Genomic DNA, 115343 nt, shown 5'->3' on the forward strand with positions numbered 1-115343 from the left:
GGCGCAGAACGCGTCGGCCACCTCCGGCGGCGCGTGCCGCACCAGCAGCGAGCCCTGGAGCACCAGCGCCAGCCGCTCCACCAGCCGCCGCGCCCGGCGGACCGGAGGACCGGGCCGCCCCGCCGCCCCCGCGCCGGGTCAGACCGGCCGGGCGCGTTCCACCACCGGTCCGAGGGCCAGGCCGGCCGGCAGGGTGCCGAAGGACGCGCCGTGGTCGCCGCCCAGCCGGGAGGCGCAGAACGCGTCGGCCACCTCCGGCGGCGCGTGCCGCACCAGCAGCGAGCCCTGGAGCACCAGCGCCAGCCGCTCCACCAGCCGCCGCGCCCGCCCCTCCACGCCCTCCAGGTCGGCGAGTTCGGTGAACAGGTCCTTCACCGCCCTGTCCAGCCGGTGGTCGGCGCCGTGGGCCCGGCCGATCTCGGTGAGACAGGCGTCCAGCGCGCCCGGGTCCCCCCGCAGCACCCGGAGCACGTCCAGCGCCTGCACGTTCCCGGCGCCTCCCCAGAAGGAGTTCACCGGTGACTCGCGCACCAGCCGGGGCAGGCCGGACTCCTCGACGTACCCGTCGCCGCCCAGGCACTCGGCGGCCTCCACCGCCACCGGCGCGCACCGCTTGGTGATCCAGTACTTCGCGGCCGGCACCGCGAGCCGCAGGAGGGCGCGCTCCTGCTCGCCGCCGTCGTCGTGGGCGGCGGCGAGCCGCAGCGCGAGCGCGGTCGCGGCCTCCGACTCCAGCGCAAGATCGGCGAGGACGTTGCGCATCAGCGGCCGGTCGGCCAGCTTCCCGCCGGAGGCCTCCCGGTGGGCGCAGTGGTGCACGGCCTGCGCCACCGCCTGCCGCATCAGGCCCGCCGAGCCGACCGCGCAGTCCAGCCGGGTCGCGGCGACCATGCCGGTGACGATCCGCGCCCCGTCGCCCTCGTCACCGACCCGGCGCGCCCACGTGGCGTCGAACTCGATCTCGGCGGAGGCGTTGGAGCGGTTGCCCAGCTTGTCCTTCAGCCGCTGGATCAGGAAGACGTTGCGGCTGCCGTCGGACAGGACCCGCGGCACCAGGAAGCAGGTCAGTCCGCCCGGGGCCCGGGCGAGCACCAGGAAGGCGTCCGACATGGGCGCCGAGCAGAACCACTTGTGTCCCGTCAGCAGGTACGTCCCCGGCTCCGCGAGCGGCCGCGCCGCGGTGGTGGCGTGGACGTCGCTCCCGCCCCGCTTCTCCGTCACGCCCATGCCGAAGAGCGCGCCGGGCTTCTCCCCGGGGGGCCGCAGGGCGCGGTCGTAGACCGTGGAGGTCAGCCGCGGCTCCCACTCGGCGGCCAGGCCGGGGTCGGCGCGGAGCGCGGGCACGGCCGCGTGGGTCGTCGACAGCGGGGAGCAGATGCCCGCCTCGACCTGCGTCCACACCAGGAGCCCGGCCGCCCGGCGCAGGTGCCCGGCCGGCCGCGTCCACGCGGCGGTCAGCCCGGCCGAGACGCCCTTGCCGAGCAGCCGGTGCCAGGCCGGATGGAACTCGACCTCGTCGATCCGGTGGCCGTAGCGGTCGTGGGTGCGCAGCCTGGGCGGCTGCCCGTCCGCCTGCGCCGCCCACTCCTGGAGCTGCCCGGAGCCGGCGGCCCGGCCGAGCGCGGCCAGCTCGGCGCGCACCTCCTCCCGGACGTCCGGGGCGGTGTGGCGGCCGACGGCCTCGGTGAGGGCCCGGTCGGCGGTGAAGACGTCGTACCCGACGAGCGGGGGCGGCTGGTGCGTCACGGTGTGCGTGGAGGTGCCTGCCATGACGGGAACCTACCCGGGACGGCGGCGCTGATGGCCCCCACCGCCCGCCCCGGCACCGCGATCCCGGTGCCCCGGACGGGTGACCGCCCCCGAAAGGTGAGGCGGGCCCGGCTCGGCGGATACCGTTAGGACGTGCAGCCAGCAAGTGAACCCCCCGAGCGGCCCGCCGGCCGGCTCCACCGGGCCAGAGCCCTCTACCGGAACGTCTCCAAGCGCAGGACCGCCTGGCTGTTGCTCAAGGACACCGTCAACTCCTGCATGGAGTACCGCATCCTGGGGCTCGCGGCCGAGGCGGCGTTCTTCACGCTGCTGTCGGTGCCGCCGCTGCTGCTGAGCCTCATCGGCCTGCTCGGCTACGTCGACGACTGGACCGGCGCCGACACCATCCACAGCCTGGAGAGCAACCTCCTGGAGGCCTCCCGCACGGTGCTGTCGGACAAGGGCGTCAAGGAGATCGCCCAGCCGATCCTGCACGACGTGATGCGGGGCGGCCGGCCCGACGTCATCTCCATAGGCTTCCTGTTCGCCCTGTGGTCGGGGTCGCGCGCGGTGAACGTCTTCATCGACACCATCACAGTCATGTACGGCCTCGACGGCGTCCGGGGCATCGTCAAGACCCGGATCATGGCGTTCCTGCTGTTCGTGGTGGCGCTGCTGATCGGCTCGGTGGCACTGCCGCTGATGGTGGCGGGCCCGGACGCGGTGGTGCGGATCGTGCCCTGGTCGGCGACGGTCGTCCAAGTCCTGTACTGGCCGGTGGTGATCGTCCTCTCCATCGTCTTCCTGACGACCCTGTACCACGTCTCGGTGCCGGTCCGCTCACCGTGGATCGAGGACGTGCCCGGCGCGCTGGTCGCCCTGGCGATGTGGGTCCTCGGCAGCTTCCTGCTGCGCATCTACCTCACCAGCACCATCGAGGGCGCCACCATCTACGGCTCCCTGGCCGCCGCCGTCGCCGTCCTGCTGTGGATCGGCGTGTCCGCCTTCGCCGTGCTGGTCGGCGCGGCCGTGAACGCGGCCATCGACCGGGTCTGGCCCGCCGCGGCCACCGCCGCCGCCCGCGAGGCCAACGACCGGATGCTGGAGGCCCAGGTCGCCGAGTACGTCGCCCGCGCCGCGGCCGCCCTGGACGCCGACCCGGACGACCCCGGCATGCCCTCCGAGTTCCCCGAACGCTGGTCCCGCTTCCTCCCCCCGGAGGACGTGACGGCCCGCCTGCGCACCCACGCGAAGAACCCCCACCACCACGTCCACAAGAACAACGGCGACACCCCGCACCCCGACCAGCGGTGACGACGGCTCCGCGGCCGGCGACGCCCCGTGGAGGCTCCCGTCATGTCCCCCCGTCTGCTCCTCTACACCCGTACCGCCGACTACCGGCACGACTCCATCCCGGACGCCGTCGCCGCCGTCCGGACGCACGGCCGCTTCGCGGTCGAGCACACCGAGGACCCCGCCGACCTGGAACGTTCCCTCGACGGGTTCGCGGCCGTCGTCTTCCTCTCCACCAGCGGCGACGTGCTGACCCCGGACGGGCGCGAGCGGCTGCGGCGGTACGTCGCGGCGGGCGGCGGCTTCGCCGGGGTGCACGCGGCGGCCTGCACCGAGTACGGGTGGCCGTGGTTCGGCGACCTCCTCGGCGCGCGCTTCACCCGGCACCCCGCCTGCCAGCCCGGCCGCGCCCTCGTCGCGGACCCCGGCCACCCGGCGACCCAGGGGCTGCCGGCCGTCTGGGGCCTCACCGACGAGTGGTACGACTTCGACCGCGCCCCGCGCGATGCGTTCCGGGTGCTGCTGCGCGCCGACGAGGCGTCGTACGACGGTGGCGGCATGGGCGCCGACCATCCGCTGGCCTGGTGCCGGGAGCGCGACCGGGCAGGCGGACGGATGTTCTACACGGCGCTGGGCCACACGGCCGAGGCCTACCGGGACCCCGTCTTCCTCGGCCACCTCATCGGCGGGCTCACCTGGGCGGCACGGTCGGCCGAGTGACGTTTCTGCGGTGAACCCGTTCCCCCAATAGGGTGAGTAAAGCGCGCGTAGGCGGAAGGTCAGGTGAGTTTCTAGAGATGCTCTTGTCTTGGCAAAGGGCGTCGAGACGCGGCGGCCCTCTCCGTGCGCGTCACCCACCCACACGAGGAGCCGGACCTTGACTTACGGTAAGAAGCTGCGCGAGCGCATCGCCGGGCCGGGGACCACCCCGCTGATCGGCGTGTACGACATGTACTCGGCGTCGATCGCGGCCAAGCACTACGACGGGATGTTCGTCTCGGGCTTCGGTTTCGCGGCCTCGTACTACGGACTGCCGGACATCGGATTCATCGCCTGGCCCGACATGGTCGCCTTCGTCCAGCGGCTGCGGGGCGCGTTCCCCCACCACCACCTGCTGGTCGACATCGACGACGGCTACGTCGACCCCGAGGTCGCCTGCCACGTCGTCGAGGGCCTGGAGCGCATCGGTGCCTCCGGCGTGATCCTGGAGGACCAGAAGCGGCCCCGCCGCTGCGGCCACGCCGACGGCAAGCAGGTGCTACCGCTGGAGGAGTACCTGGAGAAGCTGCACCGGGTCCTGGAGACCCGCAGGGACCTGGTCGTCGTCGCCCGGACGGACGCCACCGACGAGCACGACATCCTGCACCGCGCCGAGCGGCTGGCGGCCACCGACGCGGACGTGGTGCTGGTCGACGGGGTGCGCAGCGTCGCGTGGATCCGGCGGATCCGGGAGGTCGTCGGCGACAAGCCGCTGCTGTTCAACCAGATCGCCGGTGGCAAGTCGCCGCGCCTCTCCCTCGGCGAGCTGTCCGACCTCGGCGTCGACGTCGCCATCTACAGCACCCCGTGCCTGTTCGCCGCGCACCAGGCCGTGGACTCCGCGCTCACCGGTCTGAAGGCGGCCGACGGCCGGCTGCCGGAGGTCGATCCCACCAGCGGCGTCGGCGTGCGGGCCGCCACCAGCCTGCTGGAACGCAACATCGCCCCGGGCCGGCTCACCCCCGAGGGAGCGGGCGTGTGACCGGCGCCGTACCCCGGTTCGGCCTGGTCGCGGCGGTCACCGCGGTCCTCCTCGGCGCCGGTGCCGGCAGCGCTGCCGCCGCCGGGGCCGAGACCGGGGGCCTGCTCACCGTGCTCGACAACTCCCACGCCGACTCGATCCTGGAGGTGGACCGCGCGGCCAACGTCCAGGTCGGCAGCGGTACCGCCGGCAGCGACCACGACGGCAGCGCGGTGGACGTGGTGGAGGCGCTCGTCGGTGCCACCGCCCACGCCGAACCGGACTGAGGAGGCAGGGAAGCCGGACCGACCAGCGGCGCGCGTGACGACGGCCGGGCACCCCGTGCGGGCGGTGCCCGGCCGTTGCCGTCCCCTCCGGGATCGGCCGGCCCCGGGACGCGCGGCCGACACCGCTCCCGGGCGCCCACGCGAATTCCCCGGACGTACGCCGAACGGCCCAGCGCGGGGCCCGTGCACCGGAATACGTCCGCGCACTGTGATGCTCTGGAAGGGACGACGCGGCCCCGCCGGGACGCGGGCGCGGGGAAAGGCTGGTGGGCGATGACGGCGGACCGGACGGACCCCGTGGTCGCGACGCCCCACGGCGCCGTACGCGGCCGGTACGAGCGGGGAGTCGCCGTGTTCCGGGGCATCCCCTACGCCGCCCCGCCCTTCGGTCCCCTGCGGTTCCGCCCGCCCGCGACGCCCGAACCCTGGGAGGGGGTGCGCGACGCCGGGGAGTTCGGGCCGACCGCGCCGAAACCGCCGTACTCGGAGGCGTTCACCCCGTACCTGTCCGACCCGGTGATCCCCGGGGACGGCTGCCTCAACCTCAACGTGTGGACCCCCGAACCCGGTCCCGGGGCCCGGCTCCCGGTGCTGGTCTGGCTGCACGGCGGCGCCCTGACCAGGGGTTCCTCGGCGGTACCGGTGTACGACGGCACCGCCTTCGCCCGTGCCGGGGTGGTCTGCGTCTCGGTCAACTACCGGCTGGGCGTGGAGGGCTACGGACTCTTCCCGGACGCCCCGCCCAACCCGGGCCTGCGCGACCAGTTCGCCGCCCTGCGCTGGGTCCACGAGGCGATCGGGGCGTTCGGCGGCGACCCGGACCGGATCACCCTGGCCGGTCAGTCGGCGGGCGCGATCAGCGTCGGCGTCCTGCTCGCGGCGCCCGCGACCCGCGGTCTGGTCCGGCGGGCCATCCTCCAGAGCGGCGCGCCCGAGGTGAGCGACCGGGACAAGGTACGGCGGATGGTGCGCCGCATGGCCACCCGGCTGCGGATCCCCGCGACCGCCGAGGCGTTCGCCGCCGTCGACCGGGACCTGCTGCTGCGCACGCAGGCCGAGACCGGCCGGCTCAGCGGCCCGGTCCTCGGCGGCCCGGCGTTCGGCATCGTCATGGACGGCGACCTGGTGCCGGGCGACCCGCTGGCGGCGCTGACCGGACCCGGCGCCGTCCCGGGCGTGGAACTGCTGCTGGGCTGGACCCGGGACGAGCACCGGCTGTGGTTCGTGCCCGGCGGACTGTCGGAGCACGTGGACCGGCTCGGCCCGGTCGCCCTCGCCGGGGCGATGGCCCGCTGTCACACCGGCCACGAGGTGCCGCGCGGCTACCGCGCCCTGCGTCCCGGCGCCGGGACGGCGGAGATCGTCGGCCAGATGGTCACCGACCACCTGCTGCGCGTCCCGCTGCACCGCGTCGCCGACGCCCGCCCCGGCAGCTCGTACCTCTACGAGTTCGCGTGGCCGTCCCGCCTCCCCGGCCTCGGCGCCTGCCACGCGCTGGAACTCGGCTTCGTGTTCGGCACCGGGGACGCGCCCGAGGCCGTGAGGCTGGCCGGCCCGGGCGCGCCCCGCGAGCTGTGCGACGTGATGCACTCCGCCTGGGCCGGGTTCGTGACGAACGGGGACCCCGGCCCCGGGTGGCCGGCGTGGGACGCCACGCATCCCGTGCGGGTCTTCGGCGACGGGGAGCCGTACACGGCGTACGGGCCGCGGGACGCCGAGATCGGTCTGTGGCCGGCCGCGCAGGGCGGTCCCCGGCCCGTACGCACCGCCGTCCCGCGCGCCCCCGGCGCCGAACTCGCCGCCACGCTGCGCCGGCTGCGCCGCTCGGCGAACACCCCACGCCGCTGAGCGACGCACGGACCCGGCCGATGCCCGGCGCACCCGCGGGTCCCGTCGGACCCGATCCGGCCCCACCCGGCAGCAGCCGCCGGTCAGCCGCGCGCCGGTCTCCCACCTCCCTCAGGTCCGTCCCAGGGCCCGTCCGATCGAGGTGATCGTGTCCGGCCCCACCCGGCAGCAGCCGCCGATCAGCCGCGCGCCGGCCGCCCGCCAGGCCGTGACCCGCTCGGCGGTGAACGTGGTGCGGCCCGCCCAGGCGCGGACCCGCGGGTCCCAGGTCTCGCCGCTGTTGGGGTAGACCACGACCGGCTTGCCGGTCACGCGGGCCGCGATCCGCACCGCGGCCTCGACGTCCTCGGGCGCGCAGCAGTTGACGCCGACCGCGATCACCTCGTCGCTGTCGGCGGCGACCGCGAACGCCTCCTCCAGGGGCTGTCCGGCCCGTGTCCGGGGGCCGTCGACGGTGTACGACAGCCACGCCGGCACCCCCAGGCCGCGTACCGCCCGCAGCAGGGCGGCGGCCTCGTCGGCGTCCGGGACGGTCTCCAGCGCGAGGACGTCGGGCGCGGCCCCGGCGAGCACCTCGACGCGCGGCCGGTGGAACCGCTCCAGCTCGGCCACGCTCAGCCCGTACCGGCCCCGGTACTCGGAACCGTCGGCGCGCATCGCCCCGTACGGCCCGACCGACGCGGCCACCCACAGCGGCCGCCGCACGCCCGCGCCGGCCGCCCGCCGGGCCGCCGTACGGGCCAGCTCCACGCTGAGCGCCAGCAGCCGCGCGGCCTCCTCGCGGCCGGTGCCGCGCTGGGCGAAGCCCTCGAAGGTGGCCTGGTAGCTGGCGGTGATGGCGACGTCGGCGCCCGCGCGGAAGTAGGCGAGGTGGGCCTCGGTCACCGCCTCCGCCTCCTCGGCGAGCAGCCGCGCCGACCACAGCTCGTCGCTCAGGTCGTGTCCGGCCGCCTCCAGCTGGTTGGACATGCCGCCGTCGAGCACGACCGTGCCGCCGGCGAGGGCGTCGGCGAGGCCGGGGGAGAGGTGGTCGCTGGTCATGTCATGACGCTAGTCGAAACGGAATCCGCGCGGCCGCCGGCGTCCAGCAGGTGGGCGGCGACGACACCGCACGGACCGGAGGCCACCGGCGCCCGCCACCCGCACACCTTCGGCGTCCCCGTCGCCGGCACCGCGCGGGGCGGCGCGTGCGGCGAGGCGCCGGCACGGCGGCCCGTGGGTACGGATGGGGTGAACTCCCGCCCGGAAGGAAGGCCACCGCTGTGCTGCACCTGCCCGCGGACGACCGCGAGTCGAGCCCCCGCACCGGCTACACCCGCGCCCACTGGGAAGCCGCCGCCGACGCCCTGCTCGCCGCCGTCGAGCCCCACGCCACCGCCGGCGGCGCCCTCTACCAGCTGCCCGGCGGCCGTGCGAGCCACGCCGGCCGGCTCTCCGACGGCCTCGAAGGGTACGCGCGCACCCTGCTGCTGGCCGCCTTCCGGCAGGACGAGAACGTGCTCGGCCGGTACGCCGAAGGCCTCGCGGCCGGGCCCGGCGGGGTCTGGCCGCCGATCACCGACCGCAGCCAGCCCCTGGTCGAGGCGGCGTCCGTCGCGCTCGCCCTGCGGCTGACCCGGCCGCTGCTCTGGGACCGCCTGGACGACCCGGTGCGCCGGCGCACCGCCGACTGGCTGGCGGACGCGCTCACCGCGCGGCCCTGGCCGTGCAACTGGGAGCTGTTCCCGGTCACCGTCGCCGGTTTCCTCGCGGAGATCGGCCACCGGGAGCGTCAGGCGCGCCGGACGATCGACCGGGGGCTGGAGCGGATCGAGGGCTGGTACGCCGGCGACGGCTGGTACACCGACGGCGACGGCCGGAAGTTCGATCACTACAACGGCTGGGCCATCCACCTGTACACGGTCCTGCACGCCCGGCTGGCGGACGACCGCGAACTGCTGTCCCGGTACGGCGCACGACTGTCGCGCCATCTCGCCGACTACGCCCACCTGTTCGGCGGGGACGGCGCCCCGATGCACCAGGGCCGCTCCCTGACCTACCGTTTCGCGACGGCGGCCCCGCTCTGGCTGGGCGCCCTGACCGGACACACCCCGCTGCCCCCGGGGGAGACGCGGCGCCTGGCCTCCGGCGCCCTGCGGTACTTCCTCGACGGCGGCGCGGTCGACCGGCGGGGCCTGCTGCCGCTCGGTTGGCTCGGCCGCGACGAGTCGGTCGCGCAGGCCTACTCCGGTCCCGCCTCCCCGTACTGGGCGAGCAAGGGCTTCCTCGGCCTGCTGCTGCCGGCCGGGCACGAGGTGTGGACGGCACGTGAGGAACCCGGCCCGGCCGACCGCGCGGACGTGGTGCGGCCGCTGCCCGGCCCCAACTGGCTGCTCCAGAGCACCCGTTCGGACGGCGTGGTCCGGCTGCACAACCACGGCAGCGAGGACGTCCGCTACGACCCGTACTACACCCGGCTCGCCTACTCGACGGCGACCGCGCCGTCACCGTCGTACGACAACAGCGTGTTCGTCGGCGGGGATCCGGGCCGCACCGGCATCGAACCGCTGGGCGTCGGGGACGGCTGGGCGGCCTCGCGGCACACGGCCGGCGGGGGAGCGCGGGTGACGAGCGTCGTGCTGGCGCGCGGGGCGGCGGAGGTCCGCGCCCACCTGGTCACCGGCGCCCGGCCGGGTACGCCGGTGCGGCTCACCGGCTGGGCGGCCCGCGACGGGCAGCGGGCCGAACTGCTGCCCGCCGTCGGCCTGTCCGGCACCCTCACCGGCACCACCGGCGAGGGCCCCACCCTGTTCGCCGCCCTGTCCAGACTGACCGCCGAGCCGGCTCCTCCACCGCCCTTGGCGGACCTGGTGTCCGTACGGGCCGACGGTGCCGGCGTCCTGGAGGTCCACTGGGCCACGGGCGCCCCGGCCCGGCTGCGGGTACGGCTGGACACCGCGGGAGCCGGGGTCACCGTGGCGGACCGGGACGGGGAGGACGCGCGTACCCGCCGTCACGCGCCGTCGGGGAGGAACAGGTCGCCGAGGAGTTCCGCGTAGGCGTCGGGGTGGTCGAGGGCGCCGAGGTGCCCGCCCGGGAACTCCACGAAGGCGGCGCCGAGTCGTCCGGCCACGTGACGGGCCGTGTCGTGGAGGAGCTGTCCGCGCGAGTCGCTTCCCGCGGCCACGGTGAGGCGGCCGGTGGCGGACCGGGGCGGTGTCCAGGCGGTGAACGGACGCAGGACGTGCGCCAGGAAGACACCCATCGGTGTCGCCGACTCCCCTTCGGCGGGCGGGCGTTCCGGGCCGTCGAGAGCGTCGATCAGCTCCCGGCGCCGCCCGGCCCCGTCCGGCAGCAGCGTGACGCACGGCGGTTCGTGCGCGACCACGTGCGCCAGCCGCTGCGGGTGCCGGGCGAGCAGGTCGAGGACCGCGATCCCGCCCGCGCTGGTCCCGAAGGCGTACGCGGTCCCGCAGGGCGGCAGCACCTCCTCCAGCAGCCGGTGCGCCCCGTCGCCCCAGTCCGCCACCTGCTGCTCGGCGACCGGCAGCCCGAGCCGGCCGTGGGCGAGCCCGAGCGGGTCGTACGTCACCACGGTGAAGCGGCGCGCCAGCCGCTCGGTCAGCGGGCCGAGGCCCATCGGATGCCCGGCGCCGCCCGGCACCAGCAGCAGGACCGGGCCACGGCCGGTGACGTCGTGGTACGGGGTGTCAGTCATCGTTCTTCGGCTCCCGGGGCCAGTGTTCGAGGGCGAGGTGCAGTGCGTCGACCGCCTTGTCCCAGGACTCGGCGACGGGCCGGGCCGCGCCGAACCCCCCGGCCGCCTCCAGGACGCAGTAGCCGTGGAAGGTGGCGCGCAGCAGCCGTACCGCGTCCGTCAGGTCCGGCTCGTCCAGGCCGTAGGCCCGCAGCATGCCGTAGGTGATCTCGGCGGTGCGGCGCAGCGCGGGGGAGCCGACGACGAGGTCCTGGTCGATCCGGATCTGGGTGGCCGCGTACCGGCCGGGGTGCTCCAGGGCGTAGGCCCGGTAGGCGCCGGCGAACGCGGTCAGCGCCTCCTTGCCCGCGCGGCCGGCCACGGCCACGGCGATCCGGTCGATCAGTTCGGCGCCCGCGTGCAGTGCGAGCCGCGTCCGCAGGTCGTCCAGGCTGCGGACGTGCGAGTACAGGCTGGCGTCCCGGACGCCGAAGCGCCGGGCCAGCGCGGAGATGCCGACGCGGTCGAGGCCGACCTCGTCCGCCATGTCGGCGGCGGCCGCCACCAGCCGTTCGACGGTGAGACCCACGCGGGCCACGCGCCCACCTCCCTTGGTTCGCTAGGAATGATCCTAGACCCCCTAGGAAGGCGGGGGCGGCGAGGGGCCGGGATCAGGCGGGGCCGCCGCCGGCGGGCGCGGAGAAGACGAACGAGAAATCCGCCGGTTCGGCCCGCAGGTGGTAGCGGGGCAGCGGGCCCGGACCGCAGGACTGCGACCCGATGCCGTGCTGGCCGTGGTCCAGATGGACCCACACCGGGCCGTCCGGCACCAGATCGGTGCGGTGGGCGGCGGCGTCCAGCCGCTCGGTGCTCCAGCGGCGGGCCGTGAGGAGGAACACCGGGTCCCCGTCCACCCGCAGGCCGCCCAGCTCCGCCCACCGGACGTCGATGCGCGCGCCGTTCTCCTGCGGGCGGACGTACGGGGTCTGCATGTCGTCCACGGTCGACTCCCAGCGGCCCACCGCCGCCGCCGACCTGGTGTCCGGGTACGCCTCCCCCGGGCCGCCGCCGTACCACCGCACCCGGTCGGCGCCGGCCAGTGCGAAGCGGACGCCGAGCCGGGGCAGCGGGACGGTCCAGTCGCCCTCCGGGGTCACCGACACGGTCAGCCGCAGCCGCTCCCCGTCGGACGTCCACCGGTACACCGCCGACAGTCCCAGCTCCCCGCCGGCCGGCGCCACCCGGGTGCGGACCGTCAGCGCGTCGTCGCCGACCTCCACCGCGTCCACGCGGTGCCGCATCCGGTGCAGGCCCAGCCCGCGCCACAGCGGCCCGGGGCGAGGATCGTCCTGCCAGACCGCGCCGTCGTCGTTGTCGGTGGTCGCCCGCCACACGTCCAGGCGCAGGCCGCTGAGGGCCACCCCGCCGATCGTGCGCGGCGCCCCGGTGCGGGCGTCGAAGACACCGGGCCCGAGGACGACGCGCCCGTCCCCGCGCGCGGGCCGGGCGGTGGCGGCGACGCGCGGCACCCGGCGCGGCGACACCGCGACCTGGCCCCACGCGACGACATGGCCGGCCGGCGCCCACGCGGTGGCGGACGCCAGTACGGCCCGGACCGTCCAGTGGGCCTCGCCGGCCGGCGCCCCGGCCGGCACCGGGGGCAGCTCCACCTCGGCGCTCCGACCGGGGGCCAGCGCGGGCACGGACAGGGTGCCGGACCCCACCGCCACGCCCTCCACCTCGTAGGACCAGGTGAACGCCAGCGCGGACAGGTCGGTGAAGTCGTACCGGTTGGTGACACGGACCGAGGCGTGCGGGGCCGCCCCGGGCCGCCGGTCCCGCTCCGCCCGGTCGGACGCCCCCGCGACGAGGGTGACCGGCTCGATCACCTTCTGGTACTCGGTCAGGCCGGGGGAGGGCCGCCGGTCGGGGAACAGCAGGCCGTCGCAGACGAAGTTGCCGTCGTGCAGCTCCTCGCCGAAGTCACCGCCGTAGGCGTAGCCCAGGCCGGGATGGGCGATGCCGTGGTCGATCCACTCCCAGACGAAACCGCCCTGGAGCCGGTCGTGGGCCTCGAACAGCCGCTGGTAGTCGGCGAGTCCGCCGGGACCGTTGCCCATGGCGTGCGCGTACTCGCACAGCAGGAACGGGAGCGCGCGCCGCCCGCGGGGGCCGCCGTCCAGTCCGCGGCCGATCCGCTCGACCTCGGCGTGACCGGTGTACATCCGTGAGTAGACGTCCGTGTCCCGGCAGTCGCGGTCGCCCTCGTAGTGGAGGGGGCGGGAGGCGTCACGGGCACGGATCCAGCCGGCCATCGCCGTCAGGCCCCGGCCGGTGCCGGCCTCGTTGCCGAGCGACCAGACGACGACCGACGGGTGGTTCTTGTCCCGTTCGACCATGCGGGCCGCCCGGTCGAGCAGGGCCGGGGTCCAGCGGTCGTCGTCGACGGGGTTGTCCCGCCAGCCCTGCTCGGCGAAGCCGTGCGTCTCCAGGTCGCACTCGTCGATCACCCACAGGCCGTACGTGTCGCACAGGTCGAGGAAGGCCGGGTGCGGCGGGTAGTGCGAGGTGCGGACCGCGTTGACGTTGTGCCGTTTCATCAGCAGCACGTCCCGGAGCATGGTCTCCGCGTCCAGGGCCCGGCCCCGCTCGGGGTGCCACTCGTGCCGGTTGACGCCCTTGAAGAGCACCGGGCGGCCGTTCACCCGGAGCAGGCCGTCCGCCACCTCCACCGTGCGGAAGCCGATCCGCAGCGGCACCCGTTCGCCCGCGGTGGCGAGGACACCGTCGTAGAGCCGGGGCGACTCGGCGGACCACGGGGCGACGGGCACGGTAACCGGCTCGCCCGTCGCGACGTCGACCCCCAGCTCCGGGACGGTCACCCGGCCCGCCACGTCGGAGTCGACGCGCAGGGTCCTCTCGCCCGTGGTGTGGTCGTAGGCGGCGTGCGCGAAGAAGTCCCGGACGGCGCCGGCCGGCCGGTGCAGCAGGGTGACGTCCCGGAAGACGCCCGGCAGCCACCACTGGTCCTGGTCCTCCAGGTAGGAGCCGGCCGACCACTGGTGGACCCGGACCGCGAGGACGTTGCCCGCGCTGCGCAGCAGCGGCCCGACCGGGAACTCGTGCGGCAGCCGGGACCCCTTGAAGTGGCCGAGCTCCGTGCCGTTCAGCCAGACGCGGGCGCACGACTCCACGCCGTCGAAGCGCAGCACGGCACCGCCGCCGGACGGCGCCGGCCAGTCCGCCGGGAGGTCGAAGACGCGCAGGTGGTCGCCGGTCGGGTTCTCGGTCGGCACCCGGGGCGGGTCGACCGGGAACGGGTAGCGGTGGTTGGTGTAGACGGGGGAGCCGTGGCCCTGGAGCACCCAGTGGCCGGGGACGGCGATCTGCGCCCAGTCACCGGCGTCGTACCCCGGCGCCGCGAAGGAGTCGTCCTCGGCGTCGGCCGTCGGCGACAGTCTGAAGCGCCAGCTTCCGTTCAGGGAGAGGGAGGGGGCGTCGGAGGAGGCGTACCAGGCGCGGGGCGGCAGCGCCCCGGAACCCGGTGAGACGTCCTCGACGTGGTCGGCGGTGCGGGTGCGCGATGACATCGGTCTCCTGGCTCAGCCGTCGGTGCGGTCCGGACGGGTGCGTCCTCCGTGACCGCTCCGCAAGGCACCGGGGCGGTCGGGGGGACGGGCGGAGTGCGGGCGCGGGACCCGGCGGCGGCCGGGCGGGGCACCGCGCGGTTCGGGGCGGGGCGGTCGGTGACGTGGGCCGCGCGCGGCCGTCCTCGACGCGCCGTCCGGCCGGGCCGGGGCGCCGCCGCGGCCGTCAGGCTATGGGCCGCGGCGGACGTACGACAAGAGCCCCGGGGGGTGAGAGGGGCGGACGGCCGGTCAGCCGTCGAGGAGGTCCCGTACGAAGGCGTTGGTGAAGGTGCCGCCCGGGTCCAGGGAGCGGACCAGGGCCCGGAAGTCGGGCAGGCGCGGGTACCGCCCGCGCACCACGGCCGGCGGTGCCGCGTACACCTTGCCCCAGTGCGGACGCGGATCGAACGGGTCCAGTGCCTCCTCCAGCCGGCGCACCACCGGCAGGACGGCCGCCTCGTCGCGCACCCAGGTGAAGTGCAGCGCCACCGAGTCCCGGCCGTGGGACGGGCCGAGCCACTGCGGGTCGGCGGCGACCGTCCGCACCTCGCAGACCTGGAGGACGGCGGCGACCGTGTCCCGTATCCCGTCGACCGCGTGCAGCGCGTCGAGGGCGGCCGACCGCGGCAGCAGGTACTCCGACTGGATCTCCTCGCCGCTGCTGGGCGTGAACTCGGCCCGGAAGTGCGGCAACCGCTCGTGCCACGGCCCCGGCACGCCCAGCTGCGCGGTGCAGTTGGCCGCGGGCATCCCCGGCACCGGGTGCAGCGCCGCGGCCGCGGGCGCCGCCCACGGGAAGTCCACCGCCGGCCGGTCCGTGCGCCGCTTGACCCACACCTGCCGGAACCCCGGCGCCCGCCAGTCGGTGAACAGGCTCACGCTGTACCCGGCGGCCGCCACCGTCTCGAAGTCCAGCCCTTCCAGCGGCAGTTCGGTGTACACCCGCTGCTCCACCCCGTAGGCGGGCTCCAGCGCCAGCGTGAGCGCGGTGACGACACCGAGCGCGCCGAGCGAGGTCACGGCCCCGTCGAACCGCGGGTCGTCCCGGCCGATCGTCACCGCCGAGCCGTCCGCGACGACCAGCTCCACCTCCCGCACCACCGACGCCAGCGGCCCGTTGGCGACACCCGACCCGTGCGTGCCGGTCGCCACCGAACCGGCCACCGAGATGTGCGGCAGGGACGCCATGTTGGGCAGCGCCAGACCGCGGGCGTGGACCGCGCGGGCCAGTTCGGCGTACCGGACCCCGCCCGACACCCGGACCGTGCGCGCCGCCGTGTCCACCTCCGTCACCGGCGGCAGGCCGGCGGTGGACAGCAGGACACCGTCCGGACCCGGCTCGGCGATCCGGTTGAAGGAGTGCCCGCTGCCCAGCACCCGCACCCGCGCGCTGCCCGCGACCAGCGCCGACAACTCCTGTGGCGTACGCGGGCGGTGGAACGCCCGCGCCGAGTACCGTACCGTGCGCGCCCAGTTGGTCACCACCTCCGCGGACCCCCGCCGCCCCGACAGCACGCCCCCCGCACCCGCACCCGTACCCGCCGTCGCCGGCTCGGCCGGCCCCGCGCTCTCCGTCATCTCCGCACCCCTCCCGGGAAGTCGCGTCCTTCGTTGACCCTCTGGTCCGCCGCGACCTACCGTAGAGAACGCTTGCCGTCCGCGTGCCACCGAGCCGGAAGGTGCCCTTCGTGCCCGAGCGTCCCCAGGCACTGTTCGCGATGGCCGCCGAGAACCTGCCGCACCTCTTCCCGCCGGAGCTGCTCGCCCGGCTGCGCGCGTGCGTGGAGATCGACCCCGCCCTGGTGGCGCACGACCTCACCGCACCCGAGGTGCGCCGGACCCTGGCCCGTACCGAGATCCTCGTCACCGGCTGGGGCTGCCCCCGCCTGGACCCGGCCGTCCTGGACGCCGCGCCGCGACTGCGCGCCGTGCTGCACGCGGCCGGCTCGGTGAAGGGCTTCGCCACCCCCGACCTCTGGCGGCGGGGCGTGCTCGTCTCCTCGGCCGCCACCGCCAACGCCCTGCCCGTCGCCGAGTACACGCTCGCCATGATCCTGCTCACCGGCAAGGACGCCCTCGGCCTTGGCGACCTGATGCGCGCCCGACGGGCCTTCCCCCACGAGGGCGTGGTCCCCGGCATCGGCAACCACGGCCGGCGCGTCGGGATCGTCGGCGCCTCCCGCGTCGGCCGCCGCCTGATCGAACTGCTGCGCCCGCACGACCTCGCGGTCGCGCTCACCGACCCCTACGTGGACGCGGCGGAGGCCGACCGCCTCGGCGTGCGGCTGCTGCCCCTGGACGAACTGCTGCGCACCTGCGACACCGTCACCCTGCACGCCCCCGACACCGCCGGGACGCGCGGTCTGATCGGCGCCCGGGAGCTCGCCCTGATGCCGACGGGAGCGGTGCTGATCAACACCGCGCGCGGTGCCCTGGTCGACCACGCGGCACTCGTCGGCGAGCTGCGCGCCGGCCGCCTCAGCGCCGTCCTGGACGTCACCGACCCCGAGCCGCTGCCCGCCGGCTCCGCGCTGTACGACCTGCCGAACGCCTTCGTCACCCCGCACCTGGCCGGCTCCCAGGGCAACGAGGTGGCCCGCCTCGGCCGCACGGTGGTGGAGGAGGCCGAACGGCTGGTGTCGGGCGCCGGCCTCCGCCACGCCGTCGACCCCGCGGCGCTGGACCGGACGGCCTGAACCACGCGGGCGGCCGTCCGTCCCTGCCGCTCCCACCGGGACACGGCACGCGCCCGGCTGGGACCCGGCAGGGGGCCGCCGGAGGCGGGGGCATACGGTGAGGGGTGTACGCCTGAACCGGGAGGAGACAGACGGATGGGCAGTCGCACCGCGCTGGTCGAGGATCTGATGGAGCGCTTCCCGCACGTGCCGCGGGAGGCCGTCTTCAAGGAGGACCTGCTCCGCGGCGGAGTCGCCTTCGACCCGTCCGCCCTCAGCGACAACGAGAACGGCGAGGTCAAGCCGAAGTCGTACTTCATCTTCTCCTTCGACCACGGCACCCTGCCCGAACTGGGCGAGGCCGCGCTGCGCCGGCCCCCGGAGGAGATCATCCTGACGAGCGGCCCGTACGACCTCAGGCGCACGGTCGTCTCCGTACGGGTGAACCCCGCCTCCCCCTACCGGGTCGCCGCCGACGAGGAGGGGCTGCTCGGGCTGTACCTGGACGGCAGGCGCATCGCCGACGTGGGCGTCCCGCCGATGCCCGAGTACTACCGGCACAAGCTGTCCAACGGGAAGTCCGTGATGGAGGTCGCCCCGACCATCCAGTGGGGCTACCTGATCTATCTGACCGTCTTCCGGGTGTGCCAGTACTTCGGCGCCAAGGAGGAGTGCCAGTACTGCGACATCAACCACAACTGGCGCCAGCACAAGGCCGCCGGCCGGCCGTACACCGGGGTCAAGGACGGCGAGGAGGTCCTGGAGGCGCTGGAGATCATCGACCGGTACGACACCCAGAAGGCGTCCACCGCGTACACCCTCACCGGCGGCGCGATCACCAAGACGGTGGCGGGCCGGGACGAGGCCGACTTCTACGGCCACTACGCCAAGGCCATCGAGGAGCGCTTCCCCGGCCGCTGGATCGGCAAGGTCGTGGCGCAGGCGCTGCCGAAGCCGGACGTGCAGCGGTTCAAGGACTACGGCGTGCAGATCTACCACCCCAACTTCGAGGTGTGGGACCGCCGGCTGTTCGAGCTGTACTGCCCCGGCAAGGAGCGCTACGTCGGCCGCGACGAGTGGCACAAGCGGATCCTCGACTCCGCCGACGTCTTCGGGGCGCGCAACGTCATCCCCAACTTCGTGGCCGGCGTGGAGATGGCCGAGCCCTTCGGCTTCACCACCGTCGACGAGGCGATCGCCTCCACCACCGAGGGCCTGCGCTTCTTCATGTCGCACGGCATCACGCCCCGCTTCACCACCTGGTGCCCCGAGCCCACCACCCCGCTCGGCAAGGCCAACCCGCAGGGCGCGCCGCTGGAGTACCACATCCGGCTGCTCCAGGCCTACCGGCAGACGATGGACGACTTCGGCCTCTCCTCCCCGCCCGGCTACGGCCCGCCCGGACCGGGCCGCGCGGTGTTCTCCGTCAGCTCCTTCATGGACAGTCTGCCCGCGCGGGAACCGTCGGCGCAGGGGACGGAGGCGCCGGCCGGGGTCTGACCCACCGGTCCCCGGGGCGATGACCTTCGGTAACCGGATGTGAACAGGCAGCTTGTCAGTTGTGTCGAGGGCGTGAAAAGCTCTGTCTCCTCCCGCGAGGCCCCTACAACTCCACCTTCCCTCCGGTGAGTTGACTCGCACGTGGATGCAGGAGTCCCATGCCCGACCTGCCGACCCCCCAGGACGACACCGAGGCCGCGCTGTTCGCGGAGTACTGGGACGCGGTGCTCTCGTACGCGGACCTGTGCACCTCCGGGTCCCTGACGGCCCACCAGCTGGCGACCGAGGCCTTCACGCTCGGCATGCGCGAGGTCCGCGCCGCCGCCGGCCCGCAGGTACGCGGCGCCGGCCGCCGCACCCCCCGGCTGCCCACGATCCCGGCGCTGCTCACCGCCGTACGCGACACCGCGGCGGCCTGGGAGACCGGCGGGCAGGGACACCGGCTCGACCCCGACCTGAGGCTGTGGCTCAACTCGCCCGGCGCGACCCGTTTCACCGGACCGCCGCTGTGCCGTCCGGTCGCGTTGCGCGGCCTGCGGGACATGCAGGAGGCCGATTCCGCGCTGTTGTGGCTGGCCGAGGTGGAGGCGCTCCCGCTGCCCGCCGTGGCCCGCCGGCTCGGCCTGGACCCGGCCACCGTCGCCGCGGAACTCGAACAGGTCCGCACCCTGTTCCGGGACCGCTGCCACCGCGCCCACCTCGACGCCCTGACGGACGCGGAGTGCCGCTCCTACGCCCGGCTGCTCGACGCGGTCACCCGTTCGGCCGTCGCCGACACCCCCGCCGACCTCTCCCGGCACCTCGCGACCTGCGTGCGGTGCGCCGAGGCCGCCGCCTGCCTGCGCCTGCACGGCGGCGGCCTGCCCGCCGCGCTGGCCGGTGGCGTGATCGGCTGGGGCGGCCTCGCCTACCTGGAACGCCGCCGCCGCGCCGCAGAGGTCCGCCTCGGCGCGGGCCGCCCCGGCCCGCCCGCACCCGGCGCGGCGGACCCCGAGGAGGGCGCGGGCCGCAATCGCGTCCTGCGCGGCGGCCTGGTCGCCGCCGCGGTCCTGCTGTCGGCGCTGGCGCTCGGCGCGTCGATGATGCCCTTCGGCGGCTCCGGCGACGGCGTCGCCGCCGCCCGCGACGACCGGCAGCCGGTCGCCGACCGCGGCGCCCCCCGCGCCACCGTCCGCCCGGCCCCCTCCCCGACGCCGTCCGCCACCCCCTCCGCGGCCGGCACCGTGACCACGACCGCCCGGGAGAACCCCGGCCCCGAACCCCAGGGCACCGCCACCACCACCCGCCCGCCCCGGCCGTCCCATCCGCCTCGTTCGTCCCGCCCCCCGGCCGCCCCCGCCACCCCGCGGAGCACCGGCTGCCGGATCGCCTACCACCTGGCCGGCCAGTGGCCCGACGGGTTCCAGGCCACCGTGACGGTCACCACCGACCGGGCGCTCACCGGCTGGCGGGTGTCCTGGTCCTTCGACGACGGCCAGCGGGTCGGCAACGCCTGGGACGCCACCGTCCACCAGGACGGCTCCCGCGTCACCGCCACCGCCGCCGACTACAACGGGACCGTGGCCGCGCACGGCACCGTCTCCTTCGGCTTCATCGGCTCCTGGCGCGACGCCAACCGGACACCGTCCGCCTTCACCCTCGACGGGGCCGCCTGCACGGTGAGCTGACGTCGTGGCGGGCGGCCGGGCGGAGCGGGCGGGCCGGCGGACCGGCGCCGGTGAAAACCCTTTGACCCATGTCCCTGCCCGTGGGCTAGAGTTACCGGACACGCCGAGGTGGCGTGCGTGAGAGCCGACAGAGACCAGGAGGTGTCGACGATGACGGTGACTGTGCCGGGCACTGCCCTCCCCCAGGAACTTCTCGAGTCCACCTCCGTGGCCACCGGCTGAACCCACCGCGCGTCCGACGCGCCCGCCCGGGGCCACCCCTGTGAAGGGTCTCCCTTGACTTCCACCTCCGCCCAAACCGCCCTCGCCCGCTACGGCTGGGACGAGGACTGGGCCGACGCGTTCGCCCCCCACGCGGCCCACGGACTGCTGCCCGGCCGGGTCGTCCGCGTCGACCGCGGCCAGTGCGACGTCGTCACCGCCGACGGGATCGTCCGCGCCGACACCGCCTTCGTCACCCCGCACGACCCGCTGCGCGTCGTGTGCACCGGCGACTGGGCCGCCGTCGACCCCGACGGCAACCCCCGCTACGTGCGCACGTACCTGCCGCGCCGCACCGCCTTCGTCCGCTCCACCTCCTCCAAGCGGTCCGAGGGACAGATCCTCGCCGCCAACGTCGACCACGCCGTCGTCGCCGTCTCCCTCGCCGTGGAACTCGACCTCGGCCGCGTCGAACGGTTCCTCGCCCTCGCCTGGGAATCCGGTGCGCAGCCCGTCGTCGTCCTGACCAAGGCCGACCTCGTGCCCGACCCGGTCACCCTGGCCCACCTCGTGCAGGACGTGGAGACCAGCGCGCCCGGCGTGCCCGTCATCCCGGTCAGCGCCCTGCACGGCGAGGGCGTCGACGCCCTCGCCGCGCTCGTCGGAACCGGCACCAGCGTGCTGCTCGGCCAGTCCGGCGCCGGCAAGTCCACGCTCGCCAACGGGCTGGCCGGCACCGACGTCATGGAGGTGCGGGCCGCCCGTGACAGCGACGGCAAGGGCCGGCACACCACGACCACCCGCAACCTGCTCACCCTGCCCTCCGGCGGCGTCCTCATCGACACGCCCGGACTGCGCGGGGTCGGCATGTACGACGCCGGACACGGGGTCGGGCAGGTGTTCGCCGACATCGAGGAACTGGCCGCAGGGTGCCGGTTCCACGACTGCGCGCACGAGGCCGAGCCGGGCTGCGCGGTGCGCACCGCCGTGGCGGACGGCGTCCTCCCGGACCGCCGGCTGGAGAGCTACCGCAAGCTCGTCCGGGAGAACCAGTGGACCGTGGCCAAGTCGAACGCGCGGCTGCGGTCCGAGCTGAAGAAGGACTGGCGGCGCCGGGGCCTGGCCGGCAAGGCCGCCGGCGAGGCCAAGCGCCGGTCCTGGAACTGACCGGCCCGCGCCGGACCGGCCCCGGAGCCCGCGCTCCGGGGCCGCGTCCGTGTCCGATTTCCGCCGGCCGGCTCCGGTGCCCCGGCGCACACTGGGACACGTGATGGACGCGGACACCAGGTACGAGGCGGTACGCAGCCGGGACGGCCGGTTCGACGGCGCGTTCTTCTTCGCCGTCGAGACCACCGGGATCTACTGCCGGCCCAGCTGCCCGGCGGTGACACCCAGACGGCACAACGTGCGGTTCTTCCCGACGGCCGCCGCCGCCCAGGGCTCCGGGTTCCGCGCCTGCCGGCGGTGCCGCCCGGACGCCGTACCCGGCTCGGCGGAGTGGAACGTCCGCGCGGACGTCGTCGGCCGGGCCATGCGCCTGATCGCCGACGGCGTCGTGGACCGCGAGGGCGTCGCCGGGCTCGCCGCGCGGCTCGGCTACAGCACCCGGCAGGTACAGCGGCAACTCACCGCCGAACTGGGCGCCGGGCCCGTCGCGCTCGCCCGGGCCCAGCGGGCGCACACCGCGCGGGTGCTGCTGCGCACCACCGACCTGCCCGTCACGCAGATCGCGTTCGCCTCCGGGTTCGCCAGCGTGCGGCAGTTCAACGACACCATCCGCGAGGTGTACGACGCGACACCGACCGAGGTGCGTGCCGCCGCCCCCCGCGACCGGGCCCTGCGCCGGGCCACGGCCGGCGCCGGCATCCCGCTGCGGCTCGCCCACCGGGGCCCCTACCAGGCCACCGCCGTCTTCGACCAGCTCGCGCGGGAGGCCGTGCCCGGCGTCGAGGAGGTCACCGGCGGCCCCGGCGGCCGTACCTACCGGCGCGGTCTGCGGCTGCCGTACGGCACCGCGCTCGTCGCCGTCCACGAACGCGTCCGGGCACAGCGGCCCGGAGCCGGCACCCGGCCCGGCGGCTGGCTCGAGGCCCGACTGCACCTCACCGACCCCCGCGACCTCACCACCGCCGTGCAGCGGCTGCGCCGGCTGTTCGACCTGGACGCCGATCCGTACGCCGTCGACGAACGCCTCGGCGCCGCCCCGCGGCTCGCCCCGCTCGTCGCCGCCCGGCCCGGACTGCGCTCGCCCGGCGCGGTCGACCCGCTGGAACCCGCCGTGCGCGCGCTGGCCGGAGTCCGGGGCGCCCAGGAACTGGTGCGGCGGTACGGCAAGGCCCTGGACGCGCCCAGCGGCAGCCTCACGCACCTCTTCCCCGAGCCCGCCGTCCTCGCCGAGGCTGAGCCCGCCGGCCCGCTCGGCGCGCTGGCCGCCGCCCTCGCCGACGGCACCGTACGGCTGGACGCGGGCGCCGACCGGGACGACACCGAGGAGGCCCTGCTCGCCCTGCCGGGCATGGACCCGGCCGTCGTCGCCACCCTGCGCGTCCGCGCCCTCGGCGATCCGGACGTGGCCCCGCCCGGCGCCGACATCCCCGGCGGCTGGCGGCCGTGGCGCTCGTACGCCGTGCAACACCTGCGCGTGGCAGGCGAGTTGCCGTGGTGAGCACCGCGCACCACGCCTAGGCGGACACCCGGCCGCGAGCCGGTGGACCCCAACCCCGTTGCGCCGAGCGGGTGGACCCGCGTCGTCGGTCCCGTGGCGCGGCCCGGCCGTGTGGCACGGTCGCCTCCGGCGGGCACGGGGAAGGGCGGACGGCACATGCGCACGGTGGTACGGGTCCTCGCGGTCGCTTGTACGGCGCTGGTGCCGGGCCTGACGGCCCCGGCCCCCGCCGCACCGGCCGGTCTGCCCTGGACCGGCGCCTGGGAGACCGCCCCCTCCGGCACGGCGGCCCCGCTGCCCGGCGCCGCCGTCCGCGACGTCGTCCACCTCGGCATCGGCGGCACCGCCGTGCGCGTCCGGCTCAGCAACCGGCTCGGCACCCGGCCGCTGCACCTGGGCGCGGTCACCGTCGCGCTGCGCCGGGCGGCCGGCCCCGCCGCCGTCCCCGGCACCCTGCGCGCCGCCACCTTCCACGGCTCCCCGCGCGCCACCGTCCCGCCGGGCGCGGACACGGTCACCGACCCGGTGCCGCTGCCGGTGCGGGCCGGGGCCGACCTGCTCGTCACCGTCCACACCCCGCGGGACGACGGGCCCGCCACCTACCACCGCACCGCCCTCCAGACCAGCTACCTGGCCCGGGCCGGCGCCGGCCACGCGGCCGACGAGGACGGCACCGCGTACACCGCGACCACCGCCCACTGGTACTACGTCACCGGCGTCGACGTCCGCGGCACCGCCCGGGGCAGCATCGTCGCGTTCGGCGACTCGCTGACCGACGGCACCGGCTCCACCCCCGACACCAACCGCCGCTGGCCCGACCGGCTCGCCCGACGGCTGGGCCCGCACCGGTACGGGGTCCTCAACGCGGGCGTCGCCGGGAACCGGCTGCTGCGCGACGGTACCGGCCCCAGCGCCCTCGCCCGGCTGGCCGCCGACGCCCTGGACCGGCCCCGGGTACGCGTCCTGGTCCTCCTCGAAGGCGTCAACGACATCAACGGCACCCCGGAGGCGAACGATCCGGCCGCCTACGCCGCCGCCTACCGCACCCTCGTCGCCCGGGCCCACGCCCGCGGCGTCCGGGTCGTCGGCGTCACCCTCACCCCGTACGGCGGCCACCCCTCCTGGACCGCCGCCCGGGAGGCCGTACGACAGCGGGTCAACGCCCTCATCCGCGGCGGCCGCATCTTCGACGCGGTCGCCGACGCCGACGCCGCCCTGCGCGATCCGGCGGCCCCCGCCCGACTCCGGCCCGCCTACGATCCCGGCGACCACCTGCACTTCGACGACGCGGGCATGGACGTCCTCGCCGGCACGGTCCACCGGGCGCTGCCCCACTGACCATCCGCCTTCCCTCGTACGGCTGTTCACCCCCTCACTCGACACGCCGTCCGGCGCGGACCGGCCGGACCGAATTCTCCCGATGCCCCGTCCTGCGACCACCCGGACGGTGGACAATCGGCGGCATGAGCCAGCAGGGGGGACGTCCCGCCCGTTCCGAGGACGACTGGTGGGGCCAGCTGTACGACGACACCACCCGCGACACGGGGCCCACGGCCGCGCCCGATTCCCTGGACGACCGCTTCGCCTCGGCCAGGAACACGGTGGCCCGACGCGACCCCCCGACCCCACGCCCGACCCCGGTCCCCCCACAACGCACGGCCCCCACCGACCCGGCCGCGCCCACGGCGTCTCCTCCGCCCGCCGACCCGGCCGTGCCCGCCGACCCGGCCCCGCCTGTGGTGTCTCCTCCGACTCCGGTGCCCGAGGCACCCCCGGCTCCTACGGTGCCCGAGGCACCCCCGGCCCTGACAGCGCCCCCGGTGCCCGAGGCACCCCCGGCGCCCACGATTCCTCCAGCGACCGAGGCACCCGTGCTGCCCCCGGCACCCCCAACACCCCCGGCGCCCGAAGCCATCGCCGCTGACGCACCACCGGCCCCGCCGGCACCCCCCGCACCCCCGGCGCCGCCCACACCTCCCACCTCCGCCCCCTCCGTCGACTACGTGGGATCGGGGCCGCCCACCTACGACCCCGAGCCCACCGCTCTCCCGCTCGCGGACCCGGACGGGCTGGAGGAGCTGGTCGCGGACACCGTGCTGGACGGCGCCCGGTACGGGACCTGCACGCTGCGGGCGGTGTCGCTGCGCGGGGACTCGGCGCGCTACCGGGGTGAGCCGCGCCGCGACGCGCTGCTCACCGCGCGCTTCGGGGCGGGCGAGCACGCCCTGGTCCTCGTCGCGATGGCCACCGGCGCGCGGTCCGCGCCCGACGCGCACCTCGCGGCGGCCGAGGCGTGCCGGTGGATCGGCCGGGCCGTCGGCCGCAGCCACCAGCGGCTCGCGGAGGACATCCGCACCGCCCGGCGCGCCGACCTGAAGGCCGGCCTGCACCGGCTGACCGACCGCGGTCTGGGCAGGCTGCGCGCGAGCGCCGCCGAACGCGGCGCCGATCCCGACGAGTACACGGCGAGCCTGCGCTGTCTGCTGCTGCCCGCCGACCCCGACTGCCGTACACGCGTGTTCTTCGGGGTCGGTGACGGCGGCCTGTTCCGGCTGCGGGACGGCGTGTGGCAGGACATCGAGCCGGCCGTACCGCCCGAGGACGCCGCGGACACCCCGGGCGCCGGCCCGGTCGCCCGCGCGGGTTCGCCGACCGAGCGGCCCCCCGAGGGCGACCGGCCGGTGACGGACCTCGGCATCCCGGCCCCGCCGAGCCCCTTCCAGCCCGTCGCCGGCATCGTCCCCGAGCCGCCGCGCGAGCCGTTCCGCTTCCGTGCCGCGGTAGCCCGCCCGGGTGACACGCTGGTGATGTGCACCACCGGTCTGGCCGAGCCCCTGCGCGGCGAGCCCGCGCTCTGCGCCTACCTGGCCCGCCGCTGGTCCGGCCGCACCCCGCCCGGCCTCGCCGCGTTCCTCGCCGACGCCCAGGTCCGGGTCAAGGGGTACGCCGACGACCGTACGGCGGCGGCCGTGTGGGAGGCGTGACCGCGGTCCCTGTGGATTGATGGAACGGGAGGGCCCCCTCCCGGCCCTCTCCCGGGACAGCGAAGGGGCGGACGCGCCATGGCCAAACAGAACGTCGCCGAGCAGTTCGTCGACATCCTCGTTCGCGCCGGTGTGCGCCGCCTCTACGGTGTTGTCGGGGACAGCCTCAACCCGGTCGTGGACGCCGTCCGCCGCAACGCGGCCATCGACTGGATCCACGTACGCCACGAGGAGACCGCCGCGTTCGCGGCGGGCGCCGAGGCGCAGCTCACCGGCAGCCTCGCCGCCTGCGCCGGGTCCTGCGGCCCGGGTAACCTGCACCTCATCAACGGGCTGTACGACGCCCACCGATCCATGGCCCCCGTGCTGGCCCTCGCCTCGCACATCCCGTCCAGCGAGATCGGCCTCGGCTACTTCCAGGAGACCCACCCCGACCGGCTGTTCCAGGAGTGCAGCCACTACTGCGAGCTGATCTCCAGCCCGAAGCAGATGCCCCGGCTGCTCCAGAGCGCCATCCAGCACGCGGTCGGACGCAGCGGCGTGAGCGTGGTGGCGCTACCGGGTGACATCGCCGGTGAACCGGCTCCGGACAAGGCCCCGCAGAGCGCCCTCGTCACCTCCCGGCCGACCGTCCGGCCCGGCGACGCCGAGATCGACCGGCTCGTGGAGATGATCGACGCGGCCGGCAAGGTCACCCTGTTCTGCGGCAGCGGTACGGCCGGCGCCCACGCCGAGGTGATGCGGTTCGCGGAGCGGATCAAGTCGCCGGTGGGCCATGCTCTGCGCGGCAAGGAGTTCATCCAGTACGACAACCGGTTCGACGTCGGTATGAGCGGACTCCTCGGCTACGGTGCCGCCTACGAGGCCACCCACGAGTGCGACCTGCTGATCCTGCTCGGCACCGACTTCCCGTACAACGCCTTCCTCCCCGACGACGTGCGGATCGCCCAGGTGGACGTGCGGCCCGAGGTGCTCGGGCGGCGCTCCCGGCTCGACCTCGCCGTGTGGGGCGACGTCCGCGAGACGCTGCGCTGCGTGATCCCGCGGGTGCGGGAGAAGACCAGCCGGCGTTTCCTCGACAAGATGCTGAAGAAGCACGCCGACGCGCTGGAGGGCGTGGTCAAGGCGTACACCCGGAAGGTCGACAAGCACGTCCCGATCCATCCGGAGTACGTGGCCGCCGTCCTGGACGAGGTCGCCGCCGATGACGCGGTGTTCACGGTGGACACCGGCATGTGCAACGTCTGGGCGGCCCGCTACATCACGCCCAACGGGCGTCGCCGGATCATCGGTTCGTTCTCGCACGGATCGATGGCGAACGCGCTGCCGATGGCGATCGGCGCCCAGTTCACCGACCGCCGCCGGCAGGTGGTGGCCATGTCCGGTGACGGCGGATTCGCCATGCTGATGGGCGACTTCCTGACGCTGGTGCAGTACGGCCTGCCGGTCAAGGTGGTGTTGTTCAACAACTCCTCGCTGGGCATGGTCGAGCTGGAGATGCTGGTCGCGGGCCTGCCCTCGTACGGCACCGCCAACACCAACCCCGACTTCGCCGCCGTCGCCCGGGCCTGCGGGGCCCACGGGGTGCGGGTGGAGAAGCCCAAGCAGCTCGCCGGCGCCCTCAAGGAGGCGTTCCGGCACAAGGGGCCGGCCCTGGTGGACGTCGTCACCGACCCCAACGCGCTGTCCATCCCGCCCCGGATCAGCGCGGAGATGGTCACCGGGTTCGCCCTGTCCGCGTCGAAGATCGTCCTTGACGGCGGCGTGGGCCGGATGCTCCAGATGGCCCGCTCCAACCTGCGTAACGTGCCCCGTCCTTGACGCTTCGGTGGTCGGCTTTCGGCCAGTTTCACGCCGCGTGACGGCGTGCCGACAGCTGGTGCCGGGCGGAGTCGGACCGGCGTCGCGGGGCGTCCGTGGCGCCCAGCGACGTACGGGAAGCCCGGGGCGCGTCCGCGACCGGGTCCACCGGGTGGCCGGGACCGGGTACGGATGTGGCCGAACCACCGGTCATCGGGCACACCCCAGGACTGCCCGGCAGCCCGCTGGGCAAGCATCCCCCCGTGAAAGTGTTCGACCAGGAAGGGCAGGGGACCGGCGGCGTGCGGGCGGGGGTCATGAAGAGGCAGGCACGAGGAGGCGGTCCCGCGACCATCGGGGCCTCCTCGCCGAAGACGGGGGACACGGCGGGGGAAAGGGCCGGCACCATCACGGAACACGCGCGGCGACTGAGGCGCAGGCTGGACCGGGCGGACCTCAGGGCGGTGCCGGAGGCCCGCCGGGAGCTGCGCGAACTGCTGCGGCACTGGGGGAAACCGGGCCGTTCGGAGATCGCCGAGCTGCTCACCAGCGAACTCGTCACCAACGCGCTCGTCCACACCGACGACGACGCCGTCCTCACGGCAGTCGTGGAACCGGGCGGACTGCGGGTCGAGGTGCGGGACTTCGTGGCCCGCAGACCCGCGCCGCACGCTCCGCGCCCGGACGACGACACGCACGGCCGTGGCCTGGTGCTGCTGGAGTCACTCGCCGACGCCTGGGGGGTGCGACCGCACGGGGTGGGCAAGTCGGTGTGGTTCGAACTCGGCGCCGAGGCGGCGTGACGGCCGGCGGGGCGCGCACGACAGAGGGCGTGCGGAGGACGGGCGCGGACGGGGGGGGGGGGGGGGGGGGGGGCCCCCGCGGGGGCCCCCCCCCCCCCCCCGTCGCCCGGTCACCCGCGGCCCGGCCGTCAGCCGAACTGCTGCTCCAGGTCCTTGAGCTTGCGCTCCAGGGAGTCCAGGCGCGGCAGAGCCATCGTGTCGTCCTCCGCGGTGAGGTCGACGGTCACCGGCTCAGCACCGCTGCGGACCGGCTGGAGGGAGGGCCGGGCGCGGACGGGCAGCTGCTCCGCGGTCGATATGGCAGGCTCCGCGGTCGCCGGGGCGGTACCACGCTCCACCGCCTGCACCTCGACCTGTCGGCCGACCCGGCCGGCGAACCCGCGGTGGCCGCGGCTGATCGCCTTCAGCTGGGCGCGTTCCACCCGCTGCTGGTCACGCCGCCGCTGCCGGGTCGCCTCCTTCTGCCGCTTGTCCTCGCGGACCTCCTCGACCGCCTCGTCCAGGCTGCGTACGCCCTCCAGGAGCATCAACGACCAGGCGCGGTACGTCTCGCGGGGCGCGCGCATCCAGCGGACTATGCGAATCTGCGGCAACGGACGCGGTACGAGGCCCTGCTCGCGCAGCGCGGCCCGGCGGGTCTGCTTCAGCGCCCGGTCGAACAGCACGGCCGCCGACAGCGACATGCCGGAGAAGAACTGCGGCGCGCCGTCGTGCCCGGCGCCCCGGGGTGCGTGCACCCAGTTGAACCAGGCCGCCGCCGCCGCGAACATCCACACGAGCAGCCGTGAGCCCAGGGCCGCGTCACCGTGGCTGGCTTCGCGTACCGCGAGCACGGAGCAGAACATCGCCGCGCCGTCGAGACCGAACGGCACCAGGTACTGCCAGCCGTCGGTCAGCCCCAGGTTCTGCTCGCCGAAGCCGACGAGACCGTGGAACGACAGGGCGGCCGCGACCGCCGCACAGCAGAAGAGCAGCACGTAGGAGGCCGTGCCGTAGAAGGCCTCCTTGCGTCGCCGCCGCTCCTCGCTGCGCTCCCACGAGTCGTCCGCGCTCGCGTTCTCCCCGGAGGTGCGCTTGCCGCGCGCGAGCACCGCCACCGCCGCCAGCATGCCCAGGAGCAGCACGGCGCCCGGAAGCAGCCAGTTCAGCGATATGTCGGTCAATCTCATCAGGGGTCCCTTGCATTGGGATAGGGCGTAACGCCCGCCATAGTGGCCCACGCCCGACGGCCCTCAGGGGGTTTCGGGGCAAGAGGCCGCCAACGAGGTGCAAGGGGATGCCCAAAGACGGCTTTCTGCTCGAACTGCCGCATGAGGGGCGGGAGTTGAGTTCGAATAAGACTACCCGTACGGGTGGTCCCCCGGAAAGTTCCCGTGACGGGTGAGGAAAGAGTGAAACATCTGTCCGCACCTGTTCGAGGGATGCTCCGTGAGCCGGGCGGCCCCGTCGTGCCGATCTTAGTGGACGCGGAGCACCGGTGTGCGCCTGACGGGACATCAAGCAGCCGCCATGGAGGTGACCTTGACGGTCGAAGCGGTGCCGCAGGTGCGCGGACAGGAGGCGCACGTGTCCTCGGGGCGGACGGTGTAGAACATGCAGCAGCTCGTCCGGGTGCGCGTCACCCGGGGCGCCCCGTCCGGGGCCGCGGCCGTCCGGAAGGCCGCCGCGCCGGCGTACGGCCGGGTCGCGCCGGGCAGGAGCAGTTCCAGCTCCCGCACGGCCCGTCGCTCCTCGTCCTCGCCGAGCAGCCCGGCGACGTACCACAGGCCCTCCACGACCTCGTCGGTCGCCATGCCCCACAGGGCCCGTCCGCGCCGCCGGGCCCGGGGTCCGAAGGTGTCCAGCAGCGGCTCCAGGTGCTCGGCCACGGCCGCCCGCACCCGGGCCCGCAGCGCCTCCTCGTCGGGGACGACGACCGTGCCGGGCAGCGCGGCGGCCGGATCGCCCGGCAGGCAGGCGAGGGAGACGGGCGGGCGCACGGCCAGTCGGCCGGTCGTGCGGTGGTAGGAGACGTGCGTCACGGGCAGCCGGGGCACCCTGCGGTGCAGGAACCACGGCACGGTGATCAGCAGGCAGGCCGCCCACGCGTAGCGGTGCAGGCCGAACCCGGCCACGACGTCGGGGCGGGCCGGCCGGCCGTGGTCGCGCAGCACCTGGGCGGCGTCCCAGGCCAGGAACGCGTCCAGCTCCGCCCCGCCCGCGGCGAGCCCGGCGGCGCGCGTCCAGCCGTCGCCGGCGGGCGCGGGGTCGTCCGGGCCCAGCTCGGTCACGGCGAGGGCCGGCAGGGCCGCGCGCAGGCGGTCGTACGCGGCGGTGAGCGGCGAGGCCGCAGCGGGCATGGCGGAACCACCGATCCTTCGTCATGTCCCCGGCGAGGACTGGCGGACAGGTAAGCCTTACCTTACCCATCCTGCCGGAGTTTGCGCCGCCGCCCGGTGCGCCTAAGGTGCTTGACGGACCAGTGACAACCCGTCGTTAATGACCCAAGTACCGACAAGCCGCCAGGAGGACCCGTGAAGCAGGGCGCGCAGGGCTCCACGGGCGCGCGCGCCGCCCGGGTGCCCGTCCGGCAGCGCCCGGCCGGCGCCGAGGCCGCCCCCGCCCGGGAACGGGACGACACGGTGTCCGGCGCCGCGCGCGGCGAGCACACCCACGGCGAAGGGCCGCACCCGGGACCACGGGTCGCGGTACGGCGTTCCTCCGTGCGCGGGCAGGTCCTGGACGCCCTGCGCACCGCGCTCGTCACCGGCGAGCTGCGGCCGGGCGAGGTCTACTCGGCGCCGGCGCTCGGGGACCGCTTCGGCGTCTCCGCCACGCCCGTGCGCGAGGCCATGCAGCAGCTCACCCTCGAGGGCGCCGTCGAGGTCGTCCCGAACCGGGGGTTCCGGGTCGTCCGGCGCGGGGCGCGGGAGTTGGCCGAACTGGCCGAGGTCCGCGCGCTCATCGAGGTACCGGTGATCCTGCGGCTCGCCCGCACGGTGCCGGCCGAACGGTGGGCGGCCCTGCGGCCCCTCGCCGAGGAGACCGTCCGCGCGGCCGCGTGCGGCTGCCCGGCGACGTACGCGGAGGCCGACCGGGCCTTCCACCTGGCGCTGCTCGCCCTGTCGGGCAACGAGCAGCTCGTCCGGACCGCCGAGGACCTGCACCGGCGGTCGCAGTGGCCGCCGGTACGGCACGGACGGGCCCGACTGGTCGCGGACGCGGCGGAACACCTCGCCCTCCTGGACGCGTTGACCACCGGCGACCGCGACGGGGTACGGCGACTGGCGGGCGGACACTTTCCCGGCGGCTGCTGAGCGCTTCCGGGGGCGCCCCTCGGGGGGACCGTGGGGTGCTACGCCGTCGCCGCTCCCGGGGCCGGGGGGGTGAGGTGGTGGGCCAGCCAGGTGGGGACGCCGCCCAGCAGCCGGAACAGGCGGCGGGCCTCCTCGCGCAGGCGGGACGCCTCCGGTTCGGACTCCGCGTCCGCCAGGGAGGCCAGGGCCGGCGCGGTGCCCACCAGGTAGCCCAACTCCTCGCGGATGCGCAGGGATTCGGTGAAGCCGTGCCGGGCCTCCGCCACCTCGCCCTCGCGCAGGGCGAGTCCGGCGAGGTGCCGCCAGGTGAACGACAGCAGGAGCGGGTCCCCGTGGGCCGTGGCGCCCGCGTGCGCGCGCCGGTAGGCGGCCCGGGCCGCCTGCGGCGAGCGGGTGAGGTTCTCCGCGAGCAGGCCCCGGCGGAAGTCCAGCAGGGGCCGGCCGGCCGCCCCCGGAGGGATCAGCGCCGCCGCCCGGCCGAGCGCCGCCCGCGCCTCGTCGGCCCGGTCGCGGACCCCGTGCAGCGTGGCGGCGTAGGCGAGCTGGCCCCGCTCGCAGGCGGCGGCTCCGCGCTCCTCGTCGCCGTGGGCGAGGGCCTCCGCCGTCCGCAGCGCGTCCTCCGCGTCCTGCCAGCCGCGCTCGGTGTACAGGCACCGTTCGACCAGGAGGCCGGCCCGCTGGAGCGCCGGTCCGGGCCGGTCGGCCGGGAGCAGGGCCGCGGCGTCGGCCCAGCAGGCGCGGCTGCGCAACCGCCATACCGCGGTCTGGAGCGGATCGTCACCGGTGGTTCCGTTACCAGACATGGCGGTATGCGCCACGTTGCCCTCCCCGAGCACGCCATCGAGCTGTTGAGTGGTGGCGGCATTCCAGCACCGATCGCGGGGCCGGGCCAAGAGGGTGGGTGAAAGATTTCACAAAGTGGTGGGGCGCGGACGCGGCCGGTTCCGGCCGTCGCGCGCCCCCGCCGGCGTCAGCTCATGCGCAGGGCCAGGAAGAAGTCGAGCTTGTCCTCCAGCCGGGAGAGGTCCCGCCCCGTCAACTGCTCGATCCGGCCGACCCGGTAGCGCAGCGTGTTGACGTGCAGGTGGAGCCGGGTGGCGCAGCGCGTCCAGGAGCCGTCGCAGTCGAGGAACGCCTCCAGCGTCGGGATCAGCTCGGCGCGGTGCCGGCGGTCGTAGTCCGTCAGCGGGTCCAGGAGGCGGGCCGTGAACGCGCGGCGGACGTCGTCCGGGACGAAGGGCAGCAGCAGGACGTGACTGGCCAGTTCCTGGTGGCCGGCGGCGCAGACCCGGCCCGGGCGGGCCGCGGCGACCCGGCGGGCGTGCCGGGCCTCCTCCAGGGCCCCGCGCAGGCCCTCCGCCGAGTGCACGGCCGCGCTGACGCCGAGGGTGAGCCGCCCGTCCCCGTCCAGGCCGGCCGAGAGCGGCTCCCGCACCGCTCGGAGCAGGGCGTCGGCGAGCAGCCCGGTCTCGGAGCCGTCGTGCTCGGCGGCGACCGCCGGAAGCGGGACCAGGGCGATCGCCTCGTCGCCGAGGTGCGCGACGGCGATGCGGTCGGACGGCTCGGGGCCGCTCGCCCGGGGGTCGACGAGGACCTCCTCCAGCACGGACTGGGCGATCGAGCCGCCGCCGGCCTCCTCGCCCTCCCACTCCACCCGGGCCACCACGACCTGCCAGTGCGGCGCCGCCCCTAGCCCGGGCAGCAGGACCGGCGCGGCCACCCGGAGACGGGCGGCGATCTCGGCGGGCGCGGCGCCCGTCTGGACCAGTTCCAGCACCTCCTGGGCGAGCCGGCGCCGCACCGTGCGGGCCGCGTCGCGGCGCTCGCGTTCGACGGCGATCAGCTGGGTGACGCCCTGGAGGAGGTCCAGCCGCTCCGCGGGCCAGTCGCCCGCGTCCGCCTCCACGGCCAGCAGCCAGTCCGCCAGGACCGTCTCGCGGACGTCCCGGGAGGCCGGGGCGCGCCCGGCGGAGCGGACCGGGAACAGCGAGTAGGTGGAGCCGTCGAGCAGCACCCGGTGCGGGCCGCGGCGGCCGGTGCGGGTGGCTGCCAGGTGCTCCGCGGCGAGCCGGGCGCAGGTCTCGGCGGGCAGCGCCGGGCCCCCGACCTCGGAGCCGGCGATCAGCCGGCCGGTGGGGGAGAGCACCCAGGCGCGCAGGTCGAGGTCGGAGCCGAGCAGGTCGAGGACGACGTCGGGGCCGCCGCCCGCCGGGCCCGACGTCATCATCCGCCGGTGCCGGTCCACCACCGCGGCCAGGTCGCCGGCGCGCTCGCCGGAGACCTGCCGCACGACGTGCTCGGTGATCGTGGCGAACGCCACCGACTCGTGCACCGCGAACAGCGGCAGCCGGTGCCGGGCGCAGGCCCGCACCAGGTCCTCGGGCACATCGCCCAGCTCGGCCTCGCCGGCCGCGAGCGCCGCCACCCCGGCCTGCACCAGGATGCGGACGAAGGGCTCCGAGTCGTCGGCGTCCCGGCGCCAGGCCAGGCCGGTCAGCACCAGCTCGCCGCCGGCGAGGTAGCGGCTGGGGTCGCGCAGGTCGGTGGTCATGACCCCGCGGACCGCGCGGTCCAGCTCGTCCTCGCCGCCGAGGAGCCGCAGGCCCAGCGCGTCCGTGTCCAGCAGTGCGCGCAGCCGCATCTCGTCGCCGCCGTTCTCTGTCTCGAAACCTACGATGGATCTTGGAGGGTGGCACGGGACGCGCCCGGTGGGGCGCGCACGGCGCGTGCGCCGCGGTCTCCGCGCTGTTTCCTGCGTTTCCCCAGGAAAACGGAGAGGTTACCGATGACCTCTGTTCATACGAATCTACAAGATGCCTGGCCTGGCCAGCCAACTCCTTCATGGTTTCGGTGACTGACCCCGTCGGAGCACGGAGCGGTGTACTGAGTCCACTCCGCGTAAACAGGACATGAACGAGCCGGGACCGCCGCACACGGATTGGCTCAATGTGTACGACTCACGAGACGAAGAAGAGAGCCGGTCATGGACTTCCTTCGCCCCGCCAGCTGGGAGGAGGCGCTCGCCGCGAAGGCCGAGCACCCCACCGCTGTGCCGATTGCGGGTGGCACCGATGTGATGGTCGAGATCAACTTCGACCACCGCCGGCCCGAATACCTCCTCGACCTCAACCGTGTCGGCGACCTCTTCGAGTGGGAGGTGGGCGAGGACACCGTACGGCTGGGTGCCTCCGTCCCGTACACCAGGATCATGGAGGACCTGCGGGCCGAGCTGCCGGGCCTGGCGCTCGCCTCGCACACCGTGGCCTCCCCGCAGATCCGCAACCGCGGCGGCGTCGGCGGCAACCTCGGCACCGCGTCGCCCGCCGGCGACGCCCACCCCGCGCTCCTCGCGGCCGGCGCCGAGGTCGAGGTGGAGTCGGCCGCCCGCGGCACCCGGCTCATCCCGATCGACGCGTTCTACACGGGCGTCAAGCGCAACGCGCTCCAGCCCGACGAGCTGATCCGCGCCGTGCACGTGGCGAAGGCGGACGGACCGCAGCAGTACTCCAAGGTGGGTACCCGCAATGCCATGGTCATCGCCGTGTGCGCCTTCGGTCTCGCCCTGCACCCCCGGACCCGGACGGTGCGCACCGGCATCGGTTCCGCCGCCCCCACCCCGGTGCGGGCCAGGACCGCCGAGGAGTTCCTGAACGCGGCCCTGGAGGAGGGCGGCTTCTGGGACAACGGGAAGGTCATCACTCCGTCGGTCGCCAAGCGGTTCGCCGAGCTGTGCTCCGGCGCCTGCAACCCGATCGACGACGTCCGGGGCACCGCGAGCTACCGCCGGCACGCGGTCGGCGTCATGGCCCGCCGGACGCTCACCTGGACCTGGGAGTCCTACCGCGGCGCCCGCCGCGCATCCGAGGGAGCTGCGTAATGCGCGTCAACTTCACCGTCAACGGACGCCCGCAGGAGGCCGACGACGTCTGGGAGGGCGAGTCCCTGCTGTACGTGCTGCGGGAACGCCTCGGCCTGCCGGGCTCGAAGAACGCCTGTGAGCAGGGCGAGTGCGGGTCCTGCACCGTTCGGCTGGACGGCGTGCCGGTCTGCTCCTGCCTGGTCGCCGCCGGCCAGGCCGAGGGCCGCGAGGTCGTGACCGTCGAGGGCCTGGCCGACTACGCCGCCCGGCGCGCCGAGGGCGGCTGCGCCACCGGCGCCTGCGGCACGGCGACGACCTCGCTCGACGAGGCCCGGCAGTGGCAGGCCAAGGGCACCGGTCCGCACGCCGGCGAGGACAGCGAGCTCTCCCCGGTCCAGCAGGCGTTCATCGACGCCGGCGCCGTGCAGTGCGGCTTCTGCACCCCCGGCCTGCTGGTCGCCTCCGACGAACTGCTGGAGCGCAACCCGAACCCGTCCGACGCCGACATCCGCGAGGCCCTGTCGGGCAACCTGTGCCGCTGCACGGGCTACGAGAAGATCATGGACGCGGTCCGCCTCGCGGCCGCCCGCCAGTCCGAGGGGGTCTGAGCATGCCGGCCAACGGCGCACCCACGAAGATCACGCAGGCCACCCCGACCAGGGGCGGCATCGGCGAGTCCACGCTCCGCCCGGACGGCACCCTCAAGGTCACCGGCGAGTTCGCGTACTCCTCCGACATGTGGCACGAGGACATGCTGTGGGGCCAGATCCTGCGCTCCACCGTCGCGCACGCCGAGATCGTGTCGATCGACACCTCCGAGGCCCTCGCGCTGCCCGGCGTGTACGCCGTCCTGACCTACGACGACCTGCCCACCGAGGTGCGGAACTACGGCCTGGAGATCCAGGACACCCCGGTCCTCGCGCACGGCAAGGTACGCCACCACGGCGAGCCGGTCGCGATCGTCGCCGCCGACCACCCGGAGACGGCCCGCCGCGCCGCCGCCAAGATCAAGGTGGACTACAAGGAGCTGCCCGTCATCACCGACGAGGCCTCCGCCACCGCACCGGACGCGATCCTCGTCCACGAGAACCGCGACGACCACCACATCGGCCACGTCCCCCACCCCAACATCGTCCACCGCCAGCCGATCGTCCGCGGCGACGCGGCCGCGGCCGCCGCGCGGGCCGACGTCGTCGTCCGGGGCGAGTACACCTTCGGCATGCAGGACCAGGCCTTCCTCGGCCCCGAGTCCGGCCTCGCCGTCCCCGAGGAGGACGGCGGCGTCCACCTCTACATCGCCACCCAGTGGCTCCACTCCGACCTGCGCCAGATCGCCCCCGTCCTCGGCCTGCCCGAGGACAAGGTGCGGATGACGCTGGCCGGCGTCGGCGGCGCGTTCGGCGGCCGGGAGGATCTGTCGATGCAGATCCACGCCTGCCTGCTCGCGCTGCGCACCGGCAAGCCGGTGAAGATCGTCTACAACCGGTTCGAGTCCTTCTTCGGGCACGTCCACCGCCACCCGGCCAAGCTGTACTACGAGCACGGCGCCACCCGCGACGGCAAGCTCACCCACCTCAAGTGCCGGATCGTCCTGGACGGCGGCGCCTACGCCTCCGCCTCCCCGGCGGTCGTCGGCAACGCCTCCTCGCTGAGCGTCGGGCCGTACGTCGTGGAGGACGTCGACATCGAGGCCATCGCCCTCTACACCAACAACCCGCCCTGCGGTGCCATGCGCGGCTTCGGCGCGGTCCAGGCGTGCTTCGCCTACGAGGCGCAGATGGACAAGCTGGCGAAGGAACTGGGCATGGACCCGGTGGAGTTCCGGCAGCTGAACGCCATGGAGCAGGGCACGCTCATGCCGACGGGCCAGCCCGTCGACTCGCCCGCCCCCGTCGCCGAACTGCTGCGCCGGGTCAAGGCGATGCCGCTGCCGCCGGAGCGCCAGTGGGAGTCCAGCGAGGGCGCCGACGTACGGCAGCTGCCCGGCGGCCTGTCCAACACCACGCACGGAGAGGGCGTCGTCCGCGGGATCGGCTACGCGGTCGGCATCAAGAACGTCGGCTTCTCCGAGGGCTTCGACGACTACTCCACCGCCAAGGTCCGCATGGAGGTGGTGGGCGGCGTGCCCGTCGTCACCGTGCACACCGCGATGGCGGAGGTCGGCCAGGGCGGTGTCACCGTCCACGCGCAGATCGCCCGCACCGAACTCGGCGTCACCCAGGTGACCATCCACCCGGCGGACACCCAGGTCGGCTCGGCGGGCTCCACCTCGGCCTCCCGGCAGACCTACGTCACCGGCGGCGCCGTGAAGAACGCCTGCGAGCTCGTCCGCGAGAAGGTCCTGGAGATCGGGCGCCGCCGGTTCGGCTCCTACCACCCGGCCTGGGCCACGGCCGAACTCCTCCTGGAGAGCGGCAAGGTCGTCACCGACGGCGGCGAGGTCCTCGGCGACCTGGCCGACGTCCTGAAGGACGAGGCCGTGGAGGTCGAGGCGGAGTGGCGGCACCGGCCGACCGAGGCCTTCGACCTGCGCACCGGGCAGGGCAACGGACACGTCCAGTACTCCTTCGCCGCGCACCGCGCGGTCGTGGAGGTCGACACCGAGCTGGGCCTGGTCAAGGTGATCGAACTGGCCTGCGCCCAGGACGTCGGCAAGGCGCTCAACCCGCTCTCCGTCATCGGCCAGATCCAGGGCGGCACCACCCAGGGCCTGGGCGTCGCGGTGATGGAGGAGATCATCGTCGACCCGAAGACGGCGAAGGTCAGGAACCCCTCCTTCACGGACTACCTCATCCCCACGATCCTCGACACGCCGACCATCCCGGTCGACGTGCTCGAACTCGCCGACGACCACGCCCCGTACGGGCTGCGCGGTATCGGCGAGGCCCCGACCCTGTCGTCCACGCCGGCCGTCCTCGCGGCGATCCGGAACGCGACCGGGCTGGAGCTGAACCGCACTCCGGTACGGCCCGAGCATCTGACGGGAACGTGACCCTCCCGGGTCCCCACCGGTGATCTCCTGGCGGGACCCCCGTCCCCCCAGGCCCCCACTGTTCGTCTCGGGCCGTCCCCCGGGTCGTCCAATCCCAAATCCCGTGTCCGGCAAGGCGTCGCACGGGTGCCCCTGTGAACCTTGGGAGTTGGCCCATGACCCAGCAGTCAGTGGAGCCGAGGACCGCAGCCGAAGACGCGGGCGATGGCAGCCGCGTCCCGGCAGGTCGGTCCTGGCTCGACCGGTACTTCCACATATCCAGACGAGGATCCACTCTCTCGCGAGAGGTCCGCGGCGGCATCACCACCTTCATGGCGATGGCGTACATCCTCCTCCTCAACCCCCTGATCCTGTCCGGCAAGGACGCGGCGGGGGACACGCTCGGCCAGAAGGCGCTGATCACCGCGACGGCGTTCGCGGCGGCCTTCACCACGCTCCTCATGGGCTTCGTCGGCAAGGTGCCGCTCGCCCTCGCCGCCGGCCTGTCCGTCTCCGGCGTCCTTTCCTCCCAGGTCGCCCCCGCGATGACCTGGCCGCAGGCCATGGGCATGTGCGTGATGTACGGCGTCGTCATCATGCTGCTGGTCGTCACCGGCCTCCGCGAGATGATCATGAACGCGATCCCGCTCGCGCTGAAGCACGGCATCACGATGGGCATCGGCCTGTTCATCGCCCTCATCGGCTTCTACAAGTCCGGCTTCGTCCACCAGGGCAAGGCCACCCCGCTCGCCCTCGGCCCGGCCGGTGAACTCGCCGGCTGGCCGGTCCTGCTCTTCGCCGGCACCCTGCTGCTGATCTTCATGCTCCAGGCCAGGAACGTCCCCGGGGCGATCCTCATCGGGCTCGTCACCGGCACGGTCGTCGCCGCGGTCCTCAACGGCCTCGACGTCGTCGCCCCCGGCCAGTGGGCCAACGGCGCCCCCGAACTGCCCGGCAGCGCGGTCTCGATGCCCGACTTCTCGCTCTTCGGGCACGTCGAGTTCGGCGGCTGGGGCAAGGTCGGGGCGATGACGGTCGGCGTGATCGTCTTCACCCTGGTGCTCGCCGGGTTCTTCGACGCGATGGCCACCATCATCGGCGTCGGCACGGAGGCCGGCCTGGCCGACGCCAAGGGGCGCATGCCGGGCCTGTCCAAGGCGCTGTTCATCGACGGTGCCGGCGGCGCGATCGGCGGTGTCGCGGGCGGCTCCGGCCAGACCGTGTTCATCGAGTCCGCGACCGGCGTCGGCGAGGGGGCCCGCACCGGCCTGGCCTCCGTCGTCACCGGTCTGTTCTTCGCGGCCTGCCTGTTCTTCACGCCGGTCACCGCGATCGTCCCGCAGGAGGTCGCCTCCGCCGCGCTCGTCGTCATCGGCGCGATGATGCTGATGAACGCCCGGCACGTGGACTGGGCGGACCGCGCCACCGCCGTCCCGGTCTTCCTGACCGTGGTCCTGATGCCGTTCACCTACACCATCACCACCGGCGTCGCCGCGGGCGTGATCTCGTACGTGGCCATCAAGACCGCCCAGGGCAAGGCCCGGGAGATCGGCGCCTTCATGTGGGGTTTGACCGTCGTCTTCCTGGTCTACTTCGCCCTCCACCCCCTGGAGAGCTGGCTGGGCGTCCACTAGCCGTCCGCCCCCGCACCCGCCCGCAACCCCGTGAGGAGACCGAGACATGCTGGACATCGCCGAGGAACTGAACCGGTGGGTCGAGCAGGGCCGTGACTTCGCCGTCGCCACCGTCGTCGCCGTGGGCGGCAGCGCCCCGCGGCGGTCCGGCGCCGCCCTCGCGGTGGACGCCGACGGCACGGCCGTCGGATCGGTCTCCGGCGGGTGCGTGGAGGGGGCCGTGTACGAGCTGTGCCGGCAGGCCCTCGCGGGCGGGCGGACCGTCCTGGAACGCTTCGGCTACAGCGACGAGGACGCCTTCGCCGTCGGCCTGACCTGCGGCGGGGTCATCGACATCCTCGTCACCCCGGTCCGGGCGGACTCACCGGCCCGGCCGGTGGCCGCCGCCGCGCTGGCCGCCGCCGCGCGCGGGGAGGCGGCGGCCGTCGCGCGGATCGCCGAGGGGCCCGCCGAACTGCGGGGCCGAGCCCTCCTGGTGCGGCCCGACGGGTCGTACGACGGAGGGTTCGGCGGCCACCCCGAACTCGACCGCACGGTCGCCGCCGAGGCCCACGCCCTCCTGGACGCGGGCCGCACCGGCACCCTGGAGATCGGCGAGCGGGGCTCGCGCTGCGGTTCCCCGCTCACGGTCCTCGTGGAGTCCTCGGTACCCGCCCCCCGGATGATCGTCTTCGGCGCGATCGACTTCGCGTCGGCGCTGGTCCGCGTGGGCAAGTTCCTGGGCTACCACGTCACGGTGTGCGACGCCCGCCCGGTGTTCGCCACCGCGTCCCGCTTCCCGGACGCCGACGACATCGTCGTGGAGTGGCCCCACCGGTACCTCGAACGCACCGACGTCGACGGCCGCACCGTCCTGTGCGTCCTGACCCACGACGCCAAGTTCGACGTCCCCCTGCTGCGGCTGGCGCTGCGGCTGCCGGTCGCCTACGTCGGCGCGATGGGCTCCCGCCGCACCCACCTGGACCGCAACGCGCGGCTGCGCGAGGTCGGCGTCACCGAGCTGGAACTGTCCCGCCTGCGCTCCCCGATCGGGCTCGACCTCGGCGCGCGGACACCGGAGGAGACGGCCCTGTCCATCGCGGCGGAGATCGTCGCCGAACGGCGCGGCGGCAGCGGAGTCTCCCTGACCGGCGCACACACCCCGATCCACCACGACGGCACGACACGCCGACCGGGCCACATCGAATCAGTGGCCTGAGCCACCACGCGCCAACCCGGCGGCATCGGCAGCCGGGCGCCCGTCCGGAACTTGCCGCCCGGCAGAGTTCGCCCCCTCGGGCCCAAAGGTCACAGCGGAGCCGCATCGGGTTCCGTACCCGTGAGTCATCACGCGGCAAGGCCGGTCGCGTCGGGTTCGGCGCCTGCGAGTCACCGCACGGTGTGTCGGGCGCCTCGAACGCCCGCCCGAGTCGGGTGCGCGGCAGCCCGGCGGGGTCGGGTCGGGCATCCGGGCGTCACCGTGCGGTGGGCCGGTCGGCAAGGGGGTCCGACAGCCCAGAGCCACCGCGGCAGCCGGGCCGGTCCCGTGGGATGCCGGTCCGGGGCCGGTCGCGCGGCAGGGTTCGGCCGCGTCGGGACCGGCGCCCGGAAGCCGTCCTGCGGCAGACCGGTCGGACCGGGGGCCGCGTCGGGGCGCCATCGCAGGGCGGGTGCCGACCGTGTCGGATCGTCGGCCTGAGCCATCGCGCGCCGGCCCGGTGGCGTCGAGTCGGATGCCTGAAAGCCACCACGCGGCCGCGCCGACCGCATCGGGTTCCGCACCCGTGAGGCAACACGCGGCAAGGCTCGTCGTATCGCAGCGATCGCCTGAGCCGCCGTGCGGCAACCACCGTCCGGCCGGGCCGACGCCCGGGAGTCGCCGCGGCCGCCTGTCACCGCCGTTCCCCGCCGGGCGGTCGGTGGTCGTGGTCGGTCCGCCGGTGACCGCCGTGGCGGGGGGCCGCAACGCCCCGGCGGCACCCGCCGGTTCGCGCCCGGCGGCGGTCCGGGGGCGCGTGCGTGGGGTCACGGTTGCCGGAGGAGCCGGTTGGCGGCCCTGCCGAACATGCGGCGGGACACCGCACCGAGGACGCCGTCGCACGCGCGGGGCAGGAAACGCACCCACAGCTCCTCGCGCCAGACCACCCGGCTGCGCCCACCGGGCCCCGGACGCACCTCGATCTCCGCCCAGCCGAGGACCACCCGGCCGCGCTTCTCCAGCCGGCACAGGCCGCCCTCGTCGGCGGCGGGCGGCCGCCAGACCGTCACCTCCATCACGTCGTCGAAGGCGAGCGGGCCGACGCCGGAGCGGGCCGCGAAGCGCGTGCCCTCGCGGGTCGGCGGGGGCGTGAGCACCCTGATCCGGGTCAGCGGGACCGCGTCGGCGTGGCGGGGCCATTGCGTGAGCCGGCGCCACGTCTCCTCGAGCGGGAGCGGCACGGTGCGTTCGAAAGAGAAGAAGGGCACGGCACGATCGTAGGCAACCGGCGGCGTCCACCTGCGTGTTCACGCGCGGGTCACCTGTCCGGAGCAACGGCCGGCCGGCGGGCTCAGGGGCGGTAGACCTTGCCGGGCTCGGCCCGGCCGGGTGCCAGCAGCTGGGGGACGGTCACGAAGACGTAGCCGCGGGCCTTGAGCGCGTCGATGATGCCGGGTACGGCCGGCACGGTGCCCTGGTAGATGTCGTGCAGCAGGATGATGCCGTCCCGGGACGCCTGGTCGAGGACGCGCTTGGTGATGAGCGCGGAGTCGGTGGTGGTGTAGTCCTTGGCGGTCACGCTCCACAGCACCTCCGCCAGCCCCATCTCCTTGGTGATGGCGTGCACGTCGGCGTCGGTGCGGCCCTGCGGCGGCCGCATCAGCGTCGGCTTGTGCCCGGTGAGCCGCTCGATGGCGTCGTCGGGCCGCTTGAGCTCCTCGCGTATCTGCGCGTCGGATATGCGGGTCAGGATCTTGTGGTCCCAGGTGTGGCTCGCCACCTCGTGGCCCTCGGCCGCCATCCGCCGGACCAGCTGCGGGTACTTCTCGATGTGCCGCTTGCCGAGCAGGAAGAAGGTGGCGGGGACCTTCTTCTCCTTGAGGATGTCCAGCAGGCGGGCGGAGTTCTCGCTGGGCCCCGCGTCGAAGGTGAGCGCGATGCACTTGGCCCGGCGGCAGTCCACGGTGCCGAACCGGGCCGGCGCCCCCTGCGCGGCCGCGGCGCGGGCGGTGCTCGGCGCGGTCGTGTCGACCTGGGCGCAGCCGGACAGGGTGAGGGCCAGGCAGGCGGCGGCGGACGCGAGGGCGGAAAGACGGAACCTCCGGCCCGCCACGCGCATCTTCCTGGTCGCGGGGTCGGGCGTGGAGATCGTGTCGGTCGAAAGAGGCATGCGCGGACTATACACTGCGTGTATAGCGCACCTGTACGAATATCCGGGCGCGGAACACACCGGTCCGGCCGTCACCACCGCACCCCGGCCATGGACCCCGCACCGGTGCAACGACCCCGCGCACACCAGTGGTACCGGGCGGGTACGCGGAGTAACCTCGTGGGCATGACGCGCACGGGGGAGCGAGTCGTCACATCGCGCTTACGGACACCGTCCTGGATCGCGCGCATCGAGGCGCCGGACGGCCGGGTCCTCGGCGCGGGCGTACTCCTCGCGCCCGACCGGGTGCTGACCGCCGGTCACGTCGTCGACCCCGGCCCCCGCTACACCGTCCGCCTCGTCGGCGTACCCGGCCTCGCCGCGGTCGCCGCCACCGTCCGCGCGGACGAGCACGTGCCCCAGCGCCACGACGCCTTCGGCGACCGCAGCGGCGACCTCGCCCTGCTGCGCCTGGCCGCACCGCTGCCCGCCGAACACGCCACCCGGCTCTACCGGCTCGCCGCACCGCACGGACCCGTCAGCATGTACGGCTTCCCCGACGGCGACGACGGCGGACGCTGGCACGGCGCCACCCTGGTCGCCGCCCGCGGCCGGGACAGCCAGGTGCAGCTGCGCCCGCTCACCCCCGGCGAACTCGCCGCCCCCGGCTTCAGCGGCGGCGGAGTCGTCGACCACGCCACCGACCAGGTCATCGGCGTTGTCCTCAGCGTGGACGAGGGGCCGGGCTACGCCTTCAGCTACATGAGCCCGACCGAGACCATCCTCAGCCACCTCCCGCAGGTCGCCGCCTGGACCGACGGCGCCGAAGCCGTCGACCCGCGGCTGCGCGGCACCGCCGGCGCCACCGCCGGCCGGCTCGACCTGCCGTTCGCCACCCAGCTCACCGCATGGTTCCGCGGCGTCGGCTGGCCGGTGCTCGTCACCGTCGTCCCCGCCGCGGGCGACCGCGCCTGGACCCTGCGGCGCGCCGTCACCCTCGCCGACCGGGAACTGCGCACCCAGCGCAACACCAGCGCCGTCAGCCACGACCCGCCCGAGACCGTGCCCCCGGCCGGCGCCCACGACCTCGCTCTGGACGTCACCGGACTCACCACCGCCCAGGTCATGGACCGCATCGCCGAACGCCTCGGCATCCGCGACGACCCCCGGCCCGAACGGCTCGGCACCCTGCGCCTCCCGCTCGCCGCCGTCCTCGTCGGCGTCGACCTGGCCGCCGAACCCGACTCCCTGCTCGCCCTGTTGGACCGGCTCGCCCGGCAAGGGGCCCGGCTGCTGCTGGTGTTCCGCGGCCCGGGCGACCGCGCCGGCCAAGCCGCCGACCTCCTCGTCCACCACCCGCTGCGCGAACGCTGGGCGCGCCTGCACGCCGAACTGCGCCGCATCACCGACGAACTGGGGCCCGCGCTCGACATCGGCCAGGACCGCGTGCTGCCCGCCCCCGGCACCCGGCCCCTGCTCGACCGGGCCCAGTCCGGCGTACGGCGCACCCGCATGCTGCGCGCCTGGGTCGCCCACACCCCGGAACACGAGCGCGAACCCGGCCGCGCCGACCTGCTGTTCACCTTCGAGGACGCCGTCGGACGCCGCCGGCGACGCCTGGAACAGGCCGTCGCCATGCTCGACGCCCGGCTGCGCCGCCGCGAGGAGCTCCTCGGCCGGGTCGGCGCCGAATGGCCGCTGTGCCGGCAACGGGCCACCGCCCACGGCGACCGGGTCGTGGAGGCCTACCGGCTCTACGAGCACGCCCTGTCGCTGCTGCGGCAGACCCCTTGCGACATCGAACGGGCCGAGGGCGCCGTCGAGGCGTTCGTCGGCTTCTGCTCCGCCCCCGCACCCGAGGAGGAGGGCGCGTCATGACCTCGTGCCTGCGGCCCGGCTGCGCGGGCCGCATCACCGCCACGGGCTACTGCGGCACGTGCGGCCACCGCCACGCCGAGCCGCGCACCGCGCCACCGGAGCAGCCCCCCGTCACCACCGCCGAGGACACGGCCGGCCCGGCGGCCGTGCACGCCGTCGCCGGGATCGGCGGCCTCGACCAGCACGGACTCGTCGTCCTGCCCGAGGTGCCCGTCCCCGACGACGTGCTCGTCAAGGACCCCCGCCCGCCCACCGGAGGCCGCCGCTGCGGCGCCGAGGGCTGCACCATGACCGTCGGCGTCGGCTACGGCGGCCAGCCCGCCCGCGCCACCGGCCGCTGCCCGCGCTGCGGCACCCCGTACTCCTTCCTGCCCCAGCTCGCCCCGGGCGACGTCGTCGCCGGCCACTACCGGGTCCTCGGCTGCCTGGCCCACGGCGGCCTCGGCTGGATATACCTCGCCGAGGACACGGACGCCGACGGGCACCGCGTCGTCCTCAAGGGCCAGATCAACGTGCGCGACGACCTCGCCCGGCACGCCGCCGTGGAGGAACGCCGCTCGCTCACCGCGCTCCACCACCCCGACATCGTCCGCATCATCACCTACGCCCAGCACCGGAGTCCCGGCCACCCGCCCAGCGGCTACCTGGTCATGGACTACATCGGCGGCCGCTCCCTCCAGCAGCTCTTCGACGCCGACGACGCCGAACGGATCTTCCACGGCCGCCCCCGCCTCGACCACGTCCTCACCTACGGGTGCAGGATTCTCGGCGCCCTCCAGTACATGCACGAACGCGGCCTGCTCCACTGCGACATGAAGCCCGCCAACGTCATCCACTTCGGCCGGGCGGTCAAGGTCGTCGACCTCGGCGCGGTCCGCGCCATCGACGACCGCACCTCCGCCTACGTCCACACCGCCGGCTTCGCCCCGCCCCAGGAGGAGATCGACCGCCGGGGCTGGCACGTCGACAGCGACCTCTACACCGTCGGCATGACCCTCCAGGCCCTCGCCCGCGCCACCGAACCCGCCCGCGGGCTCGCCTCCGAGTCCTTCCGCCGGCTCGTCGACCGCGCCACCCACGCCGAACCCCGGGCCCGGTTCCGCTCGGCGGCCGAGATGTCCCGGCAGCTGTGGGAGGTGCTGCGCGAGTACCGCTCGCTCCAGTTCGGCGAGCAACTCCCGGAGAGCTCCACCCGGTTCCGGGCCACCGGCGCCAGCCTCGACGCGGGGCTCGGCGCCATCCCCGCCCTCGGCCACTGGACCGACCGCCCGGGGGAGCGGCCCGCCGCTCTCGACACCTCCCCGCCCCCCGCCGCCGAGGTCGCCGGCGCCCTGCCCGAACCGATCCCGGACCCCGACGACGGGGCCGCCCTGCTGCTCGACACCTTCCCGCCCGACGCCCCCGACCGGGTCGCCCGGCAGTGGCCCCGCGAATCCCGCCTCGGCACCCCCGAGACCGCGCTGTGGCTGTGCCGCGCCTACCTCAGGAAGGGCGAACAGCGCGCGGCGGAGAGCTGGCTCTCCGAGGCCGAGACACAGCTCGGCGACCGCGCCGCCGCCCACGACTGGCGCATCGCCTGGCACCGGGGCGTCCTCCACCTCAGCAGGGGCGAGGTCGCCCTGGCCGGTGCCCGGTTCGACGCCGTCCACCGCGCGCTGCCCGGCGAGTACGTGCCCAAGCTCGCCCTCGGCTACTGCGCCGAGCACACCGGCGGCCCGGGCCCGGCGCGGGCCATGCGGTTCTACGAGGCCGTCTGGAAACGGGACTCCGCGCACACCGCCGCCGCCTTCGGCCTGGCCCGCGGCCACCTCGCCGGCGGCGACCGGGACGCCGCCGTCCGCGTCCTCGACGAGGTCCCCGCCACCTCCCGCCACCACGACGCCGCCCGCATCGCGGCCGTACGCGTCCGCGCCGGCGTCCTGCACGGCACCCCGCCCACCCCCGCCGGCCTGCGGGACGCCGCCCGGCGGCTGCCCCGGCTCCGCCTCGACGGCGGGGCCGCGGCCGGCGAGTCCCGGGCCCGGCTGCTCGCCGAGGTCCGCGAGAACACCTTGCACAGCCGCCCGGCACCCGGCTGGGGCCCGGAGTTCCCCGCCGGTGAACTCCTGGGACCCGGCGACGAGGACAGCCTGCGCACCCTGCTGGAACAGTCCTTCCGCCAGCTCGCCGCGCAGGCCCGCACCGCCGGCGAGCACGGCCGGCTGCTCGACCTGGCCCACGCGGTGCGGCCGATGACCACCTTCTGACCCACTCGCACCCACGCGCACCCCCGGGAGGAGGCAGCGATGACCGAGACCGAGAAGCCCGACGACCCCGACGGCACCGAGGTGACGCTCGCGGTCGGCCAGCACAAGGAACTGCCCGCCGTGCCCGACGCGTCCGGGCGCCGTCCCGAGCAGGAGATGCACGCCATCCTGGAGATCGGGGTCACCGGCGGGACCGGCCCGCGCCGCACCGGCGCGCCCGCGCCCGGCACCGGGCCCGCCCTCGCCGAGGTGCTGATCGTCGACACCTCCCGCTCCATGCTCCACCCCGCCGCGAAACTGCGCGCCGCGAAGGACGCCACCGCGGCGGCCGTCCGGATGCTGCCCGACGGCACCGCCTTCGCCGTGCTCTCCGGGCGGTTCGACGCCACCCTCGTCCACCCCGGGCCCGGCCGCCCCGTGCTCGCCGTCGCCGGGCCCGCCGAGCGGGAGGCCGCCGAACGCGCCGTGCGCATCCTGGACGCCGACGGCGGCACCGCCCTGGGCACCTGGCTCGACCTCGCCCGGCGGCTGCTCAAGGACCACCCCGCGCCCGTCAAGCACGTCCTGCTCCTCACCGACGGGCGCAACGAGCACGACCACCGCGCCGCCATGGCCCTGGACACCGCGCTCGACGCCTGCGAGGGCCGGTTCGTCTGTGACGCATGGGGCATCGGCGACGACTGGGACGCCGAACTGCTGCTGCGCATCACCCGGCGGCTGCACGGCCGCGCCCGCGCCGTCCGCGCCGAGTCCGAACTGACCGCCGCCTACGAGGAACTGGTGGCCGGCCTGCTCGGCACCGCGGTACCCGAACTCCGCATCCGGCTCACTCCCACCCCCGGCACGGCGGTCCGCCAGGTCAAGCAGGTCGTGCCGGTCGAGCAGGACCTGCCGGCCGTCCCGGCCGGGTCCGGCGGGCGCGCCGTGGAGTACGTCACCCGGGCCTGGGGCGAGGAGGTACGGCACTTCCAGGTCGTACTGGGCGCCGACCCGACCGGACGCGAGACCGGCGAGGACCTCCAGCTCGCCGCGGTGGAGGTCGTCCTGCCCGCCTTCGGCCGGCCGGTGCGGCTGCCTCCGCCGCAGCCCGTCCTGGTGCACTGGACCGACAACCCGCGCGACGCCTCCCGGCAGTATCCCGGCGTGCGCCGGCACGAGCGGTACCAGCAGGCCGGCGCCGCCGTCGCCCGCGCCTACCGTGCCTGGCTGCGTGGCACGGACGGCAGTGCCACCGCCGACCGCGCCCTCACCCAGGCGCTCGCCCTCGCCGAGGAGCTGGGCGACGCCCAACTCCGCGACGCGCTCCGGCGCATCGAGGCCGCGCCGGGCTCGGGCCGGGTGCGCCCTGGCCTCAAGGACGTCGACTGGCAACACCTGATCCTCTCCAGCGCCCTGACCACCCCGCCCGCCCGCCCGACCGGGGACGACGGCGCTTCCGGGGCCGGCGGCCACACGGGATCCCTCAGCGGCACGCCCGGTGACGACTCCGACCCGCCCGCCCGCGGGGCGGCGGCGGACACGGGGACGCGAGGGCGGCCGGACGACGCCCGGCACGCGCCCCCGGGCGCCGACGCCCCCGAGCACCCGGCGACCGACCCGCCCACGCCACCGGGGAGCGGCGCCCCGGCGAGCACCGGCACCCCCGCACCGGGCGGCCCCCACGCCTCCCCGCCCCGCGCGTCCGGTGTGCCCGTGCGCCCCGACGGGCTGGTGGAGTGCCCGGGCTGCCGCTGGCTGGGGCCGGCCGAGTCCGTGTACTGCGGGGGCGACTGCGGACGGCGGCTGAGGGAGGCTCCGGCGTGAGGAGCGGCGAGGTCACCAGGGCGGGCGCCGCCCCGGGTGCCGGTGCGCCCGGGGGAGCGCGGACGCCGCGCCGGGGCGCGGAACCGGCCGGTCACCGGACGGCCACCCGGGTGCCCCGCGCCCCGTTGGCCCGGCTCCTCGGCGCGGGCCGGCGCCCACCGGACGGTGGCAGCACCACCGCGCGCGACCTCACGGTCCGCCGCCGTCTGCTGCTCGCCCTGTCGGCGCTGCTCACCCTCTCCCTGTTCCTGTCGTACCAGGGCGTGCACGGTGACGCCGACCCGCTGCGCACCGCCGGCGCCCCGGCCCTGCTGCGCCTCGACACGGCGCAGTACGCCCTGACCCAGGCCGAGCGGGACGCCGGATCGGCGGCGCCGAACAGCGACTTCCAGAAGCAGATCTCGGTCGCCGCGCAGAGCCTCGCGGCGGCCGCCGGCGAGGACGTGGGCGGGGCCGCGGGCCAGCAGGCCCTCCAGACGATCGCCGGGCTCATCACCATGTACGCCGTGAAGGTGCAGCAGTCGCAGCTCCAGCCGGACGGGGACGTGCTGCGCGACGTCTACCGCAGCTACGCCACCGACATCCTGACCGAGCCGGGCTCGGGGATACGGGCCCGGCTCACCGCCCTCCAGCGGCAGCAGTTCCACGTCGTGCGACGGCAGACGTCGTTCGGCCCGCTGCTGCGGCTGTCCTGGACGGTGACGCTGCTGCTGGCCGCAGCCCTCGCCGCCGCGTTGGTGGAGACCCAGCTCTTCCTCCGGCACCGCTTCCGGCGCCGCTACAACCGTCACCTCCTCGCGGCCGGCGCCCTGCTGCTCGGCGGGGTGGCCGTCACCGTGCTGTTCACCGTGTGGACGCACCAGGGGATGGCGGACACCCGCGCCCTCCTCGCCGGCCGGCTGACCGGGCCGGACATCACCGACGCGGAGCGGGACACCGCCTCGTACCTCGCGCACACCGGCTTCCGCGCGGCGGCCACGGTGTGGATCCTGATAGGGGGCATCTTGCTCATGGCACTCGCCGGGACGGGACTGCGGCGGCACATCGACGACTACCGGTTCAGGCCCCGGTGAACGCGCGGCACGGCGGCCCCGCACCGGCCGTCCCCACGCGCCGACGCGGCGGCCCCTCGCGCCGCCTCGTCCGCAGGCTGGCCCTGGTGGCGACCTGCCTGGCCGTCCTGGCGGCGGCCGTCGTCGTGGGCGTGCGCGCCCTCGGGGCGGAGCCCACCGTCACGCTGCTGGCCAACTGGACCGGGAAGGACGAGCGCCTCTTCCGCGAGGCCGTGATCGCGCCGTTCGAGCACAAGTACCACGTCCGGGTCGACTACCAGGGCAGCTCCGCCGAGAGCCAGGTGCTGGGCGCCGAGGTGGAGGCGGGGACACCGCCCGACGTGGTGGTGCTCACCGGTCCGGGCGAACTCGCCGAGTACGCCCGGCAGAAGAACCTCGTCGCCCTGGACGGCCTCGTCGCGCGCGACGACTTCGGCCCCTCCTGGGCGACGCCGCTCGCGGACGGGCACGTGTACTGGTTCCCGCTGAAGGCCGACGTGAAGAGCCTCGTCTGGTACCCGGCGGGCGTCGACGCGCGGCAGCGCGCCGAGGCGGCGAAGCGGCCGGCGCAGTGGTGTGTCGGCATGGGTTCCGGCGCCACCAGCGGCTGGCCCGGCACGGACTGGATCGAGGACATCCTGCTCCAGCAGTCCGGCCCGCGCCTCTACGCCCGCTGGGCCCGCGGCGACCTGTCGTGGCGGTCGAAACCGGTCCGGCGGGCCTGGACGACCTGGGGCGGGCTGATCGGCGCCGGCGGCGACCGGGACCTCGTCCGGCGGGTCCTGAAGACGCTGTACGGCCGGGCGTCCCAGCCGATCGCGACCGTCCCGCGCGGCTGCACCCTCGAACACCAGGGGACGTTCATCCGCAAGGAGGACCGCTGGGTGGCCGCCGACGGCCGCTACGACCCCTCCGCCCGCCACATCCCCGGGGCCACCGGCGGCGACGCGTGGGAGGTCTCCGGGGACCTGGTCGCCCTGCTGCACGCCACCCCGCAGGCCGAGCGGCTGATCCGCTACCTCGCCTCCCCCGAGGCCCAACGCGCCTGGAGCGCCGCGGAGTCCGCGTTCACCGTCAGCGCCGGGGCACAGCCCGCCGCGGGCTCGGCGGACTCCGCCTGGCACCGTTCACTGGCGCGCGTCCTGCGCGACGGCCACGCGGTGCACTGCTTCGACGCCTCCGACGCGATGCCGCCCTCGGTGCGCGACGCGTTCGCCGAGGCGGCCATCGAGTACGTCGCCCACCCCGGCCACCTGGAGGCCCTGCTGCGCTCCCTGGACACCCTCACCGACAGCCCGGGCCTGACCTGGCTCCCCTCGGTCTGCGACCGCACACGGTGACCCGGTCCGCCACTGATCCGGACCGGGATCAGCCGAGACCGCGATGGGCCGCCCACAGCACCCCGGCACGCCCGGCGGCATCGGAGACCAGGGCAGCCAGTTCGGGTCTGTCGGGCACGGGGAACGAGACGTAGGCGCCGCGACCGCCGGCGGCCGGTCGGCCGTAGGCCTTCACGGCCAGGTGACCGTCCGGGAGGAGGCGGACGTTGAGTGTGGTCAGCACGAACACCTCACCGCGCCGTGTGTCCGTCCAGCGCAGCGCCTCCGGGATCGTGACGTTGATCGCCAGAGCGCTCACTTCCAGGTCGCCGCTCATGCACGGATGATCCCACGCCGACCGCGCGGCCCGCCGCCGAGAACACCGCGCCGGTCGTCCCCCCGGTCGCCTACAGCCAGTCCCGCCGCTTGAAGACGACGTACAGGGTCGTGCAGACCACCGCCATCAGCAGGATCGCGAAGGGGTAGCCGAACAGCCAGTGCAGTTCCGGCATGTGGTCGAAGTTCATGCCGTAGATCGTGCCGACGAGGGTCGGCGCGAAGAGGATCGCAGCCCAGGAGGAGATCTTCTTGACCTCCTCGTTCTGCTCGAAGCCCGCTTCCGCCAGGGCCCGCATCTCCGCGTTCTGCTGCTGGGTGACCAGGGTGGCGTTGACCGTGAGGATGTCGGTGAGGGCCTGGCGGAAGCCGTCGACGCGTTCGCTGGTGTGCGTGACGTGGTCGGCGACGTCCCTCAGGTAGCGCTGGAGCTCCTCGTCGGTCTCGTACTTGGCGAACCCGGCCATCAGGCCGTGCAGCATGCCGACGAGCGGGCGGGTGGCGCGTTGGAACTCGACCATCTCGCGGGAGAGTTCGTAGATGCGGCGGGAGACCTCGGGGTCGCCGCGGAAGACCTCGGTCTCGATCTCGTCGATGTCGTTCTGGACGCCGGCCACGACGGGCGCGTAGCCGTCGACCACCGCGTCCAGGATCGCGTACAGCACCGCCTCCGGGCCGAGCGCCAGCAGCTCGGGCGCGTCCTCCATGCGGCGGCGGACCGCGGACAGGTCGGGGGCGTCCCCGTGCCGGACCGTGATGACGAAGTCGGGGCCGACGAAGACGTGCAGTTCGCCGAAGTCGACCTCCTCGGGCGCGTCGAGGTAGCGGGCGGCCCGCAGGACGACGAAGAGCGTGTCGCCGTACCGCTCCAGCTTGGGTCGCTGGTGGGCCTCCATCGCGTCCTCGATGGCCAACGGGTGGAGGTCGAACTCGACGGCCAGGGAATGCAGTTCGCTCCCGGTGGGCCGGGCGAGGCCGATCCACGCCATGCCCCTCGGCTGTTCGCGCAGCTCGTGGTAGGTCTCGGCGAGGGTGGCGGGGGAGGAGACGCGGACGCCGTCGCGGTAGAGCGCGGCCCGTACGACCTCCGCCGGTCCGGCGGGGGCCGCCGGCGCGGGGGCGGGCGTGGACGGCCCGGTGGCGGGGGGCGGGGCCGGGGCGCGGCGCCAGCCGGACCTGCGGCCGCCGTTCCTGCCGTCGGATCGCTCGGGCATCGGCCGCCTCCCGGTGGTGCTCCCCGCCGGGCGTGCTCGCCCGGCGCGGCTACCAGCAGGATATGCGCGCCGGGCGCGGGCGGCGGGCAAGAGGTGGAGAGGGGGCGTTGCGGGCCGCTCGTGGTGGCCCGCAACGCCCCCCGGCGGTTACCCGAGGGATGCCCGGGAAGTCTTCCGGGTCACGAGTTGACCTGCGCGGTCACCAGGTCCGAGAAGGTGGCCAGCCGGGTGTAGACACCCGGGTAGCCCGCCTCCGCGCACCCCTCGCCCCAGGAAGTGATACCTGCCAGGACGCCCCCGATGAGCAGGGGACCGCCGCTGTCGCCCTGGCAGGTGTCGACGCCGCCGGATGTGTATCCGGCGCAGACCATGTCGGACTGGACGAAGTCCGAACCGTAGGAGGAACGGCAGCTGGAGTCGGCCACGACCGGTACCGTCGCGGTCCGCAGCTGGTTGGAGGAGCCGCCGTTCTCCGAGGTGGTGCCCCAACCGAGGATCCGGGCCGTGGTGCCGGCCGCGTAGACGCCCGTCTGGGACGAGGAGACGTACGACGCCGGGGTGTACGGCATCGACGCGGACAGGGTCAGCACGGCCACGTCGTCACCGTTGGTGGCGTCCGTGTAGTCCGGGTTGATCCAGATCTTGCTGACCTTGCCGACCGTGCCGTTGGTGCCGTTCAGGTACGTCCGGCCGCCGACGACGCGGACGCTGCCCGTGGTCTCCCCGACCATGCAGTGGGCGGCCGTGACGACCTTCCTGGGCGCCACCAGGGTGCCGCCGCAGAACTGGTTCTGGGACGCGTCCGTGATCTGCATCATGAACGGGTACGCGGTCGTCGTGGTCGTCGTACCGCCGACGACGGGCTGGGGCACGGCGCTCGCCGTGGGAGCGGCGAGCAGCGCGGTGGCAGCGGCGGCGGCGGTGGCCACCAGGGTCGCGGCGGTCTTTCTCACACGTCTGGTCCCGAACATGAGTCTCCTCAGTGGGGGTTGCACCGGTGGGGGTCGCGCGGGTGGGGAGTGCATGGGGGCGGGGTCCCCTGCTCGAGCACGGTCGGGAACTCGGGGAGGGGGCCGACCCCATGTGCCCGGGCGAGCGGCACGCCCTTTACGCTAGGACCCGGAACCCTCGGCTCCCAATGAGGGAACCCCCTAGGGGGTTGGGTGAGGGAAAACCCTCGGTCCGGTTCAGTTAACAAGGGCGCCGCTCAGTTCGCGCGGTGACCCGCCGCCAATCGGACGATGTCGACGCGCGAGCGGATGCCCAGCTTCCGGTAGACCCGGGTGAGGGTCGCCTCGACCGTCTTCACACTGATGAACAGCCGCGCGGCGATCTCCCGGTTGGTGGCGCCCTCCATGACGAGCGCGGCCACCTGACGTTCCATCGCGGCCAGCACGTCCAGGGCGCGCAGCTCCTCCGGCACGGCCGGCACCGCGTCCCGCTCGGGAGGGGTGAGGGCCTCGTCCACCTGGCGCAACCAGGGCAGCGCCCGGCAGCGCCGGAACATCCGGGCGGCCTCGTCGAAGGCGCCGGCCGTCCCCGTCCGGCGCGCCCCCTCCGCCGGGCGCCTGCCCCGCAGCCGGGCCAGCGCGAACGCGGCGCGCGCCTCCTCCAGGCCGTAGCCCAGCTTGCCGAGCCGGTCCTGAGCGGAGGTCAGCTGGGCGAGGGCGGCCTCCAGGTCGCCCTGCGCGGCCCGCACCAGTGCCTCGGACCGGTCGAGGACGGCGAGGACGCTCTCCCGGCCGAGCCGCAGCGCGTGCTCACGGCTGACGTCGATGACGTCCTGCGCCTCACCGGGCTCACCCGTGCGGACGAGCGCTTCGGCGAGATCGCCCTGCCAGCGGCCCCGCGCCGGGTCGGTGATGCCCAGCGCCAGCTCCAGCCGGCGCACCCGGCGCAGCGACCGGACGGTGCCCGCCGCGTCCCCGGCCACCAGCTGGGCGTACCCGAGGGCGCCCAACGCCCGGGACAGGTACATCTGGTCGCCGTCCTCCTCGGCGTGCTCCACCGCCTCCCGGGCGAGTGCCAGCGCCCGGTCCACGTCGCCGCCGGAGGCCTCCGCGAGGGAGGTCAGCATCGCGGAGGCGGTCTCGCCGATGCCGGAGTCCCGGGCGAGCCGCAGGCTCTCGCGGGCCAGGTCCAGCGCGCGCCCGCAGTGCCCGGCCCGCAGTTCCGTCTCGGCGAGGCCGCGCAGGAAGTGCACCTCGCTCTCCACCGAGCCGCGCCGGCGGACCTCGCGCAGCAGCGCGGTGACGGTGGTCCGGGCCTCGGCCAGCTGGTCGCCCATGACCAGCCAGCGGAACCGGGCGCTGCCCGCGCCGTTGTGGTGCCAGGCGACCCGCGGGTCCTGCGGCTCACGCAGGGCCCGTTTGATGGTGCGGGGTGCCTCCGGATGGCCCATCAGGGTCTCCGTCTGCGCCTGGAAGGCCAGGGAGAGCAGTTCGGTGCGGCGGTCCCCGCCGGACGCTGCCAGCCCCGCGGCGTGCGCGGCGGCCTCCCGGGCCTCGGTGAAGTCGCCCTCGACGATCAGTGCCCGCCAGGCGAGCTGGTAGTGGACGAGGGCCAGCAGCCGGGGGTCGTCGCCGGCGTCGGAGAGGGCCTGGGGGAAGACGGCGTCGACCTCGGCCATGGTGTGGCCGGCGCTGTCGATGACGATCATCCAGGCCCGTACCCGGTCGGCGGGCACGGTCGCCCGGGTCAGTACCTCGCGGGCGATGTCCCGGGCCAGGTCGACGTCGCCGGCGGTGATCGAGTCCTCGGCCGCCTGGAGCCGGCGCTCCTCCGGCCCCGGTGTGCCGTCGGCGGGGGTGTGCCGGGCGGCGAGCAGCCCGAGCTGGGCGGCGACCGAGGGCGCGCCGCGGTCCCGGGCGAGGGCCGCGGCCTCGGCGAGCCGGGCGGCGACCTCCGGGTCGGTGCCGGTGGTGGCGAGCGCGAGGTGCCGGGCGCGTTCGATGGGGTCGGAGGCCGCGGTGGACAGGGCCGCGTGCGCGGCCCGCCGCTCGTGCGCGGGGGTCTCCGCGTACAGCGCGGCGGATATCAGCGGGTGCGCGAACCGTACGGCCGGTGCGTCGGGCTCGGTGGCGAGCAGTCCGAGTTCGGCGGCCTGGGCGCACTCGGCCTCGGCGTCGCGCCGGCCGGCCGCGTGCAGCAGCGCCGGGGTGGGCCGGGCGCCGGCGCTGGCCACCAGCAGGGTGCGGCGGGCCTCCACCGACAGCATGTCCAGGCGGCTGAGGACCAGGGCGCGCAGCGAGGTCGGTACCGGCAGCGGTTCGCCGGGGCGGGGCGGGGTGGGGCTCTCGGCGAGGGCGCGGCCCAGCTCCAGGGCGAACAGCGGGTTGCCGCCGCTGGTGCGGTGGATCTCGCGGACCGTGGAGCGGGACAGTCCGCCGTGGCCGCGGTGGCCGAGCAGTTGGGCGACCTGGGCGCGGGAGAGCGCGCCCAGCCGGACGGCGAGGGTGTCCGGCGGACACGCGTGGAGGTGGCGGTCGTACTCCTGGCTGCTGCGGCCTTCCGTGCGCACCGCGCAGAGCAGTTGCACCGGGGTGCCGTCCAGGCGCCGGGCGGCGAAGCCGAGCAGTTCGGCGCTGGCCGGGTCCAGCCACTGGAGGTCGTCGGCGACGATGAGGACCGGCCCGTCGGTGGCGAGGGCCCGCAGGGCGGAGAGCACGGCCAGGCGCAGGGCGAGACCGTCGCGCTGGAGGCTGGACTCGCCGCGGCCGGTGAGGGCCGATTCCAGGGCGGTGCGCTGGGCGGCCGGCAGCCGCGGGGCGACCCCGTCGAGGACCAGTCCGAGGAGGTCGGCCAGGGCCAGGAACGGAAGATGGGATTCTGACTCCGTCGCCGAGCAGCGCAGGACCCTGCGGGCGGTCGCCCCGTAATCCTCGGCCAATGCCCGCAGCACGGTGGATTTCCCTATTCCGGCCGGCCCGTGGAGCAGCACACTGCCCCCGGAGGCGAGTTGCCCGCGGGCGCCCGCGAACAGCTCCTCGCGGCCGATGACCAGGTCGGGGCGGCACCTGGCAGGCTCCTTGAAGTCCCGTCGCACGGTCACCGCTCCCCTCGTGTGTCGTGTCCGGGCCAAATACTAGGCAACGATCCCGGAAATTCGGACGGAAGCCGTGGTGAGGGAAATAACAAACGGTCAAGCAGAGGGAAATTCAAAGCACCACCGCATGAATGGCAGGTTTCCTCCCGGTCACGCGCTACGGCAGCAGTCCCGCCCCGCGGGCCGCGGTCACCGCCTCCCCTCGTGTGTGGGCGCCCAGCTTCCGCATCGCCGAGCGCAGATAGGCCTTGACCGTCTCCGGACGCAGACCCAGCCGTTCGGCCACCGCCGTGTTGGTGGCGCCGGCCGCCACCCAGGACAGCACGTCCAGCTCACGTGGCGCCAGGGTCACGCCACCGGCTCGTGACGGCGCGGTCAGCAGTCCGCACGCGGCGAGCAGTTCGGCCCGCAGCCCCGGATCGCCGATCCGGGGCGCCAGGGCCCGCAGCGCGGCGTGCGCCTCACGCACCTGCTCCCACTCCGCGCCCCGGCCGGCGCGGGCCGCCGCCGGCCGGGCCGCGGCCAGCAGTCCCCGGGTCTCGTCCCGCACCACCAGCGCCTGCTCCACGTCCCGCGCCGCCGCCACCGCCGCGCCCAGCGTGCGGTCGCCGAGCGGCTCGGCGACGCGCAGCGCCCCGTACAGCACCCCGCGCACCCGGCGTCGGACCACGACCGGCACCGCCAGCACCGAGCGGATGCCCTCGGCGGCCACCGGCGCGTCGTACTCGTGGCTGATCTGCCGGGAGCTGGGATAGTCCGTCACCGCGCACGGCCGGGCCAGCGCCACCGCCCGGCCGCCGAGCCCGCTGCCGGAGGTCACCGCGAGCGCGTGCAGCGCGGCCGTGGTCGTGCCGCTCAGCTCGCTGATGCGGATGCGCGGCCTGCCGGACTCCATCAGTCCGCCGAAGGCGACCGGCAGCCCCGTCGCGCGCCGCAGCCGGGCCAGCGCGCCCCCGATCTCGACCCCGCCCGTCGCGTCCGCCGTCACCTTGTCCGTCCCTCCGGCAGTCCTCACCCCCGTTCGGGGGTAGTGAGACCTGCATCACGGATTAGACGATGCCGGAGAGCCGCCCGGCAATGGTCCGGAACTTGGGAGGACAGATGACGACGGCGACCGACGCCTTCAGGGGTGCGCGGGACTTCCTGCTGGAGCACCGCGAGGACTACGCCACCGCCTACGACGGGTTCGCCTGGCCGCGGCCCGAGCACTTCAACTGGGCGCTGGACTGGTTCGACGTGATCGCCGAGGGCAACGACCGGACCGCGCTGCACATCGTGGAGGAGGACGGCACCGAGACCCGGCTCTCCTTCGCGGAGCTGGCCGACCGCTCCGACCGGGTCGCCCGGTGGCTGCGCGAACGCGGGGTCGCCGCGGAGGACCGGGTCCTCGTCATGCTCGGCAACCAGGCCGAGCTGTGGGAGACCGCGCTGGCCGCGATGAAACTGCGCGCGGTCGTCATCCCGGCCACCCCGCTGCTCGGCCCCGCCGACCTGCGCGACCGGGTGGAACGGGGCCGGGTGAAGCACGTCGTCGCCCGGGCGCAGGACACCGCCAAGTTCGCCGACGTGCCCGGTGCGTACACCCGGATCGCGGTCGGCGGCCTGCCGGAGGAGGGCTGGGAGCCGTACGAGGACGCCTACCCGGCCTCCGCCGAGTTCCTGCCCGACGGCCCCACCCTCGCCGACGACCCGCTGATGCTCTACTTCACCTCGGGCACGACCGCCCGGCCCAAGCTGGTCGAGCACACCCACACCTCGTACCCGATCGGGCACCTGGCCACCATGTACTGGATCGGCCTGAAACCCGGGGACGTGCACCTGAACATCTCCTCGCCGGGCTGGGCCAAGCACGCCTGGTCCAACCTGTTCGCCCCGTGGAACGCGGAGGCGACCGTCTTCGTCCTCAACTACACCCGCTTCGACGCGGCCCGGCTGATGGCCGAGATGGACCGGGCCGGCGTCACCACGTTCTGCGCGCCGCCGACCGTGTGGCGCATGCTCATCCAGGCCGACCTCGGGCAGCTGCGCACCCCGCCCCGCGAGGCGCTGGCCGCCGGCGAGCCGCTCAACCCCGAGGTGATCGAGCAGGTGCGGCGGGCCTGGGGCGTCACCGTCCGGGACGGCTTCGGGCAGACCGAGACCGCGGTGCAGGTCTCCAACAGCCCCGGCCAGCCGCTGAAGACCGGCTCGATGGGTCGTCCCAGCCCCGGCTTCCGGGTGGAGCTGCTCGACCCGGTGTCCGGCGCGCCCGGCGTCACCGAGGGCGAGATCGCCCTCGACCTCACCGAGCGCCCGGTCGGCCTGATGACCGGCTATCACGGCGACCCGGACCGCACCGCGGAGGTCATGGCGGGCGGCTACTACCGCACGGGCGACATCGCCTCCCGTGACGAGGAGGGGTATCTCACCTACGTCGGGCGCACCGACGACGTGTTCAAGGCCTCCGACTACAAGGTGAGTCCGTTCGAGCTGGAGAGCGCGCTGCTGGAGCACGAGGCGGTGGCCGAGGCGGCCGTGGTGCCCGCCCCGGACGAGCTGCGGCTCGCGGTGCCGAAGGCGTACGTCGTCCTGGCCGCGGGCTGGGAGCCGGGCCCCGGCACCGCGCGGACCCTGTTCGAGCACTCCCGCAGCGTGCTCGCCCCCTACAAGCGCATCCGGCGGCTGGAGTTCGGCGCGCTGCCCAAGACGGTCTCCGGCAAGATCCGCCGCATCGAGCTGCGCGAGGCCACCGCGGCGGGTTCCCCGCACGAGTACCGCGAGGAGGACTTCCGGTGACCCCACGGCCGTCGTACGCCCACGGGACGGGCACCACCGCCCTGCTCGGGGACACCATCGGCGCGAGCCTGGAGCGGACCGTGGCCGCCTGGCCGGACCGCGAGGCGCTGGTCGACGTGGCGTCCGGGCGGCGCTGGACGTACGCGCGGTTCGCGGCCGATGTCGAGGAACTGGCGCTCGCGCTGCTGGCGAGCGGGGTGGAGCGGGGCGACCGGGTCGGCATCTGGGCCGTCAACTGCGCCGAGTGGGTGCTGGTGCAGTACGCCACCGCCCGCGTCGGCGCCGTCATGGTCAACATCAACCCGGCCTACCGCACGCACGAGGCGCGGTTCGTCCTCCGGCAGGCCGGCATCTCCCTGCTCTTCGCCTCGTCGCGGCACCGGACGAGCGACTACCGGGCGATGGTGGAGGAGGTGCGGCACGCGTGCCCGCGGCTGCGGGAGACCGTCTACATCGGCGACCCCGGCTGGCAGCGGTTCACCGCGCGCGGCGCCCGTCCGTCGGACGCTCTGCGGGCGGAACTGCGGGCCAGGGAAGCGGCGTTGTCCTGCGACGACCCGATCAACATCCAGTACACCTCGGGCACGACCGGCTTCCCGAAGGGCGCCACCCTCTCCCACCACAACATCCTCAACAACGGTTACTTCGTGGGGGAGTCGGTCGCCTACACCGAGCGGGACCGGATCTGCGTCCCGGTGCCGTTCTACCACTGCTTCGGCATGGTCATGGGCAACCTCGCGGCCACCTCGCACGGCGCCTGCGTGGTCGTCCCCGCCCCGGCGTTCGACCCCGCGGCCACCCTGGACGCCGTGCAGCGCGAGCGCTGCACCTCCCTCTACGGCGTCCCGACCATGTTCATCGCCGAGCTGAACCTGCCGGACTTCGCCGGCTACGACCTGTCCTCCCTGCGCACCGGCATCATGGCGGGCTCGCCCTGCCCGGTGGAGGTGATGAGGCGGGTGGTCACCGAGATGCACATGGAGCAGGTCTCCATCTGCTACGGCATGACGGAGACGTCCCCGGTGTCGTTGCAGACCCGGATCGAGGACGACCTGGAGCACCGCACCGCCACGGTCGGCCGCGTCCTGCCCCACCTGGAGGTCAAGGTGGTCGACCCGGCCACCGGTGTGACCCGGCCCCGGGGAACCGCGGGCGAACTGTGCACGCGCGGCTACAGCGTGATGCTCGGCTACTGGGACGAGCCGGAGAAGACGGCCGAGGCGATCGACGCGAGCCGCTGGATGCACACCGGGGACCTCGCGGTGATGCGCGACGACGGGTACGTGGAGATCGTCGGCCGGATCAAGGACATGATCATCCGGGGTGGCGAGAACATCTACCCGCGCGAGATCGAGGAGTTCCTCCACGCCCACCCCGGCGTCCGGGACGTCCAGGTCGTCGGGGTGCCGCACGAGCGGTACGGGGAGGAGGTCCTCGCCTGCGTCATCCCGGCCGACCCCGCCGACCCGCCCACCCTGGAGGAGCTGCGTTCCTTCTGCGCCGGCCGGCTCGCGCACTTCAAGATCCCCAGCAGGCTGCGGATCCTCGACTCCTTCCCGATGACGGTGTCGGGCAAGGTGCGCAAGGTCGAACTGCGGGAGACCCACGGGGGGTGAGACGGCGGGACGCGAGCCTTCGCCGAGTGCTCCGCGGCGGGCCCCGGTCGAGTACGCCGTCGGCGACGTACTCGACCGGGGCCCGCCGCGCGTTCCCGGCACCTCCTCCTCTTCCACCGCTGCCGCCCGGCGCCCGCCGGTGTGTGGACCGCCCTTGACGGCCCTGTGCCGCGCGCCTACATTGCTTCCAGATAGTAGAAGTAATATTCCGCGATGCGAAATTGCGGAAGGTCGTCCACTTGGAGACTGTGCTCACCGCGGGGCGCGACGGGAGTACGCATCCGACAGCCGAAGCAGGAGTACTCGATGGCCCGTATGACCGCTGCCCGCGCGGCAGTTGAGATCCTCAAGCGCGAGGGCGTCACCGACGCCTTCGGGGTGCCGGGCGCGGCGATCAACCCGTTCTACAAGGCGCTGAAGGAGGGTGGCGGCATCAGCCACACCCTCGCCCGCCACGTCGAGGGCGCCTCGCACATGGCCGAGGGCTACACCCGCACCCGGCCGGGCAACATCGGCGTCTGCATCGGCACCTCGGGTCCGGCCGGCACCGACATGATCACCGGTCTGTACTCGGCCACCGGCGACTCCGTGCCGATCCTGTGCATCACCGGCCAGGCGCCGACGCACGTCATCCACAAGGAGGACTTCCAGGCCGTCGACATCGCCTCGATCGCCAAGCCGGTCACGAAGATGGCGGTGACCGTCCTGGAGGCCGCGCAGGTCCCCGGGGTCTTCCAGCAGGCCTTCCACCTGATGCGCTCCGGCCGGCCCGGCCCGGTCCTGATCGACCTGCCGATCGACGTGCAGCTCACCGAGATCGAGTTCGACGTGGAGACCTACGAGCCGCTCCCCGTCTACAAGCCCGCCGCGACCCGCGCCCAGATCGAGAAGGCGATCTCCTTCCTGCTGGAGTCCGAGCGCCCGGTCATCGTCGCCGGCGGCGGTGTCATCGGCGCCGACGCCGCCGACCTGCTGACCGAGTTCGCCGAACTGACCCGGACCCCCGTCATCCCGACGCTGATGGGCTGGGGCGCGCTCCCCGACGACCATGAGTTGAACGCCGGCATGGTCGGCGTCCAGACCTCCCACCGGTACGGCAACGCCAACTTCCTGGAGTCGGACTTCGTCCTCGGCATCGGCAACCGCTGGGCCAACCGCCACACCGGCTACAAGCTGGACGTCTACCGGCGGGGCCGGAAGTTCGTCCACGTCGACATCGAGCCGACCCAGATCGGCCGCATCTTCCCGCCGGACTACGGCGTCGTCTCCGACGCGAAGGCGGCCCTGGAGCTGTTCGTCGAGGTGGCGAGGGAGCTGAAGGCCGCGGGCCGGCTCCCGGACCGCTCCGACTGGGTGGCCTCCACCCGGGAGCGCAGGGCGACGCTGCTGCGCCGTACCCACTTCGACGACGTGCCGATGAAGCCGCAGCGCGTGTACGAGGAGATGAACAAGGCCTTCGGCCCGGAGACCCGGTACGTCACCACGATCGGCCTCTCCCAGATCGCCGGCGCGCAGATGCTGCACGTCTACCGGCCCCGTCACTGGATCAACTGCGGCCAGGCCGGCCCGCTCGGCTGGACCATCCCGGCCGCGATCGGCGTCGCCAAGGCCGACCCGGACTCGCCGGTGGTCGCGCTCTCCGGCGACTACGACTTCCAGTTCATGATCGAGGAACTGGCGGTCGCCGCCCAGCACCGCATCCCCTACGTGCACGTCCTGGTGAACAACGCCTACCTCGGTCTGATCCGGCAGGCCCAGCTCGGCCTGGACATCGACTTCCAGGTCAACCTGGAGTTCGAGAACATCAACGCGCCGGAGCTGGGCGTCTACGGCGTCGACCACGTCAGGGTCGCCGAGGGCCTGGGGTGCAAGGCCGTCCGGGTCACCGAGCCGGACCGGCTGGGGGACGCCTTCGAGGAGGCGAAGAAGCTGGCCGCCGAGTACCGGGTGCCGGTCGTCGTCGAGGCGGTCCTGGAGCGGATCACCAACATCTCGATGAGCCGCACCATGGACATCAGCGACATCTCCGAGTTCGAGGACCTGGCCACCGAGCCCGGTCACGCGCCGACTGCGATCAGGCCGCTGAAGGTCTGACACCCGGCACGCGCGAGGGGCGGCCGTCCGGTCCGGACGGCCGCCCCTTCCCCGTGCCCGCGCACGGCCCCCGGCCGAACTCGCCGTGGCCGCTTCCCCGTTGCGGGGTCCGCCGCCCCCGTCTCGGCGGGCCCCGCTCGCTGACGATGATGTGCCCGCCGGCAGGCCCGGGTGAAGCCCCCGCGACGGTGTTCAGAGGTTGATTTGAGGTTGCGCGGCCCGCGGCGGCCCCGGTGGCCGCGGGCGTACGGCCACCGCCGTACGGCCGTCCTCAGGGCCCGTGCTCCGACAGTCCGGGCCAGTCGTCCGGGCCCCCGCCCTGCCACTCGATGAGGTCGCTCTCCTCCACCTCGACGCGGTCCAGGTCGGTGAGGCGCAGGATCTCAACGACGTCGTCCAGGTGGGAGGCGATCCCGAGGACGATGTCCCCCTCGGTCACGCGCCGGGAGCCGTCCAGGGCGGGCGGGTGGACCACGATGTGCGGGTGCTGCGTCGGATTGCCCATGGCTTCAGCGTGCTGCGGAAGCGGCGCCCGCGCACCCCGGGCCGGCCGGGCGGCCGGGGGAACGCGAGAAGCGCCCCCGGCCTCTGAGGCAGGGGGCGCTTCCCGGATGCGGGTGGTGGCCGTCCGACGGCGCGAGGCTGGGCGCGACAGGTCGTTCGCGCCGCCGGACGGGGTGGGCGGGCCCCGTGGACGGGGCTGGGTGGGACCGCGGTGGGAGCGACGGAACCGGATGCGCTTCCCTCTGGTCGAGAAGGGCGTCCGGGTCCTTCACCACCGCACTGGCTCGCACGCCACCGCGGTCCTCGCCCTGCCCGCGCCCGTGCCGGCGACCACCCCTCATCAGGGCCGTCCGGCGTGGAGCGCGGGCCGCGCGCGGGTCGTGACCTCCCGTCACACCCGCACGCTGCTCGGTGGCGGTCAGTCCTCGCGCAGGGCGCGGACCGCCTCCTCCACGCGCTTGCCGTACTCGGGGTCGGCGGCGTGGAAGTGGGCCAGGTTCTTCTCGATCACGTCGTCGCGGGAGACCTGGGAGAGGCCGCCGGCGATGTTCGCGACCAGGCGGGACTTCTCCTCCTGGGACATCAGGCGGTACAGCTCGCCCGCCTGGAAGAAGTCGTCGTCCTTGGTGTGCGCGGGCGCCTCGTGGGTGCCGGTGTGGCCGTGGACCGCGAAGGGGGCCGACAGGGGGCGGCCGGTCTCGACCGGGCCGTCGTAGGAGTTCGGCTCGTAGTTCTTGGCGTGCCGGCCCTGGGCGTTGAGGGCCATGAGGCCGTCTCGGCCGTGGTTCCGGGCGCCGCCGGGGACGGCCTTCGGGGCGTTCACGGGGAGCAGGGTGTGGTTGACGCCGAGGCGGTAGCGGTGGGCGTCGGCGTAGGCGAACAGGCGGCCCTGGAGCATCTTGTCCGGCGAGGGACCGATGCCGGGCACGAAGTTGTTCGGGGAGAACGCGGCCTGCTCGACCTCGGCGAACACGTTGTCCGGGTTGCGGTCCAGGACCAGCCGGCCCACGCGCTGGAGCGGGTGGTCCCGGTGCGGCCAGACCTTGGTCAGGTCGAACGGGTTGAAGCGGTAGTCGGCCGCCTCGGCCGCCGGCATGACCTGCACGTAGAGCGTCCACGACGGGTGCACGCCCCGCTCGATGGCCTGGAGCAGGTCCGTCTGGTGGGAGTTGGGGTCCTGGCCCGCGGTCTCCCGGGCCTGCTCGGCGGACAGGCAGCGGATGCCCTGGTTGGTCTTGAAGTGGTACTTGACGAAGAAGGCCTCGCCCGCGGCGTTGGTCCACTGGTAGGTGTGCGAGCCGAATCCGTCCATGTGGCGGTACGACGCCGGGATGCCGCGGTCGCCCATCAACCAGGTCACCTGGTGCGTGGCCTCGGGGGAGTGGGCCCAGAAGTCCCAGACGTTGTCGGGTTCCTGCCGGCCGGTGAACGGGTCCCGCTTCTGCGAGTGGATGAAGTCCGGGAACTTGATCGGGTCCTTGATGAAGAACACCGGGGTGTTGTTGCCGACGAGGTCGTAATTGCCCTCCTCGGTGTAGAACTTCACGGCGAAACCGCGCGGGTCGCGGACGGCGTCCGCACCGCCGAGGGAGTCGGCGACCGTGGAGAAGCGCACGAACACCTCGGTGCGCTTGCCGATCCGGTCGAGGAAGTCGGCGTGGGTGAAGCCGGTGACGTCGTCCGTCACCTCGAAGTGGCCGTAGGCGCCGGAGCCACGGGCGTGCACCACACGCTCCGGGATGCGCTCGCGGTTGAAGCGCGCGAGCTTCTCCAGCAGGTGCTGGTCCTGGATCAGCAGCGGGCCGCCTGCGCCGGCGGAGGCGGAGTTCTGGTTGTCGGCGACCGGGGCGCCGGACTCTGTCGTCAGCACGCGCTTGGACATCGGGGACCTTCCGTGCGGTGGCACTTCCGTGCGGGTGGCAGCGGAAACCTTCTTCCGCTTGGTGGAGCCTAGAAGTGGGACATCTAAGCGTCAACAGTTTGTTGAACTTGATTCCGGGCCGCGGCACCGCCTGGGCGCGACAGGACAGGTGTCAGCGGCACCGCGGCCCGGAAGTCTCGGGGGGCCGCTCAGACCTGGGCGCCGGACAGCCGCTCCACGGCACGCAGCAGGGCCGAGTGGTCCAGGCCGCCGTCGCCCTGGGCGCGCAGCGAGGCGACCAACTGGGCGACCACGGCGCCGACCGGCAGCGCGGCGCCGACGTTGCGCGCGGCGTCGGTGACGATGCCCATGTCCTTGTGGTGCAGGTCGATGCGGAACCCGGGCTTGAAGTCGCGGTCCAGGAAGTTGTCCTTCTTCCGCGTCAGCACGGTGGAGCCCGCCAGGCCGCCGTTGAGGACGTCCAGCGCGGCCCTGAGGTCCACGCCCGACTTCTCCAGGAAGACGACGGCCTCGGCGCACGCCTGGATGTTCACGGCGACGATGAGCTGGTTGGCGGCCTTCACGGTCTGGCCGGAGCCGTGCGGGCCGCACAGCACGATCGTCCTGCCGAGCGCCTCGAAGACCGGCCTGGCCTCGTCGAAGTCGGCCTGCCGGCCGCCGACCATGATGGAGAGCACCGCCTCGACGGCGCCGGCCTCACCACCGGACACCGGGGCGTCCAGCACCCGGACGCCCTTGTCCTCGGCGGCCTTCGCCAGGTCCACGGAGGTCTGCGGGGTGATGGAGGACATGTCGATCAGCAGGGCGCCCCGCCGCGCGTTCTCCAGGATGCCGTCCGGACCGTAGGCGATGGCCTCGACCTGCGGGGAGGCGGGCACCATCGTGATCACCACGTCGGCCTCGCGCACCGCCTCGGCGATCGAGGGGGCGGCCGTACCGCCGGCGCCGGCCAGGCGGTCCAGCTTCTCCTGCTCCAGGGTGTAGCCGGTGACCTGGTAGCCCGCCTTGATCAGGTTCTCGGCCATGGGGGAGCCCATGATGCCGAGGCCGATCCACGCGATCTTCGGGAGGTTGCTCATCTTCGGGGTGCCTCTCTCAACTGCTGTGCAAGGGTCGGGGTTCAGCGCGCCGCGCGCGGGAGCCACTCGAAGGCCCCGGCGCTCGGCCGGTCGCCGGGCTTGTACTCCAGGCCGACCCAGCCGTCGTAACCGGCCTTCGTGAGCCGGTCGAGCAGCTCCGCCAGCGGGAGCGAACCCGTGCCGGGGGCGCCGCGGCCGGGGTTGTCGGCGATCTGCACGTGTCCGGTCCTCGACGCGTACCGGTCGATCACCGCCGGCAGGTCCTCGCCGTTCATGGACAGGTGGTACAGGTCCATCAGGAACCTGGCGTTGTCGAGTCCCGTCGCCGCGTTCACCCGGTCGACGACGCCGACCGCGGCCGGGGCCGACACCAGCGGGTAGAGCGGTGACTCGGGCTCGTTGAGGGCCTCGATCAGCAGGACCGCGCCGACGCGGTGGGCGGCCCGGGCGGCCAGGGCCAGGTTCTCCAGGGCGAGCGCGTCCTGCTCGGCCGGGTCCACGCCCTCGACGCGGTTGCCGTACAGCGCGTTGAGGGCCCCGCAGCCCAGGGAGGCCGCGAAGTCCGCCGCCACGTCGATGTTGGCGCGGAAGCGGTCCGACTCCTCGCCGGGCACCGACAGGGCGCCCCGGTCCGGGCCGGGCAGCCGGCCGGCGTAGAAGTTGAGCCCCGTGAGCCGCACGCCGGCGTCCTCGACCGCCTTCTTCAGGGCGTCCAGGGCGGACCGCTCGGGGGTGGGGGAGTCGGTCCAGGGCCACCACAGTTCGACCGCGGAGAAGCCCGCCGCGGCGGCTGCCGCGGGGCGCTCCAGGAGCGGGAGCTCGGTGAAGAGGATCGACAGGTTGACGCTGAAGCGCTGGTCTGTGGCGGTGCTCCACTCGGAACCTGGCATTCGGGCCGCGCTCCCTTCCGTGATCTGTTCTCTATAATTCCGTATTGCGGAAGTTCGTTTCTGCTTAACGGAAGATTGCCGTCGTGTGTCGCCGCTTGTCAAGAGGGGTCCCGCCGCGGGAGACGACCGGACTGCCCAGGAACCGCCCCGCGCGTTAGGTTGTGCCCGTGCGATTGAGAGTGGAGTTCACGACCGAACCCTTCGACCTGGACGAGGCACCCGCCCACGCCCTGGTGGCCCGGGAGGTCATCGAGACGGCCGGGCTGGACGCCGTCGACGTCGGCCCGTTCGGCAACACGGCCGAGGGTGGGGCCGACCGCGTCCTGACCGCGGTGGACGCGCTGCTGCGCAAGTCCCTCCAGGCCGGCGCGACCCGCGTCTCCCTCCAGGTCAACGTGATCGACGACGCGCTCGGGGAGGACGGGAGGTGACCGGGGAGGAGCCTTTCATCGCGGCCGTGAAACCGCTGGTCGACGCGATGGGCGGGGAGATGCTGCCGCCCGACGAGGCCGGCCCCGAGGATGTCGTCCTCGCCTGGCGGGGCGCCGACGTCGTCGCGGTGCGCCTGCCCCAGCTCGCCGACTCCCTCGACCACATCCTCGCCGCCATGGAGCGCCGGCAGGGCCGACCGCTGGCCGACCTCGACCGCAAGGCCAAGCAGGAGGTCGTACGCATCCTGGAGGCGCGCGGCGCGTTCGCCGTGCGGCACGGCGTGGAGACGGTGGCCGGCGCGCTCGGCGTCAGCCGCTTCACCGTCTACAACTACCTCAACCGGGAGAAGGGCGCCTGACGGGGCCGGGAGCGGGGCGCCGGAACGTCCCTCGCATCCGCTCCTCCTCTTGTTACGCGGAATTTTCAACAAAGTGTTGACGTGATGTTTCCGAGGGCGTTAGCTATCGGCAGCCCGTTCAGCACGACGGCCCATCGTGGCCACGGAGGCTTCCGTGACGTCGACTTCCACGCCCCCGGGTCTGGCCCGGTTCAACGCCCTGGAGGAGCCGGCGGCCCTGGCCGCCCTCCACGAGGCGTGCGCCTCCACCGAGTGGGCCCGGCGCCTGCTCGCCGCCCGCCCCTACGCCACCGCGGCGGACCTGTACGCCGCGAGCGACGCCGCCACGGCCGAGCTGACCGCCGCCGACCTGGCGGAGGCGATGGCCGGGCACCCGCCCATCGGACGCCCGAAGCCCGGCGACCCGACCTCCGCCCGCGAACAGCGCGGCATGGCCGGAGCCTCCGCCGAACTGAAGGCCGAGATGCTCGAACTCAACCTGGCCTACCAGGAGAAGTTCGGCCACGTCTTCCTCGTCTGCGCCACCGGCCGGACCGCCGAGCAGCTGCGCGACGCGGTCAGGGAGCGCATCGGCAACGGGCCGGAGCGGGAACGGGAGATCGTCCGCACCGAGCTGGGGAAGATCAACCGCATCCGACTGGCCCGACTCGTCGAAGAGGACGCCTGACACATGAGCACCAGCACCACCGCCTCCGTGTCCACGCACATCCTGGACACCTCCGCCGGCCGCCCCGCCGAGGGCGTCGCCGTCCGGCTCGGCGCCCGCGCCGGCGCGACGGCCGACTGGCAGACGCTCGGCGGCTCCGCGACCGACGCCGACGGCCGGTGCAAGGACCTGCCGGCCCTGCCGGAGGGGACGACCCACGTACGGCTCGACTTCGCGGTGGAGCCGTACTTCGAAGAGCAATCCGCGAAGAAGCAAGCCGATGCGCAGCAGGACGCCCCCGCGAACCGGGACAGCGGACCCGGCGTGTTCTTCCCGGAGGTGGCGATCACGTTCGCCGTCGTACCGGGCGAGCACTACCACGTACCGCTGCTGCTCAACCCGTTCGGCTACTCCGTTTACCGAGGGAGCTAGCTAATGACCGACAATTCCCGCCCTGCCCGCCCCGTCATGCTGGGACAGAACCAGTACGGCAAGGCCGAGAACCGGGTCGTCAAGATCACGCGGGACGGCGCCACCCACCACATCAAGGACCTGAACGTGTCGGTCGCGCTGAGCGGCGACATGGAGGAGGTCCACTACTCCGGCTCCAACGCCAACGTCCTGCCGACCGACACCACCAAGAACACGGTGTTCGCGTTCGCCAAGGAGTACGGGATCGAGTCCGCCGAGCAGTTCGGCATCCACCTGGCCCGCCACTTCGTCACCTCCCAGGAACCGATCAGGACCGCGCGCATCCGGATCGAGGAGTACACCTGGGAGCGGATCGAGACCTCCGACGCCAACTCCCGGTTCATCGGCGCCGACGAGGTCAAGCACTCCTTCGTCCGCAAGGGCCAGGAGACCCGCGTCACCCAGATCACCTACGACGGTGAGCGGTGGGAGGTCATCTCCGGCCTCAAGGACCTGGTCGTGATGAACTCGACCAACTCGGAGTTCTGGGGCTACGTCAAGGACAAGTACACCACCCTCCAGGAGGCGTACGACCGCATCCTGGCCACCGAGGTCTCCAGCCGCTGGCGGTTCAACTGGACCGACGACGAGCAGAAGGCGCCGCACTGGGAGAAGTCCTACGAGCAGGTCAAGAAGCACATGCTCCAGGCCTTCGCCGAGACCTACTCCCTGTCGTTGCAGCAGACGCTCTACCAGATGGGCGCGCGCATCATCAACAGCCGCAGCGAGATAGACGAAGTGCGCTTCTCCCTGCCGAACAAGCACCACTTCCTCGTCGACCTCGAACCGTTCGGGCTCAAGAACGACAACGAGGTCTACTTCGCCGCCGACCGCCCCTACGGCCTGATCGAGGCGACCGTCCTCCGGGAAGGCTGCGAGGCGAAGATCCCGGTCGACATGACCAACCTCTGACGCGGGACGCGCGCCCCCGCCCCGGCCACCAGGACCGGGGGCGCGCCACACCGGAGGGAACGAAATGGCACAGCCTGCGAAGGGGCCCGCCACAGCCCCGTGTTCCACCCCGCCGGTGCACAGCGAGGACGCCGTCACGTCCGTGCACCCGGTGGACGAGAAGCTCCACCCGACGCGGCTCGTCCCCGCCGCACTCCAGCACATCGCCGCGATGTACGCGGGCGTCGTCACTCCTCCGCTCATCATCGGCCAGGCCTGCGGACTCGACATCGCGGCCCGCACCCGGCTCATCGCCGCGAGCCTGCTCATCGCCGGCGTCGCCACCATCCTCCAGACCATCGGCGTGAAGGGGCTCGTCGGCAACCGGCTGCCCTTCGTCAACGCCGCCTCCTCCGCCGGCATCGCCCCCATCCTCGCCATCGCCGAGACCAACGGCACCGGACACCAACTCCCCGCCATCTACGGTGCGGTGATGGTCGCCGGAGCCTTCTGCCTGGCCCTCGGCCCGTTCTTCGGCCGGCTGCTCCGCTTCTTCCCGCCCCTGGTCACCGGCGTCGTCATCACCCTGATCGGCGTCACCCTGATGCCCGTCCCGGTGAGCTGGGCGCAGGGCGGCGACGCGACCGCAGCCGACTTCGGCGCCATGCGCCACCTCGCGCTCGCCGGGTTCACCCTCGCCGTCATCCTGCTGATCCAGCGCTTCGGCAGGGGCTTCGTCCGACAGGTCGCCCTGCTGTTCGGGCTGTTCGCCGGCACGCTCGCCGCGATCCCCTTCGGCATGGCGGACTTCAGCGGCCTGAGGTCCGCGCCGGTCGCCGCCCTCCCCACCCCGTTCGCCTTCGGCACCCCCGAGTTCCAGCCCGCGGCCATCCTCTCCCTGTGCCTCGTGATGCTGGTGCTGATGACCGAGAGCTCCGCCGGCATGCTCGCCCTCGGGGAGATCTGCGACCGCCGCGCCGACGCCGCGACCATCACCCGCGGCCTGCGCACCGACGGCCTCGCCACCCTGCTCGGCCCCGTCTTCGGCGGCTTCCCGACCTCCGCCTTCGCCCAGAACGTCGGCGTCGTCTCCCTCACCCGGGTCCGCAGCCGCTACGTCGTCGCCGTCGCCGGCGGCACCCTGCTCGTCCTCGGCGCCTTCCCCGTCCTCGGCGCCGTCGTCTCCCTGGTTCCCATGCCGGTCCTCGGCGGCGCGGGTATCGTGCTCTTCGGCTCCATCGCCGTCAGCGGCATCCGTACGCTGTCCGAGGCGGGCCTGGACGACAGCTCCAACATCATCCTCGTCGCCGTGGCACTCGGCGCCGGCATCATCCCGCTGGCCGCACCGACCTTCTACGCCGACTTCCCGGCCTGGGCACGCACCGTGCTCGGCTCCGGCATCAGCGCCGGCGCCCTCGTCGCGGTCCTGCTCAACCTGTTCTTCCACCATCTCGGCACCCGGAGCCGCGGGCCGGCCCCGGCACTCAAATCCTCCTAGGGTCCTGCCGTGCCCTCCCCGTGGTCCCCTCCCCGGCCACGGGCCGCCACCGAAAGACAAGGAAGCACCATGGCAGCACCGGCAGCCCAGCGCACCGTCATCGACAACTGTGCCGTGGCGACCGTGGACGCGGGCGACACCGAGTACGCCCACGGGCACGTCGTCCTCGCCGGCAACCGGATCGAGTCGGTCGGCGCCGGACGGGCCCCCGAGGGCCTGGAGAACGTGGTGCGCCGCATCGACGGCACCGGTCACCTGGCCACACCCGGGCTGGTCAACACCCACCACCACTTCTACCAGTGGATCACCCGGGGCCTCGCCACCGACCACAACCTGTTCGACTGGCTGGTCGCGCTCTACCCGACCTGGGCCCGCATAGACGAGCGCATGACCTACACCGCCGCGCAGGGATCCCTCGCCATGATGGCCCGCGGCGGAGTCACCACCGCCATGGACCACCACTACGTCCACCCGCGCGGCGCCGGCGACCTGTCCGGCTCGATCATCCGGGCCGCCGCCGAACTCGGCGTCCGCTTCACGCTGGCCCGCGGCTCCATGGACCGCAGCGAGAAGGACGGCGGCCTGCCGCCGGACTTCGCCGTCGAGACCCTGGAGGGCGCCCTCGCCGCCACCGAGGAGACCGTCCGCGCCCACCACGACGCCTCCTTCGACGCCATGACCCAGGTCGCCGTCGCCCCCTGCTCCCCGTTCTCCGTCTCCACCGAACTCATGCGGCAGGGCGCCGAACTGGCCCGCCGGCTCGGCGTACGGCTGCACACCCACGGCTCGGAGACCGTGGAGGAGGAGAAGTTCTGCCACGAGCTGTTCGGGATGGGCCCCACCGACTACTTCGAGTCCACCGGCTGGCTCGGCGAGGACGTGTGGATGGCGCACTGCGTCCACATGAGCGACTCCGACATCGCCGCGTTCGCCCGCACGAGGACCGGCGTCGCCCACTGCCCGTCCTCCAACGCCCGCCTCGCCGCCGGTATCGCCCGCGTCCCCGACATGCTGCGGGCTGGCGTCCCGGTCGGCCTCGGTGTCGACGGCACCGCCTCCAACGAGTCCGGCGAACTCCACACCGAGCTGCGCAACGCCCTGCTGATCAACCGCCTCGGCACGCACCGCGAGGCCGCGCTCACCGCCCGCCAGGCCCTGCGGCTGGGCACCCACGGCGGCGCCCGGGTCCTCGGCCGGGCCGACGAGATCGGCTCACTGGAACCGGGCAAGCTGGCCGACCTGGTGCTGTGGCGGATGGACACGCTCGCCCACGCCTCCATCCCCGACCCCGTGACGGCGCTGGTCCTCGGCGCCGCCGCCCCGGTCACCGCCTCCTTCGTCAACGGCCGGCAGATCGTGGAGAACGGCCGCCTGCTCACCGCCGACGAGGACGCCGTCGCCGCCGCCACCCGCGAGGAGGCCCGGCGCCTGGCCCGGATCGCCGCGGGCGACTGACCGCCGCCGCACCCGGGCCGGCCGTCACGGCCGGCCCGCCACCGAACTCCGGCCGGAGGGGACGGCCTCCGGCCGGAGCCGTGGATCCTAGCGGGATCCACGGCCGGCCGCCCCCGGGACGCGCGCACCCGCGCGCGCCCCGGGGCGGTCACCACCGCACCGCTCACGCCCCACCCCCGTCACGGTCCCGCACGACCACACGCACCACCTCCATGAAACCCGCGTCTGTGACGACGTGTTACCCGCCCGGAGGAGCAGCCGTGGCCGCCCATCCTGTTGACGAGAAACTCCCCGCCCTCAAAATGGCGACCAGCGGCCTACAGCACGTGGCCGCCATGTACGCCGGAGTCGTCGCCCCGCCCCTGATCGTCGGCGCGGCCATCGGCCTCTCCGCCACCGACCTGACCTTCCTCACCGGCGCCTGCCTGTTCACCGCGGGCCTCGCCACCATCCTCCAGACGCTGGGCGTGGGCAAGATCGGCGCCCGGCTGCCCTTCGTCAACGGCGTCACCTTCGCCGGTGTCGCCCCCATGACCGCGGTCGTCGCCTCCACCGAGGACAAGGCCGACGCCCTGCCGATCATCTTCGGCGCGGTCATGGTCGCCGGCCTCCTCGGCTTCCTCGCCGCCCCCGTCTTCAGCAGGGCCGTCCGCTTCTTCCCGCCGGTCGTCACCGGGTCGGTCATCACCCTCATCGGCGTGTCCCTGCTGCCGGTCGCGTTCGGCTGGGCCCAGGGCCCCGATCCCCGGGCCCACGACTACGGTTCGACGACCTACCTGACCCTGGCCGGCATCACCCTGGTCATCGTCCTGCTGCTGCGCCGCTTCACCCGCGGCTTCGTCAAGCAGATCGCCGTCCTGATCGGCCTGGTCGCCGGCACGCTCATCGCCATCCCGTTCGGCGTCACCGACTTCGGCCCCGTCGCCCATGCCGACGTCGTCGGCTTCCCGACCCCGTTCCACTTCGGCGCCCCGCGGTTCCAGCTCGCCGCCATCCTGTCGCTGTGCGTGGTGATGGTGGTGTCGATGACCGAGTCGACCGCCGACATGCTGGCCCTCGGCGAGATCGTCGAACGCCCCGCCGACGAGAAGACGATCGCGGCCGGCCTGCGCGCCGACACCCTCGGCTCCGCGCTCAGCCCGCTCTTCAACGGCTTCATGTGCAGCGCCTTCGCCCAGAACATCGGCCTGGTCGCGATGACCCGCATCCGCAGCCGGTACGTCGTCGCGACCGGCGGCGGCTTCCTGGTCCTCATGGGCCTGTGTCCCATGGCGGCCTCGCTCATCGCCGTCGTGCCCCGGCCGGTCCTCGGCGGCGCCGGCGTCGTCCTGTTCGGCTCGGTCGCCGCGAGCGGGATACAGACCCTGGTGCGGGCCGGCCTGGAGAAGGACAACAACGTCCTGATAGTGGCCGTGTCCCTCGCCGTCGGCATCGTCCCGATCACCGCGCCGGAGTTCTACCACGCCTTCCCCCAGACGGCGCGGATCGTCCTGGACTCGGGCATATCCACCGGCTGCGTCACCGCCGTCGTCCTCAACCTGCTCTTCAACCACCTCGGCAAGGGCCACGAGGCGCAGGATGTCACCCACCCGATGGAGGCGGGGGAGGAGATCGCCGCCGCGCACTGAACCCCGGCGCACTGAACCCCGGCGCACTGAACCCCGACGGCCGCCCCGTCACCGGGCCGGGGGGGGGGCCGCGGGGGGCGCCCCCGGCGCCCCCCCGCCCCGGCCGGCACCCCCTCGCCCGCTACAGGCCGAACACGGCGGGGTCGGACGCCAGTTCCTTGAACACCCCGGCCGGGTCGGCGACCAGCCTTCTCTCCGCCAGGTCGAGCAGACCGGTGACCGCGGTGATCTCGGCGGCCACCGTGCCGTCCGTCCTGCGTATCTCCTGGAGTATCCGGAAGGTCTTGCCGCCGCCCCACTCGAACACGCAGGTGATGTCGATCTCGTCACCGGCGAGCAGCTCACGCCGGTAGCGGACGGTCGTCTCCAGCGCCACCGGGCCGACCCCCTCGCCGACCAGCCGGGTCTGGGTGATCCCGGCCGCGTCCAGCAGGGACCAGCGGGCGTGCTCCGCGTAGTTGAGGTACACCGCCTGGTTGACGTGGCCCTGGGTATCGGTCTCGTAGCCGCGGACGGTCACCCGCACGGAAAACGGTTCGGACACTGCTCCCCCCTCTCACGTTCGCTTCCCCGACGCACCGATCCTGGCACGCCGTTCAGACCCGGCGGGGCGAGGACAGCAGGTAGCGCACGCCCGTCCGGGGCTCCCCGTACTCCCCGGTCTGCCAGCCGGCCCGCTCCAGCGTGGCCGCGCAGGCCGCCAGGGTCCGCGCGTCCGGTGCGTACACCGCGACCGCCTCCGGCTGCGGGGTCGCCCGCACCCGGTACCCGTCCGCTTCCGCGTCCGCCGGGTGGTGCCCGGCCGCCTCCAGGGCGAGCGCCGCCGCCCGCACGAGATGCGCCCGCTCCCAGCCGCACGGCCGGTCCACCGCACCGTCCGCACTGGTCATCCGGCGAAGTTCCAGCAGCCCCTGCCACGCGCTGTGCACCTCCCGCAGCCGGGCCGGGCCCGACCCGGGCGGCTCCTCCTCGCCGCCGACCCGCGCCGCGAACACCCCGGCGTCGGCCGCGGGCCCGGCCGTCCTCGCGGCCGGCGCCTCGGGTTCCGCCTCCCGGGCCCGGTGACCGGCCGGGGTGAGGAAGTGGTCGTGCGGCGGCCGGGGGTGCCGGAAGGCCAGCCCCTGCCGCACCAGCCCCGCGAGCTGGGCCGGCGTACCGCGCAGCCGTCCGGTGACCGGGTCGGCGGCCTCGATCACGCGGCGCTGCGCGGCGGTGGTCGGTCGGGACACGGGACGCTCCTTCCGGGGCCGACGGGACGAACGAGCCTCCTCGCAGCGTACGACCCGGGTGACACGGGCTGCGCATCTGTGCCGGACGGCATTGCTGCGGCCGCTCCCAGGAGCGCGTCGCACCTCGGCCCTGGCTGTCAAGATCCGCGCCGATGCCCTCGGCCCCCTCGTCCGAACCCATGGCGGCAGACTATCCACCTCCCGGTGGACGCATCCCGCGAACCGAATTCGCCGACATCGGGGTCCGGGGATTCCGGTGCCGGACGTGTGCGAGTCGCCTCGGGGCGGCAGCCGTCGCCGCGCGCCCCCGGCGGGGTCGGCGTGCAGCACCGCGGTCTCGGCGGGCCTTCCTACTCCGGGGGGCGGAGGTTCCACTCCTGCACCACCGGGCGCCCGTGCTCCGTGCCGAGGCGGCACAGCGTTCCCGTGGCCAGTCGGAACAGCGCCCCCCGGTGGGCCGGCAGGCCCAGGCGGCGGGCGGTGAGGACGCGCAGGAAGTGGCTGTGGGCGATCAGGAGGACGGCCCCCTCCGTCCCGGCGAGCGCGGCGTCCGCCCTGGCCAGAACCCGGTCGGCGCGCTCCCCGACCTGCTCGGCGCTCTCGCCCGGGTGGTCCGGCGGGCCGGGTGCCACGCCGTCGGTGAAGAGGAACCAGTCGGGCCGGTCGCGCTGGATCTCCGCGGTGGTCACACCCTCGTAGCCGCCGTAGTCCCATTCGCGCAGGTCACCGTCGACCAGGGCGTCCGGGACGCCGATGAGCCGGGCGGTCTCCCGGGCCCGGCCGAGGGGGCTGACGAAGGCCGCCGCGACGCGCTCGGCACGGATCAGCGGTACCAGCCGGCGCGCCTCGTCCCGGCCGTGGTCCGTGAGGGGCACGTCGGTGGAGCCGGTGTGCCGGCCGTTCCGGGACCACTCGGTCTCACCGTGCCGGACGAGGAGGAGGTCACCCATGACGGCACGGTGTCACAGGGCCGGCGCGCTCCGCAGGACGGACTGCGCCAGACGGACGCCGCGCCGGGTGAGCGCCCGTGATCTCCGCGCCCACGGGCGGACGGGTCGCGCGGCTACTGCCGGTACCCGCCGAGGAACCGGCCGATCCGGCCGATCGCCGCCTCCAGGTCGTCGGCGTGGGGGAGGGTGAGGATGCGGAAGTGGTCGGGGGAGGGCCAGTTGAAGCCGGTGCCCTGGACGACCTGGATCTTCTCGCGCAGCAGCAGGTCCAGGACGAACCGTTCGTCGTCGTGGATGCGGTGCACCTTGGGGTCCAGGCGCGGGAACGCGTACAGCGCGCCCTTGGGTTTGACGCAGGAGACGCCGGGGATCTCGTTGAGCTTCTCCCAGGCCACGTTCCGCTGTTCGTGCAGCCGGCCGCCGGGCAGGGTCAGGTCGCGGATGGACTGGCGTCCGCCGAGCGCGGCCTGGATGGCGTACTGGGCGGGCGCGTTGGGGCACAGCCGCATGGAGGCCAGCATGGTCAGGCCCTCCAGGTAGTTCTTCGCGTGCTGCTTGGGGCCGGTGACCACCAGCCAGCCGGAGCGGAACCCCGCCACCCGGTAGGTCTTGGACAGGCCGCAGAAGGTGAGGACCACCAGGTCGGGGGCGAGCGCGGCGGCCGAGTGGTGGACGGCGTCGTCGTACAGGATCTGGTCGTAGATCTCGTCGGCGAACACCATCAGGCCGTGCCGGCGGGCGAGGTCGAGGATGCCCTCCACGACCTCCTTCGGATAGACGGCGCCGGTCGGGTTGTTGGGGTTGATGATGACCACGGCCTTGGTCCGGTCCGTGATCTTCGACGCCATGTCGGCGAGGTCCGGGTTCCAGTCGGCCTGTTCGTCGCACAGGTAGTGGACGGCCTTGCCGCCGGCCAGTGTGGTGACGGCCGTCCAGAGCGGGAAGTCCGGTGCCGGGACGAGGACCTCGTCGCCGTCCTCGACCAGGGCCTGTACGGCCATGGTGACCAGCTCGGAGACGCCGTTGCCCAGGTACACGTCGTCCACGCCGACGTCGAGGCCCAGGGTCTGGTAGCGCTGGGCCACCGCGCGGCGGGCGGAGAGGACACCGCGGGAATCCGTGTAGCCGTGGGCCCGGGGCAGCATCCGGATCATGTCCTGGATGATCTCCTCGGGCGCCTCGAACCCGAAGGCCGCGGGGTTGCCGGTGTTGAGGCGCAGCACGCTGTGCCCCGCCTCCTCCAGCGCGTCGGCGTGCTCGATCACCGGGCCCCGGATCTCGTAGCAGACCTCGCTGAGCTTGTTCGACTGCCGGAACTCCATGCGCCCCTCCGGGAACTCGTGTTACTTGGTTTTACCAAGTGAGAGCTTGGAAAGTCCAACCACATGTCTAGACTGCGTCGCATGCCACCTCGCCGAAGCTACGACCAGTACTGCTCCGCGGCCCGCGCGCTCGACCTCGTCGGCGACCGCTGGACCCTGCTGATCGTCCGGGAACTGCTCGCCGGCCCCCGCCGCTACACGGACCTGCACGCGGACCTGCCCGGCGTGAGCACGGACGTCCTCGCCTCCCGGCTGAGGGACATGGAACGGGACGGGCTCACCACCAGGCGGCGGCTGCCCCCGCCGGGCGCGGCGTACGTGTACGAGATCACCGAGCGCGGACGGCGGCTGCTGCCGGTGCTCCAGGCGCTGGGCAGCTGGGGCGAGGCCGAACTGGGGGAGCGGCGCCCGACCGACGCGGTCCGCGCCCACTGGTTCGCGCTGCCGCTGCTGCGCGCGCTGGAGGGCGAGGGCGAGGGCACCGTCGAAGTGCACCTGGAGGAGGGCGAGTTCCATCTGCGGGTCGGTGCCGCGACCGGGCCGGTGTACGGCGACGGGCCCGCGCCCGGCGAGCCCGCGGCGCGGCTGACGATGGACGCGGCGACCTGCGAGGCACTGGCCCGGGGCGGGACGGCCCTGCCGGACGCGGTGCGGGACGAGCGGGTGACGGTGACCGGCGACGGCCCCCTCGCCGAAGCCCTCCGGAAGGGATGACGGACGCCGCCCGCGCCCTCCCGGCACGCCCCGGGAAGACCGGAAGGCCCGCCGGTGGGCGGGCCTTCACAGTGGGCGGGGCACACCGTCACACGTTGGGCGGCACCCGGGACGGCCGCCCCGGTCCACGCGTCAGCGCGTACCCGCCGATGCCGGCGAGCGCGGCCAGCAGGCCGCCGATCGCCGTCCACACCCAGCGGTCGGACCACCGGCCTGACGACCAGCCGTCGTCCGCACCGAAGCTGGACAGCACCGCCGCGTCCGAACCGCCCTTCTCCTCGCCGGACTTGACGGCGATCCCGGGGACGAGCGGCTTGCCCAGCGAGCCGTCCACGGCCGCCGCGCCGCCGATGTCCTTGGTCTCCACGCGCACCTCGGTGCTCACCGGCCGTCCGAGGTCGGCGGCGCCGAAGTCCACGACGGTCAGCCGGGCGTAGTACGTGCCCGGCAGCGGGTCGTTGGCCCACGGCTCCGCCCAGCCGCGCACCGTGCGCAGCACACAGGCCAGTTCGACCGAACCGGTGCCCTCGGCGGCGGTGCGGGTCTGGGCGCCGTACTGGCAGGCCTGCCGGCGCCGCAGCCCGTCGTACACGTCGAGCTGCCAGGTCTGCGCGCCGTGCGTGCCCGGCAGCTTCACGGTCGCGTGGACGGTGGGCCGCTCCCCGGTGTCCGCCGGGAACGACCAGTACAGGTAGTCACCGGTGGAGCCCGACGCGGTGGCCCGCTGCCCGCGCGCGATCTCCGTCGCGGTGCGGAAGGAACTGCCCGCGCGGGTGGGGGCCTTGTCGCCGGCGGAGGCGGTCGGGGACGGCGAGGAGTCGGCGACGGCCGGTCCGGCGGCCACCCCCAGCGCCAGCAGCGCGGCGCCCAGCACACGTGTGATACGCATCAGTTCGTCCTCCAGACGGCGACCCGCCAGCGCGACAGCCAGCCCCACAGCAGCCCGGCCAGGAAGCCGGCCAGCACCAGTGCGCCCAGCAGCCACCAGCCGCGGCCGAGCCCGAAGGAGGCCACGTCGTGGTGGCCGGACGGCCCGTCCACCACGTCGACGGTCAGCTCCAGCGGCAGACCCGGCGTGGTCTTGACGCCCGCGGCGGCCGCGAAGGAGTTGGTGACCTGGAGGCACACGGTCTCCGCCGGTGCCCCGTCGTCGTCACTGTCCGGCTTGGGATAGCGCAGGCCCGTGGAGACGGTGTCGGTCCGGCCGGTGCCGGCGGCCTCGCCGCGCACGATCTCGCGCCCGTGCACCGTGACCGCCCGCAGCAGCACCCCGTAGTCGGGGTGGACGGCGCGGTCGTCGGCGACGCTCACCGAGGCGCGCAGTTCCTGGCCGGGCTCGACGTCCACCCGGTACCAGCGCTGCTGCCCGAACTCCTCACGGTCGGTGTACAACCCGGACTTCAGCGCCGGAGCCGCCGCGCACCGCGCCGCGCCCTCGGTCGCCACCGGCGTGACCACCGGATCGGCCGCCCGGTCCACCAGGTCACCGACCCGGTCGGTCAGTTCCTCCTTGTGGCGCACGGAGGTGTAGGTGCCGCCGGTCGCGTCCGCGATGCAGCTGAGCTGGTCGCGGGTCTTCGCGTCGGGCACCAGGCCGAGGGTGTCGATGGTCAGCCCGATGCCCTTGGCGGCTATCTCCCGGGCCACCTCGCAGGGGTCGAGGGGCTGGCAGGTGTCCTCGCCGTCGCTGATCAGCACGATACGGCGGGTGCCGTCACCGCCGTTCAGGTCGGCGGCCGCCTTCAGCAGTGCGGGCCCGATGGGCGTCCAGCCGGTCGGCGCCAGCGTGGCCACGGCCGTCTTCGCGTCGGTCCGGTCCAGCGGGCCGACCGGGTAGAGCCGCGCGGTGTCCTTGCACCCCTCCTTGCGGTCGTCACCGCGGTAGTTGGCGCCGAGGGTGCGGATGCCGAGCTCGACCTCCTCGGGCGTCGCGTCCAGCACCTCGTTGAACGCCTGCTTCGCCGCCGCCATCCGGGTGCCGCCGTCGATGTCACGGGTCCGCATGGAACCGCTGACGTCCAGCACCAGTTCGACCTTGGGAGCGGCGTGCCCGGTCTCGTCGGCGACCGCTCCGGCGGGGAAGGCGATCCCGGCCGTCAGGGCGGCGAGCAGAGCGCAGACTCCCGCCGCCAGCCGTTGTCTTCTGATCATCGCCGGATCCTATTGATCAGACCGCCCGGACTCCAAAACGCCGCCGGGGGGCCGCCTTCACCCTCCGTCGCCCGGCGCGCCCTTCCTCAGCACTCCCGCCAGCCGGGCCCGGTACAGCACGGCGACGGTGAAGCCGTCGGTGATGCGTCCGTCGGCCACCATCTCCTCCGCCTCGGCCGCCGTCACCGTGATCGCCCGGCGGATCGCCTCCCCCCGCTCGACCTCCCCGAACTCCTCCACCCGTGCCGCGTACAGGGCCACCTTGTGACCCAGCAGACCGGTGTCCGGGTGCAGTTCACCCAGGGGGATCACCGCTGTCGGCGTGGCGGAGATCTCCTCCCGCAGCTCCCGGGTGACGTTCTGCTCGGGCGTGGCCCCCGGATCCCCGAACCCCCGCACCACCTCCCAGTGCCGGCTCCGGGTGGCGTGCCGGTGGTGCTCGATCAGCACCACCCTCTCCTCGGCGCCGACCAACGGCAGGACCACTACGCCGGGCGAGGAACCCGGGGGCGGCATGATCCGGTCATACAGGCCGAGGCGGCCGTCGGGGAAGCGCACCGGGTCCCGCAGGTACCAGAGGTAGCGTCCGGCCGACAGCACACCGGCCGGGGCCGGCCGCAGCGCGGTCCGCAGCCGTGCCCACAGGGCCGCGAACCGGCCGCGGTCACCGTCGGGCCCGACGGTGGTCGTCCGGCGCCGGGCGTCGCGGACCGCCACCGGGTCCGTGAGGATCCGGACCCCTCCGGGGTCGTCGCGGAACCATTCCGGCACGGCTCGGCGCAGGGCCTCGTACCGGTTCGTCCGGGGGCTCGGCATGCTGTGCAAGGGCGTACTCCGGGTCAGTATTCGGGCAGGTCCTCGTTGTCCTGCGTGGTCGTCGACGCGGTGCCCGCCCGGGCCGGGCCGCCCTCGTCACGGTAACCGGGCAGCCGCCGTACCAGGTCGTGGAACTGCGCCCATTCCCGCTCACCGGCCAGTCGTACCGTGGCGATCTCGCGGGCGAAGCGCTGCTCCTGCCGTCCGGCCAGGCGGTTGCGCAGCACCAGCTGCACCGAGCCGGTCAGCGAGCCGCTCACCGTCAGCGGCACCACCGTACCGGCCACTTCCCAGAGGTCGCTGCCGCTCACCGCCGTGAACACGGCCGCGCCGACCGTGACGACGACCTCGACCACCGGATGCCAGGCGGCCGCCCGGGCCCGGCGCCGCTCCCGCGCCAGCTTCAGGATCTCCGAGTTGAGCCGGACGTAGCGGTCGAAGACCTGCCCGGCGGCCTCGTGGAACGTCTCCGGGGCCGCGGTCAGCGCGCCGAACGCCTCGATGTAGGAGTTCCACACGGGGCTCTGCCGCAGCCGCCAGATGTCGTGCAGGGTCAGGTCGTTCACCGCCTGGGGCGTCAGCCGGTCCTGCACCGCGGCGAAGGACTGCCGCCGCAGGAACGTCAGCAGCTGCTCCGGGTCCTGCACGACGCCGACGGTCGAGGCCCGTGCCTCCCGGGCCTCCTGGAGCACCACCCGCCGCAGGCTGCCGACCGGTGTCAGGGGGTAACGCCCGAGGGCGTCGGCCAGGTTGACGTTGTAGATGAGGTCCAGCAGCTGCTTTATCTCCGCGGCGAACGGCTTGTCGCGGTCGTACCGACCCTCGGCGACGTTCGTCCCGGGGACGGTCACGAACTCCTCGTACAGGGTGTTGCGCACGACCTGTTCGCGACGCACGCGACGGCTGTTGCTGAAACCGACCACCTCGCCCAGCCGTTCGCCGAACCGGTCCGCTTCCTCGGGGGCCACGCCGACCTGGGCCGCGAGGACGTCGATGTCCTTGGCGGTGAGTCCCTGGACCTTCTCCGTGAACGGCTGGTACAGCCGGATCATGGTGCGGTCCCGGTTCTCCTGGTCGCCCGGGGAGTCGTCCCACGACATGCGCACACAGCGCACCCGGTCACCGGACGACATGCCCGCCAGCGTCTCCTGCCAGGCGCTGAACCCCTCGCGCCGCACGTGGAGGTGGGCAGGCGGCTCCTCCGCCGGATGCCGTTCGTTGAGCAGGAAGGGGACGATGGCTCCGGAGGCGAGGAGCCTGCGGTGCGCCGCCCGGGACTCCCCCTCCTCGACGAGGTCACGGCTGATCGCGTCGTTGTTGTAGAAGTAGGCGCGGTTGACGACGACCTGGCTGGCGTTGATCAGGCTGCGGAAGTACTCGGCCCGGACCTCCCGGACGCGCCGGCGGCCGACCTGGTCCAGGGACCGGCCGTGTTCGATCATCTTCCTGGTGAGCTGTGCGGGGACCCACTGGTTGTCCAGCGATTGCGCGATCACGGCGCCGGGGTCCAGCTGTTCGGGCTGGATCGGCGACATCAGGCTGTCACTGCGGTCGACGTCGGTCATCTGCGGCTCTCGGGGTTCTCGTGTCCGGACTGACCCCTCAGGGGTACAACCGCCCGGCACCGGGCGGACGGCCAACGCGATTTCCCGCCACCCACTATGGCGTGAAATCAGCTCAGGTCCGGGAATGTCGTGGCGCAGGGCGGGGGCAGGGTCGTCCAGCTGTCTCCGGTGCGGCCGGGGGACAGGCGCATCAGCGTCAGCGCCTTCGCGGGGAGCGGGTCGTCGCGCAGGGCCGCGAGGTCCGGGGTGTCGGGGAGGCCGGGCAGGGCGGAACGCAGGGCCGCGGCCAGCGCCGGGCCCGAGCCCGCCGTGCCCGCCAGCGCCCCCGCCACCAGGGAGCCGAACAGCTTGCGGCGCAGGGCGGTCACGTCGTCGGTGATCAGCCGGCCGCTCAGGTCCGGCACCGGGACGCCGTGGCGGGCCAGCCGGGCGGGGCTGATCCGGATGTCGGCGAGGTCCCGGTAGACCAGCCGCCGGGGGCCGCCGTCGGCGCCCAGGATCACCAGGAGGTTCTGCCCGTGCGCCTCCAGGGCCACCCCGAGGCCGAGCAGTGCGAGGCCCACCGTGAGCGCCAGCCGGGTGAACGCGGCCAGCCAGGCGGGATCATCGGGCAGGGAGGTACCGGCCAGCGCGGCCACCGGCAGCACCCGTTCCCCCGGACCCGTGTACTCCTCGGGAGACTCCCGCAGCAGTGCCGCCAGCGCGGAGGAGCCGTCGGAGGCCGCGCCGAGAGTCCGCGTCACGTGCAGCAGACCGTCCGTCCGCGCGGCGAGTTCCGCGCCGAGGGACGACAGGGCCGCGGCGGCCTCCACCGAGTACACCGAGATGTCCCGCACCGACGACGTCAGCCGGGCGCTCAGCGCGGTCTTCACATGCGGACCGCCGGGCAGCGCCAGCGTGCGCAGCGACATCAGCGGCCGGGCCGGGCGCCAGGGGTCGCACGGCCGCCGGAGCACGTGCGCGGCCTGCCAGGGGTGCACCGGCACCAACAGTCGGTCACGGTCGCGCAGTTCGGCCGGCCAGTCGCCGGACACCAGGCAGCGGTCCACCGGCACCGGCACCGTCCCCAGCTCCACCACCGGCCCGTGCTCCGGGCCGTAAGCCAGCTGGTCCGCCACCGAGAATCCCGGCCGTGCCCGGCAGTTGGGGTGGAACGGATGCCCGTCGACGACCCGCTGCTCCCACTCCCAGTCCCGCGCCGGCCACTCCTTCGGGTGATTCGCGGCGGCCCGGGACAACGCCAACGAAGCGACGCTGTGGGCGAGTTCCGCCGCGAAGGACGCCGCCTGCGGCACCCCGAGCGCGGCCGTCAGACGCGCCGGGTCCACGTACCGCTCCCGGTCGAGGCGGACCGCCGTGACGTACGCGGCGGTGGCGTACGGGTCGGCGTGCGGGCCGCGCAGGGTCCGTCCATCGGCGAGTCGCAGGGTCAGTCCGTACGGTCCGGGCGTCCGGCCGGTGAGCCACGGCAGCGGCTCGTGGACCAGGGCCCGCCACAGGCGGGTCAGCACGGCGGCGCGGGCACCCGGCAGCTCGGCCGCGTACCGGGGCAGCAGAGCGGGCCGGACAGCGGCCAGCTCGTCGGCGACGTCGGTCTCGGCGGTCGGGGGACGGTCCACGGACGGCTCCTCGGGTACGCGGGGCACGGCACGATTGTCGGGGACGACAGCCATACTGATCGCGACCGGCTCCCGGAGGACGCACCGGCGTGCGCGGGCACGCCCCCGCACCCCCCGTACCCCTCCCGTACCTCTCCGGACGACGTACGACGTACGACGGCACCGCGCACGACGGGACCATGTACGACGGCTCGACGGACGAGCACGGAGGAGCATGGAGGAGCACGGACGACGACGGACGACACGACGGACGAAGAGAACGCGTGGACCTCACACCCTCCGCCGGCGAGACCGGCGAGACCGGCGAGACCGGCGAGACCGGCCGCCGCGCCGACGCCTACGCGGCGGCGCCCCTGCTCAACTGCCTCCTGCGGGAGGTGGCCGAACCGCTCGCCGAGACCGGCGGCCGGAGCGTCCACCGGCTCCCGAGCGGCCGGCTGCTGCGGGTCCGCGCCGGGCGCCGCCCCGCCGACCCCGAGGTGCGCACGGCCGGCGCCTGGCGCCGGATCGGCCACCCGGAACTGGTCAAACTGGTCGCGGAGGAACTGCGCCGGCACACCGGCCTGCCCGGCGGCGACCTGCCCGCCGAGATGATCGACAGCCGGGACACGGTCGCCGCCCTGCTCACCGCCCGCGAACGGGCCACGCCCCCCGCCGACCCCTATCTGTGCTCGGAGCAGTCCCTGCTCACCGGCCACCCCCACCACCCGGCCCCCAAGGCGCGCGGCGGCGGCCCGGCCGCGTCCTGGCTGCCGTACGCGCCCGAGGCGCACGCCCGCTTCCCGCTGGTACTGCTCGGCGTGCGCGAGGACCAGGTGGCCGAGGATGGTGACACGACCGCCCTGGACGCCCTCGGCACGGCCCCGCCCGGCTACCGGCTGCTGCCCGCCCACCCCTGGCAGCTCGACCTGGTCGCCCGCGATCTCGCTCCCGCCCTCGCCGACGGCCGCCTGCTGCGCCTCGGGACGAGTGCGTTCGACGCCTGGCCCACGGCGGCGGTCCGCACGGTGTACGAACCCGGCCGCGACCTGTTCCTGAAGTTCAGCCTGGACGTGCGCATCACCAACGACATCCGCCGGCTGTGGCGCCACGACCTGCTCCGTCTCCGCCGCACCGACGACGCCGCCGGACGCGCGTTCGCGGCGATGGGGCCGCCCGCGGCATGGCTCGGCGACCGCGGGTACCGCACCGCCGCCTTCGCCTTCGAGGAGCTGGCCGTGCTGGTCCGGGACGGGCTGCGCGGGCACCTCGTGCCGGGCGCCACGCCGCTGCTCGCCGCGGGCCTCGCCGAGGGTTTCGACGGCAGCCCGCTGGCCGCCACCGCCGACCCGGCCGGCTGGTGGGAGGCGTACCTGGCACAGGTGGTCCCGCCCGCCCTGACCGCGTTCGGCGACCACGGGGTGGTCCTGGAGGCCCACCTCCAGAACACCCTCGTGGCCGTCGACGCCTCGGGTACGCCCGTGCAGGCCCTGTTCCGGGACGCCGAGGGCGCCAAGCTGCTGCCGGACGTCTCCCGCGCCGCCGGCTGGGAACGGCTGGTGTACTGCCTGGTCGTCAACCACCTCACCGAGATCGCCGGCGCCCTCGCCGACCACCACCCCGGCCTCGACCCGTGGCCCGCCGTCCGCCGCGCGCTGGCCCGGCACCACCTGCCCGAGATCCCCGCCCTGCTGACCGCGCCCACCCTGCCGGGCAAGACCAACCTGCTGCTGCGCTGGACCGGCGCGGCCGGCGCCGACGCCCGCTACCTGCCCCTGCCCAATCCCCTGCGCGCCGGCTGACACCGGACCGCCCGGGAAGGCGGCCGGGCCGGCGGCGGTGCGGTCGACGTCCGAATACCGCTGGTACGGCCGCCGGGCATGATGCAGAGTGCCTGCGTGGACACACGACGGCTCGACGACACGGCTCCCGCGGCGACGGCCGCTCGCGGGTACAGGCTGACCGGCGCCGACGGCCGGCCGTACCGCAGCGAGGTGCCCGGCCGCTTCGGTGGCTACCGGCGCGGACGGATCTACGGGCGACTGGACTGCCCGTCCGCCCTGCGGCACCTGGCTCGCGGGAACTACGTCCGCCACCGGGTGTTCTTCGCGGACGAGGCCACCGCGGTCGCCGCCGGGTACCGGCCGTGCGCGGTCTGCCTGCCCCTGCGCCACCGGGTGTGGCGGGACGGGCGGTCGTCGTGAACGGCCCCTCGCCCCGGCTGGATCCGGCCGCGCTCGCCGACTACGGTCCCTGGCCCGCTCCCCGGCCGCACACCGGCCCGGAACTCGCCCGCCTGCTGGCCCTCGTGGAGGGCTGCGGCCTGCACGGCGGCGGTGTCGCCCTGGGGCACGGCCGGGACACCGCGTCCAGGGCCGCCGCCGCGGCGTTCGCCGACGCCTGGCGGGAACGCGGCGGACAGCTCGCCGTGGTGGTCGACTGGCCCGAGGACGCCGCCTCCTGGCTGCGCCAGGCCCGCCGGCTGACCCGGGTGGAGCCGGACGCCTGGGTGGTGGCCGCCGCGCCGCTCGGCTGGATCCAGCTGAGCCGCCGGCTCCGGCACAGCACCGACTGGGACCCGGGCCGCACGTTCGGCTTCGCCGCCGCGGGGGACACCCGTCTGGTGACCGCCGCCGGACCGGGCGTGCTGGACGGGATGCGCGGCGCGACACCGGACGGCCGGGTGTGGACGGTCCGGCGTGGCTGGGTCGTGGAGTCCACCACCGGCTGACCCTCGGCGCGCCTCGATGACGCCCGGGGAGCCGTGTGCCGGCCCTCCGGATGCTCGGCGCCTTGTCCACCGGGGACGGCCGTACCCGGAAGAGCCCGGCACCGCCCTCCCGAGCCGCGGGCGTGCCGGTCCGGCGGGGAGGTGGAGTTTTCACTACCTCGGGACTCTCCTTAACTCCCTTCCCGGGACCGGCCGGTGGTCCGTATCGTCGTGACCGCAGGGCGCCCCGGCCGGCTCTTCGGCCGGCCCACCGCCCGCAGCCGGGGTCCGTCCCTGTTCCCCCGTCGTGGACGGGCCCCGGCCCGTTCGCCTCCGCCGTTCCCGCACCCGGCGAAGATCCTGGTCCTCCCCGGCTGTCACGCCCGGTTACTATGCAGCCCGGAGGTGGCCGTGGGATGCAGGGCGGACAGGCGACGGGGTCTGCGGGCGTGTTGAGGACGGTCACCGCGACCCGCTACGTCGAACCCCTCCGCTCCGGTGGCTCCGTGCCCGGTGTGGTGGAGGCCGACGACCTGGGCACGTACGTCGTGAAGTTCACCGGTGCGGCGCAGGGGCACAAGGCGCTGGTCGCCGAGATCATCGTCGGGGAGCTCGCCCGCGCGCTCGGTCTGCGCTTCCCCGAGCTGGTCCTCGTCCGCTTCGACCCCGCGATCGCCGCCGCCGAACCGCACCAGGAGGTGCGCGAGCTGCACAGTGCCAGCGCGGGCGTCAACCTCGGCATGGACTACCTGCCGGGCGCCCGGGACCTCACGCCGGAGATCGCGCGGGTCTTCCCGGTGGATCCGCTGGAGGCCGGCCGGATCGTGTGGCTGGACGCGCTGACCGCCAACGTCGACCGCACGGTGCACAGTTCCAACCTGCTGGTGTGGCCCACACGCGGCACCGTGCCGCCGCGGCTGTGGCTCATCGACCACGGAGCGGCCCTCGTCTTCCACCACCGCTGGGACACCACCGCCCCGGGCCGGGCGTACGACTTCCGGCACCACGCCCTCGGCCAGTACGGCCCCGACGTGCGCGCCGCCGACGCGGAACTGGCGCCCCGCGTCACCGAGGAGCTGCTGCGCCGGATCGTCGCCGAGGTGCCGGACGCGTGGCTGGCCGAGGACGCCGGATTCGCCACCGCCGACGACGTCCGGGACGCCTACGTCGGCCATCTCCTGGCCCGCGCGCGGCTCTCCGCCGAGTGGCTGCCCACCGACTTCCCGAGCCGGGCCGAACTCGCGGCCGAGGAGGCCGCCCGCGTCGCGAGGACGCAGGCGGGTCGCCCCGACTGGCTGAAGTGGGTCCCCGACCTGCACGGCGGGCCGGGGACCTGACAGAACCGGGCGGAGTGCCGCCGGTGCGGGGTGGGCCGTACCGGCTACCGCAGCCGCTCGTACGCCGGCAGGGTGAGGAAGTCGGCGTAGTCCTCGTCCAGGGCCACCTGGAGCAGCAGGTCGTGCGCCTCCTGCCAGTGCCCGGCCGCGAACGCCTCCGCGCCCAGCTCGGCGCGGATCGCGTCGAGTTCGTCGGCGGCCACCTTGCGGGCCAGCTCCGGCGTGGCCTTCTCGCCGTTCTCGAACTCGACGCCCGCGTTGATCCACTGCCAGATCTGGGAGCGGGAGATCTCGGCGGTGGCCGCGTCCTCCATGAGGTTGAAGATGGCGACCGCGCCGAGACCGCGCAGCCAGGCCTCGATGTACCGGATGCCGACCTGGACGGCGTTGACCAGGCCCGCGTACGTCGGCCTGGCGTCCAGCGAGTCGACGGCGATGAGGTCGGCGGCCTCGACGTGGACGTCCTCGCGCAGCCGGTCCTTCTGGTTCGGGCGGTCGCCGAGGACCCGGTCGAAGGACTCCATGGCGATGGGCACCAGGTCGGGGTGGGCGACCCAGGAACCGTCGAAACCGTCGTTCGCCTCACGGTCCTTGTCGGCACGCACCTTCTCGAAGGCCACCTTGTTGACCTCGGCGTCCCGGCGGGACGGGATGAAGGCCGCCATGCCGCCGATGGCGTGCGCGCCGCGCTTGTGGCAGGTGCGGACCAGGAGTTCGGTGTACGCACGCATGAACGGGGCTGTCATCGTGACCGCGTTGCGGTCCGGGAGGACGAACTTCGCCCCGCCGTCACGGAAGTTCTTCACGATGGAGAACAGGTAGTCCCAGCGGCCGGCGTTCAACCCCGAGGCGTGGTCGCGCAGTTCGTAGAGGATCTCCTCCATCTCGTACGCGGCCGTGATGGTCTCGATCAGCACGGTGGCGCGGACGGTGCCCTGCGGGACGCCGGTGTGGTCCTGGGCGAAGACGAACACGTCGTTCCAGAGGCGGGCCTCCAGGTGCGACTCCGTCTTCGGCAGGTAGAAGTACGGGCCCTTGCCGAGGTCGAGCAGGCGCTGGGCGTTGTGGAAGAAGTACAGCCCGAAGTCGACGAGGGCGCCCGGCACGGAGCGGCCGTCGGCGTCGACGAGGTGCCGCTCGTCCAGGTGCCAGCCGCGCGGGCGCATCACCACGGTCGCCAGCTCCGCGGGCGGGCGCAGGGCGTAGGACTTGCCGGTGCGCTCGTCGGTGAAGTCGATCTTCCCTGTGTAGGCGTCGCTCAGGTTGAGCTGGCCGAGGACCACGTTCTCCCAGGTCGGCGCGGAGGCGTCCTCGAAGTCGGCGAGCCAGACCTTCGCGCCCGAGTTGAGCGCGTTGATGGTCATCTTGCGGTCGGTGGGCCCGGTGATCTCGACGCGCCGGTCGTTCAGCGCGGCCGGGGCCGGGGCGACCTTCCAGGAGTCGTCCGCGCGGATGGCGGCCGTCCCGGGCAGGAAGTCGAGCGTGGAGGTGCGGGCGATCTCGGCGCGGCGCTCGGCCCGGCGGGCCAGGAGTTCGTCACGGCGCGGGGTGAACCGCCGGTGCAGCTCCGCCACGAAGGCGAGCGCCGCGTCCGTGAGGACCTCTTCCTGCCGGGGCAGGGGCTCGGCGTCGACGATGGCCAGCGAGGACGGCGCTGGTGCGGACATGAGCTGTCACTTCCTTCAGCGGTGGCACCTCGTGCCAAGGGGCACGAACAGGACAGTGAGCGCCCACTGTGCGGTCGGACGCTTCTGATCAGTGGATACTAGTTTCCTCATCGTGGAACTTCAATGGTTTGTTGATGTCGAGATTCTCCGGGTCGAGCGAAGGTGGCGCTCGGTGCCATCCCGTTCACTCCAGGTGGCTCAGGTCGGCCTCGGTGTCGATGTCGTACGGCTCGGCCACGTCCGCGCACTCCACCAGCCGTATCCGGTCCTCGTGCGCCCTCAGGTACGCCCGTGCCCCGCGGTCCCCGGTGGCCGTCCCGGCGATGTCCGCCCAGTGGGCCGCACCGAACAGCACGGGATGCCCGCGCACCCCGTCATAACAGGCCGCGGCCAGCGAGCCGTCGTCCTCGTAGGCGCCCAGCACCCGCGCCACCGCGGCGGGGCCGATACCGGGCTGGTCCACCAGGCCCACCAGCGCCGCGCGCGCCCCCGTACCGGCCAGCGAGGCCAGGCCCGCGCGCAGGGACGATCCCATGCCCTCGGCCCAGTCCGGGTTGTCCACCAGTACGCAGCCGTCGAGTGCGGCACGTCGCCGCACCTCGTCCGCGCGCGCCCCCAGCACGACGTGGACGCGTCGGCAGCCGGCCGCGCGCAGCACCCCGGCCGCGTGCTCGACCAGGGGCCGCCCCCGGTGCGTCAGCAGTGCCTTGGGCCGTCCGCCGAGCCGTCTGCCCCCGCCGGCGGCGAGCAGCAGCCCCGCGACGTCCGTCCGCGGATCGTGGTTGTCCGTCATGGGTCCTGCATACCCGACGGCGGCGGAACCGGACGGCTTTTGCGGCGCGGATTCCGTAGGGCTGAATTTCGGTCCGCGCTGTGGCGCTCCCGTACGGGGTGGCGTTTACTGGCCCGCGCATGACGGCGTGGCAGGGGGAGGGCTGTGTTGCGGAGCTTGGGGCAGCGGCCGGTGACCGGCAGCGACGAGGATACGAGAGTGGCGGGACTGCGCACCGCGGTCTCCCGGCTGCGCCGCGAACTCGCCGCGCATCCGGCGGATTTCCCCGACCGGGCGATAGCCGAGGACGAGCTGGCGGCGCTGGCGGCGATGGCCTGCGGCGGCTCGCCGGAGATCCCGCGCCTGCGCGGCTCCCTGTTACAGGTCGCCGCGGCGATCGGCTCGGTCAGCGCCCTCGCCCGGGGGCTCGGGGAGGTCCGGGACGCGGTGGATCTGTTCGGCGGTCCGCCGGGGCCGTGAGTGCCCGGGGGCGCCGGGGAGGTGGGCGGTGTGACGTCCGGGTCGCGGTTCGGTCGTCACGCCCCGTCCCGCCAGGCTTCCGAACTCGCCAGTGTCTGGGGTAGCTGGACGGCGACCTGCTGGAGCACCGGCGCGATGCCCGGGGTCTGGGGGAGGTCCGGGACGCGGTGGATCTGTTCGGCGGTCCGCCGGGGAGGTGGGCGGGGTGACGTCCGGGTCGCGGTTCGGTCGTCACGCCTCCTCCCGCTAGGCGCCCGAACTCGCCAGTACCTGGGACAGTTCGACGGCGACCTGCTGGAGCACCGGCACGATCTTGTCCGTCGCCGCCTCGGTGACCCGGCCCGCCGGACCGGAGATCGAGATCGCCGCGGCCGTCGGGGACTCCGGCACGGACACCGCCAGGCACCGCACCCCGACCTCCTGCTCGCTGTCGTCGACGGCGTACCCCGCCCGCCGTACGTCCTCCAGCGCGGCGAGGAAACCCTCCGGCGTGGTGATGGTCCGGTCGGTGGCCGCCGGCATGCCCGTCCGCGCCAGCAGCGCCCGCACCTCGTCGTCGGGCACGCCGGCCAGCAGAGCCTTGCCCACCCCGGTGGAGTGGGGAAGCACCCGCCGGCCCACCTCGGTGAACATGCGCATCGAGTGCTTCGACGGCACCTGGGCGACGTACACGATCTCGTCGCCGTCGAGCAGGGCCATGTTCGCGGTCTCGCCGGTCTCCTCGACCAGCCGGGCCAGGTACGGCCGCGCCCAGGTGCCCAGCAGGCGGGACGCCGACTCGCCGAGCCGGATCAGCCGGGGACCCAGCGCGTAACGCCGGTTGGCCTGCTGCCGTACGTAACCGCAGGCGACCAGCGTGCGCATCAGCCGGTGGATCGTCGGCAGGGGCAGTCCGCTGGCCGCGGACAGCTCGCTCAGGCCGACCTCGCCGCCCGCGTCCGCCATCCGCTCGAGCAGGTCGAAGGCACGCTCCAGGGACTGCACACCGCCGGCGGCGGGAGGCTTGGCGGAGTCGGTGGTGCTGGCGCTGGACGTCGGCACGGCGCGTTCCTTTCGGGACTGACGGGAGGGCAGAAGCCTACCCGGCGGCCGGTTGACTGCCCGCTTGTGCGTAGCTACGTTCTGCTTGCTGGAATTCTAATTCCGCTTTGTGGAAACGTCTAGAGCGAGCGGTGGCCGCCCGCTGTCCAGAAGTGTGCCTCTTGACGGCGGGGAAGTGGGAGTGAAGACTCCTTCAACAGAACGTTGAAGCCCGTTGTGCGGGCATACATCCCGGTTTCCCGGCTGTTGCAACGGCGGGTACAGAGAGGGGTTCGGGTGTCCGAGGCTGAACTGGTGCTGCGCTCGACGCGCGTCATCACCCCGGAGGGGACGCGGGCCGCAACGGTCACCGTGTCCGCCGGCACGATCACGGCCGTCCTGCCGTACGACGCGACCGTCCAGGCCACGGCCCGGCTGGCGGACCTGGGCGACGACGTCCTGCTGCCCGGGCTGGTCGACACCCACGTGCACGTCAACGACCCGGGCCGCACCGAGTGGGAGGGCTTCTGGACGGCCACCCGCGCGGCGGCGGCCGGCGGCATCGCCACGCTGATCGACATGCCGCTCAACTCCCTCCCCCCGACCACCACCGTCGAGCACCTGCGCGTCAAGCGGGCCGTGGCCCGGGACAAGGCCCACATCGACGTCGGCTTCTGGGGCGGCGCCCTGCCCGACAACGTCAAGGACCTCCGTCCGCTGCACGACGCCGGCGTCTTCGGCTTCAAGGCGTTCCTCTCCCCGTCGGGCGTCGAGGAGTTCCCGCACCTCGACCAGGAGCAACTCGCCCGGTCGCTCGCCGAGATCGCCGGCTTCGACGGGCTGCTCATCGTGCACGCCGAGGACCCGCACCACCTGGCCGCCGCCCCGCAGCACGGCGGCCCCCGCTACGCCGACTTCCTCGCCTCCCGCCCGCGCGACGCCGAGGACACGGCCATCGCCGCCCTGATGGGCCAGGCCCGCCGGCTCGACGCACGGGTGCACGTCCTGCACCTGTCCTCGGGTGACGCGCTGCCGCTGATCCGCGCCGCCCGCGCCGAGGGCGTCCGCGTCACCGTGGAGACCTGCCCGCACTACCTCACCCTCACCGCCGAGGAAGTCCCCGACGGTGCCAGCGAGTTCAAGTGCTGCCCGCCCATCCGCGAGGCCGCCAACCAGGACCTGCTGTGGGCGGCGCTGGCCGACGGCACCATCGACTGCGTGGTCACCGACCACTCGCCGTCCACCGCCGACCTGAAGACCGCCGACTTCGCCACCGCCTGGGGCGGCATCTCCGGCCTCCAGCTCAGCCTGCCCGCCGTGTGGACGGAGGCCCGACGGCGCGGCCACACCCTGGAGGACGTCGTCCGCTGGATGTCCACGCGGACCGCCGCCCTGGCCGGCCTGGAGGCCCGCAAGGGCGCCATCGCCCCCGGCCACGACGCCGACTTCGCCGTCCTCGCCCCCGACGAGACCTTCACCGTCGACCCGGCCGGCCTCCAGCACCGCAACCGGGTCACCGCCTACGCCGGCCGGACCCTGTACGGCGTCGTCCGGTCCACCTGGCTGCGCGGTGAACGCATCGTCGCCGACGGCGAGTTCACCGAACCGAAGGGCACCCTGCTCACCCGCCCCGAGTGAGCCGGCCCGTGAGCCACCCCCCGCTCCCGCACCTCACCGACCCCGGAAGGAACCCCTGATCACCGTGACGGCGTCGCACCACTCCTCCCTGCCCCGCTTCACCGGCGACGCGAACCCCTACGGAGGCGGCGACCCGTACGCGGACTACCGCAGCGCCGACCTCCCCTTCACCCACCTCGCCGACCTCGCCGACCGCCGGCTCGGCGCCGGTGTCATCGCGGCCAACGACGAGTTCTTCGCCGAGCGGGAGAACCTGCTGGTGCCCGAGCGGGCCGAGTTCGACCCCGAGCACTTCGGCCACAAGGGCAAGATCATGGACGGCTGGGAGACCCGCCGCCGGCGCGGTGCCTCCTCCGGGCACCCCTGGCCGACCGAGGAGGACCACGACTGGGCGCTGGTCCGCCTCGGCGCGCCCGGCGTGATCCGCGGCATCGTCGTCGACACGGCGCACTTCCGCGGCAACTACCCCCAGGCCGTCTCCGTGGAGGCCACCTCCGTACCCGGCGCGCCGTCACCGCGGGAGCTGCTCGGCGACGACGTGAAGTGGACGACCCTCGTCCCGCGCACCCCGGTCGGCGGCCACGCGGCGAACGGCTTCGAGGTCACCGCCGAGCAGCGCTTCACGCACCTGCGGGTCAACCAGCACCCCGACGGCGGCATCGCCCGCCTCCGCGTGTACGGCGAGGTCGTCCCGGACCCGCGGTGGCTCGCGGCCCTCAACACCTTCGACGTGGTCGCCCTGGAGAACGGCGGCCGGGTCGAGGACGCCTCCGACCGCTTCTACTCCCCGGCCACCAACACCATCCAGCCGGGCCGCTCCCGCAAGATGGACGACGGCTGGGAGACCCGCCGCCGCCGCGACCGGGGCAACGACTGGATCAGCTACCGGCTCGCCGCGCAGTCCCTCGTCCGGGCGGTCGAGGTCGACACCGCCTGCCTGAAGGGCAACAGCGCCGGCTGGGCGTCGGTGTCCGTGCGGGACGGCGAGGACGGCGACTGGACCGAGATCCTCCCGCGCACCCGCCTCCAGCCCGACACCGTTCACCGCTTCGTCCTGCCCGAGCCGGTGGCCGGCACGCACGCGCGGATCGACATCTTCCCCGACGGCGGCATCTCCCGCCTGCGCCTGTTCGGCTCCCTCACCGAGCAGGGCGCGAGCGGCCTCGCCGCCCGCCACCAGGAGCTGGGCGGCTGACCTCGCGCGCGGGCGCGACGCGCCCGCGCGTCACCCGCGCGGGCGTTGCTCGCGCCCGCCGGAACTCTTCCGTCCCCCTCCCGCGTTCTGTGCGTGTGACCCTTCAGCAAGAGATCGTCGGCAACGCCATGCAGATGGCGGTCGTCAACCTGCACCCCGGCCAGACCGTGTACTGCGAGGCCGGCAAGTTCCTGTTCAAGACGACGAACGTGGCCATGGAGACGCGGCTGTCCGGGCCCCCGGACGGCAACGGACAGCAGCAGAACGGTCCGGGCGGCGGCATGGGCGGCCTGCTGCGCCAGGCCATGGGCACCGCCATGCAGGTGGGCCAGCGCATGATCGCGGGCGAGTCGCTCGCCTTCCAGTACTTCACCGCCCAGGGCGGGGAGGGGACGGTCGGTTTCGCGGGCGTGCTCCCGGGTGAGATGCGCGCGTTGGAGCTGGACGGCTCGCGCGCGTGGTTCGCCGAGAAGGACGCCTTCGTGGCCGCCGAGTCCACCGTCCGGTTCGGCATCGCCTTCGCCGGCGGGCGGACCGGCATGAGCGGCGGCGAGGGCTTCGTCCTGGAGAAGTTCACCGGGCACGGCACGGTGATCATCGCCGGCGCGGGCAACTTCATCGACCTCGATCCGGCCGACTTCGGCGGCCGTATCGAGGTCGACACCGGCTGTGTGGTGGCCTTCGAGGAGGGCATCCAGTACGGCGTCCAGCGCGTCGGCGGCCTCAACCGGCAGGGCATCATGAACGCCGTGTTCGGCGGCGAGGGCCTGTCCCTGGCCACCCTGGAGGGCAGCGGCCGGGTGATCCTCCAGTCGCTCACCATCGAGAGCCTCGCCAACGCCCTGAAGAAGGCCCAGGGCGGCGACAAGCAGGGCCCGACCGGCGGCATGTTCTCCACCCACACGGGGTGACCCGTACGGGGTGAGCCGACACGCGCGGGGTCCGGGGCAGGCGGAACGGACCCCGCGCCGGCCGTGCGCGGTCCTGGCGGGACCCGGCCGGGTTAACTTCCCGCGAACGCGCGTGACGCGAAGGGAAAATCTTCAACTTTGGCGTTGACATGTCAATCTCTACGCGCGTCATCATGAAGCCATGACTCTCCCCCCACGCGTGACGCGCACCGGCGTCGCGGCCGCGCTCCTGTCCGCACTCCTCCTGGGCGGTACCGTCACCGCCGGCACGGCCGACGCCGCGGCGGCGTCCACCGGCAGCGTCTGCTACGGCGACCTGCCGTCCCAGGCCCACACCACCCTGCGCCTGATCGACCAGGGCGGCCCCTTCCCGTACTCCCAGGACGGGACCGTCTTCCAGAACCGGGAGGGCGTCCTGCCCTCGCGGACGAGCGGCTACTACCACGAGTACACGGTGACGACCCCCGGCTCCTCCACCCGCGGCGCCCGGCGCGTGATCACCGGGAAGGCCTATGAGGAGGACTACTACACCGCCGACCACTACGCCACGTTCGACCTGATCGACTTCGGCTGCTGAGACCGTTCCGCCCGGCGGTCCGGCCCCGCACCCCAGCGGTGGGCCGGCCGGGGGTCCGGCCCCGCGCTCAGCCGGACCCCCGGTTCTCCGCGACGGCGAACAGCGCGAACGCCAGCGCCAGGAGCGCGACGCTCGCGCCGACACCGTGGCCGTCGAGGATGCCGAGACGCCCCACGAGGCCGACGTCCCAGTCGGTGAACACGTGCAGCAGGCCGAGCGCCCCCTGCACCAGGGCGACGGATCCGAGGACTTCCAGCAGTGCCTTCACGGTACGAGCCTCGCCCCGCCGCCGTTCCCCGCACCATCGGCCGTGAGGCGGACCCCGTACCGCCGGGAGGCGCTCCCCGGCCGGCGCCCGCCGCCGAAAGTCGACGGCGCCGCGACTTAGGTCGGTGATCCGGGCGCGCGGCGGCGGTCGTGCGGGGTCCGTGCGTAGATTGACGGACCGTGAGCACTGACGAACCGGCTTCGGCACCGCGGGAGTTCGCCGACCGCCGATGGCTGTTCCCCTCGGCGCTGATCCATGAACCGGACCCGGACGACGGCGCGTCCGGCCGGCCGGCGCGCCGGACGGCACGCGACTGGGCCGTCGACCTCGCCTGCTTCGTGCTGGCCGTCGTCATCGGTCTGACGGCCGTCCGGTCCCTGGCCCACGAACCGGGCCTGCCGCACTCCCTCGCCGTGCTCGACCAGGTTCTCGGCGCCCTCGCCTGCGCCGCCCTCTGGCTGCGCCGCCGCCGGCCGGTCGCGCTGGCCGCCGCCATGATCCCGATCGGCCTGCTGTCCAACACCTCGGGCGGCGCGGCCATGGTCGCCCTGTTCACCCTCGCCGTGCACCGGCCCCTGCGGTACGTCGCCTGGATCGGCGGTGTCGTCCTCGCGCTCGGCCCCCTCTTCTTCTGGCTGCGTCCCGACCCCGACCTGCCCTACGCCGCCGTCGTCGCGTTCACCTCCCTGCTCACCGTCACCGTCATCGGCTGGGGCATGTTCGTGCGTGCCAAGCGGATGCTGGTGCTGACCCTGCGGGAGCGGGCCCGCCGGGCGGAGACGGAGGCGGGGCTGCGGGCCGAGCGGGCCCAGCGGCTGGCCCGGGAGGCCATCGCCCGCGAGATGCACGACGTGCTGGCCCACCGGCTCACCCTGCTCAGCGTCCACGCGGGGGCCCTGGAGTTCCGGCCCGACGCCTCCCGTGCGGAGATCGCGCGCGCCGCCGGCGTGATCCGGGAGAGCGCGCACGAGGCCCTCCAGGACCTGCGGGAGATCATCGGCGTCCTGCGCACCGGTGACGAGGAACCGTCCGGCGGGCGGCCCCAGCCGACGCTGGCCGCGCTGGACGCCCTCGTCGCCGAGTGCCGGGAGGCCGGGATGGGGATCGTGCTCGACCACCGTGTCGCCGACCCGGCCGCCGTCCCCGCCTCCGTCGGCCGGACCGCCTACCGCATCGCCCAGGAGACCCTCACCAACGCCCGCAAGCACGCCCCCGGCGCCGAGGTCACGGTCCGCCTCACGGGCGCCCCCGGCGACGGCCTGACCGTCACCGTCAGCCACCCCGCCCCGCCCGGCCCGGTCCCGCCCGTCCCCGGCTCCGGCCAGGGCCTGATCGGCCTCACGGAACGTGCCACGCTCGCGGGCGGGCACCTGGAGCACGGCCCGGCGTCCGACGGCGGCTTCGAGGTGCGGGGGTGGCTGCCGTGGGCCCGGGCGTGACGGGCGCGGCCGGGCGGTTCCGGTCCGTCGCCCGCGTTCCCCGGCCCCACCCGGCCGTGGTTTCGTGACCCCATGACCGCGACCCCGATCAGACTCCTCCTCGTGGACGACGACCCCCTCGTGCGGGCCGGACTGGCCCTGATGATCGGCGGGGCCGAGGACATCGACATCGTCGGGGAGGCCGCGGACGGCGCGGAGGCCGAGCGACTCGTCGGCGACACCGCGCCGGACGTCGTCCTCATGGACCTGCGCATGCCGTCGGTGGACGGGCTCACCGCCACCCGGCGGCTGCGCGCGCGTCCCGGCGCGCCCCACGTCGTGGTGCTCACCACGTTCCACGCCGACGAGCAGGTGCTGCACGCCCTGCGCGCCGGCGCCGCCGGTTTCGTGCTGAAGGACACCCCGCCCGCCGAGATCGTCGACGCCGTGCGCCGGGTCGCGGCCGGCGATCCCGTGCTGTCGCCCGCCGTCACCCGCCAGTTGATGCGGCACGCGGCCGGCAGCGCCGCCGACGTGCGACGTGCCCGCGCGCGGGAGCGGCTCGCCGTCCTGGGCGGCCGTGAACGCGAGGTCGCCGTCGCCGTGGGCCGCGGCTTCGCCAACGCCCGTATCGCCACCGAGCTGTTCATGAGCGTGGCCACCGTGAAGACCCACGTCTCGCGCATCCTCGCCCGGCTCGGCCTCGATAACCGCGTGCAGATCGCCCTGCTCGCCCACGACGCGGGCTGGCTGGAGGACGACGACGAGTCGTAGGCCCTCGCGTGCGCATCACGCCGGGCACGCGGGCCCTCGCCCCGCTCCCCGGTCGGCCCGGAAGGCAGGCCCTGGCGCCGATCAGCCGTGCGGGTGCGGTGCCCCGTCCGGGATCTCCGTCAGCGCCACCGGCCGCCGCTCCCGGCGGGAGAGTTCGCAGGCCTCCGCGACGCGCAGCGCCCCCAGCGCCTCCCGGCCGTCGCACGGGTTGGGCCGCTCGCCCCGCACCACCTCCACGAAGGCGTGGAGCTCGGCCTCGTACGCGGGCCCGAACCGGTCCAGGAACCCCGACCACGGCTTGTCGGCGGGCGGCGGGCCGGTCGGCTCGGTGGAGGCGAGGGGCGTACGGTCGTCCAGCCCCACGACCACGGTGTCCCGTTCCCCGGCCAGCTCCATCCGCACGTCGTACCCGGCGCCGTTCACCCGTGTCGCCGTCGCCGTGGCCAGGGTGCCGTCGTCCAGGGTGAGCAGCGCCGCCCCGGTGCGGACGTCACCGGCGTCGCGGAACATCCCGGGGCCGCCGTCGCAGCCGGTGGCGTACACGTCGAGGACCTCGCGGCCCGTGACCCAGCGCAGCACGTCGAAGTCGTGGATCAGCGTGTCCCGGAACAGCCCGCCGGACCCGGCCAGCCAGTCGGCCGGCGGCGGGGACTGGTCGCAGGTCATGGCCCGTACGGTGTGCAGCCGGCCGAGCCGGCCCGCGCGCACGGCCTCCCGGGCGCCGGCGTAGCCCGCGTCGAAGCGGCGCTGGAAGCCCATGTGCAGCACCGTCCCGGCCGACTCCACCTCGGCGAGGGCGGCCAGTGTGCCCGGCAGGTCCAGGGCGACGGGCTTCTCGCAGAAGACCGGCAGCCCGGACCGGGCGGCCCGGCCGATCAGTTCGGCGTGGGCCGGTGTCGCGGCGGTGATCACCACCGCGTCCACGCCCCACCGGAAGATCTCGTCCACGCCCGGTGCCGCCGTCTCGCCCAGCCGGTGCGCCAGCTCCTGCGCCCGCGCCGGGTCCGCGTCCGTCAGGATCAGTGAGCCGACCTCGCGGTGACGGCTGAGCGTCCTCGCGTGAAGGGTGCCGATGCGGCCCGTACCGATGACCCCGATGCGCATGGGAACAAAGTGAACGGCGACCCCGCCCCCTGTCAATGGCTATGTCCTGACAATCGGACTACACGACTTCCCGTCAACCAGGCACCGGACTACGCTCGGGCCCGTGCCGAAACCAGAAGTGGACCCGACCGTGCCGCTCGATCTCCGTGTGGACCGGAGCTCCCCGGTGCCGTTGTACTTCCAGCTCGCCCAGCAGCTGGAGGCCGCCATCGAGCACGGTCGGCTCACCCCCGGCAGCCTGCTGGGCAACGAGATCGAGCTGGCCGCGCGGCTCGGTCTGTCCCGGCCCACGGTCCGCCAGGCCATCCAGTCCCTGGTCGACAAGGGCCTCCTCGTGCGGCGCCGCGGGGTGGGTACGCAGGTGGTGCACAGCCAGGTCAAGCGCCCGCTGGAACTGAGCAGCCTCTACGACGACCTGGCGGCGGCCGGCCAGCGACCCGCGACGAAGGTGCTGGTCAACACGGTCGTGCCGGCCTCCGCGGAGGTCGCCGCCGCGCTCGGGGTGACCGAGGGCGGCGACGTCCACCGCGTCGAACGGCTCCGGCTCGCGCACGGCGAACCGATGGCGTACCTGATCAACCACCTGCCGCCCGGCCTGCTCGACCTGGAGACCGGCCGGCTGGAGGCCACCGGGCTGTACCGGCTGATGCGGACCGCCGGGATCACCCTGCACAGCGCGCGCCAGTCCATCGGCGCCCGCGGTGCCACGGCCGCCGAGGCCGAGCGGCTCACCGAGGCCGAGGGCGCCCCGCTGCTCACCATGCGGCGCACCACCTTCGACGACACCGGCCGCGCGGTGGAGCTCGGCGACCACACCTACCGCCCGACCCGCTACTCCTTCGAGTTCCAGCTGCTCGTACGGTCCTGACCGGCCCCTGCCCGGTCCTCGGCACGGCCCCCGCCGGCCCGCGCTTTCGTCGCGATGTCCGGACAATGCGGCCCGCGCACGTCCCCAGCCGTACGAGGACCGGCGCCCGTGCCCGATACTGGGGTGTTCGGGGCGGGCGGAACGGACGCCGGGAGACGCCGGCGGCAGCGGCCACCCGCCCCTCGCACACGTCGGAGCAGACAACGGACGGCAAGAAGGGCACGGCCTCGTGGCACGGTTTCGGACCTGGGTAGGCATAGCGCTGGCGGGGGCACTCTCCGTGTCGCTCGCCGCGTGCAGCAGTACCGGAGGCAAGCGGGCGGAGGACGCCCGCAAGGCCGCCGCCGCCCAGGGCAGGGCGGCGGTGAACACGCCGCGCTGGACCATCGCGATGATCACCCACTCGGGGGACGGCGACACCTTCTGGGACATCGTGCAGAGCGGCGCCAAGCAGGCCGCCGTCAAGGACAACATCAAGTTCCTGTACTCGCACGACGACGAGGCCCAGCAGCAGGCACAGCTGGTGGACGCGGCCGTCGACAAGAAGGTCGACGGGATCATCGTCACCCTCGCCAAACCGGACGCCATGAAGGCCGCCGTGGCCCGCGCCGAGAAGGCCGGCATCCCGGTGGTCACCGTCAACTCCGGCTCCGAGGAGTCCAAGGCCTTCGGCGCCCTCACCCACATCGGCCAGGACGAGACGATCGCCGGTGAGGCCGTCGGCGACGAACTGAACCGGCGCGGGAAGAAGAAGGCCCTGTGCGTCCTGCACGAGCAGGGCAACGTCGGCCACGAACAGCGGTGCGACGGTGTCGCCCGTACCTTCCGCGGCAGCCTCCAGAAGCTCTACGTCAACGGCACCAACATGCCCGACGTCCAGTCCGCGATCGAGGCCAAGCTCCAGGCCGACAAGTCCGTCGACTCCGTCGTCACCCTCGGCGCGCCCTACGCCGACACCGCCGTCAAGGCACGCTCGGACGCGGGCAGCAAGGCCGAGGTCGACACCTTCGACCTCAACGCCACGGTCGCGGCCTCGCTGAAGAACGGCACCCTCGGCTTCGCCGTGGACCAGCAGCCGTACCTCCAGGGCTACCAGGCCGTCGACCTGCTGTGGCTGTACAAGTACAACGGGGACGTCCTCGGCGGCGGCAAGCCGGTCCTCACCGGCCCGCAGATCATCACCAAGGACCAGGCGTCCGCGCTGGCCGAGTACACCCAGCGGGGCACGCGATGAGCGCGGTCACGGAAGCGGCCGCCGCCGACACGGGCGCGCGGCCGGCGCCGCTGCGACGGCTGCTCTCCCGCCCGGAACTGGGCTCCGTCGTCGGCGCCCTCGCCGTCCTCGTCTTCTTCGCCTTCGCCGCCGACGGCTTCCTGCGCGCCTCCAGCCTCAGCACGGTCCTCTACGCCTCCTCGACCATCGGCATCATGGCCGTACCCGTGGCCCTGCTGATGATCGGCGGCGAGTTCGACCTGTCGGCCGGCGTCATGGTGACGTCCTCGGCGCTCGTCTCCTCGATGTGCAGCTACCAGCTGACCGCGAACGTCTGGGTCGGCGTCGGCGTGTCCCTCCTGGTCACCCTGGCCGTCGGCGCCTTCAACGGCTTCATGCTGACCCGCACGAAGCTGCCCAGCTTCATCGTCACCCTGGGCACGTTCCTCATGCTGACCGGCATGAACCTCGGCTTCACCAAGCTGATCGACGGCACCGTCTCCACCAAGACCATCGGTGACATGGAGGGCTTCCCGAGCGCCCACGCCGTCTTCGCCTCGACGTTCACCGTCGGCGGAGTCGGCGTCAAGGTCACCATCCTGTGGTGGCTCGGCCTGGTCGCCGTCGCCTCCTGGATCCTGCTGCGCACCCGCGCCGGCAACTGGATCTTCGCCGTGGGCGGCAACGCCGACGCTGCCCGCGCGGTCGGCGTCCCCGTCGCCAGGACCAAGACCGGCCTCTACATGGGCGTCGCCCTCGGCGCCTGGATCTCCGGCCAGCACCTGCTCTTCTCCTTCGACGCCGTCCAGTCCGGCGAGGGCGTCGGCAACGAGCTGATCTACATCATCGCGGCCGTCATCGGCGGCTGCCTGATCACCGGCGGCTACGGCAGCGCGGTCGGCTCGGCCGTGGGCGCGCTCCTGTTCGGCATGACCAGCAAGGGCATCGTCTTCGCCGAGTGGAACCCCGACTGGTTCAAGTTCTTCCTCGGAGCGATGCTGCTCCTCGCGACCCTGCTCAACGCCTGGGTCCGCAAGCGCGCGGAGGCAGCCAAGTGACACTCGTCGAACTGAGCGGCGTCAGCAAGCGCTACGGCACCGTCCGCGCCCTCGAAGGGGTCTCCCTGGAGGTCCGCGCGGGCGAGATCACCTGTGTCCTCGGCGACAACGGCGCGGGCAAGTCCACCCTCATCAAGATCATCGCCGGTCTGCACCGGCACGACGCCGGCACCCTGCGCGTCGACGGCGAGGAGACCACCCTCGCCTCGCCCCGGGACGCCCTGGACCGGGGCATCGCCACCGTCTACCAGGACCTCGCCGTCGTTCCCCTCATGCCGGTGTGGCGCAACTTCTTCCTGGGCTCAGAACCCCGCACGGGCGTGGGCCCCTTCCGGCGCCTGGACACCGGGCTCATGCGCCGCACCACCCGCGAGGCCCTGCTGCGCATGGGCATCGACCTGCGCGACGTCGACCAGCCCATCGGCACCCTCTCCGGCGGCGAACGCCAGTGCGTGGCGATCGCCCGTGCCGTCCACTTCGGCGCGAAGGTCCTCGTCCTGGACGAGCCGACGGCGGCCCTCGGCGTGAAGCAGTCCGGTGTGGTGCTGAAATATGTGGCCGCAGCACGTGACGAGGGCCTGGGTGTCGTCCTGATCACCCACAACCCGCATCACGCGTATCTGGTGGGGGACAGGTTCGTCCTGCTGCGGCGCGGCACCATGGTGGGCAACCACACACGCGACGAGATCACCCTGGACGAGCTGACGCGTCAGATGGCGGGCGGCTCCGACCTGGAGGCCCTGCGCCACGAACTCCAGCGCGGCTGACCGGGGGCGGGACGGGCCCGCGCGTCGCTGTCGCGCGGGACACGGCCGGCCGCGCCGGGCCCGTCCGCGACCCGGCGGGCGCCCCGCGTCCCGCCCCGCGCAGCACGGAGCGTGAGCGTGCGGCAGAATCGACAAGCGATGAGCACCTACCGCGACCTCACCGCCCCCATCGGCTCCCGCCGGGCCCCCGTGCTCCGTACGGTCGGCACCCGCGAACGCCGGTCCCACCTGACCGCGCCCCGGGTGCCGACGGTCGGCATCGACATCGGCGGCACCAAGGTCATGGCGGGCGTCGTGGACGCCGACGGCAACATCCTGGAGAAGCTCCGCACGGAGACCCCGGACAAGTCCAAGAGCCCCGAGGTCGTCGAGGACACCATCGCCGAACTCGTCCTGGACCTCTCCGACCGGCACGACGTGCACGCGGTGGGCATCGGCGCCGCCGGCTGGGTCGACGCCGACCGCAACCGCGTCCTGTTCGCCCCCCACCTCTCCTGGCGCAACGAGCCGCTGCGCGACCGCCTCGCCAGCCGGCTCTCCGTGCCCGTCCTGGTCGACAACGACGCCAACACCGCCGCCTGGGCCGAGTGGCGCTTCGGCGCCGGCCGGGGCGAGGACCACCTCGTCATGATCACGCTCGGTACCGGCATCGGCGGCGCCATCCTGGAGGACGGCCAGGTCAAACGCGGCAAGTTCGGCGTCGCCGGCGAGTTCGGCCACATGCAGGTCGTCCCCCAGGGACACCGCTGCCCGTGCGGCAACCGCGGCTGCTGGGAGCAGTACAGCTCCGGGAACGCGCTCGTCCGCGAGGCCAGGGAGCTGGCCGCCGCCGACTCCCCGGTGGCCTACGGCATCATCGAGCACGTCAACGGCAGCATCGGCGACATCACCGGCCCCATGATCACCGAGCTGGCCCGCGAGGGCGACGCCATGTGCGTGGAACTGCTCCAGGACATCGGGCAGTGGCTCGGCGTCGGCATCGCCAACCTGGCCGCCGCCCTCGACCCCTCCTGCTTCGTGATCGGCGGCGGTGTCTCGGCCGCCGACGACCTGCTCATCGGCCCGGCCCGGGACGCCTTCCGACGCCACCTCACCGGCCGCGGCTACCGGCCCGAGGCCCGCATCACCCGCGCCCAGCTCGGCCCCGAGGCCGGCATGGTCGGCGCCGCCGACCTGGCCCGGCTGGTCGCCCGCCGGTTCCGCCGCGCCAAACGCCGCCGCGTGGAACGCTCCGAGCGCTACGAGCGCTACACCCAGGCCCGCCGCGACCGGGACACCGCGTGACCGCGGCCCTGCCCCGCCAGGCACCCCCGCCGGACGAACCCCGGCGGCCCGCGGAGGACCCGCGCCACAAGACCAGACGCCGGGCGCTCACCCTGCTGATCATCGTCCTGCTGATCGGCGTACCGGCCGGCTACCTGGTGATCTCCGCCAACCAGAGCCGCAACAGCGGCAAGGACAAGGAGGAGAAGTACTCGGCGACCGGCCTCACCCCCGGCTGGCCGTCGAAGGTGCAGCGCCGCCTCTACCAGGTGAGCGTCCCCCACCCTGCCGACCACATCGCCTACTACGAGACCAACAACTGGAAGACCAGCCGCCTCTACGTCCAGTTCCGCACCAACCCCGCCGGCCTCGACAGCTTCCTGGAGACCATGGGCGCGCGCCGGGACCAGCTGCGGAAGGACGACATCACCGTCGGCGAACGCGACCGGAAGGTCAGCGGCTGGACCTTCACCGGCCCCGGCCCCTGGCGCGGCCTCACCCACGCGCAGAAGAACCCGGCGCCCACCCAGGACGTGGTCGTCAACCTGTCCGACCCGGACCGCCCGATGGTGTTCGTCGTCTCCCGCACGGTCCCCTGACCAGCGGCCCCGCCCCGCCCGCGGAGCCGGTTGTCAGACCCCGCCCGTAGAGTCGGAGACATCGCGGAGCGGCACGGGACGGGAGGTGACGGGACGGATGAACGGCACGGCGGCGGCGGAGCGCACGGGCGGCGGCCCGCGGACGGACACCGGGCACCCGGTCCCCGTCCGCCTCGCGTCCGTCTACCTTCCCGCGCCCCTCCCGCGCCAGGGCCGCCTCGCCTTCTGGGACCCCGACGGCGACCCGCTGCCCCCCGCGGCCGGCGCCGACACCCAGGAGCTGACGGTCGTACGGCCCCACGGCGCCGGGGTGCGCCGCCGACAGGTCCCCGCGCTGACCCTGACGCTCGCCGACGCCCTGCCCCTGCTGGTCCACGCCCGTCGCGACCCGGCCGCCCACCCGGCCACCGTCTGCTGGGGTGCCGCCGCCCTGCACGCCCTGCGGCTCGTCGCCCGCGGCCGGCTGCTGCCCGGCCTGACCCCCGGCGGCCACGACGCCTGGCGGGCCGGCCCGCTGGAACCCGACGACATCGCCCACCTGCGCGCGATCGCCGCCGCCCTGCCGCCCGAGGGCCACGCCGTGCCGCTCCCCGGCCCGGGCGCGCTCCGGCTTCCCGAGCCCGAGGCCCTGGTCCGCGCCTTCCTGGACGCGGTCGCCGACACGCTGCCCCGCACCGCCGCGGCCTTCGCCGCCGCCGGCCGCCCGTTCGCCGCCCGCCAGCCGCAGACCCTGCCCGGCGCCCACGCCTGGGCCGCCGAGGTCGCCGCCGGCATGGACGCCGGCGTCCGCGTCTCGCTCCGCCTCGACCTGTCCGCCTACGACGTGTTCGACGCCGGCGCGCACGAAGAGGACGCGCGCGCCGCCGGCGCCGCCGTCGTGCAGGTGCACAGCCTCGCCGACCCCACCCTGGTGGCCGACGCGGCGGCCCTGTGGGCCGGGGAGGCCGACGCGGCGTTCGGCCCCCGCGCGCGCGTCGACGCGGCCCTGGCCGTCCGGCGCGCCGCCCGCGTGTGGCCGCCCCTGGAGCGGCTCGCCCTGCGGGACGTCCCCGATGTCCTCGCCCTCTCCGAGGAGGAACTGGGCGACCTGCTCGGCGTCGCCGCGGGCCGGCTGGCCGCCGCCGGAGTCGCCGTCCACTGGCCCCGCGACCTCGCCCGCGACCTGACCGCCGCCGCGGTGATCCGCCCGGCGCCCGGCTCCGCGACCGACGGCACCGGCTTCTTCGAGGGCGAGGACCTGCTCCGGTTCCGCTGGCAGCTGGCCCTGGGCGGCGACCCGCTCAGCGAGGCCGAGATGGACGTCCTCGCCGAGGCCCACCGTCCCGTCGTACGGCTCCGGGACCGCTGGGTGCTCGTCGACCCGGCCCTCGTCCGCAGGGCCCGCAAGCGCGAACTGGGCCTCCTCGACCCCGTCGACGCGCTGTCCGTCGCCCTCACCGGCACCGCCGAGGTCGACGGCGAGACCGTCGAGGCCGTGCCCGCCGGCGCGCTCGCCGCCCTCCGCGACCGCCTCACCGCGGGCCTGCACCCCGCCGACCCGCCCCCCGGCCTGGACGCCACCCTCCGCGACTACCAGCTGCGCGGCCTCGCCTGGCTCGACCTGATGACCTCCCTCGGCCTCGGCGGCTGCCTCGCCGACGACATGGGCCTCGGCAAGACCGTCACCCTCATCGCCCTGCACCTCAAGCGGGCCCGCCCCGAACCCACCCTCGTGGTCTGCCCGGCCTCCCTCCTCGGCAACTGGCAGCGCGAGATCACCCGGTTCGCGCCCGGCGTCCCCGTCCACCGCTTCCACGGCCCCGACCGCGCCCTGCCCGAACAGGCCGGCGGCTTCGTCCTCACCACGTACGGCACGATGCGCTCCGCCGCCGCGCTGCTCGCCGGGCAGCCCTGGGGCATGGTCGTCGCCGACGAGGCCCAGCACGTGAAGAACCCCTACTCGGCCACCGCGAAGGCGCTGCGCACCATCGCCGCCCCCGCGCGCGTGGCCCTCACCGGCACCCCCGTCGAGAACAACCTCTCCGAACTGTGGGCCCTGCTCGACTGGACCACCCCCGGCCTGCTCGGCCCGCTGAAGTCCTTCCGCGCCCGGCACGCCCGCGCGGTGGAGAACGGCGAGGACACCGAGGCCGTCGAACGCCTCGCCCGCCTGGTCCGCCCCTTCCTGCTGCGCCGCAAGAAGTCCGACCCCGGCATCGTCCCCGAACTGCCACCCAAGACCGAGACCGACCACCCGGTGCCGCTCACCCGGGAACAGGCCGCGCTGTACGAGGCGGTGGTGCGCGAGTCGATGCTGGCCATCGAGACCGCCGAGGGCATGGCGCGCCGCGGCCTGGTGCTGAAGCTGCTCGGCGCCCTCAAGCAGATCTGCGACCACCCGGCGCTCTACCTGAAGGAACAGCCGCGCCCCGACGGCCTGGCCGCCCGCTCGGGCAAACTCGCCCTCCTCGACGAGCTGCTGGACACCCTGCTCGCCGAGGACGGCTCCGCGCTCGTCTTCACCCAGTACGTCGGCATGGCCCGCCTCCTCGCCGCCCACCTGTCCGCGCGCGCGATCCCCATGGACCTGCTGCACGGTGGTACGCCGGTGCCGGAGCGGGAGCGCATGGTCGACCGCTTCCAGAGCGGTGAGACACCGGTCCTCGTCCTCTCCCTCAAGGCCGCCGGCACCGGCCTGAACCTGACCCGCGCGGGCCACGTCGTCCACTTCGACCGCTGGTGGAACCCGGCCGTCGAGGAACAGGCCACCGACCGCGCCTACCGCATCGGGCAGACCCAGCCCGTGCAGGTCCACCGCCTGGTGACCGAGGGCACCGTCGAGGACCGCATCGCCGAGATGCTCGCCGCCAAGCGGGCCCTCGCGGACGCCGTCCTCGGCTCCGGCGAGGCCGCGCTCACCGAACTGACCGACCGCGAACTGTCCGACCTGGTCTCCCTGCGGAGGACCCCGTGACGGCCGCCGACCGTCCCGGCGACGCCGCCCGCCGCGCCCTGCGGGCGGCCAGGGAGCGCGCCGAGGCCGGCCCCCGGCCCCCGGCGACGGACGCGGACGCGCACCGGGACACGGACACGGACACGACGGGTGTCTCCGGCGCCGCCGACCCGGGGCCCGGCGACGCGACGCACGCGCGGGCCGCGGAGGACGGCGTCACCGGGACGGTCGGCGGGCACGAGCGGGCGGTGGCGGACGGCGCGGATCACGGGGTGCGGGGGCCGCGGCCGGCCGGTCCCGATGCCGGCGCCTGCGAGCCGGACGCGGCCGAGGCCGCCCGCGCGGCGCTCAGGGCCGCCGTCGCCACCCGCCGGGACAACGGTGTGCCGCCGGCCTCCGGCCCGGCACCGGCGGCCGACGCCGGCACCGCGGGGCGGGAGGCGCCTCCGGCCGGCGCCTCCGGCGGGCGTCCCGGTGACGTCGCCCGGGAGGCGCTGCGCGCGGCACGGCGCGAGGCGCTGCGCGCGGAGGCGGAGGAGCACCGGGGCGGGCGGCGTGTCCCGCCGCGCCCGGGCCCGGCCGGCATCGGTTCCCCGTCCGCGCCGGGGGAGCGCGGCGCGGGCGCGCGGACCGGTGCCGTCCAGGACATGCGGCACTACCTGGCTAACGCCTTCCGGATGCCCACGTGGGCGGACGCGCCCGAGGAGCCGGAGGAGCGGGAGGCGACGGGCGCGGCCGGGACCCCGGCGACGGGATCAGGGGAACCGCCCCGTGCCGAGACGGCACCCGCCGAGCCACCGTCTTCGGCGGCCGAGCCCACGCCCACGTCCCCGGGCCCCGGCTCCGCGCCTCCCGAGCCCGCCCGCCCCGCTCCCGACCGCCCGGCGCCCGCACTGTGGCAGGTCGCGTCTTCGAAGGCCGCGCCCGCGTCGGCCGCGCCCGCGCAGGCCGCGTCCCCGTCGGTCGGGCCTTCGCAAGAGGCGCCCGCGCCCGGGCAGCTTCCGCAGGAGGCGCCCCCGTCCGTCGCGCCCCCGTCGACCGGGCCGTCGTCCGTCGCGCCCTCGCCGGACGCGTCCCCGTCGGTCGGGCCTACGCAAGAGACGCCCTCGACCGTCGCGCCTTCGCCGGACGCGTCCCCGTTCGTCGCGCCTTCGCCGGACGCGTCCCCGTTCGTCGCGCCCTCGCCGGCAGCGCCTCCGCGAGAGGCGTCCCCGTCGGTCGGGCCTTCGCAGGAGGCGTCCGCGCCCGGAGAGCTTCCCCCGGATGCGTCCCCGCCCGTCGCGCCCCCGTCGGTCGCGCCCTCGCCCGCCGTGCCCTCGTCCGTCGCGCCCCCGTCCGCCGCGTCACCGTCGGTGGCCCCCTCGCCGGCAGCGCACCCGCGAGAGGCGTCCCCGTCGGTCGGGCCGTCGCGGGAGGCGTCCGCGTCTCCGCAGGACGCGTCCCCGAGCGCCGTCCCCCTGCCCGTGTCCGTGCCGGTGGTCGGTGGGGCCGGGGTGGCGCACGCGCCCGCCACCATGGCCACCCCCCACCGGGACACCGAACTGCGGCGCACCTTCGCCGCGTTCGGGCCCCGGGGGACCGGCGGGGACGAGCAGCCGTTCGCGGCGACCTGGTGGGGCAACGCCTGGGTGGAGGCGCTGGAGCGGGGGGCGCTGGACCCCAAGCGGCTGGCCCGCGGCCGTGGCTACGCGGACCAGGGCCACGTGGACGCGATCACCGTCACCCCGGGCCTGGTCCTGGCGTACGTGCGCGGCAGCCGACCCCGCCCCTACCGCGTTCAGGTGCGGCTGCGGACCCTGGAGGACGAGGACTGGGAGCGCTTCCTGGACGCGGCGGCCGACCGGCCGGGACACATCGCGGCGCTGCTCGACAAGGAGCTGCCCCACTCGCTCGCCGACCGCGGTGTCGGCCTGCTGCCCGGCCCCGGCGACCTCGCCCCCCGGTGCAGCTGCCCCGACTCCGGCCATCCCTGCAAGCACGCCGCCGCCCTCTGCTACCAGACGGCACGGCTCCTCGACGCCGACCCGTTCGTGCTGCTCCTGCTCCGCGGCCGGGGCGAGAGGGAACTGCTCGACGCGCTGTCCCGGCGCAGCGCGGCCCGCGCGGCGCGCGCCGCCCAGGACCACCGGCCGCAGTCCCTGCCCGGCGTCCGGGCCGCCGACGCGCTCGCCCCGCGTCGGCTGCCGCCGCCGCCCCCGCCGCTGCCGGTGCCGCCGCACCCCGGGCAGCCCCCGGTGTACCCGTCGGTGCCCGGCGGTCCCGACCCCTTCGCGCTGGACCAGCTGGCGACCGACGCCGCCGCCCGCGCCCACGCGCTGCTCGCCACCGGACGCGATCCGGTCGGCGGGCTGACCCTGTGGCAGGACGCGGTGCGCCTCGCCGCGGCCCGCCCCGGCTCCGGGCTGACCGCCGGCAGCCGCGCCCTGTACGCCGCGCTGGCCGGTGCGGCCGGCCGCACCCCGGCCGAGCTCGCGCGGGCCGTCGCGGCCTGGCGGCAGGGCGGCGCGGAGGGACTGGCCGTCCTGGAGGAGCCCTGGGATCCGCCGGCCGGCCGCTTCGACCGGGCCCGCCCGCTGCTGCTCGCCGCCGACCTCCCGGCGTTCCGGCCCTGGCGCAACCGCCTCACCCACCCGCGCGGCCACGTCCAGCTCCGCCTGGGCCGCGACGGCCTGTGGTACGCCTACGAGTCGGAGCCCGGCCGGGACGACTGGTGGCCCCGTGGCACCTCCGACCTCGACCCGGTGGGTGCTCTCACCGGACTCGGCGCGCCGGACGGCCCCTGACGGCAGGGCGGCGGCGAGGGTCCCGCGCCGCGGACACGGGAAGACCCCGTACCCGGCAGTGCTGGGTACGGGGTCTTCGTCAGCGTCCCGCGGGGAGTGTCCCGGCGGGGGATGGCGAGATCGAACTCCCGGTGCGTGACGCGTTCATGGGGGTGCGGTTCCGTCGGGCCCGACGTCTCAGTCGGAACCCGGCCGCACGGAGGGGAAGGCGTGCTTGCGGGCGGCGACCACGACGAGGAGCACCGGGGCCATGAGGGCGGCCACGCTCCACGGGAAGGACTTGGCGCCCAGACCGTCCAGGAGGATGCCGCCGGCCGCCCCGCCGCCGGCCATGAAGGAGTTCCACGTGGTGACCAGCAGGGCCTGCCCCCGGTCCCCTCCGGCGTCGGTGACCGCGGTCTGGAGGAGGGTGGTGACGCCTCCCCAGCCCAGGCCCCACAGCACCATCGCCGCGTAGACCACGACCATGTTGTCGGCAAGGACCGCCAGGAGCAGGGAGGCGACCAGGAACAGGGCGCTGCTGACGATGGTCAGCTGGCGCAGTTTCCGGTCGACCAGCGCACCCGTGATCCAGATGCTCACCACCGAGGCGATGCCGAAGACGAGCAGCACGATGTCGCGGGAGCCGCCCATGTCGTACGCGTCGAGGAAGGTCGCGATGTAGGTGTACAGGATGTTGTGGGCGAGCACGTAGGCCGCGACCACGAACAGCACCGCCGCGACCCCCGGGAGGGACAGCGCCTTCAGGATGGGTTCACGCGCCCCGGGCCGCTGGCCCTCGGCGTCCGGGACCGACACGCTGATCCACCCGAGCAGTGCCACGGAGACCAGTGTCACGAGGCCGAAGGTCAGGCGCCAGCCGAACAGTCCGCCGAGGAAGGTGCCGAGCGGGATGCCCAGTGACAGGGCGAGCGGGACGCCGGCCATGGTGATGGCGATGGCCCTGCCCTGGAGGTGCGGAGGTGCCAGCCGCCGTGCGTACCCGACCAGTTCGGCCCAGACCGCGGCCGCGGCGACACCGGCGATGAGCCGGAAGGCCATCGTCAGCGGGTAGTTGGAGGACAGGGCGGTGACCGTGTTGGCCACCGCGAAGGCCGTCACGGCCAGCAGGAGCAGGCGCTTGCGCCGCCAGGCCGCCGTGGTGACCGACAGGGGGATGGCCGCCACGCCGGTGGCGATGGCGTAGACCGTCAGCGCCTGGCCCATCGCGGACTCGCTGACCGACAGGTCCCGCGCCATCTCGGGAAGCACGCCCGCCGGGAGTGCCTCGGTCAGAATCCCCATGAAGGCTGCTGTGGCCAGAGCCAGAAGCGGTGAGAGGGGCAGCTTCCGATTGTCTGCTGCTGGAGCGGAGGTGCTCAGCAGCTCTGTCTGGGATGTCGACATGGTTGTATCCTCGAACCCTCACATCGGTGTGAATGTCAAGCTCTTGCGAATGAGGTGGGTCACATGCGGATCGGGGAGCTGTCCGAGCGGACCGGAACCCCGCGTCGGCTGCTGCGCTACTACGAGGAGCAGGGGCTGCTCGTCGCCGACCGTGCGCCCAACGGCTACCGGGACTATCCCGAGGGCTGTGTGAACCGGGTCCTCCAGATCAGGGGACTGCTGGAGGCCGGCCTGCCGACGCGGATCATCAGGCAGATCCTGCCGTGCATCAACGACCCCCGGGCCATCCACGTCTCCGACGCCACGTCGGAGACGATCGCCGCCCTGGAGGGCGAACGTCAGCGCATGACCGACCGCATCGAGTGCCTGCTGCGCAGCAGGGAGGCCATCTCCGGCTACCTCGAGGCCGTCCGCCGTGAGTCCGCCGCGGCCGTCTGACCGCACTGGACGGGGTTGGCCAGGACGACGCCGTGGCTGGTCACGTCGATGACCATCCGGTCGCCGTCCTCGATGCGGAACCCGTCGTGGAAGGTGGCCTTGTCGGCGCCGAGGAGCAGGTAGTT

95 protein-coding genes (1 of these 95 only partly in view) are annotated in these 115343 nt (G+C 74.2%); 58 read left to right on the forward strand and 37 right to left on the reverse strand.

What is annotated here, in order from left to right; genetic code table 11:
• Nucleotides 1–138: 138 nt before the first annotated feature.
• Nucleotides 139–1770, reverse strand: coding sequence for an acyl-CoA dehydrogenase family protein (locus ACIQVT_RS19775; RefSeq protein WP_403754979.1), 1632 nt, complete (start codon nucleotides 1768–1770; stop codon nucleotides 139–141).
• Between the two features lie 132 nt (nucleotides 1771–1902).
• Here ACIQVT_RS19775 and ACIQVT_RS19780 point away from each other — a divergent pair, with 132 nt between their 5' ends.
• The 5 genes from ACIQVT_RS19780 to ACIQVT_RS19800 all read left to right on the forward strand — a co-directional run bounded on the left by ACIQVT_RS19780 (nucleotide 1903) and on the right by ACIQVT_RS19800 (nucleotide 6897).
• Nucleotides 1903–3063 (forward strand): YihY/virulence factor BrkB family protein, encoded by a 1161-nt coding sequence (locus tag ACIQVT_RS19780; protein WP_403754982.1) that lies wholly within the window; start codon nucleotides 1903–1905, stop codon nucleotides 3061–3063.
• Between the two features lie 42 nt (nucleotides 3064–3105).
• The gene (locus ACIQVT_RS19785) at nucleotides 3106–3762 is read left to right on the forward strand and encodes a ThuA domain-containing protein (protein WP_403754985.1); all 657 of its coding nucleotides are present in this window, start codon (nucleotides 3106–3108) and stop codon (nucleotides 3760–3762) included.
• Between the two features lie 157 nt (nucleotides 3763–3919).
• On the forward strand, nucleotides 3920–4783 hold the full coding sequence (locus ACIQVT_RS19790) for an oxaloacetate decarboxylase (protein WP_403754988.1): 864 nt from the start codon (nucleotides 3920–3922) through the stop codon (nucleotides 4781–4783).
• Complete coding sequence (locus ACIQVT_RS19795) at nucleotides 4780–5049, forward strand: hypothetical protein (protein WP_403754991.1); 270 nt, start codon at nucleotides 4780–4782, stop codon at nucleotides 5047–5049. Before ACIQVT_RS19790 ends, ACIQVT_RS19795 begins: the two co-directional genes overlap by 4 nt.
• Nucleotides 5050–5322: 273 nt before the next feature.
• Nucleotides 5323–6897 (forward strand): carboxylesterase/lipase family protein, encoded by a 1575-nt coding sequence (locus ACIQVT_RS19800; RefSeq protein WP_403754994.1) that lies wholly within the window; start codon nucleotides 5323–5325, stop codon nucleotides 6895–6897.
• A gap of 111 nt (nucleotides 6898–7008) precedes the next feature.
• On the opposite strand, the gene mmuM is transcribed toward ACIQVT_RS19800, so the two are convergent.
• On the reverse strand, nucleotides 7009–7938 hold the full coding sequence (mmuM, locus tag ACIQVT_RS19805; RefSeq protein WP_403754997.1) for a homocysteine S-methyltransferase: 930 nt from the start codon (nucleotides 7936–7938) through the stop codon (nucleotides 7009–7011).
• A gap of 224 nt (nucleotides 7939–8162) precedes the next feature.
• Here mmuM and ACIQVT_RS19810 point away from each other — a divergent pair, with 224 nt between their 5' ends.
• Nucleotides 8163–9935: a DUF2264 domain-containing protein gene (locus tag ACIQVT_RS19810; RefSeq protein ID WP_403755841.1), complete on the forward strand. Its 1773-nt coding sequence runs from the start codon at nucleotides 8163–8165 to the stop codon at nucleotides 9933–9935.
• Here ACIQVT_RS19810 and ACIQVT_RS19815 read toward each other — a convergent pair.
• The 4 genes from ACIQVT_RS19815 to ACIQVT_RS19830 form a co-directional block, all read right to left on the reverse strand.
• Entirely contained in the window at nucleotides 9890–10594 is a 705-nt protein-coding gene (locus ACIQVT_RS19815; protein ID WP_403755000.1) for an alpha/beta fold hydrolase, read from the reverse strand. The two genes, ACIQVT_RS19810 and ACIQVT_RS19815, sit on opposite strands and share 46 nt — an antisense overlap.
• Nucleotides 10587–11171: a TetR/AcrR family transcriptional regulator gene (locus tag ACIQVT_RS19820; RefSeq protein WP_403755003.1), complete on the reverse strand. Its 585-nt coding sequence runs from the start codon at nucleotides 11169–11171 to the stop codon at nucleotides 10587–10589. The genes ACIQVT_RS19815 and ACIQVT_RS19820 overlap by 8 nt, the downstream gene beginning before the upstream one ends.
• A 73-nt stretch (nucleotides 11172–11244) precedes the next feature.
• A complete protein-coding gene (locus ACIQVT_RS19825) occupies nucleotides 11245–14163 on the reverse strand; it encodes a glycoside hydrolase family 2 TIM barrel-domain containing protein (protein ID WP_403755006.1) in 2919 nt (972 codons plus the stop codon).
• A 288-nt stretch (nucleotides 14164–14451) separates the two neighbouring features.
• A complete protein-coding gene (locus ACIQVT_RS19830; RefSeq protein WP_403755009.1) occupies nucleotides 14452–15780 on the reverse strand; it encodes an FAD-binding protein in 1329 nt (442 codons plus the stop codon).
• A 110-nt stretch (nucleotides 15781–15890) separates the two neighbouring features.
• On the opposite strand from ACIQVT_RS19830, the gene ACIQVT_RS19835 reads away from it, so the two are divergent.
• The 9 genes from ACIQVT_RS19835 to ACIQVT_RS19875 all read left to right on the forward strand — a co-directional run bounded on the left by ACIQVT_RS19835 (nucleotide 15891) and on the right by ACIQVT_RS19875 (nucleotide 28497).
• Nucleotides 15891–16898: a hydroxyacid dehydrogenase gene (locus ACIQVT_RS19835; RefSeq protein ID WP_403755012.1), complete on the forward strand. Its 1008-nt coding sequence runs from the start codon at nucleotides 15891–15893 to the stop codon at nucleotides 16896–16898.
• 135 nt (nucleotides 16899–17033) lie between these two features.
• The gene (locus ACIQVT_RS19840) at nucleotides 17034–18377 is read left to right on the forward strand and encodes a radical SAM protein (RefSeq protein WP_403755015.1); all 1344 of its coding nucleotides are present in this window, start codon (nucleotides 17034–17036) and stop codon (nucleotides 18375–18377) included.
• A gap of 158 nt (nucleotides 18378–18535) precedes the next feature.
• Nucleotides 18536–20044, forward strand: coding sequence for a cellulose binding domain-containing protein (locus ACIQVT_RS19845; protein WP_403755018.1), 1509 nt, complete (start codon nucleotides 18536–18538; stop codon nucleotides 20042–20044).
• A gap of 276 nt (nucleotides 20045–20320) precedes the next feature.
• On the forward strand, nucleotides 20321–21412 hold the full coding sequence (rsgA, locus tag ACIQVT_RS19850) for a ribosome small subunit-dependent GTPase A (protein ID WP_403755021.1): 1092 nt from the start codon (nucleotides 20321–20323) through the stop codon (nucleotides 21410–21412).
• A gap of 103 nt (nucleotides 21413–21515) precedes the next feature.
• Nucleotides 21516–22910, forward strand: coding sequence for an AlkA N-terminal domain-containing protein (locus ACIQVT_RS19855; protein ID WP_403755844.1), 1395 nt, complete (start codon nucleotides 21516–21518; stop codon nucleotides 22908–22910).
• A 156-nt stretch (nucleotides 22911–23066) separates the two neighbouring features.
• Nucleotides 23067–24248, forward strand: a complete 1182-nt coding sequence (locus ACIQVT_RS19860; RefSeq protein ID WP_403755024.1) for a GDSL-type esterase/lipase family protein — start codon at nucleotides 23067–23069, stop codon at nucleotides 24246–24248.
• A 125-nt stretch (nucleotides 24249–24373) separates the two neighbouring features.
• A complete protein-coding gene (locus tag ACIQVT_RS19865) occupies nucleotides 24374–25894 on the forward strand; it encodes a protein phosphatase 2C domain-containing protein (RefSeq protein WP_403755027.1) in 1521 nt (506 codons plus the stop codon).
• A 78-nt stretch (nucleotides 25895–25972) separates the two neighbouring features.
• Nucleotides 25973–27715 carry a pyruvate dehydrogenase gene (locus tag ACIQVT_RS19870; RefSeq protein ID WP_403755030.1) on the forward strand — a complete coding sequence of 581 codons (1743 nt, stop codon included), beginning with the start codon at nucleotides 25973–25975 and terminating at the stop codon, nucleotides 27713–27715.
• A 296-nt stretch (nucleotides 27716–28011) separates the two neighbouring features.
• Entirely contained in the window at nucleotides 28012–28497 is a 486-nt protein-coding gene (locus tag ACIQVT_RS19875; RefSeq protein ID WP_403755847.1) for an ATP-binding protein, read from the forward strand.
• A 128-nt stretch (nucleotides 28498–28625) separates the two neighbouring features.
• On the opposite strand, the gene ACIQVT_RS19880 is transcribed toward ACIQVT_RS19875, so the two are convergent.
• Complete coding sequence (locus tag ACIQVT_RS19880; RefSeq protein ID WP_403755033.1) at nucleotides 28626–29666, reverse strand: DUF2637 domain-containing protein; 1041 nt, start codon at nucleotides 29664–29666, stop codon at nucleotides 28626–28628.
• Between the two features lie 327 nt (nucleotides 29667–29993).
• Nucleotides 29994–30836, reverse strand: coding sequence for a (2Fe-2S)-binding protein (locus tag ACIQVT_RS19885; protein ID WP_403755036.1), 843 nt, complete (start codon nucleotides 30834–30836; stop codon nucleotides 29994–29996).
• 174 nt (nucleotides 30837–31010) lie between these two features.
• On the opposite strand from ACIQVT_RS19885, the gene ACIQVT_RS19890 reads away from it, so the two are divergent.
• Nucleotides 31011–31793, forward strand: coding sequence for a GntR family transcriptional regulator (locus ACIQVT_RS19890; RefSeq protein ID WP_403755039.1), 783 nt, complete (start codon nucleotides 31011–31013; stop codon nucleotides 31791–31793).
• 38 nt (nucleotides 31794–31831) lie between these two features.
• Here the strand turns inward: ACIQVT_RS19890 and ACIQVT_RS19895 are convergent, their stop codons facing one another.
• Together ACIQVT_RS19895 and ACIQVT_RS19900 are read right to left on the reverse strand one after the other, a co-directional pair.
• Complete coding sequence (locus ACIQVT_RS19895) at nucleotides 31832–32596, reverse strand: hypothetical protein (protein ID WP_403755041.1); 765 nt, start codon at nucleotides 32594–32596, stop codon at nucleotides 31832–31834.
• 167 nt (nucleotides 32597–32763) lie between these two features.
• Nucleotides 32764–34434 carry a PucR family transcriptional regulator gene (locus ACIQVT_RS19900; protein WP_403755044.1) on the reverse strand — a complete coding sequence of 557 codons (1671 nt, stop codon included), beginning with the start codon at nucleotides 34432–34434 and terminating at the stop codon, nucleotides 32764–32766.
• Between the two features lie 342 nt (nucleotides 34435–34776).
• Between ACIQVT_RS19900 and ACIQVT_RS19905 the strand changes: the two genes are divergently transcribed.
• From ACIQVT_RS19905 to ACIQVT_RS19925, 5 genes are all read left to right on the forward strand, one after another.
• Nucleotides 34777–35670 carry an FAD binding domain-containing protein gene (locus ACIQVT_RS19905; RefSeq protein WP_403755047.1) on the forward strand — a complete coding sequence of 298 codons (894 nt, stop codon included), beginning with the start codon at nucleotides 34777–34779 and terminating at the stop codon, nucleotides 35668–35670.
• Entirely contained in the window at nucleotides 35670–36260 is a 591-nt protein-coding gene (locus ACIQVT_RS19910; RefSeq protein WP_403755050.1) for a (2Fe-2S)-binding protein, read from the forward strand. Before ACIQVT_RS19905 ends, ACIQVT_RS19910 begins: the two co-directional genes overlap by 1 nt.
• Nucleotides 36261–36262: 2 nt before the next feature.
• A complete protein-coding gene (locus ACIQVT_RS19915) occupies nucleotides 36263–38644 on the forward strand; it encodes a xanthine dehydrogenase family protein molybdopterin-binding subunit (RefSeq protein ID WP_403755053.1) in 2382 nt (793 codons plus the stop codon).
• A gap of 155 nt (nucleotides 38645–38799) precedes the next feature.
• On the forward strand, nucleotides 38800–40257 hold the full coding sequence (locus ACIQVT_RS19920) for an NCS2 family permease (RefSeq protein ID WP_403755056.1): 1458 nt from the start codon (nucleotides 38800–38802) through the stop codon (nucleotides 40255–40257).
• A gap of 46 nt (nucleotides 40258–40303) precedes the next feature.
• On the forward strand, nucleotides 40304–41455 hold the full coding sequence (locus tag ACIQVT_RS19925; RefSeq protein WP_403755058.1) for an XdhC family protein: 1152 nt from the start codon (nucleotides 40304–40306) through the stop codon (nucleotides 41453–41455).
• A gap of 806 nt (nucleotides 41456–42261) precedes the next feature.
• On the opposite strand, the gene ACIQVT_RS19930 is transcribed toward ACIQVT_RS19925, so the two are convergent.
• Together ACIQVT_RS19930 and ACIQVT_RS19935 are read right to left on the reverse strand one after the other, a co-directional pair.
• Nucleotides 42262–42702 carry an SRPBCC family protein gene (locus ACIQVT_RS19930; RefSeq protein WP_403755061.1) on the reverse strand — a complete coding sequence of 147 codons (441 nt, stop codon included), beginning with the start codon at nucleotides 42700–42702 and terminating at the stop codon, nucleotides 42262–42264.
• Nucleotides 42703–42785: 83 nt separating this feature from the next.
• Nucleotides 42786–43553 carry a polysaccharide deacetylase family protein gene (locus ACIQVT_RS19935; protein ID WP_403755850.1) on the reverse strand — a complete coding sequence of 256 codons (768 nt, stop codon included), beginning with the start codon at nucleotides 43551–43553 and terminating at the stop codon, nucleotides 42786–42788.
• A 216-nt stretch (nucleotides 43554–43769) separates the two neighbouring features.
• On the opposite strand from ACIQVT_RS19935, the gene ACIQVT_RS19940 reads away from it, so the two are divergent.
• From ACIQVT_RS19940 to ACIQVT_RS19960, 5 genes are read left to right on the forward strand one after another with little or no spacing between them, the layout of a single operon-like run.
• On the forward strand, nucleotides 43770–45461 hold the full coding sequence (locus ACIQVT_RS19940) for a trypsin-like peptidase domain-containing protein (RefSeq protein ID WP_403755064.1): 1692 nt from the start codon (nucleotides 43770–43772) through the stop codon (nucleotides 45459–45461).
• On the forward strand, nucleotides 45458–47707 hold the full coding sequence (locus ACIQVT_RS19945; RefSeq protein ID WP_403755067.1) for a tetratricopeptide repeat protein: 2250 nt from the start codon (nucleotides 45458–45460) through the stop codon (nucleotides 47705–47707). Before ACIQVT_RS19940 ends, ACIQVT_RS19945 begins: the two co-directional genes overlap by 4 nt.
• Nucleotides 47708–47746: 39 nt before the next feature.
• Nucleotides 47747–49510: a VWA domain-containing protein gene (locus tag ACIQVT_RS19950; RefSeq protein ID WP_403755070.1), complete on the forward strand. Its 1764-nt coding sequence runs from the start codon at nucleotides 47747–47749 to the stop codon at nucleotides 49508–49510.
• On the forward strand, nucleotides 49507–50583 hold the full coding sequence (locus ACIQVT_RS19955; protein ID WP_403755073.1) for a hypothetical protein: 1077 nt from the start codon (nucleotides 49507–49509) through the stop codon (nucleotides 50581–50583). Before ACIQVT_RS19950 ends, ACIQVT_RS19955 begins: the two co-directional genes overlap by 4 nt.
• The gene (locus ACIQVT_RS19960) at nucleotides 50580–51902 is read left to right on the forward strand and encodes an ABC transporter substrate-binding protein (protein ID WP_403755076.1); all 1323 of its coding nucleotides are present in this window, start codon (nucleotides 50580–50582) and stop codon (nucleotides 51900–51902) included. The genes ACIQVT_RS19955 and ACIQVT_RS19960 overlap by 4 nt, the downstream gene beginning before the upstream one ends.
• Before the next feature lie 28 nt (nucleotides 51903–51930).
• Here ACIQVT_RS19960 and ACIQVT_RS19965 read toward each other — a convergent pair whose 3' ends face one another.
• From ACIQVT_RS19965 to ACIQVT_RS19985, 5 genes are all read right to left on the reverse strand, one after another.
• Nucleotides 51931–52218 (reverse strand): hypothetical protein, encoded by a 288-nt coding sequence (locus tag ACIQVT_RS19965; protein WP_403755079.1) that lies wholly within the window; start codon nucleotides 52216–52218, stop codon nucleotides 51931–51933.
• Nucleotides 52219–52288: 70 nt separating this feature from the next.
• A complete protein-coding gene (locus tag ACIQVT_RS19970; RefSeq protein WP_403755082.1) occupies nucleotides 52289–53431 on the reverse strand; it encodes a magnesium and cobalt transport protein CorA in 1143 nt (380 codons plus the stop codon).
• A gap of 179 nt (nucleotides 53432–53610) precedes the next feature.
• Nucleotides 53611–54402, reverse strand: coding sequence for a S1 family peptidase (locus ACIQVT_RS19975; protein WP_403755085.1), 792 nt, complete (start codon nucleotides 54400–54402; stop codon nucleotides 53611–53613).
• 236 nt (nucleotides 54403–54638) lie between these two features.
• A complete protein-coding gene (locus ACIQVT_RS19980; protein ID WP_403755088.1) occupies nucleotides 54639–57482 on the reverse strand; it encodes an AAA family ATPase in 2844 nt (947 codons plus the stop codon).
• 151 nt (nucleotides 57483–57633) lie between these two features.
• On the reverse strand, nucleotides 57634–58464 hold the full coding sequence (locus ACIQVT_RS19985) for a response regulator transcription factor (RefSeq protein ID WP_403755091.1): 831 nt from the start codon (nucleotides 58462–58464) through the stop codon (nucleotides 57634–57636).
• A gap of 113 nt (nucleotides 58465–58577) precedes the next feature.
• On the opposite strand from ACIQVT_RS19985, the gene ACIQVT_RS19990 reads away from it, so the two are divergent.
• The 3 genes from ACIQVT_RS19990 (at nucleotide 58578) to gcl (ending at nucleotide 63961) form a co-directional block, all read left to right on the forward strand.
• Entirely contained in the window at nucleotides 58578–60251 is a 1674-nt protein-coding gene (locus ACIQVT_RS19990; protein WP_403755095.1) for an AMP-binding protein, read from the forward strand.
• Nucleotides 60248–61867: an AMP-binding protein gene (locus tag ACIQVT_RS19995; protein WP_403755098.1), complete on the forward strand. Its 1620-nt coding sequence runs from the start codon at nucleotides 60248–60250 to the stop codon at nucleotides 61865–61867. Before ACIQVT_RS19990 ends, ACIQVT_RS19995 begins: the two co-directional genes overlap by 4 nt.
• A gap of 306 nt (nucleotides 61868–62173) precedes the next feature.
• Complete coding sequence (gene gcl, locus ACIQVT_RS20000; RefSeq protein ID WP_403755101.1) at nucleotides 62174–63961, forward strand: glyoxylate carboligase; 1788 nt, start codon at nucleotides 62174–62176, stop codon at nucleotides 63959–63961.
• 271 nt (nucleotides 63962–64232) lie between these two features.
• On the opposite strand, the gene ACIQVT_RS20005 is transcribed toward gcl, so the two are convergent.
• From ACIQVT_RS20005 to ACIQVT_RS20020, 4 genes are all read right to left on the reverse strand, one after another.
• Nucleotides 64233–64466, reverse strand: coding sequence for a hypothetical protein (locus ACIQVT_RS20005; RefSeq protein WP_403755104.1), 234 nt, complete (start codon nucleotides 64464–64466; stop codon nucleotides 64233–64235).
• Nucleotides 64467–64883: 417 nt separating this feature from the next.
• Nucleotides 64884–66347 (reverse strand): catalase, encoded by a 1464-nt coding sequence (locus ACIQVT_RS20010; protein WP_403755107.1) that lies wholly within the window; start codon nucleotides 66345–66347, stop codon nucleotides 64884–64886.
• 188 nt (nucleotides 66348–66535) lie between these two features.
• Nucleotides 66536–67426, reverse strand: a complete 891-nt coding sequence (locus ACIQVT_RS20015; RefSeq protein WP_403755110.1) for a 2-hydroxy-3-oxopropionate reductase — start codon at nucleotides 67424–67426, stop codon at nucleotides 66536–66538.
• Between the two features lie 41 nt (nucleotides 67427–67467).
• Entirely contained in the window at nucleotides 67468–68316 is an 849-nt protein-coding gene (locus ACIQVT_RS20020) for a TIM barrel protein (RefSeq protein ID WP_403755113.1), read from the reverse strand.
• Nucleotides 68317–68483: 167 nt separating this feature from the next.
• Between ACIQVT_RS20020 and ACIQVT_RS20025 the strand changes: the two genes are divergently transcribed.
• The 8 genes from ACIQVT_RS20025 (at nucleotide 68484) to ACIQVT_RS20060 (ending at nucleotide 75695) form a co-directional block, all read left to right on the forward strand.
• The gene (locus ACIQVT_RS20025) at nucleotides 68484–68747 is read left to right on the forward strand and encodes a thiamine-binding protein (protein WP_403755116.1); all 264 of its coding nucleotides are present in this window, start codon (nucleotides 68484–68486) and stop codon (nucleotides 68745–68747) included.
• A 47-nt stretch (nucleotides 68748–68794) separates the two neighbouring features.
• Complete coding sequence (locus tag ACIQVT_RS20030) at nucleotides 68795–69106, forward strand: helix-turn-helix domain-containing protein (protein WP_403755852.1); 312 nt, start codon at nucleotides 68795–68797, stop codon at nucleotides 69104–69106.
• A gap of 154 nt (nucleotides 69107–69260) precedes the next feature.
• On the forward strand, nucleotides 69261–69773 hold the full coding sequence (gene uraD / locus ACIQVT_RS20035) for a 2-oxo-4-hydroxy-4-carboxy-5-ureidoimidazoline decarboxylase (protein WP_403755119.1): 513 nt from the start codon (nucleotides 69261–69263) through the stop codon (nucleotides 69771–69773).
• 3 nt (nucleotides 69774–69776) lie between these two features.
• A complete protein-coding gene (gene uraH, locus ACIQVT_RS20040) occupies nucleotides 69777–70184 on the forward strand; it encodes a hydroxyisourate hydrolase (protein ID WP_403755122.1) in 408 nt (135 codons plus the stop codon).
• A 3-nt stretch (nucleotides 70185–70187) separates the two neighbouring features.
• Nucleotides 70188–71135, forward strand: coding sequence for a factor-independent urate hydroxylase (gene pucL / locus ACIQVT_RS20045; protein WP_403755125.1), 948 nt, complete (start codon nucleotides 70188–70190; stop codon nucleotides 71133–71135).
• A 64-nt stretch (nucleotides 71136–71199) separates the two neighbouring features.
• Entirely contained in the window at nucleotides 71200–72612 is a 1413-nt protein-coding gene (locus ACIQVT_RS20050) for a nucleobase:cation symporter-2 family protein (protein ID WP_403755128.1), read from the forward strand.
• Between the two features lie 69 nt (nucleotides 72613–72681).
• Nucleotides 72682–74067 (forward strand): 8-oxoguanine deaminase, encoded by a 1386-nt coding sequence (locus ACIQVT_RS20055; RefSeq protein ID WP_403755131.1) that lies wholly within the window; start codon nucleotides 72682–72684, stop codon nucleotides 74065–74067.
• Nucleotides 74068–74327: 260 nt separating this feature from the next.
• On the forward strand, nucleotides 74328–75695 hold the full coding sequence (locus ACIQVT_RS20060; RefSeq protein WP_403755134.1) for a nucleobase:cation symporter-2 family protein: 1368 nt from the start codon (nucleotides 74328–74330) through the stop codon (nucleotides 75693–75695).
• A gap of 121 nt (nucleotides 75696–75816) precedes the next feature.
• On the opposite strand, the gene ACIQVT_RS20065 is transcribed toward ACIQVT_RS20060, so the two are convergent.
• From ACIQVT_RS20065 to ACIQVT_RS20080, 4 genes are all read right to left on the reverse strand, one after another.
• A complete protein-coding gene (locus tag ACIQVT_RS20065) occupies nucleotides 75817–76239 on the reverse strand; it encodes an acyl-CoA thioesterase (RefSeq protein ID WP_403755136.1) in 423 nt (140 codons plus the stop codon).
• Between the two features lie 52 nt (nucleotides 76240–76291).
• Complete coding sequence (locus ACIQVT_RS20070) at nucleotides 76292–76924, reverse strand: hypothetical protein (protein ID WP_403755138.1); 633 nt, start codon at nucleotides 76922–76924, stop codon at nucleotides 76292–76294.
• Nucleotides 76925–77274: 350 nt separating this feature from the next.
• Nucleotides 77275–77874 (reverse strand): histidine phosphatase family protein, encoded by a 600-nt coding sequence (locus tag ACIQVT_RS20075; RefSeq protein ID WP_403755141.1) that lies wholly within the window; start codon nucleotides 77872–77874, stop codon nucleotides 77275–77277.
• 113 nt (nucleotides 77875–77987) lie between these two features.
• Nucleotides 77988–79196, reverse strand: a complete 1209-nt coding sequence (locus ACIQVT_RS20080; RefSeq protein WP_403755144.1) for a pyridoxal phosphate-dependent aminotransferase — start codon at nucleotides 79194–79196, stop codon at nucleotides 77988–77990.
• Nucleotides 79197–79277: 81 nt separating this feature from the next.
• Here ACIQVT_RS20080 and ACIQVT_RS20085 point away from each other — a divergent pair, with 81 nt between their 5' ends.
• The gene (locus ACIQVT_RS20085) at nucleotides 79278–79910 is read left to right on the forward strand and encodes a winged helix-turn-helix transcriptional regulator (RefSeq protein ID WP_403755147.1); all 633 of its coding nucleotides are present in this window, start codon (nucleotides 79278–79280) and stop codon (nucleotides 79908–79910) included.
• 88 nt (nucleotides 79911–79998) lie between these two features.
• Here the strand turns inward: ACIQVT_RS20085 and ACIQVT_RS20090 are convergent, their stop codons facing one another.
• The 5 genes from ACIQVT_RS20090 to ACIQVT_RS20110 form a co-directional block, all read right to left on the reverse strand.
• Nucleotides 79999–80799, reverse strand: a complete 801-nt coding sequence (locus tag ACIQVT_RS20090; protein WP_403755150.1) for a hypothetical protein — start codon at nucleotides 80797–80799, stop codon at nucleotides 79999–80001.
• A complete protein-coding gene (locus ACIQVT_RS20095; RefSeq protein WP_403755153.1) occupies nucleotides 80799–82061 on the reverse strand; it encodes a VWA domain-containing protein in 1263 nt (420 codons plus the stop codon). The genes ACIQVT_RS20090 and ACIQVT_RS20095 overlap by 1 nt, the downstream gene beginning before the upstream one ends.
• Before the next feature lie 57 nt (nucleotides 82062–82118).
• Nucleotides 82119–82877, reverse strand: a complete 759-nt coding sequence (locus ACIQVT_RS20100; RefSeq protein WP_403755156.1) for an NUDIX hydrolase — start codon at nucleotides 82875–82877, stop codon at nucleotides 82119–82121.
• A 23-nt stretch (nucleotides 82878–82900) separates the two neighbouring features.
• Nucleotides 82901–84442 carry a hypothetical protein gene (locus tag ACIQVT_RS20105; protein ID WP_403755159.1) on the reverse strand — a complete coding sequence of 514 codons (1542 nt, stop codon included), beginning with the start codon at nucleotides 84440–84442 and terminating at the stop codon, nucleotides 82901–82903.
• 107 nt (nucleotides 84443–84549) lie between these two features.
• Nucleotides 84550–86061: an IucA/IucC family protein gene (locus ACIQVT_RS20110; RefSeq protein ID WP_403755855.1), complete on the reverse strand. Its 1512-nt coding sequence runs from the start codon at nucleotides 86059–86061 to the stop codon at nucleotides 84550–84552.
• Nucleotides 86062–86324: 263 nt separating this feature from the next.
• Here ACIQVT_RS20110 and ACIQVT_RS20115 point away from each other — a divergent pair, with 263 nt between their 5' ends.
• The 4 genes from ACIQVT_RS20115 (at nucleotide 86325) to ACIQVT_RS20130 (ending at nucleotide 90087) form a co-directional block, all read left to right on the forward strand.
• The gene (locus ACIQVT_RS20115; protein WP_403755162.1) at nucleotides 86325–87842 is read left to right on the forward strand and encodes an IucA/IucC family protein; all 1518 of its coding nucleotides are present in this window, start codon (nucleotides 86325–86327) and stop codon (nucleotides 87840–87842) included.
• Nucleotides 87843–87938: 96 nt separating this feature from the next.
• Nucleotides 87939–88244, forward strand: a complete 306-nt coding sequence (locus ACIQVT_RS20120) for an Ada metal-binding domain-containing protein (RefSeq protein ID WP_403755165.1) — start codon at nucleotides 87939–87941, stop codon at nucleotides 88242–88244.
• Entirely contained in the window at nucleotides 88241–88771 is a 531-nt protein-coding gene (locus ACIQVT_RS20125; RefSeq protein ID WP_403755168.1) for a hypothetical protein, read from the forward strand. The genes ACIQVT_RS20120 and ACIQVT_RS20125 overlap by 4 nt, the downstream gene beginning before the upstream one ends.
• Nucleotides 88772–89199: 428 nt before the next feature.
• Nucleotides 89200–90087 carry a HipA family kinase gene (locus tag ACIQVT_RS20130; RefSeq protein WP_403755858.1) on the forward strand — a complete coding sequence of 296 codons (888 nt, stop codon included), beginning with the start codon at nucleotides 89200–89202 and terminating at the stop codon, nucleotides 90085–90087.
• Between the two features lie 44 nt (nucleotides 90088–90131).
• Here ACIQVT_RS20130 and aceB read toward each other — a convergent pair whose 3' ends face one another.
• Together aceB and ACIQVT_RS20140 are read right to left on the reverse strand one after the other, a co-directional pair.
• On the reverse strand, nucleotides 90132–91754 hold the full coding sequence (gene aceB, locus ACIQVT_RS20135) for a malate synthase A (RefSeq protein WP_403755171.1): 1623 nt from the start codon (nucleotides 91752–91754) through the stop codon (nucleotides 90132–90134).
• A gap of 184 nt (nucleotides 91755–91938) precedes the next feature.
• Complete coding sequence (locus tag ACIQVT_RS20140; RefSeq protein WP_403755174.1) at nucleotides 91939–92547, reverse strand: NTP transferase domain-containing protein; 609 nt, start codon at nucleotides 92545–92547, stop codon at nucleotides 91939–91941.
• Between the two features lie 144 nt (nucleotides 92548–92691).
• Between ACIQVT_RS20140 and ACIQVT_RS20145 the strand changes: the two genes are divergently transcribed.
• Entirely contained in the window at nucleotides 92692–93006 is a 315-nt protein-coding gene (locus ACIQVT_RS20145; RefSeq protein ID WP_403755177.1) for a DUF5955 family protein, read from the forward strand.
• 246 nt (nucleotides 93007–93252) lie between these two features.
• On the opposite strand, the gene ACIQVT_RS20150 is transcribed toward ACIQVT_RS20145, so the two are convergent.
• On the reverse strand, nucleotides 93253–94047 hold the full coding sequence (locus ACIQVT_RS20150; RefSeq protein WP_403755180.1) for an IclR family transcriptional regulator: 795 nt from the start codon (nucleotides 94045–94047) through the stop codon (nucleotides 93253–93255).
• A 276-nt stretch (nucleotides 94048–94323) separates the two neighbouring features.
• On the opposite strand from ACIQVT_RS20150, the gene allB reads away from it, so the two are divergent.
• The 4 genes from allB (at nucleotide 94324) to ACIQVT_RS20170 (ending at nucleotide 98347) form a co-directional block, all read left to right on the forward strand.
• On the forward strand, nucleotides 94324–95664 hold the full coding sequence (gene allB, locus ACIQVT_RS20155; RefSeq protein ID WP_403755183.1) for an allantoinase AllB: 1341 nt from the start codon (nucleotides 94324–94326) through the stop codon (nucleotides 95662–95664).
• A gap of 64 nt (nucleotides 95665–95728) precedes the next feature.
• Nucleotides 95729–96859 (forward strand): allantoicase, encoded by a 1131-nt coding sequence (alc, locus tag ACIQVT_RS20160; RefSeq protein ID WP_403755186.1) that lies wholly within the window; start codon nucleotides 95729–95731, stop codon nucleotides 96857–96859.
• A gap of 95 nt (nucleotides 96860–96954) precedes the next feature.
• A complete protein-coding gene (locus ACIQVT_RS20165) occupies nucleotides 96955–97770 on the forward strand; it encodes an AIM24 family protein (RefSeq protein ID WP_403755189.1) in 816 nt (271 codons plus the stop codon).
• 181 nt (nucleotides 97771–97951) lie between these two features.
• Nucleotides 97952–98347, forward strand: a complete 396-nt coding sequence (locus tag ACIQVT_RS20170) for a ribonuclease domain-containing protein (RefSeq protein ID WP_403755192.1) — start codon at nucleotides 97952–97954, stop codon at nucleotides 98345–98347.
• Between the two features lie 67 nt (nucleotides 98348–98414).
• Here ACIQVT_RS20170 and ACIQVT_RS20175 read toward each other — a convergent pair whose 3' ends face one another.
• Nucleotides 98415–98615 (reverse strand): hypothetical protein, encoded by a 201-nt coding sequence (locus ACIQVT_RS20175; RefSeq protein ID WP_403755195.1) that lies wholly within the window; start codon nucleotides 98613–98615, stop codon nucleotides 98415–98417.
• Between the two features lie 179 nt (nucleotides 98616–98794).
• On the opposite strand from ACIQVT_RS20175, the gene ACIQVT_RS20180 reads away from it, so the two are divergent.
• Nucleotides 98795–100054: a sensor histidine kinase gene (locus ACIQVT_RS20180; RefSeq protein WP_403755198.1), complete on the forward strand. Its 1260-nt coding sequence runs from the start codon at nucleotides 98795–98797 to the stop codon at nucleotides 100052–100054.
• 72 nt (nucleotides 100055–100126) lie between these two features.
• Nucleotides 100127–100807, forward strand: a complete 681-nt coding sequence (locus ACIQVT_RS20185) for a response regulator (RefSeq protein WP_403755201.1) — start codon at nucleotides 100127–100129, stop codon at nucleotides 100805–100807.
• Between the two features lie 81 nt (nucleotides 100808–100888).
• On the opposite strand, the gene ACIQVT_RS20190 is transcribed toward ACIQVT_RS20185, so the two are convergent.
• Nucleotides 100889–101911 carry a Gfo/Idh/MocA family oxidoreductase gene (locus ACIQVT_RS20190; protein WP_403755204.1) on the reverse strand — a complete coding sequence of 341 codons (1023 nt, stop codon included), beginning with the start codon at nucleotides 101909–101911 and terminating at the stop codon, nucleotides 100889–100891.
• Nucleotides 101912–102041: 130 nt separating this feature from the next.
• On the opposite strand from ACIQVT_RS20190, the gene ACIQVT_RS20195 reads away from it, so the two are divergent.
• The 8 genes from ACIQVT_RS20195 to ACIQVT_RS20230 all read left to right on the forward strand — a co-directional run bounded on the left by ACIQVT_RS20195 (nucleotide 102042) and on the right by ACIQVT_RS20230 (nucleotide 113394).
• Entirely contained in the window at nucleotides 102042–102779 is a 738-nt protein-coding gene (locus ACIQVT_RS20195; protein ID WP_403755862.1) for a GntR family transcriptional regulator, read from the forward strand.
• A 229-nt stretch (nucleotides 102780–103008) separates the two neighbouring features.
• Nucleotides 103009–104013, forward strand: a complete 1005-nt coding sequence (locus ACIQVT_RS20200; RefSeq protein ID WP_403755207.1) for a sugar ABC transporter substrate-binding protein — start codon at nucleotides 103009–103011, stop codon at nucleotides 104011–104013.
• Nucleotides 104010–105050, forward strand: a complete 1041-nt coding sequence (locus ACIQVT_RS20205) for an ABC transporter permease (RefSeq protein ID WP_403755209.1) — start codon at nucleotides 104010–104012, stop codon at nucleotides 105048–105050. The genes ACIQVT_RS20200 and ACIQVT_RS20205 overlap by 4 nt, the downstream gene beginning before the upstream one ends.
• Nucleotides 105047–105817, forward strand: coding sequence for an ATP-binding cassette domain-containing protein (locus tag ACIQVT_RS20210; protein ID WP_403755212.1), 771 nt, complete (start codon nucleotides 105047–105049; stop codon nucleotides 105815–105817). The genes ACIQVT_RS20205 and ACIQVT_RS20210 overlap by 4 nt, the downstream gene beginning before the upstream one ends.
• Nucleotides 105818–105955: 138 nt before the next feature.
• Complete coding sequence (locus tag ACIQVT_RS20215) at nucleotides 105956–107101, forward strand: ROK family glucokinase (RefSeq protein WP_403755215.1); 1146 nt, start codon at nucleotides 105956–105958, stop codon at nucleotides 107099–107101.
• Nucleotides 107098–107679, forward strand: coding sequence for a sugar kinase (locus tag ACIQVT_RS20220; protein WP_403755218.1), 582 nt, complete (start codon nucleotides 107098–107100; stop codon nucleotides 107677–107679). The genes ACIQVT_RS20215 and ACIQVT_RS20220 overlap by 4 nt, the downstream gene beginning before the upstream one ends.
• A 97-nt stretch (nucleotides 107680–107776) precedes the next feature.
• Nucleotides 107777–110632, forward strand: a complete 2856-nt coding sequence (locus ACIQVT_RS20225; protein ID WP_403755220.1) for an SNF2-related protein — start codon at nucleotides 107777–107779, stop codon at nucleotides 110630–110632.
• A complete protein-coding gene (locus tag ACIQVT_RS20230; protein WP_403755223.1) occupies nucleotides 110629–113394 on the forward strand; it encodes an SWIM zinc finger family protein in 2766 nt (921 codons plus the stop codon). Before ACIQVT_RS20225 ends, ACIQVT_RS20230 begins: the two co-directional genes overlap by 4 nt.
• Nucleotides 113395–113571: 177 nt before the next feature.
• On the opposite strand, the gene ACIQVT_RS20235 is transcribed toward ACIQVT_RS20230, so the two are convergent.
• The gene (locus ACIQVT_RS20235; protein WP_403755226.1) at nucleotides 113572–114780 is read right to left on the reverse strand and encodes an MFS transporter; all 1209 of its coding nucleotides are present in this window, start codon (nucleotides 114778–114780) and stop codon (nucleotides 113572–113574) included.
• A gap of 63 nt (nucleotides 114781–114843) precedes the next feature.
• Here ACIQVT_RS20235 and ACIQVT_RS20240 point away from each other — a divergent pair, with 63 nt between their 5' ends.
• Complete coding sequence (locus ACIQVT_RS20240) at nucleotides 114844–115218, forward strand: MerR family transcriptional regulator (RefSeq protein ID WP_403755228.1); 375 nt, start codon at nucleotides 114844–114846, stop codon at nucleotides 115216–115218.
• Here ACIQVT_RS20240 and ACIQVT_RS20245 read toward each other — a convergent pair.
• A protein-coding gene (locus tag ACIQVT_RS20245; RefSeq protein ID WP_403755231.1) for a fumarylacetoacetate (FAA) hydrolase crosses the window boundary here: on the reverse strand, nucleotides 115176–115343 show its 3' end. Its footprint extends 750 nt past the window's final position; 168 of the gene's 918 nt are visible here — the last part of the coding sequence; its start codon lies off the right edge, out of view; its stop codon occupies nucleotides 115176–115178. The genes ACIQVT_RS20240 and ACIQVT_RS20245 overlap by 43 nt on opposite strands.

Source organism: Streptomyces sp. NPDC100445 (assembly GCF_044759735.1).
GTDB lineage: Bacteria > Actinomycetota > Actinomycetes > Streptomycetales > Streptomycetaceae > Streptomyces.

Coding starts and splice junctions, on each gene's coding strand:
- ACIQVT_RS20185 (WP_403755201.1), top strand. CDS start 100,127: ATGACCGCGACCCCGATCAGACTCCTCCTCGTGGACGACGACCCCCTC.
- ACIQVT_RS20190 (WP_403755204.1), bottom strand. CDS start 101,911: ATGCGCATCGGGGTCATCGGTACGGGCCGCATCGGCACCCTTCACGCG.
- ACIQVT_RS20050 (WP_403755128.1), top strand. CDS start 71,200: ATGGCACAGCCTGCGAAGGGGCCCGCCACAGCCCCGTGTTCCACCCCG.
- ACIQVT_RS19885 (WP_403755036.1), bottom strand. CDS start 30,836: ATGCCCGCTGCGGCCTCGCCGCTCACCGCCGCGTACGACCGCCTGCGC.
- ACIQVT_RS19825 (WP_403755006.1), bottom strand. CDS start 14,163: ATGTCATCGCGCACCCGCACCGCCGACCACGTCGAGGACGTCTCACCG.
- ACIQVT_RS19880 (WP_403755033.1), bottom strand. CDS start 29,666: ATGAGATTGACCGACATATCGCTGAACTGGCTGCTTCCGGGCGCCGTG.
- ACIQVT_RS19975 (WP_403755085.1), bottom strand. CDS start 54,402: ATGTTCGGGACCAGACGTGTGAGAAAGACCGCCGCGACCCTGGTGGCC.
- ACIQVT_RS19830 (WP_403755009.1), bottom strand. CDS start 15,780: ATGACGGAGAGCGCGGGGCCGGCCGAGCCGGCGACGGCGGGTACGGGT.
- ACIQVT_RS19905 (WP_403755047.1), top strand. CDS start 34,777: ATGGACTTCCTTCGCCCCGCCAGCTGGGAGGAGGCGCTCGCCGCGAAG.
- ACIQVT_RS20235 (WP_403755226.1), bottom strand. CDS start 114,780: ATGTCGACATCCCAGACAGAGCTGCTGAGCACCTCCGCTCCAGCAGCA.
- ACIQVT_RS20240 (WP_403755228.1), top strand. CDS start 114,844: ATGCGGATCGGGGAGCTGTCCGAGCGGACCGGAACCCCGCGTCGGCTG.
- ACIQVT_RS19935 (WP_403755850.1), bottom strand. CDS start 43,553: ATGCGCGTGGCGGGCCGGAGGTTCCGTCTTTCCGCCCTCGCGTCCGCC.
- ACIQVT_RS20100 (WP_403755156.1), bottom strand. CDS start 82,877: ATGCCGAGCCCCCGGACGAACCGGTACGAGGCCCTGCGCCGAGCCGTG.
- ACIQVT_RS20020 (WP_403755113.1), bottom strand. CDS start 68,316: ATGCCAGGTTCCGAGTGGAGCACCGCCACAGACCAGCGCTTCAGCGTC.
- ACIQVT_RS20215 (WP_403755215.1), top strand. CDS start 105,956: ATGAGCACCTACCGCGACCTCACCGCCCCCATCGGCTCCCGCCGGGCC.
- ACIQVT_RS20170 (WP_403755192.1), top strand. CDS start 97,952: ATGACTCTCCCCCCACGCGTGACGCGCACCGGCGTCGCGGCCGCGCTC.
- ACIQVT_RS20085 (WP_403755147.1), top strand. CDS start 79,278: ATGCCACCTCGCCGAAGCTACGACCAGTACTGCTCCGCGGCCCGCGCG.
- ACIQVT_RS20030 (WP_403755852.1), top strand. CDS start 68,795: ATGGGCGGGGAGATGCTGCCGCCCGACGAGGCCGGCCCCGAGGATGTC.
- ACIQVT_RS19860 (WP_403755024.1), top strand. CDS start 23,067: ATGCGCACGGTGGTACGGGTCCTCGCGGTCGCTTGTACGGCGCTGGTG.
- uraH (WP_403755122.1), top strand. CDS start 69,777: ATGAGCACCAGCACCACCGCCTCCGTGTCCACGCACATCCTGGACACC.
- ACIQVT_RS19775 (WP_403754979.1), bottom strand. CDS start 1,770: ATGGCAGGCACCTCCACGCACACCGTGACGCACCAGCCGCCCCCGCTC.
- ACIQVT_RS20055 (WP_403755131.1), top strand. CDS start 72,682: ATGGCAGCACCGGCAGCCCAGCGCACCGTCATCGACAACTGTGCCGTG.
- ACIQVT_RS19925 (WP_403755058.1), top strand. CDS start 40,304: ATGCTGGACATCGCCGAGGAACTGAACCGGTGGGTCGAGCAGGGCCGT.
- ACIQVT_RS19815 (WP_403755000.1), bottom strand. CDS start 10,594: ATGACTGACACCCCGTACCACGACGTCACCGGCCGTGGCCCGGTCCTG.
- ACIQVT_RS20080 (WP_403755144.1), bottom strand. CDS start 79,196: ATGGAGTTCCGGCAGTCGAACAAGCTCAGCGAGGTCTGCTACGAGATC.
- ACIQVT_RS19950 (WP_403755070.1), top strand. CDS start 47,747: ATGACCGAGACCGAGAAGCCCGACGACCCCGACGGCACCGAGGTGACG.
- ACIQVT_RS19970 (WP_403755082.1), bottom strand. CDS start 53,431: ATGCCCGAGCGATCCGACGGCAGGAACGGCGGCCGCAGGTCCGGCTGG.
- ACIQVT_RS19940 (WP_403755064.1), top strand. CDS start 43,770: ATGACGCGCACGGGGGAGCGAGTCGTCACATCGCGCTTACGGACACCG.
- ACIQVT_RS19855 (WP_403755844.1), top strand. CDS start 21,516: ATGGACGCGGACACCAGGTACGAGGCGGTACGCAGCCGGGACGGCCGG.
- ACIQVT_RS20105 (WP_403755159.1), bottom strand. CDS start 84,442: ATGACCGACGTCGACCGCAGTGACAGCCTGATGTCGCCGATCCAGCCC.
- ACIQVT_RS19910 (WP_403755050.1), top strand. CDS start 35,670: ATGCGCGTCAACTTCACCGTCAACGGACGCCCGCAGGAGGCCGACGAC.
- ACIQVT_RS19920 (WP_403755056.1), top strand. CDS start 38,800: ATGACCCAGCAGTCAGTGGAGCCGAGGACCGCAGCCGAAGACGCGGGC.
- ACIQVT_RS19840 (WP_403755015.1), top strand. CDS start 17,034: ATGGGCAGTCGCACCGCGCTGGTCGAGGATCTGATGGAGCGCTTCCCG.
- ACIQVT_RS19900 (WP_403755044.1), bottom strand. CDS start 34,434: ATGCGGCTGCGCGCACTGCTGGACACGGACGCGCTGGGCCTGCGGCTC.
- ACIQVT_RS20010 (WP_403755107.1), bottom strand. CDS start 66,347: ATGTCCAAGCGCGTGCTGACGACAGAGTCCGGCGCCCCGGTCGCCGAC.
- ACIQVT_RS20075 (WP_403755141.1), bottom strand. CDS start 77,874: ATGGGTGACCTCCTCCTCGTCCGGCACGGTGAGACCGAGTGGTCCCGG.
- ACIQVT_RS19965 (WP_403755079.1), bottom strand. CDS start 52,218: ATGAGCGGCGACCTGGAAGTGAGCGCTCTGGCGATCAACGTCACGATC.
- ACIQVT_RS20140 (WP_403755174.1), bottom strand. CDS start 92,547: ATGACGGACAACCACGATCCGCGGACGGACGTCGCGGGGCTGCTGCTC.
- ACIQVT_RS20005 (WP_403755104.1), bottom strand. CDS start 64,466: ATGGGCAATCCGACGCAGCACCCGCACATCGTGGTCCACCCGCCCGCC.
- gcl (WP_403755101.1), top strand. CDS start 62,174: ATGGCCCGTATGACCGCTGCCCGCGCGGCAGTTGAGATCCTCAAGCGC.
- ACIQVT_RS19915 (WP_403755053.1), top strand. CDS start 36,263: ATGCCGGCCAACGGCGCACCCACGAAGATCACGCAGGCCACCCCGACC.
- pucL (WP_403755125.1), top strand. CDS start 70,188: ATGACCGACAATTCCCGCCCTGCCCGCCCCGTCATGCTGGGACAGAAC.
- ACIQVT_RS19845 (WP_403755018.1), top strand. CDS start 18,536: ATGCCCGACCTGCCGACCCCCCAGGACGACACCGAGGCCGCGCTGTTC.
- ACIQVT_RS19875 (WP_403755847.1), top strand. CDS start 28,012: ATGAAGAGGCAGGCACGAGGAGGCGGTCCCGCGACCATCGGGGCCTCC.
- ACIQVT_RS19785 (WP_403754985.1), top strand. CDS start 3,106: ATGTCCCCCCGTCTGCTCCTCTACACCCGTACCGCCGACTACCGGCAC.
- ACIQVT_RS20090 (WP_403755150.1), bottom strand. CDS start 80,799: ATGCGTATCACACGTGTGCTGGGCGCCGCGCTGCTGGCGCTGGGGGTG.
- mmuM (WP_403754997.1), bottom strand. CDS start 7,938: ATGACCAGCGACCACCTCTCCCCCGGCCTCGCCGACGCCCTCGCCGGC.
- ACIQVT_RS20225 (WP_403755220.1), top strand. CDS start 107,777: ATGAACGGCACGGCGGCGGCGGAGCGCACGGGCGGCGGCCCGCGGACG.
- ACIQVT_RS19895 (WP_403755041.1), bottom strand. CDS start 32,596: ATGTCTGGTAACGGAACCACCGGTGACGATCCGCTCCAGACCGCGGTA.
- ACIQVT_RS20095 (WP_403755153.1), bottom strand. CDS start 82,061: ATGATCAGAAGACAACGGCTGGCGGCGGGAGTCTGCGCTCTGCTCGCC.
- ACIQVT_RS19800 (WP_403754994.1), top strand. CDS start 5,323: ATGACGGCGGACCGGACGGACCCCGTGGTCGCGACGCCCCACGGCGCC.
- ACIQVT_RS19870 (WP_403755030.1), top strand. CDS start 25,973: ATGGCCAAACAGAACGTCGCCGAGCAGTTCGTCGACATCCTCGTTCGC.
- ACIQVT_RS20205 (WP_403755209.1), top strand. CDS start 104,010: ATGAGCGCGGTCACGGAAGCGGCCGCCGCCGACACGGGCGCGCGGCCG.
- aceB (WP_403755171.1), bottom strand. CDS start 91,754: ATGTCCGCACCAGCGCCGTCCTCGCTGGCCATCGTCGACGCCGAGCCC.
- ACIQVT_RS19865 (WP_403755027.1), top strand. CDS start 24,374: ATGAGCCAGCAGGGGGGACGTCCCGCCCGTTCCGAGGACGACTGGTGG.
- ACIQVT_RS20015 (WP_403755110.1), bottom strand. CDS start 67,426: ATGAGCAACCTCCCGAAGATCGCGTGGATCGGCCTCGGCATCATGGGC.
- ACIQVT_RS19945 (WP_403755067.1), top strand. CDS start 45,458: ATGACCTCGTGCCTGCGGCCCGGCTGCGCGGGCCGCATCACCGCCACG.
- ACIQVT_RS19990 (WP_403755095.1), top strand. CDS start 58,578: ATGACGACGGCGACCGACGCCTTCAGGGGTGCGCGGGACTTCCTGCTG.